The organism is Knoellia subterranea KCTC 19937 (assembly GCF_000768685.1).
Classification (GTDB): domain Bacteria; phylum Actinomycetota; class Actinomycetes; order Actinomycetales; family Dermatophilaceae; genus Knoellia; species Knoellia subterranea.
The window spans coordinates 1-114515 of the sequence record NZ_AVPK01000007.1 but is presented as its reverse complement, the minus strand read 5'-3'; the positions used below and the strand labels follow the sequence as shown (position 1 = coordinate 114515).

General features: G+C 70.1%; 108 protein-coding genes (1 of these 108 running past the window's edge). 51 read left to right on the top strand and 57 right to left on the bottom strand.

The genetic code is table 11. The features are described 5' to 3' along the window. From N803_RS18740 to N803_RS12570, 5 genes are all read left to right on the top strand, one after another. Nucleotides 1-253: the 3' end of a CsbD family protein gene (locus tag N803_RS18740; RefSeq protein ID WP_035905871.1), read on the top strand. It extends 284 nt beyond the left edge of the window; the window shows 253 of its 537 coding nt (coding positions 285-537); the start codon falls outside the window, past its left edge; its stop codon occupies nucleotides 251-253. 160 nt (nucleotides 254-413) lie between these two features. Next, nucleotides 414-1442 (top strand): DUF808 domain-containing protein, encoded by a 1029-nt coding sequence (locus N803_RS12585; RefSeq protein WP_052112252.1) that lies wholly within the window; start codon nucleotides 414-416, stop codon nucleotides 1440-1442. Between the two features lie 8 nt (nucleotides 1443-1450). Then, nucleotides 1451-1999, top strand: coding sequence for a YbaK/EbsC family protein (locus N803_RS12580; protein ID WP_035905870.1), 549 nt, complete (start codon nucleotides 1451-1453; stop codon nucleotides 1997-1999). A 154-nt stretch (nucleotides 2000-2153) separates the two neighbouring features. Continuing rightward, nucleotides 2154-2489 (top strand): helix-turn-helix transcriptional regulator, encoded by a 336-nt coding sequence (locus N803_RS12575; protein ID WP_035905868.1) that lies wholly within the window; start codon nucleotides 2154-2156, stop codon nucleotides 2487-2489. After that, nucleotides 2476-3750, top strand: a complete 1275-nt coding sequence (locus N803_RS12570) for a type II toxin-antitoxin system HipA family toxin (protein WP_052112251.1) — start codon at nucleotides 2476-2478, stop codon at nucleotides 3748-3750. The genes N803_RS12575 and N803_RS12570 overlap by 14 nt, the downstream gene beginning before the upstream one ends. 132 nt (nucleotides 3751-3882) lie before the next feature. Here N803_RS12570 and N803_RS12565 read toward each other — a convergent pair whose 3' ends face one another. From N803_RS12565 to N803_RS12555, 3 genes are read right to left on the bottom strand one after another with little or no spacing between them, the layout of a single operon-like run. Next, on the bottom strand, nucleotides 3883-5082 hold the full coding sequence (locus N803_RS12565; RefSeq protein WP_035905867.1) for an SIS domain-containing protein: 1200 nt from the start codon (nucleotides 5080-5082) through the stop codon (nucleotides 3883-3885). Between the two features lie 14 nt (nucleotides 5083-5096). Further along, on the bottom strand, nucleotides 5097-5282 hold the full coding sequence (locus N803_RS12560; protein WP_035905866.1) for a Trm112 family protein: 186 nt from the start codon (nucleotides 5280-5282) through the stop codon (nucleotides 5097-5099). Between the two features lies 1 nt (nucleotide 5283). After that, nucleotides 5284-6729: a phosphomannomutase/phosphoglucomutase gene (locus N803_RS12555; protein WP_035905865.1), complete on the bottom strand. Its 1446-nt coding sequence runs from the start codon at nucleotides 6727-6729 to the stop codon at nucleotides 5284-5286. A 56-nt stretch (nucleotides 6730-6785) separates the two neighbouring features. Here N803_RS12555 and N803_RS12550 point away from each other — a divergent pair, with 56 nt between their 5' ends. Then, entirely contained in the window at nucleotides 6786-9164 is a 2379-nt protein-coding gene (locus N803_RS12550; RefSeq protein ID WP_035905864.1) for an ATP-binding cassette domain-containing protein, read from the top strand. A 144-nt stretch (nucleotides 9165-9308) separates the two neighbouring features. On the opposite strand, the gene N803_RS12545 is transcribed toward N803_RS12550, so the two are convergent. After that, nucleotides 9309-9692, bottom strand: coding sequence for a DUF3499 domain-containing protein (locus N803_RS12545; RefSeq protein WP_035905863.1), 384 nt, complete (start codon nucleotides 9690-9692; stop codon nucleotides 9309-9311). A 159-nt stretch (nucleotides 9693-9851) separates the two neighbouring features. On the opposite strand from N803_RS12545, the gene N803_RS12540 reads away from it, so the two are divergent. Further along, the gene (locus N803_RS12540; protein ID WP_035905861.1) at nucleotides 9852-10178 is read left to right on the top strand and encodes a metallopeptidase family protein; all 327 of its coding nucleotides are present in this window, start codon (nucleotides 9852-9854) and stop codon (nucleotides 10176-10178) included. 1 nt (nucleotide 10179) lies between these two features. Here the strand turns inward: N803_RS12540 and N803_RS12535 are convergent, their stop codons facing one another. Genes N803_RS12535 through N803_RS12525 form a run of 3 tightly spaced genes read right to left on the bottom strand, consistent with a single transcriptional unit; the run spans nucleotide 10180 to nucleotide 15006 of the window. Further along, on the bottom strand, nucleotides 10180-11655 hold the full coding sequence (locus N803_RS12535) for a DUF5719 family protein (protein WP_035905860.1): 1476 nt from the start codon (nucleotides 11653-11655) through the stop codon (nucleotides 10180-10182). Beyond that, a complete protein-coding gene (locus N803_RS12530; RefSeq protein ID WP_084764469.1) occupies nucleotides 11652-14723 on the bottom strand; it encodes a glycosyltransferase family 2 protein in 3072 nt (1023 codons plus the stop codon). The genes N803_RS12535 and N803_RS12530 overlap by 4 nt, the downstream gene beginning before the upstream one ends. Before the next feature lie 19 nt (nucleotides 14724-14742). Continuing rightward, the gene (locus N803_RS12525) at nucleotides 14743-15006 is read right to left on the bottom strand and encodes a WhiB family transcriptional regulator (protein WP_035905858.1); all 264 of its coding nucleotides are present in this window, start codon (nucleotides 15004-15006) and stop codon (nucleotides 14743-14745) included. A gap of 197 nt (nucleotides 15007-15203) precedes the next feature. Here N803_RS12525 and cofD point away from each other — a divergent pair, with 197 nt between their 5' ends. The 4 genes from cofD (at nucleotide 15204) to N803_RS12505 (ending at nucleotide 19681) form a co-directional block, all read left to right on the top strand. Next, nucleotides 15204-16172: a 2-phospho-L-lactate transferase gene (cofD, locus tag N803_RS12520; RefSeq protein WP_035905857.1), complete on the top strand. Its 969-nt coding sequence runs from the start codon at nucleotides 15204-15206 to the stop codon at nucleotides 16170-16172. 20 nt (nucleotides 16173-16192) lie between these two features. Next, complete coding sequence (locus N803_RS12515) at nucleotides 16193-17296, top strand: coenzyme F420-0:L-glutamate ligase (RefSeq protein ID WP_035905856.1); 1104 nt, start codon at nucleotides 16193-16195, stop codon at nucleotides 17294-17296. A 78-nt stretch (nucleotides 17297-17374) separates the two neighbouring features. Beyond that, nucleotides 17375-17938, top strand: coding sequence for a hypothetical protein (locus tag N803_RS12510; RefSeq protein ID WP_052112250.1), 564 nt, complete (start codon nucleotides 17375-17377; stop codon nucleotides 17936-17938). Nucleotides 17939-18037: 99 nt separating this feature from the next. Further along, on the top strand, nucleotides 18038-19681 hold the full coding sequence (locus N803_RS12505) for a vWA domain-containing protein (protein ID WP_052112249.1): 1644 nt from the start codon (nucleotides 18038-18040) through the stop codon (nucleotides 19679-19681). Between the two features lie 22 nt (nucleotides 19682-19703). Here N803_RS12505 and N803_RS12500 read toward each other — a convergent pair whose 3' ends face one another. Genes N803_RS12500 through N803_RS12475 form a run of 6 tightly spaced genes read right to left on the bottom strand, consistent with a single transcriptional unit; the run spans nucleotide 19704 to nucleotide 26799 of the window. Then, entirely contained in the window at nucleotides 19704-20660 is a 957-nt protein-coding gene (locus N803_RS12500; RefSeq protein ID WP_052112248.1) for a DNA-3-methyladenine glycosylase family protein, read from the bottom strand. After that, nucleotides 20660-21490, bottom strand: a complete 831-nt coding sequence (locus tag N803_RS12495; RefSeq protein ID WP_035905855.1) for a class I SAM-dependent methyltransferase — start codon at nucleotides 21488-21490, stop codon at nucleotides 20660-20662. Before N803_RS12495 ends, N803_RS12500 begins: the two co-directional genes overlap by 1 nt. Further along, nucleotides 21483-22430: a lysylphosphatidylglycerol synthase domain-containing protein gene (locus N803_RS12490; RefSeq protein ID WP_035905854.1), complete on the bottom strand. Its 948-nt coding sequence runs from the start codon at nucleotides 22428-22430 to the stop codon at nucleotides 21483-21485. Before N803_RS12490 ends, N803_RS12495 begins: the two co-directional genes overlap by 8 nt. 16 nt (nucleotides 22431-22446) lie before the next feature. Beyond that, entirely contained in the window at nucleotides 22447-24426 is a 1980-nt protein-coding gene (locus N803_RS12485; protein WP_035905853.1) for a glycosyltransferase family 4 protein, read from the bottom strand. Further along, nucleotides 24419-25540, bottom strand: coding sequence for a glycosyltransferase family 2 protein (locus N803_RS12480; protein ID WP_035905851.1), 1122 nt, complete (start codon nucleotides 25538-25540; stop codon nucleotides 24419-24421). Before N803_RS12480 ends, N803_RS12485 begins: the two co-directional genes overlap by 8 nt. Nucleotides 25541-25551: 11 nt before the next feature. Beyond that, nucleotides 25552-26799: an MFS transporter gene (locus tag N803_RS12475; protein ID WP_245617236.1), complete on the bottom strand. Its 1248-nt coding sequence runs from the start codon at nucleotides 26797-26799 to the stop codon at nucleotides 25552-25554. Between the two features lie 77 nt (nucleotides 26800-26876). On the opposite strand from N803_RS12475, the gene N803_RS12470 reads away from it, so the two are divergent. Continuing rightward, nucleotides 26877-27527: a trimeric intracellular cation channel family protein gene (locus tag N803_RS12470; RefSeq protein ID WP_035906002.1), complete on the top strand. Its 651-nt coding sequence runs from the start codon at nucleotides 26877-26879 to the stop codon at nucleotides 27525-27527. 43 nt (nucleotides 27528-27570) lie between these two features. Then, nucleotides 27571-29295, top strand: coding sequence for a hypothetical protein (locus N803_RS12465; RefSeq protein WP_156969777.1), 1725 nt, complete (start codon nucleotides 27571-27573; stop codon nucleotides 29293-29295). Between the two features lie 51 nt (nucleotides 29296-29346). Here the strand turns inward: N803_RS12465 and N803_RS12460 are convergent, their stop codons facing one another. The 3 genes from N803_RS12460 to N803_RS12450 form a co-directional block, all read right to left on the bottom strand. Continuing rightward, nucleotides 29347-30729 carry a hypothetical protein gene (locus tag N803_RS12460; RefSeq protein ID WP_035905848.1) on the bottom strand — a complete coding sequence of 461 codons (1383 nt, stop codon included), beginning with the start codon at nucleotides 30727-30729 and terminating at the stop codon, nucleotides 29347-29349. Continuing rightward, nucleotides 30726-31241 carry a SigE family RNA polymerase sigma factor gene (locus N803_RS12455; RefSeq protein WP_035905846.1) on the bottom strand — a complete coding sequence of 172 codons (516 nt, stop codon included), beginning with the start codon at nucleotides 31239-31241 and terminating at the stop codon, nucleotides 30726-30728. The genes N803_RS12460 and N803_RS12455 overlap by 4 nt, the downstream gene beginning before the upstream one ends. A gap of 188 nt (nucleotides 31242-31429) precedes the next feature. Next, nucleotides 31430-32620, bottom strand: a complete 1191-nt coding sequence (locus tag N803_RS12450; protein WP_035905844.1) for a RimK family alpha-L-glutamate ligase — start codon at nucleotides 32618-32620, stop codon at nucleotides 31430-31432. A 25-nt stretch (nucleotides 32621-32645) separates the two neighbouring features. Here N803_RS12450 and N803_RS12445 point away from each other — a divergent pair, with 25 nt between their 5' ends. Genes N803_RS12445 through N803_RS12435 form a run of 3 tightly spaced genes read left to right on the top strand, consistent with a single transcriptional unit; the run spans nucleotide 32646 to nucleotide 35030 of the window. Beyond that, on the top strand, nucleotides 32646-33125 hold the full coding sequence (locus tag N803_RS12445; RefSeq protein ID WP_084764468.1) for an ATP-dependent zinc protease family protein: 480 nt from the start codon (nucleotides 32646-32648) through the stop codon (nucleotides 33123-33125). After that, entirely contained in the window at nucleotides 33122-34189 is a 1068-nt protein-coding gene (locus N803_RS12440; protein ID WP_052112245.1) for a succinylglutamate desuccinylase/aspartoacylase family protein, read from the top strand. The genes N803_RS12445 and N803_RS12440 overlap by 4 nt, the downstream gene beginning before the upstream one ends. A 52-nt stretch (nucleotides 34190-34241) precedes the next feature. After that, nucleotides 34242-35030 (top strand): inositol monophosphatase family protein, encoded by a 789-nt coding sequence (locus N803_RS12435; RefSeq protein ID WP_035905998.1) that lies wholly within the window; start codon nucleotides 34242-34244, stop codon nucleotides 35028-35030. A 12-nt stretch (nucleotides 35031-35042) separates the two neighbouring features. Here N803_RS12435 and N803_RS12430 read toward each other — a convergent pair whose 3' ends face one another. Then, complete coding sequence (locus N803_RS12430) at nucleotides 35043-37130, bottom strand: hypothetical protein (RefSeq protein WP_035905839.1); 2088 nt, start codon at nucleotides 37128-37130, stop codon at nucleotides 35043-35045. Nucleotides 37131-37166: 36 nt separating this feature from the next. Here N803_RS12430 and N803_RS12425 point away from each other — a divergent pair, with 36 nt between their 5' ends. Beyond that, nucleotides 37167-37904, top strand: a complete 738-nt coding sequence (locus tag N803_RS12425; RefSeq protein ID WP_035905837.1) for a TIGR03089 family protein — start codon at nucleotides 37167-37169, stop codon at nucleotides 37902-37904. Between the two features lie 6 nt (nucleotides 37905-37910). Here the strand turns inward: N803_RS12425 and N803_RS17610 are convergent, their stop codons facing one another. Then, complete coding sequence (locus N803_RS17610) at nucleotides 37911-39710, bottom strand: peptidoglycan-binding domain-containing protein (RefSeq protein WP_052112244.1); 1800 nt, start codon at nucleotides 39708-39710, stop codon at nucleotides 37911-37913. 308 nt (nucleotides 39711-40018) lie between these two features. On the opposite strand from N803_RS17610, the gene N803_RS12415 reads away from it, so the two are divergent. Both N803_RS12415 and N803_RS12410 read left to right on the top strand, forming a co-directional pair. Beyond that, nucleotides 40019-40795: a CoA transferase subunit A gene (locus N803_RS12415; RefSeq protein WP_035905835.1), complete on the top strand. Its 777-nt coding sequence runs from the start codon at nucleotides 40019-40021 to the stop codon at nucleotides 40793-40795. 1 nt (nucleotide 40796) lies between these two features. After that, nucleotides 40797-41432 (top strand): 3-oxoacid CoA-transferase subunit B, encoded by a 636-nt coding sequence (locus N803_RS12410; RefSeq protein WP_035905834.1) that lies wholly within the window; start codon nucleotides 40797-40799, stop codon nucleotides 41430-41432. A gap of 44 nt (nucleotides 41433-41476) precedes the next feature. On the opposite strand, the gene N803_RS12405 is transcribed toward N803_RS12410, so the two are convergent. Beyond that, complete coding sequence (locus tag N803_RS12405; RefSeq protein WP_035905832.1) at nucleotides 41477-43717, bottom strand: hypothetical protein; 2241 nt, start codon at nucleotides 43715-43717, stop codon at nucleotides 41477-41479. Between the two features lie 136 nt (nucleotides 43718-43853). On the opposite strand from N803_RS12405, the gene N803_RS12400 reads away from it, so the two are divergent. Further along, nucleotides 43854-44534, top strand: coding sequence for a class I SAM-dependent methyltransferase (locus tag N803_RS12400; protein WP_035905831.1), 681 nt, complete (start codon nucleotides 43854-43856; stop codon nucleotides 44532-44534). Between the two features lie 5 nt (nucleotides 44535-44539). Beyond that, complete coding sequence (locus N803_RS12395) at nucleotides 44540-45304, top strand: glycosyltransferase family 2 protein (RefSeq protein WP_052112243.1); 765 nt, start codon at nucleotides 44540-44542, stop codon at nucleotides 45302-45304. A 58-nt stretch (nucleotides 45305-45362) separates the two neighbouring features. Here the strand turns inward: N803_RS12395 and N803_RS12390 are convergent, their stop codons facing one another. From N803_RS12390 to N803_RS12380, 3 genes are all read right to left on the bottom strand, one after another. After that, nucleotides 45363-45872 carry a GtrA family protein gene (locus tag N803_RS12390; RefSeq protein ID WP_245617234.1) on the bottom strand — a complete coding sequence of 170 codons (510 nt, stop codon included), beginning with the start codon at nucleotides 45870-45872 and terminating at the stop codon, nucleotides 45363-45365. 79 nt (nucleotides 45873-45951) lie between these two features. Then, nucleotides 45952-46986 (bottom strand): hypothetical protein, encoded by a 1035-nt coding sequence (locus N803_RS12385; RefSeq protein ID WP_156969776.1) that lies wholly within the window; start codon nucleotides 46984-46986, stop codon nucleotides 45952-45954. A gap of 5 nt (nucleotides 46987-46991) precedes the next feature. Continuing rightward, complete coding sequence (locus tag N803_RS12380) at nucleotides 46992-47858, bottom strand: glycosyltransferase family 2 protein (protein ID WP_035905828.1); 867 nt, start codon at nucleotides 47856-47858, stop codon at nucleotides 46992-46994. Between the two features lie 57 nt (nucleotides 47859-47915). On the opposite strand from N803_RS12380, the gene N803_RS12375 reads away from it, so the two are divergent. Continuing rightward, nucleotides 47916-49412, top strand: coding sequence for a hypothetical protein (locus N803_RS12375; RefSeq protein ID WP_035905827.1), 1497 nt, complete (start codon nucleotides 47916-47918; stop codon nucleotides 49410-49412). Here the strand turns inward: N803_RS12375 and N803_RS12370 are convergent. From N803_RS12370 to N803_RS12355, 4 genes are all read right to left on the bottom strand, one after another. Continuing rightward, nucleotides 49409-49720 (bottom strand): hypothetical protein, encoded by a 312-nt coding sequence (locus N803_RS12370; protein ID WP_035905825.1) that lies wholly within the window; start codon nucleotides 49718-49720, stop codon nucleotides 49409-49411. The genes N803_RS12375 and N803_RS12370 overlap by 4 nt on opposite strands. A 104-nt stretch (nucleotides 49721-49824) precedes the next feature. Next, the gene (locus N803_RS12365; protein ID WP_035905824.1) at nucleotides 49825-50571 is read right to left on the bottom strand and encodes an SDR family NAD(P)-dependent oxidoreductase; all 747 of its coding nucleotides are present in this window, start codon (nucleotides 50569-50571) and stop codon (nucleotides 49825-49827) included. After that, entirely contained in the window at nucleotides 50564-51793 is a 1230-nt protein-coding gene (locus N803_RS12360; RefSeq protein ID WP_035905823.1) for an AMP-binding protein, read from the bottom strand. The genes N803_RS12365 and N803_RS12360 overlap by 8 nt, the downstream gene beginning before the upstream one ends. Next, on the bottom strand, nucleotides 51790-52041 hold the full coding sequence (locus N803_RS12355) for an acyl carrier protein (protein WP_035905822.1): 252 nt from the start codon (nucleotides 52039-52041) through the stop codon (nucleotides 51790-51792). Before N803_RS12355 ends, N803_RS12360 begins: the two co-directional genes overlap by 4 nt. Before the next feature lie 133 nt (nucleotides 52042-52174). Here N803_RS12355 and N803_RS12350 point away from each other — a divergent pair, with 133 nt between their 5' ends. The 5 genes from N803_RS12350 to N803_RS12330 are packed head-to-tail and all read left to right on the top strand — an operon-like array spanning nucleotide 52175 to nucleotide 58615. After that, complete coding sequence (locus tag N803_RS12350; RefSeq protein WP_035905821.1) at nucleotides 52175-52687, top strand: GNAT family N-acetyltransferase; 513 nt, start codon at nucleotides 52175-52177, stop codon at nucleotides 52685-52687. Beyond that, nucleotides 52684-53754: a pseudaminic acid synthase gene (pseI, locus tag N803_RS12345; RefSeq protein WP_035905820.1), complete on the top strand. Its 1071-nt coding sequence runs from the start codon at nucleotides 52684-52686 to the stop codon at nucleotides 53752-53754. The genes N803_RS12350 and pseI overlap by 4 nt, the downstream gene beginning before the upstream one ends. Nucleotides 53755-53770: 16 nt before the next feature. Then, nucleotides 53771-56107, top strand: coding sequence for a glycosyltransferase (locus N803_RS12340; RefSeq protein ID WP_084764465.1), 2337 nt, complete (start codon nucleotides 53771-53773; stop codon nucleotides 56105-56107). A 14-nt stretch (nucleotides 56108-56121) separates the two neighbouring features. After that, the gene (locus N803_RS12335; protein WP_035905818.1) at nucleotides 56122-56955 is read left to right on the top strand and encodes a hypothetical protein; all 834 of its coding nucleotides are present in this window, start codon (nucleotides 56122-56124) and stop codon (nucleotides 56953-56955) included. Further along, complete coding sequence (locus tag N803_RS12330) at nucleotides 56948-58615, top strand: hypothetical protein (protein WP_035905817.1); 1668 nt, start codon at nucleotides 56948-56950, stop codon at nucleotides 58613-58615. The genes N803_RS12335 and N803_RS12330 overlap by 8 nt, the downstream gene beginning before the upstream one ends. A 21-nt stretch (nucleotides 58616-58636) precedes the next feature. On the opposite strand, the gene N803_RS12325 is transcribed toward N803_RS12330, so the two are convergent. From N803_RS12325 to pseB, 3 genes are read right to left on the bottom strand one after another with little or no spacing between them, the layout of a single operon-like run. Then, the gene (locus tag N803_RS12325) at nucleotides 58637-59473 is read right to left on the bottom strand and encodes a hypothetical protein (RefSeq protein ID WP_035905816.1); all 837 of its coding nucleotides are present in this window, start codon (nucleotides 59471-59473) and stop codon (nucleotides 58637-58639) included. Between the two features lie 8 nt (nucleotides 59474-59481). Then, on the bottom strand, nucleotides 59482-60609 hold the full coding sequence (locus N803_RS12320; RefSeq protein ID WP_035905815.1) for a DegT/DnrJ/EryC1/StrS family aminotransferase: 1128 nt from the start codon (nucleotides 60607-60609) through the stop codon (nucleotides 59482-59484). Nucleotides 60610-60611: 2 nt separating this feature from the next. After that, nucleotides 60612-61598 (bottom strand): UDP-N-acetylglucosamine 4,6-dehydratase (inverting), encoded by a 987-nt coding sequence (gene pseB, locus N803_RS12315; RefSeq protein WP_035905814.1) that lies wholly within the window; start codon nucleotides 61596-61598, stop codon nucleotides 60612-60614. 109 nt (nucleotides 61599-61707) lie between these two features. On the opposite strand from pseB, the gene N803_RS12310 reads away from it, so the two are divergent. The 3 genes from N803_RS12310 to N803_RS12300 are packed head-to-tail and all read left to right on the top strand — an operon-like array spanning nucleotide 61708 to nucleotide 65216. Beyond that, the gene (locus N803_RS12310; protein ID WP_035905812.1) at nucleotides 61708-62757 is read left to right on the top strand and encodes a PseG/SpsG family protein; all 1050 of its coding nucleotides are present in this window, start codon (nucleotides 61708-61710) and stop codon (nucleotides 62755-62757) included. Nucleotides 62758-62784: 27 nt separating this feature from the next. Then, nucleotides 62785-64425: an aldo/keto reductase gene (locus N803_RS12305; protein WP_035905810.1), complete on the top strand. Its 1641-nt coding sequence runs from the start codon at nucleotides 62785-62787 to the stop codon at nucleotides 64423-64425. Further along, on the top strand, nucleotides 64422-65216 hold the full coding sequence (locus N803_RS12300; protein ID WP_035905808.1) for an SDR family NAD(P)-dependent oxidoreductase: 795 nt from the start codon (nucleotides 64422-64424) through the stop codon (nucleotides 65214-65216). The genes N803_RS12305 and N803_RS12300 overlap by 4 nt, the downstream gene beginning before the upstream one ends. A gap of 16 nt (nucleotides 65217-65232) precedes the next feature. Here N803_RS12300 and N803_RS12295 read toward each other — a convergent pair whose 3' ends face one another. The 3 genes from N803_RS12295 to N803_RS12285 form a co-directional block, all read right to left on the bottom strand. After that, complete coding sequence (locus N803_RS12295; protein WP_035905805.1) at nucleotides 65233-65979, bottom strand: ABC transporter ATP-binding protein; 747 nt, start codon at nucleotides 65977-65979, stop codon at nucleotides 65233-65235. After that, nucleotides 65979-66776, bottom strand: a complete 798-nt coding sequence (locus N803_RS12290) for an ABC transporter permease (RefSeq protein ID WP_035905993.1) — start codon at nucleotides 66774-66776, stop codon at nucleotides 65979-65981. Before N803_RS12290 ends, N803_RS12295 begins: the two co-directional genes overlap by 1 nt. Before the next feature lie 67 nt (nucleotides 66777-66843). Continuing rightward, nucleotides 66844-67854 carry a glycosyltransferase family 2 protein gene (locus N803_RS12285; RefSeq protein ID WP_245617232.1) on the bottom strand — a complete coding sequence of 337 codons (1011 nt, stop codon included), beginning with the start codon at nucleotides 67852-67854 and terminating at the stop codon, nucleotides 66844-66846. Nucleotides 67855-67949: 95 nt separating this feature from the next. Between N803_RS12285 and N803_RS12280 the strand changes: the two genes are divergently transcribed. Further along, nucleotides 67950-69290: an LCP family protein gene (locus tag N803_RS12280; protein WP_035905803.1), complete on the top strand. Its 1341-nt coding sequence runs from the start codon at nucleotides 67950-67952 to the stop codon at nucleotides 69288-69290. A 92-nt stretch (nucleotides 69291-69382) separates the two neighbouring features. Here N803_RS12280 and N803_RS12275 read toward each other — a convergent pair whose 3' ends face one another. Both N803_RS12275 and N803_RS12270 read right to left on the bottom strand, forming a co-directional pair. Continuing rightward, nucleotides 69383-70549, bottom strand: a complete 1167-nt coding sequence (locus tag N803_RS12275) for an acyl-CoA dehydrogenase family protein (protein WP_035905801.1) — start codon at nucleotides 70547-70549, stop codon at nucleotides 69383-69385. A 21-nt stretch (nucleotides 70550-70570) separates the two neighbouring features. Next, a complete protein-coding gene (locus tag N803_RS12270) occupies nucleotides 70571-71590 on the bottom strand; it encodes an LLM class F420-dependent oxidoreductase (RefSeq protein ID WP_035905800.1) in 1020 nt (339 codons plus the stop codon). Between the two features lie 141 nt (nucleotides 71591-71731). Here N803_RS12270 and N803_RS12265 point away from each other — a divergent pair, with 141 nt between their 5' ends. After that, complete coding sequence (locus tag N803_RS12265; RefSeq protein ID WP_035905798.1) at nucleotides 71732-72184, top strand: CoA-binding protein; 453 nt, start codon at nucleotides 71732-71734, stop codon at nucleotides 72182-72184. A gap of 48 nt (nucleotides 72185-72232) precedes the next feature. Here the strand turns inward: N803_RS12265 and purE are convergent, their stop codons facing one another. Together purE and N803_RS12255 are read right to left on the bottom strand one after the other, a co-directional pair. Next, nucleotides 72233-72763, bottom strand: coding sequence for a 5-(carboxyamino)imidazole ribonucleotide mutase (gene purE, locus N803_RS12260; protein WP_035905796.1), 531 nt, complete (start codon nucleotides 72761-72763; stop codon nucleotides 72233-72235). Next, nucleotides 72760-73932, bottom strand: coding sequence for a 5-(carboxyamino)imidazole ribonucleotide synthase (locus N803_RS12255; protein ID WP_035905990.1), 1173 nt, complete (start codon nucleotides 73930-73932; stop codon nucleotides 72760-72762). The genes purE and N803_RS12255 overlap by 4 nt, the downstream gene beginning before the upstream one ends. Before the next feature lie 60 nt (nucleotides 73933-73992). Between N803_RS12255 and N803_RS12250 the strand changes: the two genes are divergently transcribed. Next, a complete protein-coding gene (locus tag N803_RS12250; protein WP_035905795.1) occupies nucleotides 73993-74502 on the top strand; it encodes a GtrA family protein in 510 nt (169 codons plus the stop codon). Nucleotides 74503-74521: 19 nt separating this feature from the next. Here the strand turns inward: N803_RS12250 and N803_RS12245 are convergent, their stop codons facing one another. Genes N803_RS12245 through N803_RS12230 form a run of 4 tightly spaced genes read right to left on the bottom strand, consistent with a single transcriptional unit; the run spans nucleotide 74522 to nucleotide 78123 of the window. Continuing rightward, the gene (locus tag N803_RS12245) at nucleotides 74522-75541 is read right to left on the bottom strand and encodes a sensor histidine kinase (RefSeq protein ID WP_035905793.1); all 1020 of its coding nucleotides are present in this window, start codon (nucleotides 75539-75541) and stop codon (nucleotides 74522-74524) included. A gap of 6 nt (nucleotides 75542-75547) precedes the next feature. After that, the gene (locus tag N803_RS12240; RefSeq protein WP_035905792.1) at nucleotides 75548-76225 is read right to left on the bottom strand and encodes a response regulator transcription factor; all 678 of its coding nucleotides are present in this window, start codon (nucleotides 76223-76225) and stop codon (nucleotides 75548-75550) included. 28 nt (nucleotides 76226-76253) lie between these two features. Beyond that, nucleotides 76254-77312: an adenylate/guanylate cyclase domain-containing protein gene (locus N803_RS12235; RefSeq protein WP_035905791.1), complete on the bottom strand. Its 1059-nt coding sequence runs from the start codon at nucleotides 77310-77312 to the stop codon at nucleotides 76254-76256. A 49-nt stretch (nucleotides 77313-77361) separates the two neighbouring features. Beyond that, nucleotides 77362-78123, bottom strand: a complete 762-nt coding sequence (locus tag N803_RS12230) for a biotin--[acetyl-CoA-carboxylase] ligase (protein ID WP_245617231.1) — start codon at nucleotides 78121-78123, stop codon at nucleotides 77362-77364. A gap of 24 nt (nucleotides 78124-78147) precedes the next feature. Here N803_RS12230 and N803_RS12225 point away from each other — a divergent pair, with 24 nt between their 5' ends. Beyond that, a complete protein-coding gene (locus N803_RS12225) occupies nucleotides 78148-79788 on the top strand; it encodes an acyl-CoA carboxylase subunit beta (protein ID WP_052112238.1) in 1641 nt (546 codons plus the stop codon). After that, nucleotides 79785-80024: an acyl-CoA carboxylase epsilon subunit gene (locus N803_RS12220; protein WP_052112237.1), complete on the top strand. Its 240-nt coding sequence runs from the start codon at nucleotides 79785-79787 to the stop codon at nucleotides 80022-80024. The genes N803_RS12225 and N803_RS12220 overlap by 4 nt, the downstream gene beginning before the upstream one ends. A gap of 120 nt (nucleotides 80025-80144) precedes the next feature. On the opposite strand, the gene N803_RS12215 is transcribed toward N803_RS12220, so the two are convergent. Continuing rightward, nucleotides 80145-80804, bottom strand: coding sequence for an MOSC domain-containing protein (locus tag N803_RS12215; RefSeq protein ID WP_035905785.1), 660 nt, complete (start codon nucleotides 80802-80804; stop codon nucleotides 80145-80147). A 108-nt stretch (nucleotides 80805-80912) separates the two neighbouring features. On the opposite strand from N803_RS12215, the gene N803_RS12210 reads away from it, so the two are divergent. Beyond that, on the top strand, nucleotides 80913-82631 hold the full coding sequence (locus N803_RS12210; protein WP_035905784.1) for a DUF885 domain-containing protein: 1719 nt from the start codon (nucleotides 80913-80915) through the stop codon (nucleotides 82629-82631). A 102-nt stretch (nucleotides 82632-82733) separates the two neighbouring features. Here N803_RS12210 and N803_RS12205 read toward each other — a convergent pair whose 3' ends face one another. Further along, complete coding sequence (locus N803_RS12205; protein ID WP_084764459.1) at nucleotides 82734-84011, bottom strand: lipase family protein; 1278 nt, start codon at nucleotides 84009-84011, stop codon at nucleotides 82734-82736. A 129-nt stretch (nucleotides 84012-84140) separates the two neighbouring features. On the opposite strand from N803_RS12205, the gene N803_RS12200 reads away from it, so the two are divergent. Continuing rightward, nucleotides 84141-86039, top strand: a complete 1899-nt coding sequence (locus N803_RS12200; protein WP_035905782.1) for a Na+/H+ antiporter — start codon at nucleotides 84141-84143, stop codon at nucleotides 86037-86039. Nucleotides 86040-86127: 88 nt separating this feature from the next. On the opposite strand, the gene N803_RS12195 is transcribed toward N803_RS12200, so the two are convergent. Further along, nucleotides 86128-86667: a hypothetical protein gene (locus N803_RS12195; protein WP_035905781.1), complete on the bottom strand. Its 540-nt coding sequence runs from the start codon at nucleotides 86665-86667 to the stop codon at nucleotides 86128-86130. An 89-nt stretch (nucleotides 86668-86756) separates the two neighbouring features. On the opposite strand from N803_RS12195, the gene N803_RS12190 reads away from it, so the two are divergent. Further along, complete coding sequence (locus N803_RS12190) at nucleotides 86757-87434, top strand: Maf family protein (RefSeq protein WP_035905779.1); 678 nt, start codon at nucleotides 86757-86759, stop codon at nucleotides 87432-87434. 38 nt (nucleotides 87435-87472) lie between these two features. Here the strand turns inward: N803_RS12190 and N803_RS12185 are convergent, their stop codons facing one another. From N803_RS12185 to N803_RS12175, 3 genes are all read right to left on the bottom strand, one after another. Next, nucleotides 87473-88114, bottom strand: a complete 642-nt coding sequence (locus N803_RS12185; RefSeq protein WP_156969775.1) for a hypothetical protein — start codon at nucleotides 88112-88114, stop codon at nucleotides 87473-87475. Nucleotides 88115-88216: 102 nt separating this feature from the next. After that, a complete protein-coding gene (locus tag N803_RS12180) occupies nucleotides 88217-89779 on the bottom strand; it encodes an acyl-CoA carboxylase subunit beta (RefSeq protein WP_035905775.1) in 1563 nt (520 codons plus the stop codon). 13 nt (nucleotides 89780-89792) lie between these two features. Next, nucleotides 89793-90980, bottom strand: coding sequence for an acyl-CoA dehydrogenase family protein (locus N803_RS12175; protein ID WP_035905773.1), 1188 nt, complete (start codon nucleotides 90978-90980; stop codon nucleotides 89793-89795). Nucleotides 90981-91079: 99 nt separating this feature from the next. On the opposite strand from N803_RS12175, the gene N803_RS12170 reads away from it, so the two are divergent. Both N803_RS12170 and N803_RS12165 read left to right on the top strand, forming a co-directional pair. Beyond that, nucleotides 91080-91478 (top strand): MerR family transcriptional regulator, encoded by a 399-nt coding sequence (locus tag N803_RS12170; RefSeq protein ID WP_035905771.1) that lies wholly within the window; start codon nucleotides 91080-91082, stop codon nucleotides 91476-91478. A 118-nt stretch (nucleotides 91479-91596) separates the two neighbouring features. Next, the gene (locus tag N803_RS12165; RefSeq protein WP_035905769.1) at nucleotides 91597-93606 is read left to right on the top strand and encodes a VWA domain-containing protein; all 2010 of its coding nucleotides are present in this window, start codon (nucleotides 91597-91599) and stop codon (nucleotides 93604-93606) included. Here N803_RS12165 and N803_RS17605 read toward each other — a convergent pair. Together N803_RS17605 and N803_RS18925 are read right to left on the bottom strand one after the other, a co-directional pair. Continuing rightward, the gene (locus N803_RS17605; protein WP_052112236.1) at nucleotides 93603-94919 is read right to left on the bottom strand and encodes a serine/threonine-protein kinase; all 1317 of its coding nucleotides are present in this window, start codon (nucleotides 94917-94919) and stop codon (nucleotides 93603-93605) included. The two genes, N803_RS12165 and N803_RS17605, sit on opposite strands and share 4 nt — an antisense overlap. Further along, nucleotides 94912-95364: a hypothetical protein gene (locus N803_RS18925; protein ID WP_052112235.1), complete on the bottom strand. Its 453-nt coding sequence runs from the start codon at nucleotides 95362-95364 to the stop codon at nucleotides 94912-94914. Before N803_RS18925 ends, N803_RS17605 begins: the two co-directional genes overlap by 8 nt. Before the next feature lie 60 nt (nucleotides 95365-95424). Between N803_RS18925 and N803_RS12150 the strand changes: the two genes are divergently transcribed. Continuing rightward, nucleotides 95425-95604 carry a hypothetical protein gene (locus N803_RS12150; RefSeq protein WP_035905764.1) on the top strand — a complete coding sequence of 60 codons (180 nt, stop codon included), beginning with the start codon at nucleotides 95425-95427 and terminating at the stop codon, nucleotides 95602-95604. A gap of 234 nt (nucleotides 95605-95838) precedes the next feature. Here the strand turns inward: N803_RS12150 and N803_RS12145 are convergent, their stop codons facing one another. Further along, the gene (locus tag N803_RS12145; protein ID WP_035905762.1) at nucleotides 95839-96762 is read right to left on the bottom strand and encodes a PfkB family carbohydrate kinase; all 924 of its coding nucleotides are present in this window, start codon (nucleotides 96760-96762) and stop codon (nucleotides 95839-95841) included. A 155-nt stretch (nucleotides 96763-96917) separates the two neighbouring features. Here N803_RS12145 and N803_RS12140 point away from each other — a divergent pair, with 155 nt between their 5' ends. The 4 genes from N803_RS12140 to N803_RS12125 all read left to right on the top strand — a co-directional run bounded on the left by N803_RS12140 (nucleotide 96918) and on the right by N803_RS12125 (nucleotide 102128). After that, nucleotides 96918-98768 carry a VWA domain-containing protein gene (locus tag N803_RS12140; protein ID WP_245617229.1) on the top strand — a complete coding sequence of 617 codons (1851 nt, stop codon included), beginning with the start codon at nucleotides 96918-96920 and terminating at the stop codon, nucleotides 98766-98768. A 16-nt stretch (nucleotides 98769-98784) separates the two neighbouring features. Then, nucleotides 98785-99666 (top strand): AAA family ATPase, encoded by an 882-nt coding sequence (locus N803_RS12135; RefSeq protein WP_035905758.1) that lies wholly within the window; start codon nucleotides 98785-98787, stop codon nucleotides 99664-99666. 11 nt (nucleotides 99667-99677) lie between these two features. Further along, complete coding sequence (locus N803_RS12130) at nucleotides 99678-101138, top strand: VWA domain-containing protein (RefSeq protein WP_052112234.1); 1461 nt, start codon at nucleotides 99678-99680, stop codon at nucleotides 101136-101138. Nucleotides 101139-101234: 96 nt separating this feature from the next. After that, entirely contained in the window at nucleotides 101235-102128 is an 894-nt protein-coding gene (locus N803_RS12125) for a PDDEXK family nuclease (RefSeq protein WP_156969774.1), read from the top strand. A 78-nt stretch (nucleotides 102129-102206) separates the two neighbouring features. Here the strand turns inward: N803_RS12125 and N803_RS12120 are convergent, their stop codons facing one another. Together N803_RS12120 and N803_RS12115 are read right to left on the bottom strand one after the other, a co-directional pair. Then, nucleotides 102207-103043: an aldo/keto reductase gene (locus N803_RS12120; RefSeq protein WP_052112232.1), complete on the bottom strand. Its 837-nt coding sequence runs from the start codon at nucleotides 103041-103043 to the stop codon at nucleotides 102207-102209. Continuing rightward, nucleotides 103019-103978, bottom strand: a complete 960-nt coding sequence (locus N803_RS12115; protein WP_052112231.1) for an EamA family transporter — start codon at nucleotides 103976-103978, stop codon at nucleotides 103019-103021. Before N803_RS12115 ends, N803_RS12120 begins: the two co-directional genes overlap by 25 nt. Nucleotides 103979-104009: 31 nt before the next feature. Here N803_RS12115 and N803_RS12110 point away from each other — a divergent pair, with 31 nt between their 5' ends. Beyond that, nucleotides 104010-104513 (top strand): MarR family winged helix-turn-helix transcriptional regulator, encoded by a 504-nt coding sequence (locus tag N803_RS12110; RefSeq protein ID WP_035905756.1) that lies wholly within the window; start codon nucleotides 104010-104012, stop codon nucleotides 104511-104513. A 95-nt stretch (nucleotides 104514-104608) separates the two neighbouring features. Next, nucleotides 104609-106381, top strand: coding sequence for an acetyl/propionyl/methylcrotonyl-CoA carboxylase subunit alpha (locus N803_RS12105; protein WP_035905754.1), 1773 nt, complete (start codon nucleotides 104609-104611; stop codon nucleotides 106379-106381). A 64-nt stretch (nucleotides 106382-106445) separates the two neighbouring features. Here N803_RS12105 and N803_RS19035 read toward each other — a convergent pair whose 3' ends face one another. The 4 genes from N803_RS19035 to N803_RS12090 all read right to left on the bottom strand — a co-directional run bounded on the left by N803_RS19035 (nucleotide 106446) and on the right by N803_RS12090 (nucleotide 109450). After that, entirely contained in the window at nucleotides 106446-106574 is a 129-nt protein-coding gene (locus N803_RS19035) for a hypothetical protein (protein WP_281175006.1), read from the bottom strand. A gap of 2 nt (nucleotides 106575-106576) precedes the next feature. After that, nucleotides 106577-107071, bottom strand: coding sequence for a hypothetical protein (locus N803_RS12100; RefSeq protein ID WP_035905753.1), 495 nt, complete (start codon nucleotides 107069-107071; stop codon nucleotides 106577-106579). 171 nt (nucleotides 107072-107242) lie between these two features. Further along, nucleotides 107243-107959 (bottom strand): antitoxin, encoded by a 717-nt coding sequence (locus tag N803_RS17595; protein ID WP_052112230.1) that lies wholly within the window; start codon nucleotides 107957-107959, stop codon nucleotides 107243-107245. A gap of 81 nt (nucleotides 107960-108040) precedes the next feature. Next, entirely contained in the window at nucleotides 108041-109450 is a 1410-nt protein-coding gene (locus N803_RS12090; RefSeq protein ID WP_035905751.1) for an NAD(P)H-quinone dehydrogenase, read from the bottom strand. A 37-nt stretch (nucleotides 109451-109487) separates the two neighbouring features. On the opposite strand from N803_RS12090, the gene N803_RS12085 reads away from it, so the two are divergent. The 3 genes from N803_RS12085 to N803_RS12075 all read left to right on the top strand — a co-directional run bounded on the left by N803_RS12085 (nucleotide 109488) and on the right by N803_RS12075 (nucleotide 112397). Next, entirely contained in the window at nucleotides 109488-110336 is an 849-nt protein-coding gene (locus tag N803_RS12085; protein ID WP_035905747.1) for a purine-nucleoside phosphorylase, read from the top strand. A 10-nt stretch (nucleotides 110337-110346) separates the two neighbouring features. After that, complete coding sequence (locus tag N803_RS12080) at nucleotides 110347-112068, top strand: phospho-sugar mutase (RefSeq protein ID WP_084764454.1); 1722 nt, start codon at nucleotides 110347-110349, stop codon at nucleotides 112066-112068. Nucleotides 112069-112202: 134 nt separating this feature from the next. Continuing rightward, nucleotides 112203-112397, top strand: coding sequence for a hypothetical protein (locus N803_RS12075; protein WP_035905743.1), 195 nt, complete (start codon nucleotides 112203-112205; stop codon nucleotides 112395-112397). On the opposite strand, the gene N803_RS12070 is transcribed toward N803_RS12075, so the two are convergent. Then, on the bottom strand, nucleotides 112388-112993 hold the full coding sequence (locus tag N803_RS12070) for a DUF6518 family protein (RefSeq protein WP_156969773.1): 606 nt from the start codon (nucleotides 112991-112993) through the stop codon (nucleotides 112388-112390). The genes N803_RS12075 and N803_RS12070 overlap by 10 nt on opposite strands. Nucleotides 112994-113024: 31 nt before the next feature. On the opposite strand from N803_RS12070, the gene N803_RS12065 reads away from it, so the two are divergent. Continuing rightward, nucleotides 113025-113510: a DnaJ family domain-containing protein gene (locus N803_RS12065; RefSeq protein ID WP_035905742.1), complete on the top strand. Its 486-nt coding sequence runs from the start codon at nucleotides 113025-113027 to the stop codon at nucleotides 113508-113510. A gap of 17 nt (nucleotides 113511-113527) precedes the next feature. Here the strand turns inward: N803_RS12065 and N803_RS12060 are convergent, their stop codons facing one another. After that, nucleotides 113528-114091 carry a GNAT family N-acetyltransferase gene (locus tag N803_RS12060; protein WP_035905739.1) on the bottom strand — a complete coding sequence of 188 codons (564 nt, stop codon included), beginning with the start codon at nucleotides 114089-114091 and terminating at the stop codon, nucleotides 113528-113530. Nucleotides 114092-114515 lie beyond the last annotated feature (424 nt).

Sequence of the window (114515 nt, the reverse complement as noted above, 5' to 3'; positions counted from 1 at the left end):
CGACTCCGCCAGCAGCGACGACTCGTTCGGCGACAAGGTCGAGGAGACCAAGGACAGCGTCGGCGACAAGGTCGACTCCGCCCGCGACTCGGTGAGCGACAGGCTCGACGTCGACGACACCGGCGACCCCGGCCTCGGTGCCGCGGGCGAAGGCCTGCGCAAGGCCGACGACGCACTCAACGCCGCCGAGGACAAGGTCGGCGACGCCGTCAAGGGTCTCGGCGACAAGATCAAGGGCGCCTTCGGGAAGTAATCACTCAGCCCGACACCGGACCGCGCGACCCTCGAGACAGGGTCGCGCGGTTCGTCGTCTGTAGTCTGAGCGCGTGCCGAGCACGTGCTGACGTCCTCGACGCTGCACCGCTTCGACTCATGAACTGATCGACTCCCAACCTCGACCCAAAGGTGGCCTGATGGCTGGCGGACTCTTCGCCCTTCTCGACGACATCGCCGTGCTCGCCAAGGCCGCCGCGGCCTCGGTTGATGACGTGGCTGCCGCTGCTGGGCGCGCCTCTGTCAAGGCGACCGGCGTCATCGTCGACGACACGGCCGTGACGCCGCGCTACGTCGAGGGCCTCTCCCCCGCGCGCGAACTGCCGATCATCAAGAAGATCGCCATCGGGTCGCTGCGCAACAAGCTCCTCTTCATCCTGCCGGCCGCGCTGCTGCTGTCGCAGTTCCTTCCCCAGGCGCTGACGCCGCTGCTCATGCTCGGTGGCACCTATCTCTGCTTCGAGGGTGCCGAGAAGATCTGGGAGAAGATCTCGGGCCACGAAGAGGGCGAAGCCGGCGAGGCGCATGAGGCCGGCAAGGTCGCCGACGAGAGCGCCATCACCGGCGCCGCGATCCGCACCGACTTCATCCTGTCGGCCGAGATCATGGTCATCTCGCTCAACGAGGTCGCCGACGAGCCGTTCCTCTCGCGCGCGGCGATCCTCATCGTCGTCGCCTTCCTCATCACGATCCTCGTCTATGGCGTCGTGGCGCTCATCGTCAAGATGGACGACGTCGGCCTCCACCTCGCCGAGAACGGCCGCACCGACGGCGGCAAGGCCCTCGGCCGCGGCCTCGTCGCCGCGATGCCCAAGCTCCTCACGACCCTCTCCACGGTCGGTATCGCCGCCATGCTCTGGGTCGGCGGCCACATCCTGTTGGTCGGACTCGACGACCTCGCGCACGAGTACGGCTGGTCGATCCTCGCCCACCCCTACGAGTGGGTGCACCACGCGGAAGAGTGGGTCCACGGGGCCACCGGCGCGCTCGGCGGCGTCCTCGGCTGGATCACGAACACCATCGGCTCGGCCATCCTCGGCCTCATCGTCGGTGCCATCGTCGTCGCGATCCTCCACGTCATCCCCCGCAAGGGCGGCCACAGCGAAGGGAACGCAGACGAGCACGCGGCTCCCGCTGCCGACTCGCCTGCCGCTGACGAGACGCACTGAGGTCGGGTATGCCGTCCGCCCGCGGATCGCTGTCCTGGTCGCCTGCCGCTGAGCACCCGGAGCTCATGGCCGGTGTTGTCGCCGGTGCGCTCGCCGATGGTGCGGTGTCCTCGGGCGTCGCGGCAGCGGAGGTGGCGACCATTGACGCAACGCTCGCCGACACGGAAGCGTTCTGTGCGGCATACGACGTCGCTCTGGAGGCGAGTGCCAACTGCGTCATCGTCGCCGGGAAGCGCGGGGGTGAGGTGACCTACGCCGCCGTCATGATCCTCGCGACCGACCGCGCCGACATCAACGGCGTCGTGCGGCGTCACCTCGGCGTCCGCAAGATCTCGTTCGCGCCGATGGACGAGGCAGTGTCGCTGACGGGGATGGAGTACGGCGGGATCACGCCGATCGGGCTCCCCGCCGACTGGCCGGTGCTCGTCGACGCTGCGGTGGCTGCGGCCGGGCCGGTCGTCATCGGGTCGGGTGTTCGGGCAAGCAAGGTTCTCGTCGATGGCGCGGCCCTGGCCGAGCTGCCCACCGCCGAGATCGTCGACCTCGCCCAGCACTGACCGACTGACGCGCTCACTACCTCGGTCCTTGCAAAGGCGTCACCTGTCACGCCTTTGCCAGGACCGTGGGCTGCCCCATCGCTCCAGAGCGGCGTGGATGGTGTGTTAAAATGCATCTAGTGGTAGGCTAGGTGCACTTTAACGCAGGAGCGTCATGGCCAAGCACTCAATCCCTATCGACGCGGAAACGCGCGATGCCCTCGCGCTCCTCGGTGCCCAGATCCGCATCGCCCGACACGACAAGGGTTGGACTGTCGACAATCTGGCCCAACGGGTGGGCGTGAGTGCACGAACGATCCTGGCCGTGGAATCCGGAGCACCCACGGTCGCCATCGGCACTGCTTTCAGCGCCGCCCTGCTCGTGGGGGTCCCCCTCTTCAATGTCGCGACCCGCGAGCGCACCCGCGCATTGCGAACCACCGAGCAGGTCCTGTCCCTCCTCCCTTCTCGAGTCGACCGCAGCATGGGAGATGACGATGACGCCTTCTGAGCCCAGCCGCCCGAATACCCGACCCACCGAGGCCTTCGTATGGACTTGGCTGCCCGGCACGGCCGAGCCAGTCGTCGCAGGTCGCCTTGTCCGCGAGCGTGGACGGCTCGACTTCCTCTACGGGCGCAGCTACCTCGACCGCCCTGACGCCATCTCCCTCTACGGCCCCGAACTGCCCCTCCGTCGGGGCGCTCAGGTTCCGCCGGACGGCATGGATGTCGCGTCGTGCCTACGGGACGGCGCTCCCGACGCGTGGGGCCGACGGGTGCTCCACCACCGGCATCGCACCGACCCGTCGTTCAACGATAATGACGAACTCAGCGTCCTGCTGCGCTCGGGTTCGAACCGGTTCGGCGCCAACGACTTCCAGGCCTCGGCCACGGAGTTCGTGCCTCGCGACGAGCCCTCGTCGATGGCTGAGCTCATCTACGCGACCGACCGCGTTATCGCGGGCGAACCGTTGCCACCAGCACTCGCCGACGCGCTCGGCCACGGCACCAGTATCGGCGGCGCCCGCCCCAAGGTGCTCGTCCACGACGGTGACGACCAATGGATTGGGAAGCTCTCGACATCCACCGACACCATGAATGTCGTCGGTGCCGAGGCCGCGGCCATGTTCCTCGCCGGCAAGGCGGGCGTCGAGGTGGCGGAGAGTCACGTCGTCCGGGCCGTGGGGCGCGATGTCCTCATGGTTCGCCGTTTCGACCGGCTTCCTGGGGGCGGCCGCCTCCACTGCGTGTCGGGCTTGACCATGCTCGGCCTCGATGAGCGTGTCGGTCGGCACGCCACATATCCCGATCTGTTGGCGGTGCTACGGCGTGCAGGTTCTGACCCCCGAGTGGGCGAAGCGCTGTTCGACCGCATCGCCGTGAACATCGCGCTCGGCAACACCGACGACCATGCTCGCAACCACGCGGCATTCTGGGACGGCCGAGCGCTCACCCTGACGCCCGCCTACGACATCGCCCCACAACCTCGCGTCGGCGAGGCTGCGAACCAGGCCATGAGCTTCGGGCTCGACCTCCGTCGTGAGTCCTCCCTTCCTGCACTGGTCGAGGTCGCCCACGAGTTCGGCGTCCGCGATGGCGCTGCCCGGGTCGAGCGCATCGTCGCTGCGGTGCACGACCACTGGGGCGAGGCGGCCGAACAGGCTCGTCTCACCGCGGCCGACCGGGAGTTCCTCTGGGGCCGCCAGATCCTCAACCCTGCTGCCACTCGGTCGCGGTTCACCAGCGGGTGGCTGCCGGACCACGAGTCCTGAATTGTCAACGATCCGCTGGCCTACCGGCGAACTATCAACTCCCGGACCAAACCGAACGCTGCGTGCTCACCAGCCGCCTTCGGGCCCTGAGCTGATAGTCGGGCGGGTGGCCGGTGTGCGGGTGGCCGTGGGTCAGCTGGTGCGGTCGCGGAGGTCCGCCACGTGCGGCGACACGGCCGGATCGAGCCCGAGCGCCAACGCCAGGTAGGTCGCGAGGTAGTCCGTCATCGCGATGAGCGACGCCAGCCGCTCGATCGGGTGACCCTCGGCCGCCTCGACCTCCCACACCCGCACGCCCGCATCGCGAGCCGACTCGGTGACGGCCTCGGCGAGCCGTGCCGCGTCACGCCGCCCCTCGGCCACGACCGGATCCAGCGTCGCGCCCGGGGTGTCACGCAACATGAGCAGACCGAGCTGCGGTGCCGGCGGACCGTCGAGGAACGGGTCAGCGAAGATGTCGCGCTCCCCAGCACCCACTACACCGGGCCGGCCGGCACCGGCTCCCGATCCACTGAAGGGCCCGTCGAAGCAGGCGACCACCTGCGAAGCCGCATCGGGAAGCGCGCCGTGAGTGGCCGGCATACGCGCTGTGCGGGCCAGCATCGCGGCCGCGCGACTGGCGGCAACCCCGGTGAGCGCACCGTCGCCGAGGACCACCGGCACGGTCTCCGCGACGCCGAGGGCGAGGATCTTCGCGGGGTTGACGAACGACTCGGACGACGGGCGGCACTCCTCGGCGCGCTCGTCGAGGCGGTCGGCGACACGCTCGAGGACGGCCTCGGAGCAGTCGATGAGGCCGAGCCCATCTGCGGCGAGGAGTACCGGCGTGAGCATCGACCAGAGGGCAGCGCGCGAGGTGGGCACGTCGACCGCGATGTCGACATGGACGCCACGGCCCCGCGCAGACACATCAGCGAGCGGCGAGTCCGGCGTACCGACGGTGAGGAGGGACGCGCCCCGCCGCGCAGCCTCGGCCGCGAGCGCGAGCGGCCCTGCGGCGCGCCCGGATTGGGACACGGCGATGACGAGATCGAGCGGGCCGATCCATCCCGGCAGGGGCGCCTCGCGGCGCGTCGTCAGAGGGACGGGCGAGCCGGGCTCGGCAAGGACGTCGAGGACATCGCACACGACGGCCGAGCCACCGAGGGACGCGACGAGCACGGACCGCGGCCGGTCACCGCCGGCGACCCGTTCGATGCCGGCCTCGCGGGACGCGAGGATGGCGCGGCGCACCTGGGCACCGGCCGTGGCGAGCGCGCGCAGCGACCCGCGACTGTCGAGCGACTCGAGCGCTTCGGCGGAGTCGAGGAAGGCCTCGTCCAGGTGCGGCACGGGTGTGGACCCAGTCAGGCCGGCTTGCGAGCCTCGTCGACGAGCAGGACCGGCACGCCATCGTCGATCCGATAGATCAGTCCGCAGCTGTCGGACGTGCACACGAGCTCGGGGCCGTCGGCGCCGTCCTCGTCGCGCAGCTCGGTCCGGCAGTTCGGGCAGCGCAGGATCTCGCGCAGCCAGGGCTCCATCGTTGCCATGTCAGTTTCCTCTCGCTGTGCCACGTACGACGCTGAGAACATCGTCCCGTATCGCGGCCATCGTGTCCTCATCGGCTGCCTCGACGTTGAGCCGGAGCAGGGGTTCGGTATTGGAGGCGCGCAGGTTGAGCCACCACATCGGGTCGCCGTCGCTGCCCCGGTGGGTCAGGGTGAGGCCGTCGAGCTCGTCGACCTCGACGTCCTTGTCCTGCGCCCATGCGCGGACCTGTGCGGTCGCCGCCGCGGCGTCGTCGACGGTCGAGTTGATCTCGCCGGACGCTGAATAAGCAGAGTATGCCGTCATGGTTTTCGACAGCGGTTCGCTCTGCTCGCCGAGGGCGGCGAGGGTGTGCATCGCGGCGAGCATGCCGGTGTCGGCGAACCAGAAGTCGCGGAAGTAGTAGTGGGCGCTGTGCTCGCCGCCGAAGACGGCGTTGGCGCGGGCCATCTCGCCCTTGATGAAGGAGTGGCCGACGCGGGTGCGGACAGCTTTGGCGCCGAGTGCCGCGATGACCTCAGGGACCTGCGCGGAGGTGATGACGTTGTGGACGATGGCGACGTCCTCGGCCGGGGTGCCGGCGGCCACCTCACGGGCGATCTCGCGGGTCGCGATGAGGGACGTGATGGCGCTCGGGCTCACCGGTTCGCCGCGCTCGTCGACGACAAAACAGCGGTCGGCGTCACCGTCGAAGGCGAGACCGATGTCGGCCTGGTGCTCGACGACCGCGGCCTGGAGGTCGCGCAGGTTCTCGGGTTCGAGCGGGTTCGCCTCGTGGTTCGGGAAGGTGCCGTCGAGCTCGAAGTAGAGCGGGACGATCTCGAGCGGGAGTGCGGGAAGGCCGGCCTCGGTGCCGAGGACGGCCGGGACGGTGAAGCCGCCCATCCCGTTGCCGGCGTCGACGACGACCTTGAGGGGGCGACCACCGGAGAGGTCGACGAGGCCACGCAGGAAGGCGGCGTAGTCGGCGAGGACGTCCTTGTCGGTCGTCGTGCCGGGCTCCACCTGACGCTGCTCGCCGGTGCCGTCGAGCAGTTCCTGGGCGAGGTCGCGCACCTCGGCGAGGCCGGAGTCCTGCCCGACGGGACGCGCGCCGGGACGACACAGCTTGATGCCGTTGTAGGCCGCCGGGTTGTGGCTCGCCGTGAACATCGCGCCGGCGAGGCCGAGGTGGCCGCTCGCGAAATAGAGAGCGTCGGTGCTCGCGAGTCCGATGTGGGTGACGTCGATGCCGCGGCTTGCGACGCCCTGCCCGAAGGCGCGGGAGAGCTCGGGCGACGAGGCCCGCATGTCGTGTCCGATGACGCAGCCGGTCCCCTGCTCGCGGCTGATGACGACCTCGGTGAAGGCCGCGCCGAGAGCCCACGCGACATCGACATCGAGCTGCTCGGGGACGAGCCCTCGCACGTCGTAGGCCTTGACGAAATCGGTCAGCACGTGGGGAGGCACGACCGCGACCCTACTAGTGGGTGTTGCTGTGGGTGGTGACCACTAGGTTTGCGTCCATGACCCGCGAGACGCCCGTCGCCGACAGCCACGACCTCATCCGCGTCGAGGGGGCGCGCGAGAACAACCTCAAGGACGTGTCGGTCGACCTGCCCAAGCGGCGGTTGACGGTCTTCACCGGCGTGTCGGGATCGGGCAAGAGCTCCCTCGTCTTCGGCACCATTGCCGCCGAGTCGCAGCGGATGATCAACGAGACCTACAGCGCCTTCGTCCAGGGCTTCATGCCCTCCCTCCCGCGACCCGAGGTCGACCACCTCGAGGGACTCACGACAGCGATCATCGTCGACCAGGAGCGCATGGGTGCCAACCCCCGCTCGACCGTCGGCACCGCCACCGACGCCAACGCGATGCTCCGCATCCTCTACAGCCGGCTGGGCAAGCCCTACGTCGGTCCGCCCACGGCATACAGCTTCAACGTCCCGACGATGAAGGCGAGCGGCGTCGCGCAGCGCGACAAGGGCGGCCGCACCGAGAAGACCGTCGTCAAGGACGTCGTCTACCTCGGCGGCATGTGCCCACGCTGCGAGGGCATGGGCAACGTCAGCGACATCGACCGGACCGCGCTCTACGACGAGACGAAGTCGCTGAGCGAGGGTGCACTGACCGTGCCGGGCTACTCGATGGACGGGTGGTACGGCCGGCTGTTCGCGGGGATGGGCCTGCCGATGGACAAGCCGATCGCGAAGTTCACGGCCAAGCAGCTCGACACGATGCTCTATTCACCGCCGACCAAGATCAAGGTCGAGGGCGTCAACCTCACCTTCAACGGGATCATCCCGCAGATCCAGAAGTCGATGCTGTCCAAGGACCCCGAGGCGATGCAGCCGCACATCCGGCGCTTCGTCGAGCGAGCCGTGACGTTCCAGCGGTGCCCCGAGTGCGACGGCACCCGGCTCACTGCCGACGTGCTCAAGTCCAGGATCAACGGGAAGTCCATCGCCGACCTCTGCACGATGCAGATCAGCGACCTCGCGACGTGGGTGCGCGACCTCAAGGAGCCCTCGGTCGCTCCCCTGCTCAAGGGGTTGCAGCACCTGCTCGACTCGTTCACCGAGATCGGGTTGGGCTATTTGTCGCTCGACCGCCCCGCGGGCACGCTGTCCGGTGGCGAGGCGCAGCGCACGAAGATGATCCGGCACCTGGGCTCGTCGCTCACCGACGTCACCTATGTCTTCGACGAACCGACGATCGGGCTCCACCCGCACGACATCGCTCGCATGAACGACCTGCTGATTCGGTTGCGGGACAAGGGAAACACCGTGTTGGTGGTCGAACACAAGCCGGAGACCATCGCCATCGCCGACCACGTCGTCGACCTCGGACCCGGTGCCGGTTCCGGCGGTGGACAGATCGTCTTCGAGGGCTCGGTCGAGGAATTGCGATCGGCCACGACGCTGACCGGCCAGCACCTGCACTACCGCGCCTCCCTCAAGGACGAGGTGCGCCCGGCGAAGGGGACGCTCGAGGTCCGGGGCGCGTCGACGCACAACCTGCGCGACGTCGATGTCGACATCCCGCTGGGCGTGCTCGTCGCCGTCACGGGTGTTGCCGGGTCGGGCAAGAGCTCGCTCATCCACGGTTCCGTCGCCGGCCGTGACGGTGTCGTCGTCATCGACCAGGCCGCGATCAAGGGCTCCCGTCGCAGCAACCCCGCGACCTACACGGGGATGCTCGAGCCGATCCGCAAGGCGTTCGCCAAGGCCAACGGGGTCAAGCCGGCGCTCTTCTCGTCGAACTCCGAGGGTGCCTGCCAGACGTGCAATGGCGCCGGCGTCATCTTCACCGAGCTCGGCGTCATGGCGACCGTCGAGTCACCGTGCGAGGTGTGCGAGGGGCGGCGCTTCCAGGCCGCCGTCCTCGAGTACGAACTCGGCGGCAAGAACATCGCCGACGTCCTCGCCCTGTCCATGGAGGAGGCGGAGCAGTTCTTCTCCGAGGGCGAGGCGAAGATCCCGGCGGCCCACACCATCCTCGACCGGCTCGTCGACGTCGGGTTGGGCTATCTCACGCTGGGCCAACCGCTCACCACCCTGTCCGGCGGTGAGCGCCAGCGGCTCAAGCTCGCGACGCAGATGGCCGAGAAGGGCGACGTCTACGTCCTCGACGAGCCCACGACCGGTCTGCACCTGGCCGACGTCGAGAACCTGCTCGGCCTGCTCGACCGCCTCGTCGACAGCGGCAAGTCGGTCATCGTCATCGAGCACCACCAGGCGGTCATGGCGCACGCCGACTGGATCATCGACCTCGGTCCAGGCGCCGGTCACGACGGCGGGAAGGTCGTCTTCGAGGGAAAGCCCGCGGACCTCGTGGCCCAGGGCTCGAAGGGCGGCAAGAGCGCCACGCTCACCGGCACGCACCTCGCGGCCTACGTCGACTGACCGGGTGGACGGCGGGCGGACGACGGCAGGCGGACGACGGCAGGTGGGCCGCAGGAGCGGGTGAGTGCCAGAGGCGTCAGTTGCGACGCCTTTGGCACTCACATCATCTGCGCGAGCCTCCGGACGCGACGTCTCGGGCGTCGGTCAGGAGTCGGTGTTGCCGGGCAGCATCCGCAGGTGTCCGCGGCGGTGCTCACCGGGGACCGGTGCCGGCATGGCGCTGACGGCCGCGCTCGCGACGGTCGGCGGAGCCGGCGGTGTCGGGCGCTCACGCACGGCCTCGACGACGGCCAGCAGGTCGTCGTGCTCCGGAGCGGGCTGGTAGCCGTCGGACTCGAGGCGCACGACCTCCCAGCCCTGCGGCACCGTGAGCCGCGTCGCGTGGTCGGCGCACAGGTCATAGGAGTGCGGCTCGGCATAGGTGGCGAGAGGCCCCAGGACGACGGCTCGATCGGCGTACGCGTAGGTCAGGGTGGCCACGGCATGCTGCGAGCACGCGGTCTTCGTGCACTTCCTGGACGCGTTCACCCCATGGACTCTAGGTCACGGGTCCGACACCCGGAACGTGGCACGCCGTAGTCTGCCCATGTGGCGTTCAACGACCCCCTTTCCACGGCACGGCCACGGCGACGGGACCGCCGTGGGCGAGGCGTCCGGGGCCCTCTCGCCTGGCCGGCCGTGCCCGCGATGAGGTCGCGCCGGGAAGCGTTCGACGACATCGTCATCGAGGTCGCAGAGCGTGCCAGGACCTATCTCGGAACCCGCTACGCAGACGTCGAGTTCGCCGTCGAGGACGTCCCACCGACCGACCCGGCGCCGTGGGAGGAGCAGGCCGCGCCCGTCGGTCGTCTCCTGCCCGTCGGCGGCCAAGCCGGCCACCGGATCGTCGTCTACCGCCGCCCGGTCGAGACCCGTGCCCGCGACGTCGGTGAGATTGCCGCGATCGTGCGCGAGGTCGTCGCCGAACAGGTCGCGGCCCTGCTCAACGTGCCGCCCTCCGAGATCGAGCTCTAGATCACGAGACCGGGAACGCCCGACTCACCTCGGACGTGACGGGAGTGTCGACCAGCGGCGACACGGACACGAACGGCGCAGTGTTCTGTCCCGACGTGCTCGCCACGGACGAACGCACCTCTCCGGCACCGGAGACCTTGCGCACCCAGATGGCATCCGTGCGGCCGACGTCGACGGCGCGGGCCGTGTCCTGGGAGAGGTCGAACACCTCGGTCTTCCAGTCCGCACCGGCACGCCACGTGAGCGCCACCTTGGCCGGACCGCCGGTGACGACGACGTCGACGCTGCGCTCCGGTCCGTCCTCGTCCGACGGGTACGCCCCGCCGAGCAGTCCCGTTGCCGCAGGCGTCGAGGGCGCCCAGGCGAAGTCACCCACGCCGGTGCCCACGCGCCAGGACGACCACAGCGCGGCGACGACCGGAACGTCGGAGGTGACCTCCACGGCATACGTGCCGGCCTTGAGTCCGGTGATGGGCAGCTCGGAGGTCGAGCGGCCGGGGACCCGGGTGACTCCCCCACCGCTCAGCGGCACCACGCCGTCGGGTCCGATGACGCGGGCACTCACGACGGCCTGCTGACGGTCGGGGACGGCGATGCGGATGGACCCACCCGCGGCAGAAATGAGGGCGGCCGGGATGACCTGATGCTTCGACGGCGCCGCGGTCGGCACCGAGGTCTCGGCGCCGGCGGCGACCGACCCGTCGAGCCAGATGTCACTCATGACCGCTCGCACCGAACCACCGGTGGCGAGCACCCGGACCGCAGGCGATTCCTCCGCGCCGGTGATGGCGTCGACGAGCATGGAGACCCGCCCGTGTGCGGGGACGACGACACTGCCGGTCGGCGAGGCAAGCAGCCCCTTGCGGCCGAGGGCCTGGAGGTCGACGCTCACCTCGTTGGCACCGGGGTTGGTGAGGATGAGGCGTTCCTGGCGTCCAGCCGCGCCACCGCCGGCGACGAGCCACATGTCGGCCCCCGGTCCGGCGCACGGCACGGTCGCGAGGCCACGGAGTTCGGCCCGGGCGACGGCCCATTCCTGGGCCGCAGCGAGTCCGGGCGCCAACGAGCCCGTCGCGACGACGTCGCTCGCGTCACCGTTGGGCAGTTCGTCGACGGTCGTGCTCTCGCCGCGCGTCGTGGTCTCGCCACTGGTCTTGGTCTCGCCGCCGGAGGTCACGGCGAGCTTGCCGGAACCGGTCACCTGGACCTCTCGTCCGAGCACCGATTCGGGAGCGGTGGCGGCGCCGACGCGGGCCGGCACCTCGAGGTCGTCGACTCCGTCGATGCCGCTGAGTTCGGGTCCCGGGCACGACAGCGACGCCGACGCGATCGGCTGCCGCGTCGTCGCACTCACGGGCGTCGCGTCGGACACGACGCGCCCGTCGGCAGGGGCGACCACGGCCGCGGTGACGAGTCCGGCCGCAGCCAGGGCGGTGAGGCCGAGGCGTCCCGGGCCGATCCACTTCGCGCGGTTCATCGCCGACTCCTCGAGGCGCGGTTGCCGAACGGGATGGCGAGGAACGCGACAACGAGAATGGCAAGCCCCTGCCACAGTCGGAGCCACGGGTGCTCGGTCTCGACGTCGATGGTCAGGCGGTGCGTGCCCGCCGGCAGGGCATAGGTCGGCTGCTGCGCGTCCGGGTTCGCCGTCAGTTCCTCGCCGCCGAAGCGCACGGTGGCGTGGCGGGTCCAGGCCGGCGGCTCGGCCACGGTAAGGACGTCGCCCTCGCGCGCGGTGATGTCCGTGGAGGTCGCACCGTGCTCGCCGAGCGTCGGCACGAGCGAACTCTCCTGGCCCGAGACGAGCGTGAGACGTGCCGGTGCGACGGCTCGGTTCGTGCCCGAACCGGGTGCGGCGATCCGCCAGAGGTCGAACCCGTCCCGGCTCGCCAGACGCGAGAGCGACTGCGCCGAGTCGAGCCGTCGTGCGACGTCATCGCCGGCGGACTCGGCCACCGCGAGGAAACCGATGGCGTGGCGCGCGAGACGCGGACCGGCTTCGGGGTCAGTGCCGTCGAGCAGGTGGCTCACGTCCGCGGCAATCACGGCGTCGCCCGCGACGCTCTGCGGGAGCGCGCGAGCGAGCGATCCGGTCTCGCGTCCCACGATCCGGTATGCCGCACCGCTGGGTCCCGGGGTCACGAAGACGGTGCGGTTGGCGAGTTCGCCACCGGCCTGCTCGACCGCGACGGCGGGGCGCGCGTCGGACCAGGTGCGCAGGGTCGTGCCGAACCCGAACCAGCCGAGAGCCCCCGCCCCGATGAGGCCCGCCAGCAGGACCGCGACGACGGAGAGCCCGCGCACCCGGTGCCGCAGGGCGTCGGCACCGACGAGGGCCGAGGCGAGCAGCGCGAGCGTCAGGGGCAGGAGGAACGTGCCGGCCCAGGGCGTGACCGTGAGCGAGCTGCCGGCCGCGGTGGTGGCGGCACCGGCGGCAGACGTCGTGGTGGCGGTGAGATCGACGTGGGGCGCGGCGAGCACGGCAGCGAGCGAGGCGAGGCCGAGGAGGGCGCTGGCGGTCGGCACCGAACGCAGTCCACGCGAGACGAGCAGCCCGGCGAGCCCGAGGGCCACGACGGCCGCGCCGACCCACCACGGGGTGCTGCCGGCGCCACCGGGGTGGAGCAGGGCCGGCGCCCACGGCTGGACCCCCGATTCACCCCACTGGCTCAGCCCGGGTCCGGTCGCGAGGAGCTTCCAGTCGGCCGCGGCATCGAGGAGCCATGGCCCCAGCAGCAGGGGTGCGAGCACGGCCGGGACGAGGGCGAGTCCACGCGAACCGGGCCGACCGAGGAGAGCGACGGCGAGGCAGACGAGGACGACGCCGACGAGGAGCGGCGGGGCGAACGCACCCAGAGCAGCCGCCCCGAGGGCGGTCGCGAAGGCACCGGTCGCGGTGCCGGTCGGGCGGGCGAGGAGGACCACGCCGGCGAGAACGGCCGGGAGCAGAACGAGCGCGACGGCGATGCCGAGCCGGCCCTGGGCGATCGCCGGACCGGCGGCACCGACGGTGGCCCAGGCGAGCGCGGCACCCGCCCGCAGGACGCGCGAGTCGGTGCTGACGCGGGCGGAGAAGTAGGCGGAGAGCGCGGCCAAAGGCAGGGCCAGGACGAGGATCGCGCCGACGGCCGCACCCGAGGGTGAGGCGAGGTCGCCGTTGCCCGGCAGGTGTTCGACGATCCACGTGGGGATCGCCAACAGCGCGAGTGCCGGGCCGGCGGGGCCGTCGCCGCCGAGACCTGCTCCGTGCCACCCGTCGAAGGCGGCGTGCCAGAGGCTGCTCGAGGTGGCGCGCGTCGTGACGAGTTCACCACCCGTCACGCCGGAGCCGAAGCGACTGATGAGTCCGCCGCCGATGTCCCGCCCGGCGGCCACGACGACCGCTGCCACAGCGAGCACCGCAAGGAAGCCGGGGTGGACGAGAGCACGCGTGCCGGGGCTGCGGTCGTCGTCGACACGGGTGTGGTCGGACTCGGGGCGCGGCGACACCACCGCGTCGTGGGCCCGGTCGAGCCCGGTGCGCACGATCTGCGACGCGGGGACGAAGAGGGTGTCGATGTCGCGGCGGCGCACCTCGCGCCGACCGCGGGTCCGCCAGCGACCGGCCAGAACCCGCACCGGATTGAGGGAGCCGAGGTCACCGAGAGCAACTGCGGCGGCCTGCGGTCGCTTGAGGAGCAGGAGCCCGATGCCTGCGCACAGCGAGCTCAGCAGGATCCACGCGGCCAGGAACGGAGCGGACCACCACGACGCTCGAGCGAGGGCGACCCTCCGAGCGGCACGACGTCGGCTGCCCGTCGTCGCCGTCGCGAGACCGACCGCGGCGACCGAACGCAATCGCGCCTCGGGAGCCACGACGACGCGGCGACCGCTGAGTTGCGCTCGCCAGCCGAGGTCGAGGTCTGCCCCGAGGTCACCGAACGACGGCTCCCAGCCGCCGAGGTCACGCAGGGTTCCGACCGTGGCCAGCAGCCCGGAGAGCGGCACGGCGAGGACGTCGCGGCGCAGGTCGTACTGCCCCTGGTCCGGCTCCCCCAGTGGCGGATCCTCGACGACGCGCCCGCTGCGGGTCGTGACGATGCCGACCGAACGCAGTGTCCGCGGAGAGGTGGCGTCGACGTGCTTGGGGCCGACGAGGCCCACGGAGGGGCTGCGACGGTGGGCTGCGAGCAGGCGGCCCAGTGCTTCGGGCTCCGGGATCGACCCGACCGGCAGGACCCACACCAGGTCCTCCTCGGCGAGGTCCGCGGAGGTGAGCCACTGCGAGACCGCCGCGCGATCCGGCATACCGGAATCGAGGCGGACGTGGGACACAGCGAAGCTGGGCGACTGCGCAGAGGCGACCAGTTCGGCGGCGTCGGGTCCGGAGGTGGGCGCGAGGTCGAGGACGACTACGTGCTCGGGGCGCGTCGCGGAGGCGGCGACGGCGTCGAGCAGGGCGCGCAGGCCGGGAGCGGCGCCCGGCGTGACGATGACCGCGTGGACCACCGCCCCAGCAACCGGGGCGGGGGCAGAGGGCAGCACGGTGGCAGTCGTCAGCGTCATGGGGTGGGCGCGCGCCCGGTCAGACTGCGCGCTTCTTCAGCTTGCGACGCTCCCGCTCGGACAGCCCACCCCAGATTCCGAAACGCTCGTCGTTGGCCAGTGCGTACTCCAGGCACTCGGCTCTCACGTCACAGCCCACGCACACCTTTTTTGCCTCGCGGGTGGAGCCGCCCTTCTCGGGGAAGAACGCCTCCGGATCCGTCTGTGCGCACAGGCTGCGCTCCTGCCAGGAGAGCTCGGTCTCCTCTTCAACCATGGCGTCGATCAACGTCAACTCGTGCATCGCTGCCTCCTCGACCCTCTGCGACCCAGCACGTGTCCGTGGTTCCCCCGAACTGAGGGAAGTACTTCCCAAGGACACAATGATGAAATTACACGCGTGTCATCCCCGTACGTCAAGCCGAGATCTGCTATTCGGTGACTTTTCTTTCGGAGGACCGGCGTGTCGCCCTTGCCAGCGCGTGAGCGAGACTGGCCCGCATGCGAATCACAGCCCTCGCGGGCGGCGTCGGCGGAGCCCGCTTTCTCAGGGGCCTGAAAGCCCAGCTCGACGTCGTGGCACCGGAATCCGAGCTCACCGTCATCGCCAACACCGGTGACGACATCAGCCTCTTCGGACTGCGCGTCTGCCCCGACATCGACACCCTCCTCTACACCCTCGGAGGGGGCGTCAACGAGGACCAGGGGTGGGGACGGGCCGACGAATCGACCCGCGTCCAGGGCGAGTTGGCTGCCTATGGCGCGGTGCCGCAGTGGTTCACGCTGGGTGATCTTGATCTCGGCACCCACATCGTCCGATCGCAGTGGCTGGCCCAGGGGCAGACCGCGTCGGAGGTGACCGAGCGCCTCGCGACCCGTTGGGGACTCCCCGACCGAGGCATCCGGCTCCTGCCCATGACCGACACCCCGGTCGAGACGCACGTCGTCCTCGACGAGGGTGACGAGCAGCGCGCGGTGCACTTCCAAGAGTGGTGGGTGCGCCTGCGGGCGGAGGTGCCGGCGTCCCGTTTCGTCGTCGCCGGCCTCGATCGGGCAGCCGCCGCGCCCGGTGTCCTCGACGCGATCCGGACGGCCGACGTCATCGTCCTGCCACCCTCGAACCCGGTCGTGTCGATCGGGATCATCCTCGGCGTACCCGGCGTCCGCGATGCCCTGCGTGGCTCGACCGCCCCCGTCGTCGGGGTGTCCCCGCTCATCTCCGGGCGGCCCGTGCGCGGTCACGCCGACGCCTGCCTCTCGGCGATCGGTGTCGAGTCGTCCGCGGCTGCCGTGGCCGGGCTCTATGCCGACTTCCTCGACGGCTGGCTCGTCGACCCGGCTGATGCCGGGGTGCGGGTGCGCGGGGTCGAGGTGGCGACACATTCGGCACCGCTGCTCATGACCGACGTGCCGACGACCGCGGCGATGGCCGCCGAACTCCTCGCGCTCGCCGAGCGCGTCCGTCGCTGAACGGGTTCGAAGGTGACCCGGTGACGCGCGGCCTGACGATCACGCCGGTCCTCGGCGTGCCCGAAGTGCGAGCCGGTGACGAGGTTGCGCGACTGCTGCTCTCGGCACTTGGTGAGGGTGGGCTCGTCGTGGGCGATGTCATCGTCGTGTCGAGCAAGATCGTGTCAAAAGCGTTGGGGCTCACCGCTGCTGACGTCTCGGACAAGGAGTCCCTGGTCCTCGACGAGTCCACCCGGATCGTGGCCGAACGCTCCGTCGGCGACCGAGTGACCCGGGTCGTCGAGGCCCTCGCCGGACCCGTCATGGCCGCGGCCGGGATCGACGCATCCAACACCGGCCCGTCGGGTGCGTTGCTCCTCCTGCCGCACGATCCGGATGCGTGCGCGCGCGACCTGCGCTCGGCGTTCCTCGCCCTCCTGGGTATGCCGTCCGCGACACCTCTCGCGGTCATCCTCAGCGACACGGCCGGTCGCCCCTGGCGTGGCGGGCTGACCGACTTCGCACTCGGGTCCGCGGGGCTCAAGGTCCTGCTCGACCACCGCGGCGAGACCGACGCCGACGGACGCGTCATGTCGGTCACCGCTCGAGCCGTGGCGGACGAGCTCGCTGCCGCCGCCGACCTCGTCAAGGGCAAGGCCGACGGTGTCGCCGCTGCCGTGGTGCGTGGCGTGCCGGAGTCGTGGTTCGCCGGGCCCGTGGAGGACGCGGTCGGCGATGCTCGGCGGCTCGTCCGGACCGGACCGGGCGACTGGTTCGCCCTCGGCCACGTCGAAGCCGTCCGCGCGGCGCTCGGGGTGGCCCCCGGGTCCGAACTCTCCGAGCAGGTCGGTATTCGGCCGGTCGGTGCTGAGCCGTTCGCAGCGCGTGTGGCCCGGGTCGTCGCGGTGACCCTGGCCGCCGACGAGGACGCCAGCGCGGACGTGGAGATCACGGCCGGTGGTGCCGGGGACGGCACCGAGGACTCCGCGGAGGTCACCCTGGGGGCGGCCGACGACTTCGCGCTCGGACGACTCGCCCAACGACTCGAGGTCGCCGCTGCAGGCGAAGACCTCACCATCGACCTGACTGGTCGGCCCACGGCCGAGCACACCGTCACGGCCCGGCTCAGCCCGCCCCGAAGGTGACGTCCGCGCGGACACGGGCGGACGGCATACCGGCCAAACCCGTTGCGGCAGAGCGCAAGGTGAGCGACGCTCGAAGGCATGGACCGACCGACCTGGGTGCTGCTCGAAGGGGCGAGCGACGTCGCGGCAGTGCAGGTCCTGCGTGCCGCCCGTGGCGTGGATGCCGAGGACGAGCCGTGTCTGCTCATCGACATGGGCGGGGCGACGAACGTCCGGCGACACGTCGAACGCGCCGCCGCCGCTGACCCGCTCCCCCGCGTCATCGGGATGTGCGACGAACGCGAGGCACCGTTCTTCACGAGGGCGCTCGACGTGATTCCGACCTTCACGTTCACGGTGTGCCGACGTGACCTCGAGGACGAATTCATGCGCGCGCTGGGGCTCGACGGGACGCTCGCCGTGCTCGAGTCGGTCGACCTGCTGACGACGTTCGAGGCGTTCACGCGGCAGCAGGCGTGGCAGGGGCGGCCGCTTCTCGACCAGCTCCGGCGATTCGTCGGGACGACCTCGGGGCGCAAGGAGTTGCTGGCGGTGGCCCTGGCCGGCGCGCTCGACGAGGCGACGACGCCCGCGCCGCTGTCGGACCTCCTCGCCGAGATGCCGGTACCAGTGGCTCCGGGGCAGGGCCGCCCGACCAGCTGACGGAGCGTTCCGGAGCGGTGCCGGAGTCGGTGCCAGCGCCGGAAGGTTGCGGTTCGGACACGGCCGGAACCCGCTGTGCCGAGCCGCCGTCGGACTGGCATGAAACCACTGGGAGCAGTTGCGCTGGCCGCCCTTGTCGTTCTCGCCGCGGGGTGCTCCGGCGCCGGGGACACCGACATCGCAGCGGTGGATGCCGGGTCGTACTACGAGAACTACGAAAGCCAGGACACCGACAGCATGACGGGGTCCTCCTCCTCGGCAGCGGCCGGATCCGCGGGCACGTCTGGTGCGCCGGGTGCGCCGGGTGCGTCCCAGCCGTACGGCCCGGATCAGCGCGCCCCGGGCGTGCTCGAGGACAACACGTTCGTCGACGCGGGCACGAGCACCTTCCTCGACCCGCGCGAACGTCCGCAGTCGACCTTTGCCGTCGACGTCGACAACGGTTCCTATCGCGTGGCCCGCACCCTGCTCGACGAGGGCCATCTGCCGCCGCAGGAGTCGGTCCGCGTCGAGGAATGGGTCAACTCCTTCGACAGCGGATTCCCCGCGCCCCAGCGCGACGACCTCGAACTGCGGTCGGACCAGGCCATCACCCCGGATCGGGACGGGACCCGGCTCGTGCGCATCGGCCTCCAGGGCCGTGAGGTTCCCGACGAGGAGTGGGCACCCGTGGCGGTCACGATGGTCGTCGACACGTCCGGCTCCATGGACATCGGCTCCCGGCTCGGGCTGGTCAAGGCCTCACTCGCGCTCCTCGTGCAGAACCTGCGATCGGACGACACCATCGCGATCGTCACCTATCAGACCGACGCCGAACCGCTGCTGGAACCGACGCCCGTGCGCCGCGCCGACACCATCCTCGGCGCCATCGAGCACCTGAAAGCCGGGGGCAGCACGAATCTCGAGGCCGGGCTGATGCTCGGCTACGACCAGGCACGCGAGGCCGCGCGACCCGGTGCGATCAATGTTGTCCTCCTCGCCTCCGACGGCGTCGCCAACGTCGGCGTCACCGACGGCGGACAGCTCGCCACGGCGATCCGCGACAACGGGCGCAACGGGATTCACCTCGTCACCGTGGGCTACGGGATGGGGAACTACAACGACCACCTCATGGAGCAGTTGGCCGACCGCGGCGACGGCTTCTATGCCTACGTCGACACGTTCGAGGAGGCCAAGCAGCTCTTCGTCCGCGACCTTCGGGCGACCCTCACCCCGATCGCGAAGGACGCGAAGATCCAGGTCGAGTTCGACCCCGAGACCGTCGCGGCGTATCGCCTCATCGGCTACGAGAACCGAGCCCTCGACGACGCCGACTTCAACGACCCGAGCGTGGACGCCGGAGAAGTCGGTTCGGGCCACCGGGTGACCGCGCTCTACGAGGTTCGCCCGACCGCACGCGCTCGCGAGGGTGACCGGCTCGGGACCGCGCGCGTGCGCTGGCAGCCGGTGAGCACGGTGGCCGGGTTGAGCGAGGAGCAGGACAACGACGACGCGAAAACCGTTGCGGTACAGCGAGAGGACGCGATTTCTCTCACTCTCGGACCGGCCGCTTCGGCTCACGGAACTCTTGGCGTGGCGGCCGCCGTCGCGGACATCGCGGACTACGTCAAGCACGGAGTGCGGGACGGTGAGGTGCCGGCACGTGACGGTCTCCAGCGGCGCATCGACGCTCTCGTCGAGGAGTCCACTCCTGGCGCCACCGAGCTCGCGGCGCTGTGGGCCGAGGTGGTCGAGGCCCGCTGATGCGAGTGCTACTGCACAGGCTTCAGGGGAGGTGCGTGGGCAGAGTGAACCGCGGACCGCGGCGGGGCCTCGTCACGCCCGACAGCTCGACGTAGCGCTGCACCCGATAGCGGTGTCCCGCATAGGGTTCGAGCAACTCGGCCAACCCGTCGTCGTCGACGTCCGAACCGGTCAGGGCAAACCCGATGTTCTTCGCGACGTGGTAGTCGCCGAAGCTCACCGCGTCGGCGTCACCGAGCGCACGGTGTGCGACCTCGTTCGCCGTCCACCGACCCACGCCGGGCACGGCCTCGAGACGACGACGGGCGTCGAGGGACGGCATACCCACGCATTCCTCGAGCCGCCCCGCGCGTCCGGCGACGAGGACCGCGGGGCGCGAACGCGCTCCGTCCACGCCTTCGCGCAGCCACTCCCACGAGGGGATGAGCGCCCAGGTCTTCGGCTCCGGAGGGACGAAGAGACCGAGCCGCTCACCGATGCCCGGAGCGCGAGTTCCGTTGCGGCGCACAAGATTCCGGTATGCCGCGAACGCTTCCTTGCCGGTCACGCGCTGTTCGATGATGGTCGGGATCAGGGCCTGCACCACGAGTCCGGAGGCGGGTACGCGCCATCCGGGGAAGCGCCGCCGGGTCTGCGCCACGAGGTCGTGATGCGTCTCGAACCCGGAATCGTCGTCGTCCTCGCCGAGCAGCTGCGGAAGCCGGTCGAGAATCCACTCGGCACCCGGCCCCCAGGCCTCGGCGTGCACTTCGGCAAGGCGGGGTCGATCGACGAGGCGCAGGGTCAGCGGACCCGTCGGGACCCGCCAGGCGAAGACCCACGTGCTGCCGCGATCGGTCCACGACGTCGGGTCTCCCCCGCCCCGTCGGAAGATCGAGACCACGCTGCCCAGCTGGAGTGGCCGGTCGGAGCGGTGGACCCGGGTGAGGGCCGGGGCGTCCGGGGTGTCCGGGGTGTCAGGAGAGTCCGCGGCAGCCATCAGCGCGACGGCAACGCCACGTGTCGGGGTGCGACCCGAAGTGCGGGGCCGGCGGGCGTCGCGGGCTGACGGAAGGCCAGCCAGACATAGGTCGGCACGAGCGGAAGCGTTGCGGCGAGGGCCTTTTCGGGCAGTCGTCCCACCCAGTCGGGGATGACGTCGCCGCCCGAAAAGGCAGCCGGGTCGGCAAGCACGGGGAGGGTGTAGTCCCACACGTCGAAGGCCGCAAACATGCGGCGCAGACCCGCTGGCGTGGCGTAGCGCTCGTAGTAGTGCTCGCCCTTGCCCGTCAGCCGCATGTAGCGATCCGCGGCCCGCTGCGGCAGCCACGAGAGGAAGGGGAGCCGGTGGTGGGGTTCGATGACCTGCCAGCGGTGGCCGATGCCGAGATACAGGACGCCGCCGGGTGCGAGGACGCGGTGGATGTCGGCGACGACCGCATCGGGGTCGACGACGTGCTCGTAGATGTGGTTGAGGACGACGACGTCGACGGAGCCGTCCTCGAAGGGCAGGTCCTCGCCGCGGGCCAACTGGAAGTCGACCCGGTCGCCGAACCGTTCACGCGCCTTGGCCAGCCCGGGTTCGTCGATGTCGACTCCCGTCGTCTGCGCGCCGGCGAGGGCGAGTTCGTCGGCGATGAACCCCGCCGAGCAGCCCACGTCGACGGCCCGCAGCCCCTCGAGCGGGCGCTCCCCCGAACGGCCCAGTCCGTGCGCGATGACGGAGATCAGCTTGGCGGCCTTCTGTCGGCGCGCTGACTCGTCGAGCATCTTGTCCATGAGCTCGGAGTAGGCAAGCTGTTCCTCGCGGGGCCTGTCGGCGTCACTCATCGGCACCTCCGGAGGTCGACCCGAGCAGGTGGTGGGTTCGAGCCCACCCCCAGCCGAACGTGGCCACGACGACGTCGGCGACGACGCTGAAGAACCGCGCGATGACGACGACCGCGAACGCCGCCGCGAAGGGCATGAGCGCCCCGAGCAGCAGCACGAGCACGCCTTCGCGCACGCCCACCCCGGCGGGCACGATGAACGAGAACATCCCGATGGCCGAGGCGAGCGCGAAGCCGCACACGGCCGTGACGAAGAGGTCGCGCACCGGCGTGCTCGGAGCCAGCGCGTGAGCGAGGACGAGCATCGCCAGGCCGGCACTCAGCCACGCGAGGATGCCCCACATCGAGGACAGCCCGATGGCCGGCGCGGTGAGCGAGTGCTCGAGCGGGTCGCGACGCAGGAGCCGCAGCAGCCGATCGATCCCCCAGTTGAGCAGGCGCGGCCAGAGGAGCAGCAACAGCGCGATCGCCGGAGCGAACCACCACAGCGACCGCACCTCGCCCGAGCGCGCGAGCAGCAGCGGGACCGCGGGGATGCCCACGACGGCCCCGGTGATCACGGACAGGAGGATCGAGAGAAGGCCCACGATGCCCATGCGGCGCCGCGGGACGCCCAACCGTGAACCCATGTCGGCCTGGGCGACGACGCTCCACACAGAGCCCGGGAGGTACTTGCCCAACTGACCGACGAAGAACACGCTCGACCCGGCCGGGACCGGGAGCCGCGTCCCGAGGTCGTTGAGCAGGACGCGCCAGCCGAGGAACGTGAAGATCGGCGCCAACAGGGCAAGGACGAACGCCGTGACAAGGGTCCGTGCCGGCACCTCGCGCAGGTGCGCCGACACCTCACTCCAGTTGCGCCACACCGCAATCGCGACGGCGACGAGGACGAGGACGGCGACGACGATCCGGACGATGTCGACGAGCCGTGTGCGTGTCATGGGCTTCCCTCTCGACTCACCGACGCCGGAACGTCAGTCGAAGGATCCCGTATGCCGGCGGCGCACCTTCGTGACGTCCGCGCGGTTGCGCGTCGCGAGCCTCGCGAGCGTCGCGCTCCTCACGGGCCTCGCGCAGGGCCCGGGCCGAGGCGGAGGCATCACGGAGCTGCTCGCCGATGTCACCGTCGACATCACCGACGAGGACGAGGCCGAGGTCGTCGGCCCGCGCGAGGACCCCACGGAGATCGGCCGGGCTGACCGCCCACTCGGGGTCGTCCTCGCCGACGGGCAGGGTGAGGATGAGCAAGCCACCGGACTTCAGCGCCCAGGAGGCCTGTCCGACAGCGTGATCCACGTCGTCGGCACCGCAGCCTCCCGGGTGCAGGCGCACGATGACGTCGAGGCTGGCCGTGTCGACGTCGAGCACCTCGACGGAGGTGCGCCGGCCCGTGAGTTCGAGTTCGACGGGCTCGAAACCGACCGCCCGCGCCCACCGCGAGAAGGGGCTCCGGGTGCCGGACTCGTCGACGATGACCGCTCGACGTCGGCCGTCGTCGCGGATGCGCAGGATCGCCGCCAGGGCACCGAGCGCGGCCCACGCGGCGACGGCGTCCGAAGCCCGGGGCAGACCGAGGTCCCGGCCCAGCGCCTGGGCATCGAGGGCGTCGTTGTCGAGCGCCAACAGGTCGGAAGCCCGAACCCACTCTGGGAAGTCGGTCGGCCGCAGCGGCAGGTCCTTGCGGCGCCGGAGTCGGGCCGCCGTGACGAGGTCCTTCGCCCGCTGGAGCGGCGTGTCGGCCGGGACCTCGGCGGGCTGGGCGTCGTCGACGAGCGCATCGGACTCGGCACTGGCCAACGCCTCGATCCCGCCGACGTAGTGCGCCCACGGCCCGGACAGGTCAGGTGGGCGGACCGCGGCACGCAGCTGGCCGGCATACGGGCGGTCGGCAAGGCGACGCAACGCGGAGACGAGGGCGGCGCGGTCGTTCGGGGGCACGAGGAGGCCATCGATGCCGTGGCGGACCTGGGACCCGAAGGTGCCGACGTGCGTGGCGAGCACGGGCAGTCCGTGGCGGCGGGCTAGCAGGACGTTCTGCGATGCCGTCGCGTGGCGATAGGTCAGGGTGAGGACGTCGTGTCGGGCCATGAGCGCCGCGATGCGGTCGGCCGGGACGTAGCCGCTGTGGACCTCGACGCGGTCGGCGAGTCGAGGGTCGGCCGCGAGTTCCTTGACGCGCCGACCACTGTCTCCCCACATCTCCCCCGCGATGGTGAGGCGCAGGTCCGGGACGTCGAGCATCGCGTCGAGAAGCAGGTCGACGCCCTTGTAGTCGCGCACGATTCCGAGGGCGAGCAGCCGCGTCGGACCGGTCGACTCGACGTGCTCGACGGGTGGACCTCCGGGCAGGTGCGGCGGCAGGTCGAACTCTCGGACGTGCGCGGCACCGAGCTCCGTGGCGAGCTTGGCCTGCGAATCCGAGTGCACGACAACGGAATCCACACGTCGGAAGAGGGCATCCATGAACTGGCGGTCACCCGGACGGGCCTCGTGCGGCAGGACGTTGTGGGCGATGACGATCGACCGCGGCCCCAGCCCCGACGAGGACGTGCGACCGACCCCGGCGGCGCGCAGCACCGCAAGGTTGGACGGCACACCGGGAGGGATGACGTGGACGACGATGATCGCGTCCATGTCGCGCAGCCTCCGGCCTGTCCGCACCCACGTGTCGGGACGGGCCCAGGACAGGGCGCGGATCGTCCGCGGGAACGGGTCGACGTCGGGCGCGCCGCCGGGGACGGCCTGCTCGCCCGGATAGAGCAGCGACGGGTACAGATGGCTCCACGACACGAGGGTGACGTCGTGACCGGCCTCGGCGAGTTCGTGGCACAGCTCGGTCGTGTGCGACGCGACGCCACCCTTGTAGGGGTGGGTCGGGCCGACGACGGCCAGCCGGAGCGCAGCAGATCCCGCGCCCGTGGAACCGTTGTCAGACACCGTCTCTGGACCTCACGACGAGGTCGGAGAGGAGGGCGAGGGAGCCGATCATGAGCCCACTGACGACGAGCAGCACGGTCGATGCCGGGAAGTAGAACGGGTGCCGCACCATGTCGACGACGCCCTTGATGAAGCCGATGAAGATGAGCCACAGCGCCGGGGGCATGAGGACCTTGAGCGGGTCGAAGTACATGACCATCCGCAGCACCTGGAGGATGTAGCGGTAGGCGTCGTTGACGAAGTGGAACTTGCTCACGCCGGCGCGCTTGGCATAGCTCGTCTCGACGTACTTGATGTCGTGCTGGTTGCTCAGGAAGGCGATGGTGATCGTCGTGACGCAGGAGAACCCGGCCGGCAGGAGCCGCAGGTACGGCAGCGACACCTCGCGCCGGAACGCCCGCAGGCCGCTGTTGAGGTCGGGGATCTTCGTCTTGGTGAGCCACTCGGCGACCTTGCGGATGAACCACTTCGCGGGGACGCGGGCCCACTTGTGCGTGCCCTCCTCGGTCGTGCGGGCGCCGACGACCTGGTCATAGCTCGCGTCGTCGCGCAGGATCCGGACGAGCTCGGGGATGCGCTCGTTCTCGTAGGTCATGTCCGCGTCGGTCCACACGACGATCTCGCCGTGGGCCTGCTGCGTACCGATGCGTCGAGCCGTGCCCGAGCCGCCGTTGCGCCGGAACGGCATGATCCGCAGGTTCGCGAAGTCACGCCCCGCCTGCTCGAGGACCTCGAGGGTGTTGTCCGTGCTCGCGTCGTCGATGCAGAGCAGCTCGTAGGTGAACTCGCTCGCGTTCATCGTCGCCGTGATGCGGTCGATCTCCTTGAGGACGTGCGCGCCCTCGTTGTAGCAGGGCAGCACGATCGTCACGTAGGGACGCGGCGAGCCGTCCTCGAGAGTCGCGGGGCGCGGGTCCCGTTGCGTCGTGGCCTGGAACCGCGTGTCGAATGCCGGCCGCGCCGGGACCGTGCCCGACTCACCCGGGTCGTCGCTCCCGCCGGCCAACTCGCCCGTGCGGACGGCGATGCGCTCGGTGGGCGGCGCGGGGCTGGGGGCCGCCGGGGAGGCGGGGCTGGTGGTCGGGATGACCTCGGTCTCCGGGTGCTCGTTCATCGCTGCCGAGACTACCCGGCGGTGACGCGTTCTCCGGAGGTCGGCAGAACCTTGGGCAGGGTGAGCACGAACGCCGCCCCGACGATGGCCACGGCGCCGAGAACGGCCCAGATCGTGTAGGTGCCGTGGGCCAGCAGCCACGTGTAGGCGACCGGTGTCACGGTGCCGCCGATCGCCCACACGAGCTGGACGAGCCCGAGGTAGCGACCCCGCAGGTGATCGGGTGCCGCCTCGGCCGCCGTCGCACTGAAGACGGGACCACCGGCAAGCTCACCGCTCGTATAGATCACAGCCCCGACGAGCATGGCGGCGACCGCGAGCCACACCGGCAGCAGCCCCGCGAGGACGAAGGTGAGGTAGCCGACGATGAAGAAGACCTGCGCGAGCGCCATCATCCGTGCCCGGACGCGGCCGGTCATCCACCGCACCATGAGGCCCTGTCCCAGACCGACCATGACCGTGTTGAGCGTGAAGATCGCCCCGACGAGCCAACCCGGGAGCGCAAGCGTCTCCGCGGCATACACGGGCAGTGCAAAGTTGAGCACCATGATGCCGAGCACGAAACCGAGCTGACCGAGGACGAGGCGGAGGTACGCGCGGTCTCTCAGGACGACTCCCCACCCGCCCGTGGGCGGCGCGGCCTCACCGTCACCATCGGTCGCCGAGGGCGCGACGACGGAGCGGTGGTCAGGGACGTCAAGCAGCAGGACGAAAGCGATGACGAACGTCGCGGCATTCGCAATGACGACCGCCTTGAATGCGGCGACCGTGTCGACCTGCAGCGCGATTCCCGCGAGGACACCGCCGGCCGCGTAGCCGAGGTTGCGCAGTGCCTGGAGGAAGCCGAACCACAGCTCGCGCTCCCCCGGCTTGGTGATCGCGGTGACGACGTTGCCGAACGATCCCCAGAACGCCTGTCGCCCGAGGTTGAGCAGGACCGTCGCGAGGGCAACCGGCCAGAGCGCCTCGACCCAGAGGTAGGCGAGCATGCCGACGGCCTGCACGATGTTGCCGACGAGCATCATCCGGCGCCCACCGAACCGGTCGACGAGCGTGCCGATGACGAACGCCGCCGGCATCGTCAGGAGCGCGGACAGGCTGAGGGCCGAACCGATCTGGACGAGCGTCAGGTCGGTGACCTTGAGGAAGTAGAGCAGCGTGATCGGCATGAACAGCCCGCTGCCCACCGTGTCCGCGACGATCGCCGAGACGAACCGGCGATGCTCCCCCACCCGTGGAAATCCCAGTCGCTGCAGCACGACGCGAATCCTGCCCCACACCGCCGACACCCCACGACCCAGTTTTCGGTATGCCGTCCGCGCACTACCCTGCTCGCGTGAACACCCTCGCCATCCCGCTCGGGCTCGATGCCGTGGCGGTCGGGTTCGGCGGGTTGGCCGGAGCCCTGGCAGCGCGGCGCCGCGGCTTCGACATCGTGGGCGTGCTGTTCCTGGCCGTCATCGGCGGACTCGGCGGCGCGCTCCTGCGCGACCTGCTCCTCCAGGTGCCGGTGCGCGCGCTCACGTCGCCCTGGCTGCTCCCGTCGGCGTTCATCGGAGGTGCCCTCGTCGCGCCCCTGCTCAAGGTCGTCGGGCCGATGCGGTTCCGGCGCGACGCCGCGTTCACGCTGCTCGACGCCATCTCGCTGGCGATGTACTCGACCCTCGGCACCGATCGAGCGATGACCGCTGGTCTGCCACCGATCTCGTGCCTCTTCGTGGGCACGGTCGCAGGCGTCGGTGGAGCCCTCATCCGTGACGTCCTCATCAACGAGCAGCCCGAGCACTTCAAGCCGGGGTCGTTCTATGTCCTCGCCGCAATCCCGGGCTGCATCGCCTACTTCGTGCTCCGGACCCTCGAGTTGCCCGTGCTTGTCTCTGCACTCATCTCGATCTCGGTCGTGATCGCCATTCGCATGTCGTCCTGGTCCCTCGACTGGCAGACCGGGCGTCGCCCCTCGCGGCCCTCTCGATCCGCCCGACCCTGACGAGCGTCCCAAGGCTGAGGCCGCCAGGGCCTACAGTCGAGAGGTGGGGACACGGGACCACGTCGGCAGGGGGCCGCGCAGACCTTGGCTGATCCCTGCCCTCCTCACGGCCGCCGGAGCAGTCCTGCTGATGGGTGTCGCTGCGTCCGTGAGCCTCAACGGTGACATCGCCTATGTCCTGGGTGGCCTCATCACCGGGCATGGTGCCGGCTTCGACGCGGTCGACCTCTTCCTCGCCCGTCCCGTGGTTCACCGGGTCTATCTCGACGGCATCCTGTCGATCGTCCGGGTGACCGGCCTCGATCCAGCGGGCACGGCGGGGATGGCCGTGGTCCGCGCCTGCGGGTGGCTGACAGCGACGGCGTCCGCAACGGTGCTGTGGCACGGTCTGCGCCGCCACGTGCCCGGCCGGATTGCCGCGGCCACCTCGATCGCGGTCGGGCTGGCCCTCGTGGCATCGCCGAACTGGTACGTCCTCCAGCCCGACTGGCTCGGCGCTGTCCTCGCTGTCGCCGGACTCGGAGCCGCCCTGTGGGGGTCACGGTCGATCAGCCCGCTCGTCGCGGGCCTCCTCTTCTCCTTCGCCATCGGGGCCAAGATTGCCGCGCTCCCCTGGGTCCTCCTCGCGCTGCTCGTCGTCGCGCTGTTCTCGTGGCGACGTGCCGCGGCCGCAGCCGGAGCGACGGCCGTGGTCGCCGCCGTGCTCGTCGTCCTCCAGCGCCGCGAGTTGCCGTGGGAGATCCAGTGGCTCGCCGACCAGGTCACCCTCGTCCACAACTCGCCGCTCTCGAGGGGCTTCTCCGTCCACGGTGTCCTGCGCGGCGTCCGCGACAGCCTCGACATCGGGGCGGTCAACCCGGTCATCTGGGCTGCCGTCCCCGCCGCGCTCCTGATCGTCGTGCGACGTCCCACCTTGAGGACCCGAGTCGTCGCCGCTGCGATCGCTGCTCTGGCCGTGGCCCTCTCGGTCGCCTCGGGTTATGGCCAGGGGGAGCACTTCGCCTACCACTGGGTGGGTATGCCGGTCCTCGCCGCAGGTGCGCTTGCCTGGGCCATCGCCCAGGACCGTCGTGGGCGCTTGCCCCTGCTCGTCGGCGCCGGTGCGACGACGGCGCTGGCCATCGTCGTGTGCGCCCGCCCCGCCGCGTGGCGCGCCGACCACCTCGAGTCCACGACGGTGCTCTTCGGCGTGATCGCTATCGCGGTCAGCGCCGCGGCCCTCGTGGGCCACAGACAAACTCCGCCGATCGCGCCCGGTGATGCCCCGCCCCCGAGCAGCCTGTGGCCCATCGCCCTGACGATCCTGCTCCTCGCGCCGCTCCTGCCCAGCAGCCCCGGGAGCTTCGAGATGTACAACGCCGGTGGCCATGTCGGCACACCGCTGTCGAAGCACAACGCCGAACTCGAGTCCATGCGTCTCGCCCGCGCGCAGTTGCCGGCCGACGTACCCGTTCTCTATCTCACCTACGGCGCGACCAACTTCGTCGTGGAGAACCCGGCGACGTGCCGCTACCCGTCACCGCAGTGGTTGCAGCGCGCGACCTACGAGATCGGACCGGAGGTCATGCGGATGGACAGTTACCGCGACAACCTCTCCTGCCTCACGCCGACCCCACCGGCGTTCGTCGTGTGGGACACCACGTGGTTCGCCCGCGACCGGATGCCGCAGGCCGTGGGCGCCTACGTCGACGCGTCCTTCGACTGCTCGCCGCAGACCCGGACGACCATCCTCCAGCGGCAGGTCTGGGTCTGCCCCCGACGCGCCTGACCCTGCCCGACCTGCACCGACCGACCGGCGCCGAGCTACCGGCATCGGGCGTCAGAAGAGTCGGCCGATGATCATCGGGCGGCGTCGCAGCGGTTGCCGCCAGGACCCCTTCCGTCGCCGGATCCACCACCCCAGGCCGAGGACGACGAGCAAACCCGTGAGCAGGGGCAGCCCCCACGCCGACAGCCGCTCCTTCCACATCAGTCCCCGATCCGTGACGGGCGTGCCACGCAGCTCGTTGCCGGCGAACGCGACACAGGGTTCGTCGTAGCGGGACGACACCGAGACCACCTCGAAATTCCCGAAGCGGTCGCGCACGAACCCGGCGACGTCACCGTCGGTAAGCACCGGAAGGCCATTGCGCCACACCGGACGGCACCCCCAGCCGTCCCACCCGACGAAGCTTCCTTCTGACCAATCCGCTGGACTGACCGATCCGTCGGTCAGCGGCATACCCAACTGGTCCCCCGTGCGCGGGTCGAACATCATCGCGACGGTCTGGTTCAGTTCCTGCGTCTCCAGGTCCGTCGCAGAGGCGGTCAGCAACAGACGCTGCCCGTCGGGCGACATCAGCGCCCGCACAGTCGACGCGTCGTCCGTGTCCAGCCACGACACGATCGCGCCGTTGGCCTGCCACGACGGATCGCCGATGGTCCACGTCCGAACCTCGAGCCGCGACGTCCCGGGACCGAGGTCGAGGAGTGCGAGGAGGGTGTCGTCGTCGAGCCACCCGGCGAAGATCGGGGAGACGCCGTCCTCGACGAGCGGCACCGCGCCGACTGTGCCATCAGTGCCGATGAGCACCCCTGCCGAGGTCGGCGTCCCCTGGTTGAACCCACCCACAAAGACCCGCCGCGAGTCCGGCGACCACCACCCCGGCTCCGGCGGCATGGGCCACTGCCGCTCCACCCAACTCTGCTCAGCGGGCGCGAGCAGTGGGCGCCCGTCCACGAGGTCGGTGACGATGGTCCCGAACGCGAGCCAGCGACCGTCCGGTGACAACGACCAGGCGTCGGGCGCGAAGCCCTCACCCATCGACGCGAGGTGAAGGCGGGTCACCTGACCGCGCGGCGAGACGGCATACGGGGCAGCCGCCCCACTGGCAGCGGGGACGATGGCTGCGGTGACGCCCGGCGTGTCCGCGACATCGAGGAAGGGCGGCTTGGCGATGTTCTCCGGATACGACGTCAACTGCTGCGAGACCTGATCATCGAGCCGCTCCGCGGGCACGGCGGCCCGAGGCGGGCCGGCGGGCCACAACACCATGGCCACCAGAGCGATGAGGCACGCGACCACGCCCACCGGCACGGCGCGCGAGGTCAGGCGTCGACGGCGTCCTGCCGACCAGAGGTCGTCGCCGTTCGGAGCCACCGCGCCCCGGTCGGCGTCCGCGACGAGGTCCCGCAGCGCGGTCGACAGTTGGTCCGTGCTCATCGCACCGTCTCCTTGCGTCCGAACGTCTCCGCGAGTTCGGGTGCCAGCACCCTCAGGCGATCGAGCGCGTGCCTCGTCTGCGACTTGACCGTGTTCACGGAGCAGCCGAGGACCTGGGCCGTCTGGACCTCGGTCCGGTCCTCATAGAAGCGCGCGACGAGGACCGCGCGCTGTCGTGGCGTCAGCCTCCGCAGGGCCGCGGCCAGGGTCAGCCGGGTGTCCACCACCCCCGCCACATCGGTCCCGTCGACGAGGTCGCCGCCACCCTCCGCGGGATCCGGCTGGTGCCGACGCCACCGCCACGCATCGACCGATCGCGTGTAGAGGATGCGTCGGACGTAGGCGTCGGCCGTCGCGGGATCCACCCGGCTCCACCGTTGGGCGGCCCGGATCAGCGTCTCCTGGACGAGATCCTCGGCAGAGTGCCGGTCGCCCGTGAGCAGCGTGGCGGTGCGCAGCAGCGGTGCCCAGCGCTCACGCACATAGTCGTCGAAGGCCTCGCGGTCGGCCACTGCCCACCCCCTCACACGTCGACGTCGTCGCACCCCTTAAGTGGATGCCTCACAAAGGGATACGGACGATCATGGCCCGACGGGTGGAGGGTTGGGCCAAGAACTCTGGCGCGAGACGACCACATCTGGGCGACGACCACCTCGAACTCGTCGTCTCGGCCACACCTGGTCGTCTCGACGACAGGAGCTCAGGCGTCGTGGATCGGCTCCTTCGGGAGGCGACGGACCTTGGCCCGGCGGCGACGGCGCTCGGGGATCATCGAGCGCATCTCCTCGAGCTTGCCGAAGCAGAGCAGCCGGTCGTTCGGCTCGAGGGCCGTGCGGCGACGGGGGTTCGGGATGACCGTCGTGCCCCGGTGCAGAGTCAGCACTGTGATGTCGCGGTCCTCGAGCCCGGACTCGGCGATGGTCTTGCCGACGAGGTCCGCACTGCCATGGACGACGAGCTCGGCCACGCCGTATCCCGTTGAGACAGTGAGGCGCTGACGCACATCGATCTCGGGGAAGGCGACCTGGTTGCTGATGTAGTCGATGATCGCGCCGGCGACGTCGAGCTTCGTTGCGGCCTCGATGCCCTGCAGGCCGGGTGAGGAGTTGACTTCCATGACCTGCGGCCCGTCATTGCCCTCGAGCATGTCGACACCGGCTACGCGCAGACCCATGATCTGCGCCGACCGCACCGCCGCCTGCTCGAACTCGGGCTCCAGCGTCACGGCCTCGACCGACCCGCCGCGGTGGACGTTGGACCGGAACTCGTCACCCTGCGCGCGGCGGCGCATCGCAGCGACGACCCGGTCCCCGACGACGAGCGCCCGGATGTCGCGCCCGCGGCTCTCCTTGACGAAGCTCTGGATGAGGACGTTCTGGCTCGTGCTCTGGAGCGTCTCGATGATCGCCTCGGCGACCTTGTTGTCGGGCGCGAGGATGACCCCGATCCCCTGGGTGCCCTCGAGCAACTTGATGACGACGGGAGCGCCGCCCACGCGTTCGATGGCGGCGGGCACATCGGCGCGGTTGCGCACGAAGGTCGTGGCCGGCATACCGATCTGGTGGCGGGACAGGATCTGGGTGGCACGCAGCTTGTCGCGCGAGTTCGAGATGCCGTTGGCGGTGTTGGGCGTGTAGACGTCCATCTGCTCGAACTGGCGCACCACGGCCGTGCCGAAATAGGTGATCGAGTTGCCGATCCGCGGCAGGATCGCGTCGTAGTCCGACAGCGGACGTCCGCGGAACTGCAGGTCCGGCTCCGGCCCGGACAGGTCGATCGCGAAGCGCAGGGTGTTGAGCACCTTGACGTCGTGTCCGCGGTCGAGGGCGGCCGTGCGCAGTCGCTGGGTCGAATAGGCCCGGGGCGCGCGGGAGAGAATCGCAAGCTTCATGTGGGGTACCTGAGAGGATGGTCGGGTGTCCGGAGCAACCCATCAAACCATCCACGTCGGGTGGCGTGAGTGGGTGCGTATGCCGTCCGCGAAGGTTCCGTGGATCAAGGCCAAGGTCGACACGGGGGCGAGGACTTCGTCGCTGCACGCCTTCGACGTCGACCGCTTCGAGCGCGATGGTGAGCGCTGGGTTCGCTTCTCCATCCACCCGTGGCAGGGCAGCCACGAGGACGCCGTCGTCGTCGAACGACCCATCGCCGACGAGCGCGTCGTCCGCTCGTCCAACGGCCTCTCCGAGGACCGCATCGTCGTCATGCTCGACCTCGTCCTGGGCCGGCGCGAGGTGACGGCCGAGGTGACGCTGAGCAACCGCGACGAGATGGGGTTCCGGATGCTCATCGGACGTGAGGCGCTCGAGCAGGGCTTCCTCGTCGACCCGTCGCAGTCCTACCTCGGCGGCCGGCCGAAGCTCGCGTTACGCCGTCGCAACCGGGGCCGCGCGTGAGCGCCACGACCCCGCGCACCCCCCGACCGTCGTTCGCGATCGGCACGGTCAAGGTCCGCCCCGGCCACACCCGCGAGATCGGGCTGCCCATCACCAAGCTCGTCACCGGCTCCGAGATCAGCCTGCCGGTGCGCGTCATTCACGGCCGCCACGACGGCCCCGTCGTCTGGGTCAACGCGGCCATCCACGGCGACGAGGTCGTCGGCGTCGAGGTCATCCGCCGGGTGCTGTCACGGCTGTCGGCCAAGACGTTCCGCGGCACGCTGCTCGCCGTCCCGATCGTCAACGTGCACGGGTTCATGGCGGGCGACCGCTACCTGCCCGACCGGCGTGACCTCAACCGGTCGTTCCCCGGGTCGGCGCGCGGTTCGCTCGCCGGTCGCATCGCGCACCTGATGATGCGCGAGGTCATCGACAAGTGCGAGGTCGGCATCGACCTCCACACCGGCTCGGACCGTCGCACCAATCTCCCCCAGATCCGCGCCGACCTCGACGACCCCCGCACGCGCGCGCTCGCCGAGGCGTTCGGGGCGCCGGTCATCGTCCACGCCAAGCTGCGCGACGGGTCGCTCCGGGCGGCCGCGCGCGAACGCGGAGCGACGGTCCTGCTGTTCGAGTCCGGCGAGGCGATGCGCTTCGATGCGTGGGCGATCGAGGCCGGTGTCGCGGGCGTCCTGCGCGTCCTTGCGGCCCTCGACATGGTCGACGCCGACACGCTCAACAACGACGCCCTGGCCACGCCCCCGCCGGTCCTCGTGAGCCGCCGCACCGGCTGGGTCCGTGCTCGCCGCACCGGCATCGTCAACCTCGACGCGACCCTCGGACAGCGGGTCGAGGTCGGTGACCGGCTCGGCGGGCTGAGCAATTCGTTCGGCAAGACGCTGCGCCTCGTCAAGGCCGACCGTTCGGGCGTCGTCATCGGCCGCACGACGGCGCCCCTCGTCAACCGAGGGGACGCCCTCGTCCACATCGCCGAGATCGAGGGAGCCGAGCCACCCGGCATACCGGATCATCCCCAGGCGGCCGAAGCGTTCGATGCGCTCGACGAGATCTCGGTCCTCTAGACCCACACCCCGGTATGCCGTCCGCCCACCTCGTGTGGAAGCGTGTGTGTCCGTGGACACACCAGAGGTGCTCGAACTCATGAAGCAGGTGGCCGCCGAGGTCATCACTCCGCGATTCCGCTCCCTCGCCGACGGTGAGGTGATCGAGAAGAACCCCGGTGACCTCGTCACGGTCGCCGACCGCGAGGCCGAGGTGCTGCTCACGAAGGCACTCACGGCGGCCTACCCCGACGCCGTGATCCTCGGTGAGGAGGCGCACTCCGCCGACCCGAGCATCCTTGACCGCTACGTCGGGGCGGAGCACGCCTTCACCGTCGACCCCGTCGACGGCACCAAGAACTTCGTCAACGGGTCCGCGGACCACGCCGTGATGGTCGCCGAGACGCACGGCGGCGAAACGACCCGCGCGTGGATCTGGCAGCCCGAGCACGAGGTCGCCTGGGTGGCCGAGCGTGGCGCCGGTGTGGAGCGCAACGGCGAGCGGGTGACCCGGGCTGCGCTGGGCCAGGACGACCAGCCGCGCGGAGCCACGTCCATCTGGTCGCTGCGGGGCCACGCCCTGGCCGAACTCCCTGCGCTGCAACCCAGTTGGGTCTGCTGCGGCGTCGACTACCCGAAGCTGATCGAGGGCGCGGTCGACTACATCCTCTACAGCCGCTCGAACGCGTGGGACCACGCGCCGGGTTCGCTCATGGTGACCGAGGCGGGCGGCCGCGTGGGCCATCTCGACGGTGTCGACTACGGACCGCGCTCGACCCAGCCGGGTCTCATCGTCGCGGCCGACCGGCACACCTACTCGGCGGTGCAGCGCCGGATGCCGCAGGACGTCACCTCGCGCTGACACGCGCGGCGGTCAGCTCGGTGAGCCGACCCAGACCTGCAGGGGCAGGGTGACGAGGTGGTCGGGGCGTCGTTCGAGCAGTCGGGCATCCTCGAGGACGGTCGTGTCGAGCGCCGGCAGGATCGGCTCGACACCCAGCTCCTCGAGCGCCTCGGGTGAGTCCGCCGCCAGGAGCAGCAGTCGCCCACCGCGCTGCGTCACCGCGGAGTTCGTCGCCGCGACCGCCGCGGCCAGGGCCTCCTGGTCGCTTCGCAGCGCGCCGGTCGTGGAGAGTGCCGCGCGACCACATTGACCGCGCACGACCTGGGGCCACTCGTTCGCGGCCCGCGAGTCCACCGCCAGCACGACGTCACCCTCCCCGAGCTGCGCACACACGCCCTCCACGGCGGCGAGTTCGCCGAGTTCCACCCGCTCGCCACGATGTGGCCACGTCGCGAGAGCAGTCGGCACGAGCGTTGCCGCCACAAGCGCGACCCCCGCGGCGACCGCAACGGCAACGGGGGCACGCCGCGAGAGGTGGCGGACGGCATACGCGGCAGCCATGACGCACAGGACCACGACGAACGGCAGGACGATCACGAGGCGCCGTTCGGCCCAGGGATGGTCTGGCGTGATGCCGGGCCGCCACAGGGTCGCGACGGTCGACCCCGCGCAGATGAGGAGCGGGCCGGTCCAGGCCTGCAGGGTCTCCCCCTCGGCCCATCGCGTCGCAGCCGCACGGGCGGCCCACGCCAGGGCGACGAGCGAGATGACGAGCGCGGGCACCCCGACCCACCACGACAGCCAGGTCACGGTCTGCTCGGCATAGGTGCGGCCGCCGTCCACCGTGAGGCCCTGACGGAGCTGGAGGCCGGCGACGACGCGTGAACCCGGGTCGTCGGGCGACTGCCGCACCGTCTGCCAGAGTGGTCGGCTCGCGAGGAACAGCCCGACCAGGACGACCGCACCGGCCAACGCCTGGGGCATGAGACGCGAAATCCGCTGCGGCACAGCGCCTCCCCGCTTCTGCCACCACAGCAGGACAGCCGTCACGAGAGCCAGGACGAGCCCGAGGGCGACGAGTGGGACGAGGCTCGCGGCGATCGTGCCGAGGTATTGGTTCGACAGCCACAGCGCCGCCCCGAACGCCAGAGCCGTCGACGCCCCGGCCCCGATGAGCAGCGGCCGAGCCCACCGCTGTCCTTGCGCCAGCGCCAGCGCCGCGACGGGGACGAGGAGGATCGTCTCGCGCAGGCCGTCGATGCGGACGAACGCCGTCCCGCCGACGAGGACACCCGCCAGCAACGCGGCCCGACCGAGCTCGCCGCGCATCCCCTGGCGCGCGGCGATGACGAGCGCGAGCAGTCCCGCGCCGAGGGTGACCATGGCCAGCGGCTCCGAATAGGTCGACCGCATCGTGTGCAGCACCGGGAACAACAACCCCACCCCGGCCGCGGCCAGTGGTGACCAGCGCGCCGCCCCGACCCGAGCGGTGAGCAGGCCGATCGCGAGCACGCCGATCGCACCGGTCAGGGACGGCAGGAGCATCGCGCCCGCCGCTCCCCCGAGCCACACACCCAGCGACCAGATCGCCCCCGGACCAATGACGAATTGCGGCTGGACAGAGGGGTTTTCGCTGTCGCCGACCTCATAGAAGGCGGGGCTGTCCAAGGTGATGCCCTCGATGTCGAGCACGTCCGGCCCGCCCACCTCGGCCGGGTCGACCGTGATCAGTCGTTCGTGGGTGCCGGCCATCGAGATGGCCGCCTGGAGGTAGCTCGCCGAGTCCCTGCGCGGCAACACCTGTTCCGAATGCGTTGCGGCAGACCAGATTCCGGCACCTGCGCTCACGGCGATGAGGAGCGCTGTGGTCCAGACGGGCAACGACCGTGAGGGTATGCCGTGTGCCCACCACCCGCTCGCAGCCGCCACTCCCAGCGCGAGGGGCAGGATGAGCCACGGCGTCCAGAGCCCCAGGCCCGCCAGCGGAACGGCGAGCAGCGAGAGCGCGACGATCCAGGTCGCCGTGCCCAGGACCAGCGTCTGGAGCCATCGACCGCCGGCGCGTTCGAGGGGTGAGGAGGGCAGGTCCTCGTCCGTGGTGGGCAGTGACCGGCTCATGGTCGCCAACGCTATCGGGGTGCCTAGGCTGATCCCGTGACCAGACCCGCCGACGTCCTCCAGCAGATGCTTCGCTCCGACTCGGCGAAGCCGCGCATCACCACCTATGACGACACCGACGGACCGACCCGCGGCGAACGCATCGAGTTGTCCGCCCGCGTGTTCTCCAACTGGGTGAGCAAGGCCGCCAACGCCCTCCAGGACGAGTTCGACATCGCGCCCGGCTCCGTGGTCCACCTCGACCTGCCACCGCACTGGCGCACGGCCTATTGGGCGTTCGCGACGTGGAGCGTGGGCGGTGCGGTCAGCACGGTGAGCACGGGCCGCGCTACGCAGGACGTGGATCTGCTCGTGACCACCGATCCCGACGCCGCTGCCGCCGCCACGGCCGACGGCACCGCCGCCATCCTCGTCACCCTCGCCGGCCTCGCCCGGGCCGCACTGGTTCCCGTGCCGCCGGGCGTCATGGACGAGGCCAAGGAGCTCAGCACCCACGGCGACCAGTTCGACGCGTGGGAGGAGCCGGCCGACGACGACCCGGCACTCCTCATCGATGGTGAGCGGACGGCATACGCCGATGTGGTGAATTCGGCTGCACCGCAGGCGAACTCAACCGAACGCCGACACCTCACCACGACGAGCACGGCCGACTTCCTCGTCGCCTGCCTCGCCCTGTGGGCGGCAGACGGCTCGGTCGTGCTCAGTCGCGGCGAGGCGCCGGCGAACGTTCTCGAGGAGCGTTCCCGCGTCGAGGGCGCGGTGGGTGCGCCCTGACCGGCGTCAGGTCTGCTTCTCGATGGCCTGCCAGGTGAGGGTGGCCACCACGCCGGTGGAGGCGAGCTTGGCCCGGCTCTGGGCTGCCTTGACGGCGGCTTCGGTGCCCGGACCGAAGGACCCGTCGGCCGTGATCCGCAGGGCCTGCTGAAGCGCCTTGACGTTCGTGCCGGTCGAGCCGCGCTTGGCGACCGTGCCCCAGTAGGGCAGGAGCGGGTGGACGTGCAGTTCCACCTTGTCCCACGTGGCCCGGTCGACGATCCCGGTGGCCTTGACGCCGACGGACTGCTGGAAGGCCTTGACCCGGGCCGCGGTCAACTGACCGAACGACCCGTCAACGGCCAGCCCACCGATGCCCGCCTGGAGGACCTTGACCGCCGTGCCCTTGGAACCGACCTGGAGGACGGTCGACTTGTAGGTCGTGAACTCGGTCGACGTGACGGTTGCCGGGGGCGGCGTGACCGTCCCGGTCGACGTCTGGCCCATGAGGGCGGCCCAGGTCTGCGAGGCCACCACGCCGGTCGGCGAGATGCCCTTGGAGGACTGGTAGGCCTTGACCTTCGACTCCGTGGCCGGACCGAACGACCCGTCGGCGGTGATGCCCAGAGCCTTCTGGAGCGCCACCACGGGAGCGCCCGTCGAGCCGCGGCGCAGGACGAGGTCCTTGTAGGCCGACAGGGGTGAAGTCGTCGGCGTGGTGGTCGTACCGATGAGTGCCTGCCACGTCGAGGTCGCGACGACGCCGGTCGGCGAGATGCCCTTGGACGACTGGTAGGCCTTGACCTTCGTCTCGGTTGCCGGACCGAACGACCCGTCGGCGGTGATGCCCAGAGCCTTCTGGAGGGCCACGACGGCCGGACCGGTGGAGCCACGCTTGAGGACGGTGTTGACGTAGTCCGTGAGCGGCCCGGGGGTCGTCCCGCCGGTCGTGTTGCGCGACGGGACGAGACCGACCGCGACGAGCTTGGTCCAGGTCGCATTGTCGAGCTGCTTGGTGACCGGCACACCGTTGCGCGACTGCCACGAGGCGACGGCTGCCTCCGTGCCCGGCCCGAACTGACCGTCCTGGGTGATGCCGAAGGCCTTCTGCGCGATCATCAGGTCCTTGTGGGTGTCGCCGCGCTTGAGCAGCGGGTAGCCGCTGGCCGTCATGGTCGGGGTCGTCGTGACGACCGGCACCGTGGCACCGGAGATCGGGCCGGTGAGCTGGACCGAGGTCAGCGCCTTGCCGGTCCACCACGACGTGCGCTGGTAGGCGCCGTCCCACGTGAACGAGATGTGGATGTGGTCGGTGTGTGGCGAGACGCCCGAATAGGGCGCCCACCCGCGACCCGGGTCGTAGGCGCGCCACATCTGGCGGTTCCAGATGATGTAGTTGATGCCGAAACGGCGAGCCATCGCGCCCGGTCGCCCCTGCGAGTCGGGAGCCGCGAGCCACCGGGTGATGGCGTTGCCCAGCGCCAGTCCATCGGCCGAGTAGGCATTGATCATCCAGTCGAGGGCGCGACCCTCACCGTGCTCGGCCGCGCAGGTGCGGTTGATGCCGTAGACGTGCCGCCCGTAGTGGTCGTTGAGGAGCTTCGCGAACGCCGTCGGTCCGGGCAGGTCGCCGCTGAGGCAGCGGTAGCCCTCCTGGTACCTCGGCGCGATGTCGAGCTCGTCCGGCAGCGGCTTGGTCGGCGGCGGCGGGATGGTCGCGGCGAACGCGGCGGACGCGAGCGGGACCGACAGGAGAGTGACGGTGACGGCACCGAGGGCGCGACGGGGTCCTCGGGTCGACGTGGCAGGCAGGTGAGCGCGCGTCAACGAAAGCTCCTCAGGGGCAGCGGAGTGAGTGGCGGAGTGCCGGATGCGCCGTCCCAGACGTCACATCAGACACGATGGCTTCACAGTTGTCCCACTAGTCACACACGTTTCGCAAGTGGATCGGGGTGAATTACACGGATGTACTTCGCACACCCCCGCACACGGAGACGGTTCTTCCGTCAATGTGTCCCAAACTCCGCAAATTCTTCGGCATCGCCCGTCGCCCCGTCCCACGACCCATAGGCCCGGCCGAGCACTGGCCCCCCACCACATCGGAGCCCATCACAGGGGTGACTAGAGTCACGGCCATGGACAAGGTCGTCTCCTCTGCTTCCGCAGCCCTCGAGGACATCACGGACGGTGCCAGCCTGGCCGTCGGTGGATTCGGGCTCTGCGGCATCCCCAGTGTTCTCATCGCCGAACTGCACGCGAAGGGGGTGCGTGACCTCGAGGTCTTCTCCAACAACTGTGGCGTCGACGACTGGGGCCTCGGCATCCTCCTCGGCGCGAAGCAGATCCGTCGCATGGTGAGTTCCTACGTCGGCGAGAACAAGGAGTTCGCGCGCCAGTACCTCGAGGGCGAACTCGAGGTCGAGCTCACGCCCCAGGGCACCCTCGCCGAGCGCCTGCGCGCCGGCGGCGCCGGCATCGCCGCGTTCTTCACGCCGACCGGCGTCGGCAGCCAGGTCGCCGATGGCGGACTGCCCTGGCGGTATGCCGGTGACGGCAGTGTCGCTGTCGCCTCACCTCCCAAGGAGACGCGTGTCTTCAGCCTCGGCGGCGAGGAGCGGACGTTCGTCCTCGAGGAAGGCATCGCCGCCGACTTCGGCCTCGTGCGCGCCGCCAAGGGTGACCGCCACGGCAACCTCGTCTTCAACAAGTCCTCGCGCAACTTCAACCCGCTCTGCGCCATGTCCGGCCGCATCACGATCGCCGAGGTCGAGGAGCTCGTCGAGCCGGGCGAGCTCGACCCCGACGAGATCCACCTGCCCGGCATCTATGTCCAGCGGGTCGTGCCGCTCACCACCGAGCAGGCGCAAGAGAAGCGCATCGAGAAGCGAACGATCACTGAGAAGGGGGCCTGACATGGCACTGACCCGCGACGAGATGGCCGCCCGCGCGGCCTCCGAGCTCACCGATGGTTCCTACGTCAACCTCGGCATCGGCCTGCCGACGCTTGTGCCGAACCACGTCCCCGACGACGTCGAGATCGTCCTCCAGTCGGAGAACGGCATCCTCGGTGTCGGTGCGTACCCGACCGACGACGCCGTCGACCCCGACCTCATCAACGCCGGCAAGGAGACCGTGACGACGCGGCGCGGCGCGAGCTACTTCGACAGCGCGACGAGCTTCGGCATGATCCGTGGCGGCAAGGTCGACGCCGCGATCCTCGGCGCCATGCAGGTGTCACGCTCCGGCGACATCGCCAACTGGATGATCCCCGGCAAGATGGTCAAGGGCATGGGCGGCGCGATGGACCTCGTCCACGGCGCCAAGAAGGTCATCGTCCTCATGGAGCACGTCGCCAAGGACGGCAGCCACAAGATCGTCGACGAGTGCGACCTGCCCATCACCGGCCTCGGGGTCGTGCAGCGCATCATCACCGACCTCGCCGTCATCGACGTCACCGAGGACGGCCTCGTCGTGCGCGAGCTCGCCCCCGGCGTCACCGAGGACGAGCTGCGCGAGAAGACCGGACCGCAGCTGACGTTCGCGCTCTGACGACCACCAACCCGGGCCCGTGACGGCCCGCTCGAGCCGGGCCCTCAGCGGCCCGGCTCGAGCAGCTTCCAGGCCGACGCGTCCGGGGAGTCGAAGCCCCGCTCGGCGAACGGGGCCAGGTCGTCGGCGTGTGCTTGCAGGTTGTCGACATAGACCCAGCGCACGCCGAGGTCCCACAGTCGCCGCTGCGCCTCTGCCGTCGGGTTCGCGATGAACCCGTCGTTGAGTTCGAGGATGTCGGGCTTCCAGTAGTTCACCGTCACCGAGTCACGCCCGTGTGGCGCACGCTTCGTCGCCTCCGGTGTCGCGGTCCAACCCTCGACGAGCGACTGGCGCTCGCTGAACGCGGTGACGACCCAGCGGCGGCTGTCGCAGCCGTCGACTGGCTTGCGCGGCACGGTGCAGTGGCGGTTGGTCATGACAAGGTCGTCGGGATCCGAGTGGTCCCGGATCCAGCGGGCCGCGTCGAGCTGGTCCTGGGAGATGGCCAGGCGTTCCGTGAGGGAGGCGGGCCGTTTGACCTCGGCGAAGAGCGGTGCCCGCACCGTGTTGATCGCCGCGAAACCTCCCACCGCGAGCGCCGCGGTGGCGGTGGTCGCCAGACTGGCCATGAGGCGACGACCTGGGTCGCCAAGGAACCAGCCAGCCGCCGCCGTCGCGACCACGAGCACGGCAGCAACCGCGAGAGCCCGCCAGAACGTCTGGAACGTCCCCTCGCCGAGCTCACCGACGAGGCGGGTCGGTGCCAAGTGGATGAGCCCACCGGCCACCACGGCGAGCGGCAGCAGTCGCCTGACCGCGTCCGGGCCGAGGGCGTGCACGATCGAGCGGGCTCCCATCGCCGAACCGATCGCGGCGAGCGGGATGGCGGTGAGGAGGAAGTAGTACTGGCTCTGTCCCGGGTGGGAGAACAGTCCGACCGCGGCGGCTCCGGCGATGGAGCCACCCGCGAGCAGCCACGAGAGTGGCTGCCGTCGCGACTCGCGACCGAACATCGGGGCGAAGGACAGGGCGGCTCGAGTCAGGCCGCTGATCACGGCGAGGGCCGCTGCGGCGAGCACGAGCTCACGGCCCGGCAACGACCCGAGCAGCACGTGGACGTAGGTCTGCTTCGACGAGTCCGTGATGCCCAGGGCGAGCCCGGCGCTCGAGCCGTGGAAGACGACGATGAGCGCGAAGATCAGGCCGCCGCCGACGACGAGCGTGTCGACGACAACCTTGCCGAACAGCCTGCGGTTCCACAGGAGCATGGCCACCGCGGCGAGTCCGAGACCGGCGACCACGAGGGGCGACGTCGCACCCTTGGTGCCGGCCGCGATGACCGAGAGCCACGGAACGAGGACGTATGCCGTCCGCGACAGTTCCCCGTTCCACCGTTGCGCGAGCAGGACCACCAGTGCGAGCAGCGTGGGCACACCGAGCGCGAGGGTCGGCGAGTCGGGGTTGAGGGGCAGTCCGAAGCTCGCGTAGCCGAACGGGTTGCCGCCGGACGCGACCATCGCCAGACCGCTCGCGAGCAGGGCCACCTTCGAGCTCCGCGAGAGGCGCAGGGCGGCGACCGCGACGCACACGACGACGGTGAGGGGCATGAGGGCGGGCATGACCCGCAGGAGGACGAGGTCCAGACCCGCACCCGACGTCGCGGTGACATGGGCGAGCCACGCGTGGGTGAACCAGTGGTAGCCGAGGTCCTCACCGGCCACCGTGGGCCAGCTCGTCGGCCCCCGGTGGAGGAGCTGGGACGCCAGCGCCTGGTGGAGATAGGCGTCGATGTGCGGACGGCCGAGCCCGGTCCACGTGATCTGGTTCGTCCGGAAGTAGGCGACGAGCTGGCGCAGGGCCCAGAATGAGATGAGCGACACGAGAGGCGCGAGCCACCACGCCATCGGGGACCACTGCGCCGCCATGATCCGCCGACGCGTGCGCGGCACAGCCACCAACACGGCAGCCACCGCGAGCGGGATCACGAAGGCCGGCCACCGCTGACCGAGGAGCCCGGCCACGACCTGGGTCGGCACCGCGATGGCGATGCCGAGGGCGAAGCCCATGGCGACGTCCTCGAGCAGCCAGCCGCGGCGCGGTCGCACGGCACGCCAGAGCAGGGCTCCGGGCAGCACCTGGGTGATCGCGATCGCCGCGAGCGCACGCGCGGCGTCGCCGAGCGGCAGTCCGGTGCGGACGGCATACCCCATGTAGACGCAGCCGACCGCGGCGACGACCGCCGCCGAAACGAGGTTGGCGCGGGTCGCTCGAGGCTCCGCATCGGGGCCGTCGAGGGCGGGCACGAATGGGCTGCGCGGGGACTGCACTGGGCTCCTGGGGTGGTTCGGAGGGGTGAAGGCCGTTTCCGGACTCGGCTCGGGGCGACTGTTAGAGTCCCCCAGTCATCTTTGCACCCGGCCGCAGGAGTCCGCGAAAGACATGTCGACCGATCCCACGTCGGCGGAGAACCCGAGCGGCGTCTACACGCCCGGCTACTTCGAGACCCGACTCAAGCAGGACGCGAGCCGCGCCAAGGTCTGGGAGCACCTCTGCGCCTACCTCAGCCGGTTCGTCCCGGCCGACAGCGACGTGCTCGAACTCGGCGCCGGATGGTGCGACTTCTCGAACCACATCACGGCCCGCCGCGTCGTCGCGATGGACCTCGACGCCACGGTCGAGAAGGCGGCCGCCGACCACGTCGAGGCCATCGTCGGTGACAGCACCGACCTGAGCCGGTTCGACGACAACTCCTTCGACGTCGTCTTCGCGAGCAACCTGCTCGAGCACCTCCACCGCCCGCAGTCCGACGCCCTGCTCGCCCACGCGCAGCGCGTCCTGCGCCCCGGCGGCCGCCTCATGCTCATGCAGCCGAACTTCCGACTGGACCCCGGGCGCTACTTCGACGACTACACGCACGTCGCGATCTTCACCGACCAGTCGTTGTCGGACTACCTCGTCTCGCTCGGGTGGGGCATCGAGAAGAGCATCCCGAAGTTCATGCCGCTCACGCTGAAGTCCAAGGGTTCCAAGCTGACCTTCGTCGTGCCGTGGTACCTCCGCTCCCCCATCAAGCCCCTCGCTGGTCAGATGCTCATCGTCGCCAATCCCGGAAAGGCCTGATCGCCATGTGGCAGGGCAAGACCGTCTCCGTTGTTCTCCCGACCTACAACGAGAAGGACAGCATCGCCGAGTGCATCCGGCGGTTCGAGGCGCTCCCGGAGATCGACGAGGTGATCGTCGTCAACAACAACGCCGCCGAGGGCACGTCCGAGGAAGTGGCCACGACCGGCGCCACCGAATACATCGAGACGACCCAGGGCTACGGCGCCGCCATCAAGCGCGGCCTGCGCGAGGCGAAGACCGACCTCGTCGCGATCTGCGAGCCGGACGGCACCTTCGCCCCCGAGGACCTCACCAAGCTGCTCGCCTTCGCCCCCGAGTGCGACGTCGTCATCGGCTCGCGCACCGTCTCGAACTTCATCTGGCGCGGGGCCAACATGGGCTGGTTCCTCCAGTGGGGCAACTGGGGAGTCGCCAAGCTCATCGAGGTGCTCTACAACACCAACCACCTCAGCGACGTGGGATGCACCTTCCGGGTCATGACCAAGGATCACGCCGACGTCATCCTCGAGCGTTCCCGCCTCGACGGGTCGGCCTACGGCCTGGAGATGCTCCTGCTCTCCGTCATCACCAAGGCCCGCATGGTCCAGATCCCGGTGAACTACCACTCGCGGGTCGGCGTCTCATCGGTCACCGGCGAGCTCGGCAAGACCATCGCCCTCGGCACCGAGATGATCCTGCTGACCTTCAAGATGCGCCTGCGCGCACGGTCGCTCCGCAAGGGCCTGCGCACCCCGCGCGGTCCGCACCGTCAGGTCCGCGCCTCCTGAGGTCGTGACCCTGCGCCGATCCGGGCGATCCCCGCGGGTCGGTGCGGATCGGTGCAGGTCAGTGCTGCTGCGGATCGTGCCCGATCTCCGACAGGTCGTGGTGGTCCGCCAGTTCGCTGAGCCCGCTGTGGTCTCCGTGCTGGCTGAAGACGTGCCGACGGTAGGCCCAGAACCGGAACACGGTGCCGAGGAAGAGCCCGACCCCGTTGGCCGAGATGTTGTCGGCGAGCGGGGACCGGAAGCCCAGGCCGTAGTGCGAGATCCACAGGCACCCCATCGAGATGAGCGTGCCCAGGGCGGCCACCACGGCGAAGAGCAGGAACTCGTGGTGCGCCTTGTCCCGCCGGGTGTTGCGGAACGTCCAGAAGCGATTGCCGAGCCACGCCACGATCGTGGCCACCGTCCCGGAGATGACCTTGGCGGTCAGCGGGTAGTCGTGCAGCGGTCCCTCGCCACCGGCGAAGCGCAGCAGGTTGAACGACCCGACGTCAGCGATGAATCCGGCAACACCGATGACTCCGAAGCGGGCGAGTTGCCGCAGCGTGGCAGGGGTCAAGCGCGGGGTCACCAGCACCCTTTCGTCAGAGGAGACTTCACGGTAGCAATCAGGTTCGCGACGACGGGGGCCAGCGTCGGGTCAGTGCGACTCACGCACCGAGCGCGCGAGCGAGGGCAGCCTCGAGGTCGCCCGCCGCGTCCGGTCGGACGGGTGCGGGGAGGAACGTGTCGAGCAGCTCACGCTGGTCCCGACTCAGCGCCCGCTCGAGGTGCTCCAGGCTCCGCAGTGTCACCCGGACGGCGGGCCGCCCGTGGACGGCTGCCAGGTTGAGCAGGGCGGTGCTGTCGGTCCCGAGCACCAGGGGCGCTCCCACGACGGCCGGGTCGAGTTCGGCCGGCACCTCGCGCGGCAGTTCGCGCCACGCGGCGTAGCGGCCACCCTCCTCGGCCGGGTGTGGTCGGATGGCGAGCTCGAGACCCACGACGCTGCACGCCCGGGCCACCTCGGCGAGATGCTGGCCGAAGTCGGCTTCCGACACGAGCCCGAGCTCGACCCACGGCTGGGTGAGATAGACGGCCTGACCCGATGCCACCGTGCTGTCCGAGGACAGCGCCTCGGTGAAACCGGCTGCAACCTCGGGCACGACGCGCCACGTTCCCCGGTCGCGCTCCTGCTCCCGCTCGTACAGTGCCCAGCGCTGGTCGGTCAACAGGTCCGCTGCGCCACTGACCGCCCACGAGCGCACGGTCGGCCACGGCTCGCGCCCGCCCTGGCGACGCCACGCGTCGCGACGGGTCCGCCAGTCGCCGTAGGTGCCGATGCCCTCGTCGAGGACCACGACGCGGGGGCGCCGACGGATCCGGGACACGAGTCGGAGCCACGGCTTGATGCCCGGTGCACCGACGGACAGGAGCAGGTGCTGGCGAACTCCCCCGGCCTGGGAAGCACCGATTTCCGTTGTCCCCGAACGCAATTGAAGACGCGGACCCACAGGGAGGAATGCTTCGACGTGCTCGGGGCGAACGTTGTCGCGCCCGAGGAACTGCCCGGACCCCAGGTAGTCCACGACGACGTCGTCAGAGGTCTCGGACAGCAGGTGGCGCAGGAAGCTTCCAGCGTGGACGAGGTGTGTTGCGCTGCGGACGCCGGCGAGCGTGACGTGCAGAACCGACGGGTTCGACACTCGGCTCACACCACCGGGGGCCGACCGGCCCGCGTGAGTCGCCACACGGTCTTCCAGCGCATGGGGTGTCGGGGTCCGGGGTCGGAGCGCCATCCCTCGGCAAACCCGCGGAACCACACCTTGAGCGGCTCGACGTCGCGCACGCGGGCGAGCGTGGCTCCGGTCCACACGCCGAGATAGACGGGGACGAGCGGCGCGGGCAGGTTGCGCCGGGCGACCCAGACGCGGTTGCGGGCGTTCATCCGATAGAAGACGGCGTGCCGCGCGGCCTGGGTCGCGGGGTGATGGACGACGACGTCGGGGCGGTAGCGCAGGCTCCACCCGGCATCGAGTAGTCGGTAGGCGAGGTCGATGCCCTCGTGGCCGTACCAGAAGTGCCCGGGCCACCCACCCACGGCATCGAACGCCGCCCGGCGGATGACGCACACGCCCTCCCAGAAGACGACCACCTCACCGGGGGCGCCACCGTCCTCGGTGCGCAGGCGCGGCACCCAGCGCCTCGGGGATGGCTTCCCGTCCGGATCGGCGCCCCGGGGCTGGGCGACCGCGACCGACGGGTCCGCGAACTCGGTCGCCAGGCGGGCGAGGACGTCCGTCGTGGGCAGGTGCGCGTCGTCGTCGTAGAAGAAGATGAGGTCGCCGCGGGCCTCGCGTGCCCCGACGTTGCGTCCCTCGGGGATCCCGACGTTCTCGGGGAGGTGCACGGTGCGCACACCGTCGGGGAGCCCGGTCGGCTCCCACCCGTTGCCGACGAGCACGACGTCGAGGTCGACGCCTTCCTGCGCGAGCAGCGTCTCGAGGGCCGTGGCCAGCTCCTGCGTCCGATCGCCCATCGACAGCACGACGGCGCCGATGCTCGGTCTGGGTGTCACGCGGAAGCCTCCGGGGTCGCGGCTGGGGTGGGCATGTGGCGGCTACTGTATGGCACTGTGCTGCCCCACGAGATCGACCCCGAGTCCGGTGCGCGCATGGTCGGCGGCGAGATCCCCGACTGGTCCGAACCCGCTGCGTCGCCGTCGGCCGCGCTGGGCGCACTCGTCGCGGCTGCGGCCCGTGACCTGCCCACCGACGCTCGGATCCTTCTTGCCGGTATGCCGGCTGTCTCGCTGGGTGCCCACCTTCCCGCAGGTGCCGCGGCCCATCGACTCGTGCGCGGACTCCCCGACGCCCGTGCCCTGACCGGGTCCGCCGAGATGGCCGCCGGCGGCGTCATCGCCGGAGGCCTCGACCGCCTCGCGGCACAGGGCGACACCTTCGACCTCGTGGTCGCCGTCGGCGGGCCCGAGGCCACCTGCTCGCCCGACTCGACCGTTGCGGATGCCACCGACTGGGTGCGACTCGTCCTCGGCCTCGCCGGCGACTCCGGTCGTGTTGTGGCCTCGCTCTCGAACCCCACCGGCATGGACCGCTTCCTCGACATCGCGGTGCCCGACCCCGCGTCCGGTTGGTCGGTCACGGACGCCGTGGATGGCGCACCCACCGCGCCGCCCACCCCCGCTCGCCTCGCCGAACTCGACGACGTGGAGGTGCTGGCGGCGTGGCCGGACGCGGCTGCCCCATCGGTCGTGTTGACAGCAGGCGACCTCACCGACGCCAGCGGCCCGGCCCAGGCGGCCGTCGCATCGCTCGCGGCTCGGGCCGAGGGCCGAACGGCGCTGCGCGACGTGTGGGCCACCGCCGAACGCCTGCTCGACGCCGGGCTGGGCCTGCCCCTCGCCCCCGCATGGGTCGTGACGCGGCACGTGGCCCTCCCTGCCTCCGCACTCCCCCACCCGGCCGGCTCACGGCTCCTCGAATCCGAGTTGCGCCGAGCCGTCGCCGGCCCCGGGCGGGAACGGCTGCGTGAGCTGGTCGAGGCCTACGCCGCGTGGCCGCAGGCTCCGTCCGACGTCCGCGACGTGCTCGTGCGCCCCGACGGAGGTCTCGCCGCGCTCGGTGAGGACCGCGACGGGCGGGCAACGGAAGCAGGGCACGCCGACCCCGTCGACCCCGACGACCACTCGGGACACACCGCAGCAGTGCGGCACGGCTTGAGTGGATTCGCGCAGCGCGTGTGCGCCGACGGAGCGGCCGGACTGTGGTCCGCCCCGACCACTGACGACGTGGTGCGCGACCTCCTCGCCATGGCCGGGGTCGAGGGCTCCGCTGCACCGACCGCTGAGCTCGACTCCCGCCCGGCCCCGACCTCGCGATCGGCAGAGGCGAACCGCCTGCACGACGCCGAGGCTGCCCTCGACGAGACCCGTCGCAAGGTGAGCTGGCTCGAGGGCACCCTGCGGGCCAGGGACCGGCGCATCCGCACGCTCGAGCGGTCGATCGCGATCGAGAGCTCCACGGCATACAAGGTCGTTCATCAACTGGGACGCCCCGTCCCGGCGCTGAAGCGTCGGGCACGCAGCTTCCTCGACCGGCACTCCGGAGCCTAGTCCGTCTCCGGAACGACTTCGCCGAGACTCACGACGAGGTCGTCGACCCGGTGGGTCACGAGCCGGATCCGGCGACCGCCCACGTTGACTTCATCGCCGTCGGGCCAGGCCCGCGACCTGATCCACACGACGATCGGCACGTCGGCGAGCTTGGCGCACACTTCCGCGCGCGTCCAGTCACCCCACGGGTCCTCCCGACCGTCCTCCACGAGGCGTCTCGCGAGAGAGGGCGGGAAGCCACCGGACGTGAGTTCGCCGTCCACCGCGAAGTCGCCCTCCCGGGCACCGTCGGGTTGCCAGCACAGCACCCGTCCATCGGAGAGATGGCTGTGCGTGCCTGTGGCACAGCGGTGCTCGCGCCCCGGGTGCAGTCGCAGCCCCCGGACGCCGGGCAGGTCGAGCAGGACCCCGCTCAGATGCTGCTGCCGCCGTCGATGGTGATGACCTGACCGTTGAGGTTGGTGTCCTCGAACAGCAGGGTGCGCACCACGGGAACGATGTTGTCGGGTTCGACCATCCGCCCCGACGGGGTGCGGCGGGCGATCGTCTCGAGCTGCTGGTCGCCGAGGACGGAGGACATCTCCGAGGCGAAGAAGCCGGGAGCGACGCTGTTGACGAGGACGCGTCCGTGCATCTCCCGGGCCAGCGTGCGCATCGCGCTGTCGAGACCACCCTTGGTGGCCGAGTAGGCGACCAGGCCGGAGTAGCCGCGCTGGGCACACACCGACGTCACCATGACGACACGACCGCGGCCACCGCGAGCCATGATGCGACGCAGCACGGCGCGGGTGAGGACGAGCGGCGAGGTCAGGTTCGTCGCGATGATGTCGCCGATCTGCTGCGGCGACATGTGGATGTGCATCGCGTCTTGTCCGACGGCGGCGTTGTTGACCAGCGCGTCGATCGGACCGAGGGCGGCCTCGGCATCCTTGATGAACGCGGTCAGGGCCTTGTGGTCGTTGACGTCGACCGACGCCACGAGGACGCGGTCGGGGTGCGCGTCGGCGAGCTGCTGCAGCTCCGGCGTGATGGTGCGGGCGAACGCGGCCACCTTGGCGCCCCGGTCGAGGACGTCGGTGACGATGGCCAGCCCGAGGCCGCGCGAGCCGCCCGAGACGACGACGACGGAGGCGGGGCCGATGGGGGGAAGGTCAGACATCGCTCTTCAGGGTCTCCTTGATCGGGATGGCGTCGAGGAACCGTAGCCGACGGGGCACGGCGTACTCGGGGAGGCGCTCACGCGCCCAGGCGCTCAGCTCGTCGTCGCTCACGGGTTCGGTCGTCACGATCTCGGCGGTGACGATGTTGCCGACGATGGGTGCCTTGCGCCCCTTGACCGACGCCCAGGCGACGGCGGGGTGCGACTGGAGAACGTCGCGCACCTGCGAGGCGGAGGCCTTGGATCCCCCGACGTTGATCTCGTCCGAGGCGAGGCGCCCGGTGATGAGGACGCGGCCGTCGACGACCTCGACCCGGTCCCCGGTGCGCAGGTGCTCATCGATGCCCTCGCCCCGCTTGGGCGAGGCGATGACGAGCTCACCGTCGACGATGCTCAGCCGGGGACGGCCCGGGGTATCGCGGTCGAGCCAGGCCTCGGGGAAGCCCGCCTTGCCGTCGTGGACGGCGATCGACGCACCGGCCTCGCTGGAGGCATAGATCCACGAGACGCGAGCCTTCGGGAAGAGCTCGATGAGTCGGTCGAGGATCGCCTGGTCGACCGGCTCGCCGCCGAGGGTCACCTGCTCGAGGGGCAGGGCGGCGACGGCCTCGGGGTCGCGGTAGAGGGCCTGACGCCAGAACGTCGGGGTGCCCGATGCCGCGGTCACGCCGGCGTCGAGGGCCATCCGGGGCCAGGTGTCGAGCTCGTCCGGCTCGATGAAGACGACGTCCTGCCCGGGCACGGTCAGCCCGAGGGTGACCACCTGCCACCAGGCGTAGGCGCCGTGCGCGTAGGGGCACAGCCACGTGCGCGCCGGTTGGTCGCCGCCCACCGTGGTGAGCGAGTCGAGGGTGTGGGCCACGCGCTTGGGGCGGCCGGTGCTGCCACTGGTGAGGAGCCAGATGCGGCCCGGCTGGGCGTCACGCTCGAGCGTCGCGGGCTCGACCTGCGACAGGTCGCCGGACACGAGCGCGAGCCCCTCGGCCCGGAGGTCGGCACCGAGGTCGGGCGTCACGCGTGTGCGCGAGGTCACGAGCGTCTCGCGATCGCTCGTCGCGTGGGTCCAGACGGCGCGGGCGGCCTGGAGGTTGTCCTCGACGAGGACGGCGGCGGCCGGCGGCAGGTCGAGGGTGTCGAGCTCACCCCAGGTCGTGGCGACTCCGCGCAGGACGATGCGGTTGCCCGCACCCCGCGTGGGTTCGCCGGCGGGGGCCTGGCTCACGCGGCCTGCAGCTGCTCGAGGAAGTCGAGGACGTCGGCCACGGTCTGGATCTGACGGAGTCCGGGGGCGTCGAAGTTGAGCTCCTCGCCGGTCTCGTCCTCGACCCGGAGCGCGAGCTCGGAGAAGTCCAACGAACGGAAGCCGAGCTCCTCGAGGTTGGCGGTGTCCTCGGCGGGCATTTCCTTGCCCTGCGCGGCGAGAACCTCCGCCATCATGGTGCGGATCTGGTCACGGCTCAGTGCGCTCATCGGTGTGCCTCGAAGTCCGGGGATGTGGGGCCTGAGGTAGTGTAACGAAGTCCCCGCACTCGACCGATGTCGCCGCGAAGACCCCCGTTGCGACACCCCGGATGTGCACCCCCAAGACCTTCACGGAGTGCACATGCTTCGCCCGGCCACCGACGCCGACATGGACGCAATTCTGTTGTGGCGCAACCACCCTGACGTTCGCGCAGTGTCCCTGACCCGTCACGTGATCTCGGCCGACGAGCACCGCGCCTGGTGGGAGTCGACCCGGACCCGGGACGACCGCGAGGTCCTCGTCTACGAGCGCCACGGCGTCCCCTCGGGCGTCGTCACCTTCTTCGACCTCGACCGCGACAAGGGCACGTCCTGGTGGGGCTACTACCTCGACAACGCCGGCCTCACCGAGCGCGGTGAGCTCCTTCCGGCCTGGATCGAGATCCAGCGCCAGGCGGTGCGCTACGCGTGGGACGACCTGGCCCTCGCCGAGCTGCACGGTGAGGTGCTCGACAACAACGAGGCCGTGCGACGCTTCAACAAGCGCAACGGCTTCGAGGAGATCGAGACCGACGAGCGCGAGATCGACGGCGAGCTCGTCACCGTCCACCACGTCCGCGCCACGACCCCCACGACCACTCTGGAGAGCAAGTGAGCGAGCAGGAGACCCCGGACCGGGGAGTCCGCATCGGTGACCGCGAGGTCGGCACCCACGCCGAGCCCTACATCATCGCCGAGATGTCCGGCAATCACGACGGCAGCCTCGACAAGGCCCTCGACATCGTCCGGGTCGCGGCCGACGCCGGCGCCCACGCCATCAAGCTGCAGACCTACACGGCCGACACGATCACCATCGACGTCGACACCCCCGAGTTCCGGCTGAGCGACGACCACGAGCTCTGGGGCGGACGCAGCCTCTACGACCTCTACGAAGAGGCGCACACGCCGTGGGAGTGGCACGAGCCGATCTTCACGCTCGCCCGCGAGCTCGGACTCCACGCCTTCTCGAGTCCGTTCGACCCGACAGCGGTGAGCTTCCTCGAGGACCTGGACGTCCCGGCATACAAGATCGCGTCGTCCGAGATCGTCGACCTGCCGCTCATCCGACTGGCCGCCGGCACCGGCAAGCCGGTCATCATCTCCACCGGCATGGCCTCCATGGGTGAGATCGCGGCGGCGGTCGAAGCGGCACGGAGCACGGGCAACGACCAGATCATCGTCCTGTCCGCGACGACGAGCTACCCCGCCGACCCCCGCCAGTCCAACCTGCGCGGACTCCCCCTCCTCTCCGGCGCGTTCCAGGTCCCGGTCGGCCTGTCCGACCACACCATGGGCATCGGTGCGGCCGTGGCCGCGGTCGCGTTCGGCGCCTCCGTCGTGGAGAAGCACGTGACGATCTCGCGAGAGGGCGGCGGTGTCGACTCCGCGTTCTCCCTCGAGCCGCACGAGCTCGCCCTGCTCGTCTCCGAGACGCGCACCGCGTGGCAGGCGCTCGGCGAGGCCAAGATCGCCGCCCGCGAGTCCGAGCAGGAGGGCCTGCGCTTCCGCCGCTCGCTCTTCGTCGTCGAGGACGTCAAGGCCGGTGACCCCGTCACCCCCGCCAACGTCCGCTCGATCCGCCCCGCCGGCGGTCTCGCCCCCGACCTCTTCGGCCTCGTCGAGGGCCGGACGTTCCGCGTCGACGCCGCCAAGGGCACCCCTCTCTCATGGGACATCGTCTGATGCGGGAAGGGGCCGCGTGAGTCCCCATCTCAGCGTCGTGGTGCCGTTCTACGGCGTCGAGGACTACTTCGCCGACTGCCTCGAGAGCATCCGCAGGCAGCGGCTCACCGACATCGAGGTGATCCTCGTCGACGACGGCTCCCCCGACGGGAGCCGGGCGATCGCCGAGGACTTCGTCGCCCGCGACTCCCGCTTCACCCTCGTGACGCAGGAGAACGCCGGTCTCGGACCGGCTCGCAACACGGGCACGGCACAGGCGACGGGCGAGTACCTCACCTTCGTCGACTCCGACGACCTCGTCAGCGCCGGTGGTTTCGAGCAGATGGTCGGGGGCCTCGACCGATCCGGGTCCTCCTTCGCCGGCGGCAACGCCCGGCGGTTCAACAACTCGTCCGGCATCCGTCAGTCGTGGTCGCACCGCGAGGCCTTCGCCAAGACGCGCATCGCGACGCACATCCTCAGCCACCCCGTCCTCGCCCGCGACCGGATGGTCTGGAACAAGATCTATCGGCGCAGCTTCTGGGACGAGTTCGGCTACGAGTTCCCCGCGATCCGCTACGAGGACTACCCGGTCACGTTCAAGGCCCACCTCGACGCCCTGACCGTCGACCTGCACTCCGACGCCGTCTACTACTGGCGCGAGCGAGAGTCGGGCGACTCCATCACGCAGCTCGCCTACCGCTACGACAACCTCCTCGACCGGGTCGTGTCCGCCGAGATGGTTCTCGACCAGGCCGACACGAGCTCCCCCAAGGTGCGCGAGCAGGTCTACCTCGCCCTCAACGAGTCCGACTTCGTGACGATCGCGCAGGCGTTCGCCTCCGTCCCCGATGACGACATCCCCGCGCTGCTCCAGCTCGGTGGGCGGCTGGCGGACCGGCTCGGCGACGAATTCGTTGGCAGCGGTCACCCCTACACCTACATCCAGTACCGAGCGCTGCGCGCCGGCGACGCCCCGCTCCTGCGCGAACTCGCCGAGTTCCGCGGAGGCGGCGGCCTCCAGGGCCGCGCCCGCGGACAGCGCCATCCGCGGCAGCCGTGGCGGGTCGAGTACCCCTATCCCGGCCTCGGTTCCGATCGCATTCCTCGTTCCCTGTATGCCGTCCCGCGCACCGAGATCCGTCTGCGCACCACGATCGGTGCCGTCGAGTGGGAGGAGGGTTCGCTGGTCCTCACCGGCACGGCCGAGATCCGGCACCACGTGTCGGGCGACGACACCTCGATCACCATGCGCGTCGGCAAGGGCTCGGGCTCCCACCCTGTCCCCGTGACGACGGACGCCGCGGTCGACTCGCACGGTGACCGCACTCGAGTGGGCTTCCGCGCAGCCCTCGATCCCGACCTGCTGGGCCGCCTCCAGGCCGCCGGCACTCCGGTCAGCCCGATCGAGGTCACCGTCCGGTCCGGTCGGCTGCGTCGCACCGGCAAGTTGCACGGTGCCGCCGTCGGCCACCCGCAGTGGACCCCCGGGCACCAGGTGGGCGACGGCGTCTGGGCCCAGCCCGCCACGACGAGTCAGGGCCACTTCGTCGTGTCCTGGCTGCGCCAGCCATGGCTGCTGACGTCGGTCGAGGCCCACCCAGGCAGCGCCCGACTCACGATCTCCGGGCGTGGTGCGATCGGTTCGAACCCGACGCTCCTCGTCGAGGGGCAGAAGCGGCGGCACGAACCGGACCTCGTCTTCCCCGTCGGCCGCGAGGACACCGACGGGGCCGTCGTGCTCGCGGTCAGCATCCCCGCAGCCGCCGTGGCGGGTTCGGTGGCCGGCGACGACCCGTTCCTCCACGAGTCGGTCCGCGGTCTCAAACTCGACCTGGACCTCGGTGAGGACGTCGCGCCCGAGCTGCTGCTCTGGCAGGCCGCACCCCACGGCGTGGGAGTCACCCACCTCGACCACCTGGTCCGGTTCACCCGTTCCCGCGGGAACCGCGCGGCGCTCGTCGAGAGCCCCCTGCGGGTCATTGCCGAGTCGGCCCGGCTGGACGGTGACGTGCTCGAGGTGAGCGGCACCAACTGGACGGAGTCCCGTGAACTCCACGTCGGCTGGCGCCAGTACCTCCCCAACTCGGACGACTTCATCGAGGAGGAGGGCGAGCTCGAGGTCGACGGCGCGAGCTGGCGCCTCCGGACACCCGTGACCCCGCTGCTCGAGACGACGGCCGACGCCCTGGACCTCCAGCACAGCAGCGAATGGGTGCTGTTCTGCTCGTGGGACGGTCAGGCCGCGACGTCCGTGGCGACCGAGCCGTTCCTGCTCACGACCCTTCCCCTGACCCATGACGGCGGGACGCGCACGGGTACCCTCGCGCCGAGCGGTGAGACCCTTCACTTCCGCGCGAGCGACCGCGACTGAGGCGAGGACCCAACATGCACCACCACAATCACTACTACGGCCACTCGCACATCCTCGCGCGCTACTGCGGGCTCCCCCAGGTGCATCCGCCACGCATTCGGGGCTACCTCCAGCACGGCTGGAACGTCGGCGACGGGTGGAACCCACAGCACGAGTTCTTCGACGGCGCCTGGCGCTGGACGTGGAGTGACGCGCCGCGCCGCCGCGGCCACATCCTCGGTCGCCGCAACTACCAGGCCATCGGTGCGCCCTGGCTCTACCTCCTCGACCTGGAGCCCGACCTCGGGGTCGTGCCCGAGGAAGAACGCGAGGGCACGCTCTTCTTCCTCTTCCACGGTTGGGAGGGCGGCAAGATCGAGGGCGACCACAAGCGGCTCATCGACGAGATCCGTGAGACCGAGCCGGGCCCGGTGACCTTCAGCCTGTATTACACCGAGTACGAGCGCCCCGAGATCCGCAACTCCTACCTCGACGCCGGCTTCGACGTCGTGAGCTTCGGCAAGCGCGGCTTCGCCTACGAAGGCACCGACCGCCGCTTCCTCTTCAGGCAGCTCAAGGCCCTGCGCAAGCACAAGCGGGTCGCCGCCAACCGCCTGGCGACGGCCGTGTTCTACGGAGCATCGGTCGGCTGTGACGTCGCCGTCTACGGCGACCCCATGGCGATGAACGGCGAGGACCCGCTCTTCGGCGGCAACGCCCGGGTCCAGCGGCTCTGGCCCGAACTCCACGGCAAGGACCTCGACCAGGTCGTGGCCCGAGAGGTCGTCAACCAGGAACTCGGCACGGCGTGGAAGATGCCGGCCCAAGAACTTCGCCCGCTGATCTTCGATGGAGTGACCCATGACTGACCCCGACCACACCAGCGTCCGGCCCGTCCCGGGTGAGATGCGGCCGTGGAGCGATCTCGACGGTCCGATCGGCCCGTTCGGCGGTGCCGCTGCACTGCGGCTGCTCGAGGACGTCCTGCCGCGGGGCGGTCGCTGGCTCATCGCCGGCCCGCACGCCGACGCCGTGCTCACCCTCGCCCAGGAGCGTTCGGAGTCGCTCACGGTGCTCATCCGCGCCGCGAGCGACGGCGAGACGACGAGCACCCGATTCCCCACCGGCCTCGACATCGCCATCGGCGCCCTCGACGGCCTGTCCCCCGAGGACGGCGCCTTTGACGTGGTTCTGGCCGCGGATGGCCTGGACCGGGTCCTGACGCCCGACAGCGCCGACCTCGCCTGGCCCGAGCGACTCGACCTCCTGCGGTCCCTCGCCAACGACGGAGCCACGATCGTCGTCGGACTGGGCAACGAATTCGCCCTCGCGACCCTCCTCGATGCCCGCGTCGCCCGCGACCGCCACGGCGATGAGGAGTGGCGTCCGATCCATTCGGACACCGAGCGCCCCTGCTCCCTCGGCCAGTTCGTCGACGCTCTCGCCGAGCGCGGTCTCACTCCGTCGAGCACGTGGACGACCTTCGGTCCGCAGGCGCAGCCGGGCCTCATTGCCAGTGCCGACGCCGCTGGGTCGGCCCGCCCCGACCGCTTCCTCGCGAACGCGGCCACGGCTGCCGTCCGCGCCACCCGCTCGCCCCTGCTGGCCCTTCCGGACGAGGCCTTGTCGACCGCGGCTCGTGCCGGAGCCCTCCCGACCGTGGCCGACGGTTTCCTCGCCATCATCGGAGGAGACGCCGCCAGCACTGCCCACGCCCCGACCGAGGCCTACGGATCGACCGGCGACGAGTCCGCCTGGACGGCCCGCCGCGAGGGAAACGGCGCCGACGCGACCTGGCTCCTCAGTGACGCGACGGGTGCCGAGCAGCGTGTCCCCGGTGGTCGCACGGTGGAGAGCGAGTTGCGTGAGCTGGCCGAACGCGAGGACGTGCCCGGTTTCCGCGCCTACGCCCAGCGCCTCGGCGAGTGGACCCGAACGCTGCCGGACCACGTCGGCCCTCTGACACTCGACAGCCTCGTGCGCGACGGCAACACCTTCGTCGACACCCACGTCGGCGGCCCGGCCCACGAGGAATCGGCCCGGGACATGGCAGTCGCTGCGGCGTGGTTCCGCTTCCAGGACCGGCTGCTCGCCCAACACCGCCGGCACCCCTGGCCCCCGTGGGTCGTCGGCAGTGAGCTCGTGGGCATCTGGTCCTCCATGGCCGGTGTTGCCACCGACGCCGACAGTCTCGAGTCCGCCCGCGTGCTGGCCGACTCGCTCGCCGGCCCCACCCCTGACATCGTCGACGCCCGCACGGCCCTTGCCGACCGCGACGAAGCCGCCAAGCAGCTCTTCGAGGCGAACGGCCACATCTTCGGCCTCGAGCGCACCATCGGGTTCCGCGACAAGCAGCTCCTCACCCGCGAGAAGCGCATTCGCAAGCTGCACAAGGACCTCCAGAAGGTCGAGAAGATCCGCAACCACCCGGCATACAGGACGCTTCGCAAGGCGGCCAAGGTGCGCGAACCGCGCAAGTTCGCCGCCGCCGTCAAGAAGAAGGCCGGGACCCGACTCCGCGGTCGCTGAGACCCGGCCGGGTCGGCGGGGTCAGTCCTCGTCGACCCAGCCGAAGGTCTCGCGGACCTCGGCCGGGGACAGGGTGATGTCGAGGCCGAGCTCCTCGCGAGCGGCTCGCTCCGCGACCTCGCGGGGCACCGCCAGCTGGTGCAGTTCGGGGAAGAGTCGCAATTGCTTGGCCATGCCGCCGAGCACCGCGTGGTCGTTGCCGAGGACCATCGGGTCGCCGTAGACCCCGATCTCGGCCCCGACGGACGCCCCGTAGAACAGGGCGCTGCCGAGGCGGTTGCTCACGACCCGGCGGTGTCGGCGCAGCTCGCCCAGCTGGCGGTAGAGGAACTCGGTGTCATGGCCGACGCCCATGAAGCCGCGACGCCCGTGCGAGATGACCCGGAACCCGTGTCGTTCGTAGATCTCCCGGGTCGGTGCGTGCTCGAAGTCGTTCCAATAGAGGCACATCGTGATCGGCGCGTCGCCCTCGGTCTCGCGCAGCTCACGGGCATAGGCGTCGTGGCTGCCCTGGATGAGCTGCCCCTCCCAGCCGTGGAAGGGGTAGACGATCGTGCCCTCGCGCGTGGTGTCGGACTCTTCCTGGTCCGACTCGGGCTCGGGCTCCTGGAGCAGCAGGTAGTGCCACGGAGACGAGACGACCTCGACGTGGTTCAGCCCGGCCGCGCGGGCGCGCCGGGCCACCACCTCTGTCCACACGAATTTCGGATAGCCGGGCGCGAAGGCCGTGCCCACGGCGAAGCCGTCGTGGAGGTTCCACCCGTGCTGGAGGTAGCCGCGGATGGCCGGAGCCTCGGAGAGCCCCGCCCAGCGGGCCATGATGGCCGCGTGGCCGTAGAAGTGGTTGGCGTGGTGCACAGGCGTCGTCAGCCCGTGACGGCAACCCGAACGGCGTCGATGACGTGGTCGACCTGGTCGTCGGTGAGCTCCGCGTGCATCGGCAGGGAGATCTCCTGCGAGTAGAACTCCTCGGCGTTGGGGCACATGCCGCGCTGGTAGCCCAGGTCCTCGAACATCGGGTGCCAGTAGACCGGCATGTAGTTGACCTGGGCGCCGACGCCGTTGGCGCGGAGCTTGTCGAAGACCTCGCGCCGACGGCCCTCGAGGACCCGCAGCGGATAGAGGTGCCAGATCGGGTCGACGTGCTCGCGCTGGACGGGCAGTCGCACGCCCTCGAGGTCGGCCAGCCCGGCTTGATAGCGGGCGAAGACCTCGGCCCGACGCTGCTTGAAGAGCTCGAGTCGCTTGAGCTGGCTCAGGCCCAGCGCGGCCAGCACGTCGGGGAGCCGGTAGTTGAGGCCGTACTCGTGGACCTCCTGGTGCCACGGCCCCTCGTCGGGGTAGCGCATCCGGTCACGGTCGCGGACGAGTCCGATGAAGTGGAACTCGTGGGCACGTTGGCCGAGGTCTGCGTCGAGGGTGGCCACGGCCCCGCCCTCGGCGCTCGTCATGTTCTTGGTGGGGAAGAACGAGAAGGTCGTGAGGTCGGCGAGCGAACCCACGGGCCGACCGCGATAGGTCGAGCCGATCGAGTGCGCGGCGTCCTCCAGCAGGAGCGCGCCGACGCGGTCGGCGACGGGTCGCAGCGCGTCGACCTCGATCGGGTGGCCGGCGTAGTCGACACCGGCGATCACCTTGGTGTCGTCGGTGACGACGGCCTCGACCGCTGCGGGGTCGATGTTGGCCGTGTCGTCCTCGACGTCGACGAAGGTGATCCGGGCGCCCAGAGCGACCGCGGACGACGCCGTCGCGACGAAGGTCATCGGGGTCGTGACGACCTCGTCACCCTGCCCGACACCGGCCGCGGCATAGGCGACGTGCAGGGCGGCGGTGCCGCTCGTGACGCTGACGCAGCGCGTGGCGCCGCTGATCTGCGCCAGCGCGTCCTCGAACGCCGTGACCGTCGGCCCCGTCGTGAGCCAGTCGCCGCGGAGAACCTCGGCGACCGCTGCGACGTCGTCCTCGTTGATGGACTGGCGGCCGTACTGGATCATCCTCAGAGGCCCTCGTCCTCGAGGATCTTGAGCATCTCGTCGCCGGTGAACCAGACGTCGTTGTTGTCCGAGGTGTAGTGGAAACCCTCCGGCACCGGCTCGCCGTCGGCCGGCGGGGTGTAGCCCCACGACGCGAGGTCGGGCTGGAGGACGTAGCGGTCGCCGATGCGCAGGGCGCGGCGCCCCTCCTCCGGGGAGATCATCTCCTCGTGCAGCTTCTCGCCGGGACGCAGGCCGATCTCGTGCATCTTCGCTCCGGGCGCCACCGACTGGGCCAGGTCGACGATCTTCATCGACGGGATGCGCGGGACGTAGAGCTCGCCGCCCTGCATCGTCTCGAACGAGTCGGTCACGAACTTGACCGCCTCCGGGAGGGTGATGAAGAAGCGGGTCATGCGGAGGTCGGTGATCGGGAGCGACTCCCCCGCCTCGGCGAGTCGGCGGAAGAACGGGATGACCGAGCCGCGGCTGCCCATGACGTTGCCGTAGCGGACGACGCAGAAGCGCGTCGGGTAGGCGGCGGCGTAGTGGTTGCCGGTGATGAAGAGCTTGTCGGCGGTCAGCTTGGTGGCGCCGTAGAGGTTGATCGGCGAGGACGCCTTGTCGGTCGAGAGGGCGACGACCTTCTTGACGCCGGCGTCGATCGAGGTCTCGATGACGTTCTGCGAGCCGATGACGTTGGTCTGGACGAACTCCCACGGGTTGTATTCGGCCGTGTCCACCTGCTTGAGCGCGGCGGCGTGCACGACGTAGTCGATGCCGTGCATGGCGCGGTCGAGGCGGTGGCGGTCGCGGATGTCACCGATGAACCAGCGCAGACGCGGGTCGTCACCGAAGAGCTGGCGGCATTCGTACTGCTTGAGCTCGTCGCGCGAGAAGATGACGATGCGCTTGGGGTTCAGGTCATCCAGGGCCTTCCTGATGAAGGCCTTGCCGAAGGAACCCGTGCCTCCGGTGATGAGAATCGACGAACCCTCAAGAATGCTCACGCGGTGTCTCCTACACGTCCTGGCGGGCGAAATGGCACCGCGAGGCTAGCATCTCAGATCGGTCCGCCCCGCCCCGCCATTGGCGCGGGACCCACCTAGAGGAGAGCTGATGAGCCGGCCCGGACGACCCCACGTCGGCATCCGTGCCGACGCCTCGCCGAGCATCGGGGTGGGCCACGTCGTCCGCTGCCTCGCCCTGGCGGAGGAACTGCTCGAGCGTGGATGCACTGTCACGATCTTCGGGTCGGTGACGGTCGACTGGCTCGCCGCGCCCCTGGAGCGGCTCGCCATCGAGGTCGTCGCGGCACCGGATGCCCCCGAGGCCCTGACCTCGCTCCTGGTGGAGCAGGGCGTCGACGCCCTCGTCATCGACGGCTACGACATCGACGCCCGGCTCGGCGCCACGGCCCGGACGGCCGGACTCGTCGTGCTCGCCTTCCACGACGGGGACTTCGGCGCGGCGCAGGAAGCCGACATCCACCTCGACCAGAACTTCGGCGCGGTCCTCCACCACTCAGCTTCCAGCGGCGCCATCAGCCTCGCCGGGTTGGACCACGCGCTCTTCCGACGCGAGGTGCTCGACCTCGCCGACCTGCCGCACGCGGACCACGCTGTCCCGACCGTCCTCGCCGTGTTCGGCGGCACGGACCCGAACTCCGCCGCCGAGGTCGTGGTCCCGCTCCTCCTCGCGACGGGGCTCCCCCTCGATCTCACCTGCGTCGTCGCCCGACCGGACCTGCGTGAGGCCGTCGACGCCCTCCCCCGCGCCGAGGGCCAGTCGGTCACGACGATCGCTCCCACCCCGGACGTCATGCGTCTCGCGGCCTCGAGCACGGTCACCCTCAGCGCGGCGGGCTCCTCCATCTGGGAACTCCTCCACCTCGGGGTCGCGACCGGCATCGTCGCCGTCGCCGACAACCAGGAGGCCAGTTATCGCGAGGTCATCGACAGCGGGGTCGCGGCCCCCATCGGCCTCCTGAGCGAACTCCGCCGGTCCGAGGCTGCCCGCGCCGACGCGAAGGCGACGCTCCGACGCCTCCTCGACGACCCGGCATACCGGGAAGATCTCGGCCACCGCGGACGGCGGCTCGTCGACGGGAAGGGACGGGCACGCGTGGCCGACGTCCTGCTCACCACCCTGGGCGACCGTCCGGACTGAGGCCGGTCGCCTCCTATGCTTGCCGGTATGCCGCACACCCGGGTCGTCCTGCAGTCGCGGCTGAGTTCGAGTCGCCTTCCCGGGAAGGCGCTGCTCTCCCTGGGTGCGTTCCCCGTCGCCGTGCTCGCGGCCAAACGCGCCGGTCGTGGCGGGTTGGACGTCGTCCTCGCGACGAGCACCACGCCCGAGGACGATGCCATCGCCCGAGCTGCGGAGCGGTCCGGCGTCACGTGCTTCCGCGGCTCCCTCGAGGACCCGCTCGGCCGCTTCGTCGGTGCGAGTGCGGGCCTGGCCGATGACGACGTCGTCGTGCGGCTCACTGCCGACAACGTCGTGCCCGACGCGGACTTCGTGACCGGGCTCGTGGCCGCGCTCGATGAGATCGGGACCGAGTACGTGCGGGTCGCCGACGGGTTCCCCTATGGGCTGGGGGCCGAGGCCTTCACCGTCGGGCTGCTGCGGCGAGCCGATGCGGCGGCCACCAGTGCGTTCGACCGCGAGCACGTCACCCCCTGGATGCGCCGTGAGACCGGCGATGCGACGTGGGCGCCCGAGGGACTCCCCGACGACCTTCGTAGCGTCCGGTGCACCATCGACACGCTCGACGACTTCGTCGTGGCCGAGACCGCTCTCGCCGACGTGCCCGACCCGGTCGAGACCAGCTGGGTCGACCTCATCGGCCGGTGGGCCGCCTCCGGCGGGCGCACACCCGACCGCCTGCCCGGCCGTGACAACCCGCTCGGCCAGGGACCATGGCTGCTCGGCACCGTGCAGCTCGGCGTGAGCTACGGCGCCGCCAACACTGCCGGGATGCCGGACCCCGAGACTGCGGGCACCGTGCTCCGTCGCGCCGCGGGCTCGGGCGTGACCCACCTCGACACCGCCCGGGCCTATGGCGCGAGCGAGTCCCGCATCGGCCATGCCCTCGCCCGAGGCCTCTCCGAACGGGTCGGTGTCGTCACCAAGGTCCAGCCGCTCGACCACGTCCCCGTCGACGCCGACGCTGCCTGGGCGCGCGACGCCGTCGTTGCGTCCGTCGAGAAGTCGTTGCGGGAGTTGGGAACTCGCCGTGTCGGCGCCCTGCTCGTCCACCGCTGGGCCGACTGGTCGCGAGGTGACGGGGCCGTCGCCGACACGCTGGACCAGCTGCGCGGAGAGGGTCTCGCGACGGTGGTCGGTGCCTCCCTTTCGACGCCGGCCGAATCGCTCGAGGCCCTGGCCGACCCCCGAGTGGGATACGTCCAGCTTCCGTTCAACGTCCTCGACCGACGCTGGGTCGAGCCCGACATCGTGGCCGCCCTTGCCGCGCGCCCGGACGTCATCGTCACCGTGCGCAGTGTCTTCCTCCAGGGACTCCTCGTCGCACCCTCGGCGCGGTGGCCGCAGAACGCGGACGCCGACCCCGAGGCCGTGCGCGCCGCGCTTGCCGCGCTCGCCGACGAGTTGGGCCGCGACAGCGTGGCCGACCTCTGCATCGCCTATGTCCTCGGCCACCCGTTCGTCACGTCGGTCGTCCTCGGCGCCGAGACACCGGAGCAGGTCGGTGAGCAGGCCGCCTGGCTCGCTCGCACTCCCCTGACCCCGGACGAGATCGAGGCGGTGCGATCCCGGGTGCCCGGCGGTTCGCCGACGCTCGTCGACCCGAGCACATGGATCATGGGCGCATGACTTCCGACCTCTTCCGCCTGGACGATGCCGTTGCCGTGGTGAGCGGTGCCACGGGATGGCTCGGACCGCCCATGGTCGAGGCGCTCGCCGCTGCCGGGGCCCACGTCGTCGCCGTCGGTCGGCGCCAGTCCGTGCTCGACGAACTCGCAGCGGCCCAGGCCGAGGCGGGACACCCGATCAGCGTCCAGTCGTGCGACGTCACCGCGCCGGAGTGGCCCGAGCTCATCAGCCGCATCGCCGAGGAGCATGGTCGGCTCGACGTCCTCGTCAACAACGCGCACGTCGGCCGAGGTGGGTCCATGGCGACCGCCACCGACGAGCTGTTCGACGAGGGCTACGAGATCGCGGTCAAGGCGGCGTGGCGCGCGATCCAGGCGGCCCGCCCCGGGCTCGCCGCTGCCCGCGCGCTGGGCGGATCCCCGAGCATCATCAACATCTCGTCGATGTATGGCCTGGTCGGGCCGGACCTCAGCCTCTATGACACGGAGGCCGGGCGCACCCCGCCGTTCTACGGGACGGCCAAGGCGGCCCTGCTGCAACTCACCCGCTATGCCGCGGCCGAACTGGGCGACAGCGGCATCCGGGTCAACGCCATCACGCCCGGGCCCTTCCCGGCGGAGGCCGCGCGCGAGAACGCGGAGTTCATCGATCGGCTCTCGAGCCGCACCATGCTCGGGCGCATCGGTGAGCGCGACGAGATCAGGACGGCCCTGCTGTTCCTCGCCTCACGGCACTCCGGCTTCGTCACCGGGTCCAACGTCGTCGTCGACGGGGGCTGGACCGCCCGCTGAGCGGAGTCCCCTCGACTCAATCGCCGGTGGCGTCCGCGTTGTACTGCTTGAGGACCTGATCCATGTCACCGTCGGCGACGAGTTCGCCCTTGCGCAGATAGATGCCCCGAGTGCAGAAGCGGCGCAGGTCGTTCTCCGAGTGGGAGACGAGGAAGAGCGTCTTGTTCTGCGCCAGGAGTGACTCCATGCGCTTGTAGCACTTCTCCTTGAACGCGGCGTCGCCCACGGCCAGCACCTCGTCGACGAGGATGATCGGCTCGTCGAGGGTCGTGATGACGGCGAAGCCGAGGCGCACCTGCATGCCCGAGGAGAAGTGGCGGAACGGCATGTCGAGACCGTCGCGCACCTGGGACCCGGCGAAGTCGACGATCTCGTCGAAACGCTCGTCCACGGCCTCGCGGCTCAGGCCGTGCAGGCCGGCGGTGAGATAGATGTTCTCGCGCGCCGAGAGCTCGCCGAGGAAGCCACCGGTCAACTCGATGAGCGGGGCGACACCGCCATAGATCTTGGCCCGGCCCTCGTCGGGGATGAGCACCCCGGCAATGGTCTTGAGCAAAGTGCTCTTGCCCGTGCCGTTGGAGCCGACGAGCCCCACGGCCTCGCCGTGGCCCACGGTGAAGTTGACGCCGCGCAGCGCCCAGAACGTCGATGTCGGTGCGGTGTTGCGCCCCTTGAGGACCATCTCGCGCAGCGACAGGTTGCGCCGACGCGAGCGATAGAACTCGATCCCGAGGTTGTCGACCTCGATCATGACGTCCGGCATCAGATCTCCTTGAGGACGGACCGCTCGAGCCGCCCGAAGACGGTCGAACCGATGAACATGAACACGACGGTGCCCACGACCGAGGCAACGATCGGCTTGAGCGAGAGTGGCTCGTCGAACAGTCCGGCGCGATAGAGCTCGAGGATCCCGCTCATCGGATTGGCGTAGAGGAAGTTGCGCAGCGTCTCGGGCACGGTCTCGAGCGTGTAGATGATCGGCGTGCAGTAGAACGCCATGCGCATGATGATCCGCACGACCCGCTGGGTGTCCTCGACGAGCACGGTGAGTGGTGCCAGCAAGAGACCGATCCCGACCTGCACGAGGAACTGCAGCAGGATGCCGATGGGGATGAGCACGAGACGCCAGTTCAGGGTCGTGTCACCGCGGACCATGTAGATCGCGGTGAAGGCCACGAGGATCGGCAGCGAGAGGAAGTATTCGACGCCCTTGGCGATGACGACCCGGATGACCCAGAGCTCACGCGGCAGGCTCGTCGAGCGGACGAGTTTGGCCTCGGCCAGCAGGGCACGCGAGGTCTCCGTCACGGACGAGTTGAACCACTGCCACGCGAGCAGCCCCACGAGGAGGAAGAGGAAGTAGGGGTGGTGTCCGGCGTCCGGCCGCTTGAAGATGACCGCGAAGATCATGAAATAGATCAACGCCATCGCCAGCGGGTCGAGGATGGTCCAGAGGTAGCCCAGGACGCTGCGGGCATATCTCACCCTCAGGTCGCGGCGCACGAGCGTCTGGAGAATCTCCCGACGTCGCCAGAGCGCCTTGAGGTGGCCGATTTCCACCGAGTGCACACTCCTCGTTCAGGGACAACACGCAGGGCCGCTCAGTCTGTCACAGACCGAACAGTCCTCAGGCAGGGTCCGGTTCGCTGGGGACTCCCCTGCTGGTGAGGAAGCCCACACCCCAGGCCCAGTGCATCGTGGCGAGCGCCACGGGGGTCCGGAGCCGGGTGCCCAGGGACTCCCCCGCACTGATGACCAGTCCACCGACCGTGACGCCTGCGGCATAGGCCGCGGGCACGACCAGAGCCGGTGCCCACACCGCCCCGAGCGCGGCCGCGGCAGTCGTCCCCACGACCATCGTTGGCGCCGCGAGGTAGCGGGCGTTCGCCGTGCCGGGGTGCTCGCGGATGACGACCCGGCGCCACCGGCCGTACTGGAGGTACTGGCGCGCCAGCGCACCCACGGTGGAGCGCGGCCGGTAGGTCACCGCCATGTCCGGGGTGAACCACACCGTGCCTCCGGACTGACGGAGCTTGAGGTTGAGGTGCCAGTCCTGGGTGCGGGTGTAGCGCTCGTCGTAGCCTCCGACCCGGTCGAGCGCGCTGCGTCGGAACGCGCCGAGGTAGACCGTGTCGACCGGTCCGGCCGTCCCACCGAGGTGGAACGTCCCTCCGCCGACGCCGATCCGGCTCCTCATTGCGCAGGCGACGGCCCGCTCGAAGTCGGTGCGGCCGACGGCCTGCATGATGCCACCGACGTTGTCTGCTCCCGTCTCGGCGAGGGTTCGCACCGCCGTGGACAGGTAGTCGGCGGGGATCTCGGCGTGACCGTCGACGCGCACGACGATGTCGTGGCGGGAGGCCGAGATCGCGGCGTTGAGCGCCGAGGGGGTCCGGCCACTCGGGTTGGCGACGGTGCGCACCCGGTCGTCCCGGGCCGCCAGACGAGCAGCCACCGCATCGGTGTCGTCGGTCGAGGGCCCCAGCGCCAGGACGACCTCGAACTCGCCCGGGTAGTCCTGCGCCAGCACCTGGGCGACTGCGGCTTCGAGGTGTGGGCCTTCGTTGAGCACCGGCATGACGACGCTGACCGCCGGGTGGGCGGTCGCGTCGGAGTGGGGACCGGTGGGATCGCTCATCGCGTGCATCATCCCCTACGGGCCTGTGCGTGGCCCACGAGGGGGGCGGCGAGTCGTTTTGCGCCTGCGGCGACGAAAAGCGGAGGATGGAGCCCATGCCCGATCGCCCGCTGCGAGGAGACGACGCCCGGCCCATCCCCCAGCGGGGGCGGCCACGGGCTCCTCGGCGCGCGATCGAGGACGAGGACGACGTCTACACCGTCGACACCCGCGGACGCCGCCCGGCGGCGGCCCGTCCCGCGACGTCCCGGCAGACCTCACCGCGCCCGACTCAGTCGCGGCAGCAGCAGACCCGCCAGCAACCCGCCCGCGAGGCCCAGCCGCGCCAGAAGCAGGGCCCCCCTGGACGTGGTCAGGACACGCCCCCGCCCGTTCGGACCCGCCCGGCCCCTCGGCGACAGGCGCCCCCGCCGCGGGGCCGTAGGCCGGTCGCGCCCCCGATGGATGCCGGTCCGCCGAGGCGTCGCCGCTGGGGTCGGCTGGTCCTTCTCGTCCTGGCCCTGTGGCTCGCCTTCCTCGTTGTCACCCCGTTCCACGCCTGGAACTCGGTGTCGCGCGTCGAGGACGCACCGGCCGGCGACCGCCCGGCCGAGACGCCCGGCAACACCTATCTCCTCGTCGGCTCGGACGCCCGCGACGACCTGACGCCCGCGGAGCGCAAGGAACTCGGGACCGGATCCGCCGAGGGCCGTCGCACCGACTCGATCATGCTCGTCCACACGCCGAGTGGCGGGGGCAAGTCGGTCATCATCTCCATCCCGCGCGACAGCTTCGTCCCGATCCCGCGCCACGGCAGCAACAAGATCAACGCGGCCTACGCCATCGGCGGGCCCAAGCTGCTCGTCGAGACGATCGAGCAGGTGACGAACCTCCGCATCGATGGCTACCTCGAGATCGGTTTCGGCGGCTTCGCCAAGGTCGTCAACAGTCTCGGCGGCGTCGACATCTGCGTGCCGTTCGACATGAACGACGAGTTCGCGCACATCAACCTCAAGAAGGGCTGCCAGGTCCTCGACGGCAAGAACGCGCTCGGCTTCGTCCGGGCCCGCCACTCGGATCCGCGCGGTGACGTCGGCCGTGCGGACCGGCAGCGCCAGTTCCTCGGCGCGATCATGAAGGGTGCGGCGACACCGTCGACGGTGCTCAACCCGTTCCGCTACTGGTCCTTCACGCACACCGCAGCCGGAGCGGTCGGCGTCGGCGACGACACCTCGATGAAGGATGCGGCCAACATCCTCCTGGCCATGCGCGGGGCCAGCAACGACTCGACGCTGAGCCTCACGGTGCCCCTCCAGAGCGTCAACTACCAGACGTCCGCGGGATCCTCGGTCAAGTGGGACACCGAACGCGCCCAGGCGCTCTTCACGATGCTGCGCGAGGACCAGCCGCTCGAGGCGCCGCCGACGGGCACCGACGGCAAGCCCAGCGGAGGCTGACCCACGACACTGACAGAAGACAAACAGACAGAAGACAAAAGGTATGCCGGCCGCGCACGTGCGCGGCCGGCATACCTCGTCGTTCGGTTCGGTCAGCCCTTGAGGAGCTGGCGCGCCATGACGATGCGCTGCACCTGGTTGGTGCCTTCGTAGATCTGGGTGATCTTGGCGTCGCGCATCATCCGCTCGAGCGGGAAGTCGCGCGTGTAGCCGGCGCCGCCGAGCAGCTGGACCGCGTCGGTCGTGACCTTCATGGCGACGTCGGAGGCGAAGCACTTGGCCGCCGCACCGAAGAAGGACAGGTCGGCGTCGCCGCGCTCGGACTTCGCCGCCGCGACGTAGACCATCTGGCGCGCGGCCTCGAGCTCCATCGCCATGTCGGCGAGCATGAACTGGATGCCCTGGAAGTCGGCGATGTGCTTGCCGAACTGCTTGCGCTCCTTGACGTAGGCGGTGGCCTGCTCCAGCGCCCCCTGCGCGATGCCGACGGCCTGCGCACCGATGGTGACGCGGGTGTGGTCGAGGGTGCGCAGCGCGATCTTGAGGCCCTCGCCGGGTGCACCGACGATGCGGTCGCCCGGGATGCGGACGTTGTCGAAGTGCAATTCGCGGGTCGGGCTGCCCTTGATGCCGAGCTTGCGCTCCTTCTCACCGAAGGTGAAGCCCTCGTCGGACTTCTCGACGACGAACGCGGTGATGTTGTTGCCGCGCGCCCCGTCGGGGTCGGTGACGGCGAGGACGGTGTAGTACTCGGACTCACCGGCGTTCGTGATCCACGACTTCTGGCCGTTGAGGATCCAGTCGTCACCGTCTGATTTGGCGCGGCACTTCATGCCGGCCGTGTCGGAGCCGGCCTCACGCTCGGACAGGCCGTAGGAGAAGCCGGCCTCACCGCGGGCGAGCGGCGGGAGGTACCTCTGCTTGAGCTCCTCGGAGCCGCCGAGGATGACCGGCATCGAGCCAAGCTTGTTGACCGCCGGGATGAGCGAGGAGCTCGCGCAGACGCGGGCCACCTCCTCGATGACGATGCAGGTCGCGAGCGCGTCTGCGCCGACCCCGTCGTACTCCTCGGCCACGTGCGGCGCGAAGAAGTCGGACGCGACAAGGGCGTCGTGCGCTTCCTGCGGGTAGCGGGCCTCCTCGTCGACCGCCGCCGCGAAGGGCGCGATCTTGGCCTCGGCCACGTCACGCACGGCCTCGCGGATCGCCTCGTGGTCCTCGTTGACCTGGAACAGGGGGAAGTTCTCGTTCGCACTCACGGCGGTGATCCTAGCGACGGGCTACCGCAGGGCCGGAATGACCTCGCGCTCGAACAGCTCGACCCCGGACAGGTCGTAGGCCGACTCCACGAAGTTCGTGATCGCGTAGGTCATGCCAAGGTCCTGGAGATCGGCCAGTGCGGAGGCCACCTGGTCGGGGGTGCCGACAGCAGGACCGGTCCGATAGGTCTCCATCGTCCGCCCAACGACCTCGTCGGGCACGCCGGCGCCGCGCAGGTGCTGCTCCACCCAGGCGAGCCGCTCCTGCACCTCCTTGTCGTTGCGGCCGATGACGACGTTGAAGTTCGAACTCCGCGTGATCGTGTCGAAGTCGCGACCCAGGTCGGCACAGTGCTGCTTGAGGATCTCGCTCTTGTGGGTGAAGACCTCCGGGTCGCCTCCGGCGAAGTTCGTGTAGTCGGCGTACTCGGCAGCGATCCGCAGCGTCTTGCGCTCGCCGCCGCCCGCGATCCACATGGGGATGCCGCTGCGCTCCGAACCCTCGAAAGCCGTGCCCTGCAACGGTTTCGGGAAGCACATCGCTCCGTCGACCTGATAGTGCTTGCCGTCCAGAGTGGCCCGTCCGGTCGTCCACATCTGCCGGAAGATCTCGACGCCCTCGCGCAGCCGCTCGAGCCGCTCACCCGCGCCGGGGAAGCCGTAGCCGTAGGCGCGCCACTCGTGCTCGTACCACCCCGCGCCGATCCCCATCTCGAGGCGCCCCTCCGAGATGACGTCGACGGTCGCCGCCACCTTGGCGAGGTAGGCCGGGTTGCGGTAGCTCATGCACGTGCACATCTGCCCGATCCGCACGCGACCCGTGACCCCGGCGAACGCCGCCATGAGCGACCACGCCTCGTGCACGGCCTCCTCGGTCGGGTGGGGCGTCGGGTGGAAGTGGTCGTAGACCCAGATCGACTCCCAATCGCGTATGCCGTCCGCTCGCCGTGCGAGCCCCGCCATCACCCCCCAGTGCTGGTCGGGCTCGATGCCGACGAGATCGTGACGCCAACCCTGCGGAATGAAGAGTCCGAATCGCATGACTCCACCCAACCCGCACACGCCCTCCCCCGCAAGACTTCACAAAGGGTGCATAGTGCGAACCATGACATATTCACTGTCAGGCTCCTCGGCCTTCCGGGCCTCGCTCCTTCGTCGCTCGTGTCCTCAGGCGGTCGTCGCATGACTTTCCGTCACCGCAACGATCCTGAACTCGTCCGCGAACTCCTCGCCGACCCGGGCACCTGGGTGGTCGTCGGCCTGAGCAACCACGTCGAGCGCGCGGCCTACGGCGTCTCCCAGTGGCTCAAGCACGAGCTCCACAAGGGCATCATCCCGGTCCACCCCAACGCCGAGACCGTGCACGGTGAGCAGGGCTACGCGAGCATTGCCGACATCCCCGACCAGGACATCAAGGTCATCGACTGCTTCGTCAACTCGCAGAAGGTCGGCGCGGTTGTGGACGAGGCCATCGCGCACAGGGACCGCCTCCAGATCGACGCGATCTGGATGCAGCTCGGAGTCGTCGATGAGGCCGCGGCCGACCGGGCCCGCAAGGCCGGGCTCGACGTCGTGATGGACACCTGCCCCAAGATCGAGTGGCCCCGCGTCAAGAGCGAGGGCTCCGCCCGCTGACCCACCCCTTCGACTTATTGCCCTCTCCGCCGCACCAGCCAGTCGGAGTCAGGAACCGCGGCGGTCGCGCAGGGCAGCACCCTTGGCGTGTGCCTCGTCCCGCAGGCTCGACCGGAACTCGCCCATCGCCGCCCTGATCCGGGCGGCCTCCTCCCCCTCACCGGCGCCGAGGATCCGGGCCGCGAGCAGCCCGGCATTCCGCGCCCCACCGACCGACACGGTCGCCACGGGCACGCCGCCGGGCATCTGGACGATCGACAGCAACGAGTCCATGCCGTCGAGGTACTTCAGCGGCACCGGCACCCCGATCACGGGCAGCGATGTGACCGACGCGAGCATGCCCGGCAGGTGCGCGGCGCCCCCGGCGCCCGCGATGATGACGCGCAGTCCGCGCTCCTCCGCCTGCTGACCGTAGGCGATCATCTCGTCGGGCATCCGGTGCGCCGACACGACGTCGACCTCGTGCGCGATGCCGAAGTCGTCCAGCGCCTTCGATGCCGCCTCCATGACCGGCCAGTCACTGTCGCTGCCCATGACGACGCCGACAACGGCCCCAGTTGCGTTCTCTCGCAGTGTCATTCGGTCACAGCTCCCTCGATGTAGTCGGCCGCGTGCCGCGCCCGCTCGCGCAGGTCGGCGAGGTCGTCGCCGCTGACGTTGACATGTCCAATCTTGCGTCCCGGCCGCACACCCTTGCCGTACAGGTGCGCCTTGATCTCCGGGTCTCGTGCCATGACGTGACGGTATGCCGGGTAGAGCTCTGGGTGATCGCCGCCGAGGATGTTGCCCATCACCGTCCACCGGTGGCGCGGCTTCGGCGACCCGAGCGGGAGGTCGAGCACGGCCCGCAGGTGCTGCTCGAACTGCCCCGTCACGGCGCCGTCCATCGACCAGTGGCCACTGTTGTGCGGACGCATCGCGAGCTCGTTGACGACGAACTCGCCACCGGGAAGCTCGAAGAGCTCGACGGCCAGCACGCCCGTCACGCCGAGCTCGCCGGCGATCCGCAGTCCGGCCTCCGTTGCCCGGGCCGCGAGATCGGTATCCAGCTCCGCAGCCGGCGCGATGACCTCGGTGCAGATGCCGTCGGTCTGCACGGTCTCGACGACGGGCCACGCCGCCGCCTGGCCAGAAGGGCTGCGGGCGAGCAGCACGGCGAGCTCACGCGTGAAGGGGACCTTCTCCTCGAGGAGCAGTGGTGAGTCCTCGGCCGCCGCCCGGTCGAGCCAGTCGGTCAGCTCCTCGGCGGACGCGACAACGCGCACGCCCTTGCCGTCGTAGCCACCTCGCGGCGTCTTGGCGATGATCGGCCAACCGGCCTCGGCCGCGAAGGCCTCGACGTCCGCCGCAGTGCGGGCGGGTGCCCACCGCGGGCAGGGAATCCCGAGCGCGGTGAGGCGCTCCCGCATCTCGAGCTTGTCCTGGGCGAAGACGAGCGCCTCCGGAGTCGGGTGCATCGGCACGCCCGCGTCGGCGAGCGCCGACAGGACCGGCGCCGGGACGTGCTCGTGGTCGAACGTCACGACGTCGCACTCCCGCGCGAAGGCCAGCACGGCGTCGACGTCGGTGTGGTCACCGACCGGGGCGGACGGGATGACCAGTGCTGCGCTGGCGTCGGGAGCCTCGGCCAGGACGCTCAGGGTCAGGCCCAGCTCGGCTGCCGGGCCCGCGCACATCCGCGCGAGCTGGCCACCACCGACGATGCCGACGACGGGGAATCCTCCGGGCGCACGCTGGGGCGAAGTCACCACGGGAGGATATCGGCGGTGGTGGGCACCCGGCATACCGGACGCGGTTAGGCTCGGTCGGTGACGTCCCCCGCCCCCGCAACCGGTCTCCTCGACCGACTCCGCGGCGCCATCGACGTCCTCTATCGCGAGGCGATCAAGTTCGGCGTCATCGGTGCCCTCGCTTTCGTCATCGACATGGGCAGCTTCAACCTGCTTCGGCACACCGTCCTCGACACCCGGCCGACGACCGCCGTCATCGTGTCGGCGTCCCTGGCGACGGCGTTCGCGTGGATCGGCAACCGGATGTGGACGTTCCGCCACCGCCGCAACCGACCCGCGCACCACGAGGCGGCCCTCTTCGCGGGGACCAACGGGGTCGCCCTGCTCATCCAGGCCGGTGCCGTCGCCTTCACGAACTACGTGCTCGGGTTCGACTCGCTCGCCGCCGACAACATCGCCAAGGTCGTGGCGATCGGTCTGGGCACGCTCTTCCGCTTCTGGGCCTATCGGCGGTTCGTCTTCGCGGGCGAGCCGATCGACGTGGACCAGTCCCCGATGGCCGACCGCGCCCACCACGACCGGGCCTGACCGCAGCGCACCGTGGGCTTCAGTCGTCGGCCTCGGAGAGGAAGACGGCGAACACCGCGGGTTGGGTGCTGACGAGTTCGAGGCGGCCGCCGTTGTCCTCGGCGAGGTCGCGCGCGAGGGTGAGTCCGAGGCCGGACCCGCTCGACGAGACCGAGCGCTCGAAGATGTGGGGTGCGATGCCGGGTGAGACGCCGGTGCCTTCGTCACCCAGCTCGATGACGACGGACGGGCCGGCGCGGCGTGCGGCGATGTCGACGGTGCCGCGACCGTGCGCCAGGGCGTTCTCGATGAGGGTCGAGACGATCTGCGCGAGCGCCACCGGTGTGGCCCGGACGCGCAGCCCCCGTTCGCCGTGGATGCGCATGCTCCGCTTCGTCGCGGCGAACGCCGGCTGCCACTCGCGCTGGAGCGAGGCCAGGACCGCGTCGAGGGACACGCTGGGACGGCTCGGATCGCTCACCCGGGTGCGACCCATGAGGTCGTCGACGACCTTGCTCAGACGTTCGACCTGCCCGATCGCGACCTGGGCCTCCTCCTGCACGACGGTGAGGTCGTCGGTCGAGGCGATCTCATCGAGCCGCATGAGGAGCGCGGTGAGTGGGGTGCGCAGCTGGTGCGATGCGTCGGCGGCGAAGTCGCGCTCGGCGGCCAGGTTGCGCGTCACTTGCGTGGCGCTGCGGGAGAGGACGTCACTGATCCGGTCGAGCTCGCCGATGCCCGAGTTCAGCGGCATGAACCGTGATTCGCCGGCACCGAGCCGCTCGGCGCGCGCGGCGAGCTCGGTCAGCGGATCACCCAGAGCCCGCGACCGTCGCTGCGCCACGACGTAGCCGACGGCCAGACCGAGGAGCGAGAGGGCGAGGACGACACCGGTGAGGATGAGGACGCCCTGGACCCCGGAGGTCGTGTCGACGATGCGAGCGCGGCGTTCGGACGGCAGCAGCGCGACGACCAGCCCGAGGACAAGGAGCGGGCCGCCGAAGATCGCAAGCGTGGCGACGACCGCCGCCAGCGTGGACCTCAGGAGCAGCCGACGCACGCTGCGTCACTCCCCCGCAGGATCGAAGCGGAAACCCACGCCGCGGATCGTCGTGATGTAGCGCGGCTGCATGGCGTCGTCGCCGAGCTTCTTGCGGAGCACGGAGATGTGCATGTCGAGGGTCTTGGTCGATCCGTACCAGGCCGTCTCCCACACCTCGCGCATGAGCTGTTCACGCGAGATGACCTTGCCCTGGTTGCGGGAGAGGACGCGGAGCAGTTCGTACTCCTTGGCCGTCAGCTGGATCTCCTCCTCGTGGAGGAACACCCGACGGGACTCGGCGTCGACGCGGATGTCGACCTGCCCGGACGGCGGCGCATCGGGGATGCCGCGCCGGAGCAGCGCCCGGGCGCGGGCGAGGAGCTCGGCGAGGCGGAACGGCTTGGTGACGTAGTCGTCGGCGCCGGCGTCGAGACCCACCACGGTGTCGACCTCGTCGGCACGGGCCGTGAGGACGAGGACCGGCACCGTGTGCCCCTCACCGCGCAGGCGCCGGCACACCTCCAGCCCGTCCATCGTCGGGAGTCCGAGGTCGAGGACGACGAGGTCGGGGTTGTCGCGTGCGGCCTCGAGCGCCTCGCGCCCGTCGGCACGCACATCGACGTCGTACCCCTCCCGTCGCAGTGCCCGGGCCAGCGGCTCGGAGATCGCCGGATCGTCTTCGGCGAGCAGGACACGAGTCATGCAGCGAGCCTAATGGGGAGGTGCAGGGTCACGCGTGTTGATCCCAGGGCCGGTCCCGGCGAGCACCCGAGGAACGGGCCAACTCGAACGGCGTGATCGTGCCGATCCCCCGCAGGTGCCGACGCCGTTGCTCGATCATCGTGAACCCGGACAGCGTGCCCAGCGCCCGGGCCACGTCGTCGTCGACGAAGACGCGGCCGGGCGGGGTGACGGCCGTCAGCCTGCTGGCCCGGTTGACGGTCGTGCCGAAGACGTCACCGAGGCGGCTGATGACCTTGCCGGAGGCCATGCCGACGCGCACGTCCGGCAGGAGCGGGTCCTCCCCCATGGCGTCCACGAGGTCGAGCCCGATGGCCGCCGCGGCGTCCGCGTCGACGTGGACGAAGAGCACCTCGTCGCCCACGGTCTTGATGATTCGCCCACCGTGCGAGGTGACGACGTCGGTGGCGAGCTCCTCGAAGCGCTGCACGAGTGTCGCCAGCTGACGCTCGGTCATGCGGCGCACGAGGGACGTGAAGTTCACGAGGTCGGCGAACCCGACGACGCGCAGCGGAGCACTCGCGTCGTGGTCGGTGTCGCGCGCGTCGGCGAGCATGCGAGTGATCGCCGAGGTGAGGTGACGCCGCCACACGTAGACCATGAGTGGCTCCAGCTCGTCGACGACGTCGACGATCAACGAGGCCGTCCCCTCGGCGACGTCGCGCTCGGGGACCGAGCGCGCGTCCTTCTCACCGAGGGCGGCCTCCTGATCCGCGGGCGTGAGGTACTCCGCGACGAGCTGCGTCTGCCACACCGCGAGCCGGTCCGACGTGCGCGCGAAGGCTCGGGCCATCGCCAGGACGAGGTCCTCCTCGAGGTCCTTGTCACGGATGAGGTCAGAGACGCGCACGAGGGCGTCGAGATCGGCCTGGGTGAACATCACCTCTTCGTCGTCGACGATCTGGAAGCCGAGGGCGTGCCAGAGCTTGCGGGCCGACGTCACCGACACGGCCGCCTCGCGGCTGATCTCGCGCCGACCCATCGTCGCCGGGCGACCGAGGAGGCGATCCTCGATCTCGGCCTCGAAATCACGGGGATGCTCGGTCACGTGCGGCCTCCTCTGCGTGTGTCGACGGATCAGGGGAATCTATCGGTCCTCACCGGACGTGGACGACGTCCCCCGCGGCGACGGCGACGAGGCCCGTGTCGGTGCTGATGCACAGTCTGCCGTCGGCGTCGATGTCGGTCGCGATTCCGCGCGCCTCACCTTGCGGGAGGTGGGCCACGACGGTGCGGCCCACGGTGGCGCACGCGGCCACGTAGGCCGAGCGGACGGCATACGGATCGTCGTCAACGGTGCGCAACAACGTTGCGAGAGAAGCAAGGTATGCCGTGAGCACGCCTTCTCGTGCCACTCCCGGAGCGCCTGCGAGACGGAGCGACGTGGCGGTGTCGACGGGGAGGTCCGCGCGCTCCTGGTCGATGTTGACGCCGGTGCCGACGACGATTCCGACGGGTGTGAGCTCGGCGAGGATTCCAGCGAGTTTGCGATCCCCGTCGGCCGGAGCGAGCAGGTCGTTGGGCCACTTGAGGTCGATGGTGACGCCGCTCGTCGTCGTGAGGGCCTCCCGCAGGGCGAGACCGACGAGGAGCGGCACCCAGCCGAGCGGTGCGCGCCTCGGCCGCGGGACGAGGACGCTCGCGGCGATGCTCGTCCCGGGTGTCGTCGTCCACGCCCGGTCGAGCCGCCCACGTCCCTGCGTCTGCTCCTCGGCCGTGACGACGCGCCATGGTTTCGGGTCGCGCCGGAGCACGGCATTGGTCGAATCGACGCTCTCGTGCACCTCCGCCGGAAGCCACGGCGGACCCGGTGTGATGAGAGACGCATCCATGAGACGAGAGGCAGCGGGTCGGGTCACAGGGTCAAGGCTAGAGTCGGCCCCATGGCTCAGACGGACACCCAGCCCACGGGCGGCACCGACCTCCCCGCCGCCGAGACGGGCATCGACATCCACACGACCGCCGGCAAGCTGGCCGACCTCAAGCGCCGCGTCGGCGAGGTCGCGCACGCCGGGTCGGAGCGGGCGATCGAGAAGCAGCACGCGCGCGGCAAGAAGACCGCCCGCGAGCGCCTCGAGATGCTCCTCGACGAGGGGTCGTTCGTCGAGATGGACAAGTACGCCCGACACCGCTCGGTGGCCTTCGGTCAGGACCAGAACCGTCCCTACGGTGACGGTGTCGTGACGGGCTACGGGACCGTCGATGGTCGGACCGTGGCCGTCTTTGCCCAGGACTTCACGGTCTTCGGCGGCTCCCTCGGTGAGGTCTTCGGCGAGAAGATCACCAAGGTCATGGACTTCGCCATGAAGGTCGGCTGCCCGGTGGTGGGTCTCAACGACTCCGGTGGTGCGCGCATCCAGGAGGGTGTGGTCTCGCTCGGCCTCTACGGCGAGATCTTCCGCCGCAACGTCCACGCCTCCGGTGTCATCCCGCAGATCTCGCTCATCATGGGCCCGTGTGCCGGTGGCGCTGTCTATTCGCCGGCCGTCACCGACTTCACGGTCATGGTCGACCAGACGTCGCACATGTTCATCACCGGACCCGACGTCATCAAGACGGTCACAGGTGAGGACGTCGGCTTCGAGGAGCTCGGTGGTGCGCGCACCCACAACTCCAAGTCCGGCGTCGCGCACTACATGGGCACCGACGAGGAGGACGCCGTCGAGTACGTCAAGGCGCTGCTGTCCTACCTGCCCTCCAACAACATGGAGGAGCCGCCGTCCTTCGGTGACGAGGAGCTGTCGCTCGAGGTCACCGACACGGACCGCTTCCTCGACACGATCATCCCGGACAGCCCCAACCAGCCCTATGACATGCACCTGGTCATCGAGGCCGTCGTCGACGACGGGGACTTCCTCGAGGTGTCGCCGCTCTTCGCCCCGAACCTCATCGTCGGCTTCGCCCGCATCGAGGGCCGTTCGGTCGGCATCGTCGGCAACAACCCGATGCAGTTCGCCGGCACGCTCGACATCGACGCGTCCGAGAAGGCCGCGCGATTCGTGCGCACGTGCGACGCGTTCAACGTGCCGGTCCTGACCTTTGTCGACGTCCCGGGCTTCCTCCCCGGCACCGACCAGGAGTGGGACGGCATCATCCGCCGCGGTGCCAAGCTCATCTACGCCTACGCCGAGGCGACGGTTCCTCTCGTCACCGTCATCACGCGCAAGGCGTATGGCGGCGCCTACGACGTCATGGGGTCCAAGCACCTCGGCGCCGACATCAACCTCGCGTGGCCGACGGCCCAGATCGCGGTCATGGGCGCGCAGGGCGCGGTCAACATCCTCTACCGCAAGCAGCTCGCTGCGGCGGCCGAGCGCGGTGACGACGTCGACGTCGCTCGCCAGACCTTCATCGCCGAATACGAGGACACGCTCGCGAACCCCTACATCGCGGCCGAGCGCGGCTACATCGACACCGTCATCACCCCGTCCAACACCCGCATGAACGTCACCAAGGCGCTGCGGGCGCTGCGCACCAAGCGCGAGACGCTGCCGCCCAAGAAGCACGGGAACATCCCGCTGTGACCTCGTCGGAGCAGCCGGAAACCGTTGCGGCACAGGCGATCGAGATCGTCGGTGACGCCACCCCGGAGCAGGTCGCAGCGTTGGTGGCGGTGCTGTCCGCAGCGTCGGGCGGGGCCGGCGACGAGGTGACCACGCGGCATACGTCGCCATGGTCTGCCCCCTCGGGACTGGTGCGCCGCCCCGTGATCCCGGCCCCACGGTCGGCCGGCGTCTGGGCCCGCTCCCTCCGTCCCTAACTCACCCAATTCCCGGGTTGGGGACACACGCGACGCGTATGCCGCCCGCTCGCCTCCGCGTCCCCAACTCACCCAATTCCCGGGTTGGGGACACACGCGACGCGTATGCCGCCCCCTCGCCTACCGCTCCCAGCTCGCCAACTTGGCCGCGAGCTTGCTGCGTTCGGGCTCGGGCATCGCACCGGCCGCGACGACCTGGCGCGCGAGCTCGACGTCGCCCATCCAGGCACGGAAGGCTTCGGGCACCGTGATGCCGTGGCCCGGACGCCACTCGACCTGGATCTCGTCGCCCGGCCGGATGACGCCGGCCTGCACGACGGACAGATAGGCGCCGGTGCGACCGCGATCCGTGAACGCCTTGACCCAGCCGGGCACTCCCATGTGCTTCGAGAACGTCGCGCACGGCACGCGCGGCGCCGTCACCTGCAGTACGACGGAGCCACCGATCCGCCACTGCTCCCCGACGACAGAGGCATCGACGTCGAAGGCTGCTGTCGTGAGGTTCTCGCCGAAAGCACCCGGCTGCAGGTCTCGCCCCAGATCGACGGCCCACCAGTCGAGCTCCTCGCGCGCCACGGCATACACGGCCTGCGTCGAGCCGCCGTGGTGACGCATGTCCACCACCGCGTCACCCTCGACGCCGCTCGCACCCACCCCCTTCGGCCCCGGGTCGAGCACGGAGATCTGATCGACGGGGCGCTTGTCGATGCCGCTGTCGAGGCTCTTGGACAGGCCCGCCTTCGGCTTGCCGATGTTGACCGAGTGCACGTGCGCTGCCATGGGCCGCACTCTAGGTGAGCCTGCGGACGTCCCCGAAGCCATTTTCGACGAACGCGCGGGCAGGAATTGGTGTGAAGGCGACCCGAGGTCACAGGTAGCGTCGAGCGGGTGACCCAGACCTCCTCAGACACCCACACCTCGGCCGACGGCACCACCGAACGCACGCCCACCGCGATCGACGCCATCGCCGAACGGCACTTCGACGCCACGATGCAGCTCAGCCCGATCGAGGCGACCTATCTCGGGGTGCCGGTGCGCCAGGACGAGTATGACGACCTGTCCCCCGCTGGCCACGACGCCCGGGCGGAACTCGCCCGCGCCACCCTCGCCGACCTCGCCACCGCCGAGCCCGCCGACGACATCGATCGCGTCACCGTGGCCGCGATGCGCGAGCGGCTCCAGCTCGAGATCGACATCCACGAAGCCGGTCACCATCTCGGCGAGGTCAACGTCCTCGCCTGCCCGCTCCAGTCGCTGCGCGACGTCTACGACCTCATGCCGACGGACACCGAAGAGCAGTGGGCGACCATCACCCGTCGACTCACCGCCCTCCCGACCGCCCTCGAGCAGTGGCGCACCTCCCTCTCGACGGCCGCCGACCGTGGGCACGTCTCCGCGAAGCGCCAGATCGAGGCGTGCATCACGCAGTGCGACGACCTCGTCGGCGACGACGGGTTCTTCACGAAGTTCGCGACCGGCGCCCGCACCAAGGACGGCGCTCCCCTCCCCGACGCGGGCCAGCAGGAACTCACGGCGGCCGCCCAGGGCGCCGCCGCGGCATACGGCGACCTGCGCACCTTCTTCGAGACCGAGCTGCTGCACCGCGCCCCGACCCGGGACGCCATCGGTCGTGAGCGCTACCAGCTCGCGAGCCGCACCTTCCTCGGGGCCACGGTCGACCTCGAGGAGACCTACGCGTGGGGCCAGCAGGAGACGGCCCGACTCGCCGCCGAGATGGAGCGCACCGCCGACCGAATCAAGCCCGGCGCCACCGTCAAGGACGCCATCGCGGCGCTCGGCGTGGACCCGGCATACCAGCTCCACGGCACCGACGAACTCCAGCGGTGGATGCAGACCAAGGCGGACGAGGTCATGGACCTCCTCGGCGGCACGCACTTCGACATCCCGGACCCCGTGCGCACCATCGAGTGTCGCATCGCGCCGACCCACACCGGCGGGATCTACTACACGGGCCCCAGCGAGGACTTCACCCGCCCCGGCCGCATGTGGTGGTCCGTGCCCAAGGGTGTCGAGACGTTCGGGACCTGGGCCGAACTGAGCACGGTCTATCACGAGGGCGTCCCCGGCCACCACCTGCAGATCGCGCAGACGACCTACCGCGCCGAGCTCCTCAACCGCTGGCGCCGGATGCTCTGCTGGGTCAGCGGCCACGGCGAGGGCTGGGCCCTCTACGCCGAGCGGCTCATGGTCGAGCTCGGCTTCATGGACGACCCCGGCAATTACCTCGGCTTCCTCGACGCCCAGTCGCTGCGTGCCGCCCGCGTCGTCCTCGACATCGGCATCCACTGCGGTTTCGAGGCGCCCGCCGAGGTCGGTGGCGGCGAGTGGACCTACGACAAGGCGTGGCAGTTCCTCAGCGCCCACGCGAACAACGACGAGGCGTCCCTGCGCTTCGAGCTCGACCGCTACCTCGGCTGGCCGGGGCAGGCGCCGAGCTACAAGATCGGCGAGCGCATCTGGATGCAGCTGCGCGACGAAACCGCTGCGCGAGAGGGCGATTCGTTCGACGCGAAGGCCTTCCACCGTCGCGCTCTCGACGTGGGTTCGGTTGGTCTCGACGTCCTCGTCGAGGCGATGCGCGCCTGAGCACAACCGCAAAGGTATGCCGGCCGCGATTGTTTCGCGGACGGCATACCTTTGCGTGGACTCGGTCTTCAAACCGCGAAAAGCGTTGTCAGAGAGCCGAACTCACCAGATGGTCCAGCAGTTGCTGATCTGCGGCAGCCCGGCGAAGCGTGCCTCGAAGAACGCGTAGCTCTCGGCCGAGGAGGGAAAAGCGCCACCGATGTGGGTGGGGCCGACGTTCGTCGAGAAGCGCACGTTGGTGCCCTTGCCGCACCAGGCCTTGGCGAGCTGCTTGCCGACGGCGTAGGGGATGACGTCGTCGAGCAGCGACTGGGACACGAGCACCGGAGCGTTGGGCTTGAGGTTGCCGATGCGGTTGGCCGCGAGGATCCCCTTGAAGGGCGCCTCTCCGAGGTAGGCGGGAACCTTGCGTCCGTCGAGGGTGAGCCTCGAGGAGTTCTGGAACGCACCGGCGGCCAGGTCGAACACACAGTGCCCCTCGGTGGCCCGGGCGACCTGCTTGCCCGCCTCATTGAGGTAGCCGCTCATGTCGATGCCGTTGTCCGCAGCAAGCCCGAGGAGCGCGAAGTTGAGGAACTCGGCGTAGAAGCTGCCCTCGAGGTTCTTCGCCACGGCGCCGAGGTCCGCGGGGACGGCTCCGGCGACGGTGCCCCTGACCCGGAGCTCCGGGGCATAGCTGCCCGCGAGCTCGGCCGCGGCGGCCGCAGCCCCACCGCCCTGAGAGTAGCCGTAGAAGCCCACCGGGGTGGTGCTCCGTAGGCTCGTCCCCGAGCGCTTCAGCGCGGCCCGGGCGATGTCGAGAACGGCCTGGCCCTGGGCGACGCGTTGCATGTACGTGTGCGTGCCGGGGGTCCCCAGGCCCTGATAGTCCGTCAGCGCGACGGCATAACCGCGAGTCAACAACCCCTGCATGAAGAGGATCTCGTACATCGTGAACGACTCGGCGAGCTGGCGCGAGGGTGCGCACTTGTCGGCGATGCCCATCGTCCCCGGGGCGAAGCTGATGAGGGGACGCGAGCTCAGACCGATCCACGGGGCCTTGGGCTCGAAGATGGTTCCGGTGACCGCGATGGGGCGGCCCACACGGTTCTTCGACGCATACATGACACGGGTCGACGACATCGTGAGGTTCGAGAAGCCGAGCGGGTCGAGCCACTGGGTCGCGGGCTCGCTGCGGATGATCGTCCCGGGCGTGCCGGGGATCGTGGCGGGTGGGTCGTAGAACGCCGGGCGCGACGGCTCGGCCACGCCGGTGACGGTGCCCGCCCCCGCGGTGCCGGGAATCGAGTCGGAACCGGCGTGCGCGGGGGCTGCGAGCGCGGCCACCAGGCCGAGGGCAGCGATCGGGACGAGAGCCCGACGGAACATGCGTGACGTCATTGTCAGCCTTTGTTCGAGGTGATTTGTACTCGGCGGTAACCGAGAACCTACTGGCGCGTAACCAGACGCCGCAAGACCTCAACCTCGCGGGATGGACGCCGTCGTGAGCGCGTGGCAGACAATGTCCCGGTGACCCTCGCACTCACGCTCGCCGCCATCGCCGTGACCGTCATCCTCGTGGCGCGCCTCAGCGCACCGCTGCGGCTGCCATCACCGATCGCCCTGCTTGTCGTCGGACTCATCGCATCGGTCCTGCCCTTCATCCCCGAGGTCTCCCTCGACCCGGATGTCGTGCTTCTGGGCCTGCTCCCGCCCTTGCTGTATGCCGCAGCCCTCAACACCTCGCTCGTCGACATCCGAGCCAACCGACTGCCGATCCTCGGCCTGTCGGTCGGACTCGTGCTCTTCACGGCGTTGGGTGTCGCGCTCCTCGTGCGGTGGCTCGTACCCTCGATCCCCTTCGCCGTGGCCGTCGCGCTTGGCGCCATCGTCGCTCCCCCGGACGCGGTGGCCGCCACGGCCGTCGCCCGCGGCATCGGCCTCCCCCGGCGCATCACGACCATCCTCGAGGGCGAATCGCTCCTCAACGACGCAACCGCTCTCGTCACGCTCCGGACCGCGATCGCCGCAGCGGGCTTGGCAACCTCACATCACGGATTCGCTTCTCACGGGCCGGTATCCGTGAGTTCTGTGGCCCGTGACTTCGGCCTCGCCGTCGTCGGAGGAGTAGGCGTCGGGTGGGTCGTCTTCGTCCTCATCGGCCACATCCGGAAGCACCTCACCGAGGCGACGTCGGACACGGTGTTGTCCTTTGCCGCGCCGTTCGTGTCCTACCTCCCGGCCGAGCAGCTCGGCGCGAGCGGAGTCCTCGCGGTCGTCACCACGGGCCTGCTCCTCGCCCACAAGTCGATCGTGCTCCAGTCCGCGGCCTCACGGCTGAGCGAACGGGTCAACTGGGCGAGCATCACGTTCCTCCTCGAGAACGCGGTGTTCCTCCTCATCGGGCTCCAGCTCTCGAGCACCGTGGCGGACGTCCGGGCGAGCGAGATCTCGCTCGGGCGCGCGGTGGTCATCGGCCTCGCCGTGCTCGCCGCGGTCCTCGTCCTGCGACCCATCTGGATGTTCCCGTTCACATGGCTTGCGGACCGTGTGGCACGAGACCGTATGCCGGTCTCGGCCTCCCATGTCGCCGTCACCTCCTGGGCCGGGATGCGAGGGGTGGTCACCCTCGCGGCTGCTCTCACCCTTCCTGAGCTCACGCCCGAGCGGCCGACGCTCGTCCTCGTCGCAATGATCGTCACGGTCGGCACGCTCGCCCTCCAGTCGTCGACCCTGCCCGCGCTCGCCCGCGCGCTCGGGGTTCGTGGCCCGGATCCCCGCGAGGACGCCCTCCAGGAGGCGACCGTGGTGCAGGCTGCCACAGGTGCAGGACTGCGAGCACTCGACAACGAGTCCGACGTGGATCCCGCTGCGGCACAGGAACTTCGGGACAAAGCGGCGCTGCGCGTCAACCGCATCTGGGAGCGGCTCGGCACCCTGGGGCCGCGCGAGGCCGAGCCGCCCAGCGAGGTCCGCCGGCGGCTGCGCATGTCGATGCTCGAGGCCGAGCGGCGCGAGCTCGTCCGGATCCGTGACGAGGACGACGTGGACCACGAGATCCTGTCGAGCGTCCTGGCCCAGCTCGACGCCGAGGAGGCCGCGATCAGTTGGTCGTCGGCCCGGGCGGCGGCCATTCGTGACACTCCACTCCTCGCTCCGGAGCAGGTCGCCAGCGGTTGCGACCACCTCGCCGGCGAACCGGACTGCGCGGTCCCGTTGAGCCCCGAGGGGTGCTCGGACTGCCTCCGTCTCGGCATGACCTGGGTGCATCTGCGGGTGTGCACCCGGTGCGGCAATGTCGGCTGCTGCGACTCCTCGGAAGGGAAGCACGCGAGTGCGCACTATGCCGCCGACGGCCACCCGGTGATGCGGTCACTGGAGCCGGGCGAGGCGTGGCGGTGGTGCTTCGTGGACGAGGTGCTCGGCTGAGCGACGACAGGCCGAGGACACGAGCGACGAAGGTGCGAGGCCCGGAGGCCCGAGGAGCTCATCCAGAAAGGTACGGGGTAACGGAGAATTAGCTCGGCGGGCGGAAGATGTCCACGAGGTCGTCGAAGAACGTGTCGTCGTCGGTCGGGGAGGGTGACGGCTGGGGCCGCGATGTCCGAGTCGGCGATGACGTCGTCGAGGCCGTCCGGGGCGGAGCAGGTCGGGGCGGGGCGGAGGTGCGCGAGGTACTGGGCTCCTCCGACGTCGGCTCGGAAGTCTCGGGACTGGGCGTGCCGTCGCTCGGGGTGGGTGTGACCGTGGGCGCACCGGTGGCCGATGCCGCGTCGGTGGGCGTGGCGGTCGCCGTGGCTGTGGGTGTACCCGTTGCGTCGCCAGGCGTGATCGGCACCGCACCGGACGACGCGCCTCCCGGGTCGATGGGTGAGGGCGTGATGGAGCCGTCACGTGCGACGCCCGGGTAGGCGTGGCCTCTCCCATCACTCGTGATGCCCTGGATGGAGGCGCCGAACGCACCGACGAGGACCAACGCCACTCCGGAGAGCAGCAGCACTCGGAGCATCCCGTAGGCCCGCGTGCGCGGGCCACCGGGGCGATGACGGTCGTTCATCGAGTTCGCTCCTGACGATTCGTTCCTCATGGGCGACCCACCCCGGCCCGAGATGGTCGCGCCATCCTCGTCGCAATACGGTTGGCGTCATGGCCTCGCATGAGTTGTCGGCATCCTTCCTTGTCCTGGCGTCCGCGTCCCCGGCACGCCTCGCCACCTTGCGTTCCGCTGGTGTTGAACCCGTCGTCCACGTCAGCGACGTGGACGAGGACGCTGTGCTCGCCCGGGCTGTGGAGCTCTCCGGGCCGCTCGAACCGGCGGACGTCGCGCTGCTGTTGGCCCGAGCCAAGGCCGAGGCCGTTGCTCGGGCACGCGTGGCGGACGACGAGCCGGAATCCGTTGTCCTGGGCTGCGATTCGGTCCTCGAACTCGACGGTGAGATCCATGGCAAGCCGGGTGACGCTGACACCGCAACTGCCCGCTGGCAAGGCATGCGCGGTCGGTCCGGCATCCTGCACACGGGCCACTGGCTCGTCGACGATCGGGCCGAAGAGGACGGCGGGACGAACGGTGTCCTCGGCGCAACGGCGTCGACGACGGTGCACTTCGCCGAGGTCGATGACGACGAGATCGCGGCCTACGTCGAGACGGGCGAACCGCTGCACGTCGCGGGCGCGTTCACCCTCGACGGTCTGGGAGCGCCCTACGTCCGCGCCATCGAAGGCGACCCCTCCAACGTCGTGGGTGTCTCGCTCCCGCTGCTGCGTGAGCTTCTCGCGGAGCTCGGCATCCCATGGCGCACTCTGCGTCGAGCCACGAAGGGCTGACCCGGGACCACGGCACGCGGCCGCTCTGGACGGCGCGATCACCGGCCGAAGAGGAGCCCGAGCAGGCCACCGAGCAGTGAGCCCTCTTGTTCGGGCACCGGCTCGGGCGTCGGAGCCGGCTCCGGTGCAGGCCGGGTCGTCGCTGACGGTGGAGTCGGGCTCGATGACGGCGTCGCGCTGGCCGTCGACCGTGGAGTCCTGGTCGTCGTGGCCGGGGAGCTCGCCGGGGCCGGCGTCGTCGACGCGATCTCAGGCGTCGGCCCAGTGAGGCTCAACTCGACATCGACATCGACACCGAGACCACTGGGCGTCGTGCCGTCATCGGCGGAAGGCTCTGCGGCGTCGGCGGTCGCCGCACGCTCAGCCGCCGACTTCTCCGATGGAACCGCGGCGATCGACGGCGCCACGTCGACCCGCTCCGGTCCCGCGCCGTGCACCACGCCTGGCGACTCGAGCGGGGCCGGTCCGTTGCGCGAAACGACATCGGGCGTCGTCGTCCTCACGGGCTGCAGGGCTGGGCGAAGCACGTCCGCAGCCACCACTCTCGTCGCATCCGGACTGCCCTGCGGCAGGAGCACGGCACCCGCCGTACCCACCGCAATGCAACCCGCGCCGAAGGTGATGGCGACGCTCGTGAGGACATGTGCCCGCCCGGGGCGACGTCGTGCAGCCGTAGTCATGACCATTCCTGAGTAGTCAGTTGGGACACCCCCGCGTCACCCGAACGGGTGACACCTTAGGGAAGTCTGGCTACCAGTGGTTGGTTGTGACCAGCCCAGTTTCTAGACCGGAGGTATGCCGCGTCGCTTGGTCGCGAACGCCCGATCCCTTCCAGCGGCGTAGCGCAGGCGGTGGAGCAGCTCGGCGCGCAGGTCCTCGGGCTCGACGATGTGGTCGATGACGAGGTCCGCGGCGAGGCGTTCGAGGTCGACGTCCTCTTCGTACTCCGCACGACGGGCCGCGACGAAGGCGTCGCGAGCCTCCGCACCCTCGGCCGCCTCGACCTCGGCGATCTTGTTGGCGTAGACCGCATTGACCGCGGCCTCCGGCCCCATGACCGCGATGCGCGCCGTGGGCAACGCGATCGTCGCGTCCGGACCGAACCCGGGCCCACCCATGGCATAGAGCCCGGCGCCGTAGGCCTTGCGGACGACGACGCAGAACTGCGGCACCGTTGCAGACGAGACCGCGGACACCATCTTGGCGCCGTGCCGGATGATGCCACCCCGCTCGACCTCGGAGCCGATCATGAAGCCAGGCACGTCCGCGAGATAGATGAGCGGGATCGAGTAGGCGTCGCACAACCAGATGAACCGGGCCGCCTTGTCGGCACTGTCGGTGAAGAGCACCCCACCCTTGACCATCGAGTTGTTCGCGACGATTCCGACGGTCTCTCCGTCCATCCGACCGAACCCCACGACGAGCTCGGCCGCGAAAAGCGCCTTGATCTCGAAGAAGCTGTCGTCGTCGACGAGCCCGTCGATGACCTCGTGCACGTCGAACGGCTGGCTCTCCCGCTCCGGGACCGACGCTCGGGTGAGGGGAGCGGAGGGTGACTCACCGGCATACGAAGGAAGCGGTGAACGCCAGTTCTGCGGGACGTAGGAGAAATAGAGCTTCGCGAGCTCGATGGCCTCGGTGTCATCGGCGGCGAGGATGTCACCGACGCCGGAGACGGTGCAGTGCATGCGCGCACCGCCCATCTCCTCGAGCGAAACCTTCTCTCCCACAACCATTTCGGCCATGCGAGGGCTGCCGAGATACATGGACGCGTTGCCCTCGACCATGATGAGCAGGTCGGTGAAGCTCGGGATGTAGGCACCACCGGCGGCCGACGGGCCGAAGAGGCAGCAGATCTGCGGGACCTTGCCCGAGAGTGCCACTTGGTTGTGGAAGATCCGGCCGGCGCCGCGACGCCCGGGGAACATCTCGACCTGGTCGGTGATGCGGGCGCCGGCGGAGTCAACGAACCAGAAGACCGGGAGCTCCTCGCGCAGCGCCATCTCGGTGGCACGCACGATCTTCTCGACCGTGCGCGAACCCCACGAGCCGGCCTTCACGGTCGGGTCGTTCGCGATGACGATGACCGGCCGACCATCGACAGTGCCACGTCCGGTGACGACGCCGTCGGCCGGCAGACCCTTGGCGAGCGCGTTGGCGTAGCGGCCGTCCTCGACGAACGACCCCTCGTCGACGAGCAGGGCGATGCGGTCGCGGACATAGAGCTTGCCCTGCTGGGCGAGCTTGGCCGCGGCCTTGTCGGGCGGTGACGCCGACGCGGCGCGTGCCGCCTCGAGTCGGGCACGAACATCGGCGACCTTCGGGTCGGACTCACTCACCGGCATACCGATCACTCTGTCAGGCACCGAGGCCGAGGTGGCGCGCGATGAGCATCCGCTGGACCTCGCTCGTGCCCTCACCGATCTCGAGGATCTTGCCGTCGCGGTAGAAGCGGGCGACGGGGTACTCCTCCATGAAGCCGTTGCCGCCGAAGATCTGGACGGCGATGCGGGTCGCGGTGACGGCGGCCTCGCTCGAGTAGAGCTTGGCGATCGACGCGGCCTGCTTGACCTCCTTGAGGGAGCGGCGACCGGCCTCCATCTCGTCCTTGAGCCAGGCGGCCTTGTAGGTGAGGAGTCGGGCGGCCTCGACCGAGACGGCGAGGTCCGCGACCTGGAAGGACACACCCTGGTTGGAGCCGATCGGACGACCGAAGGCGGTGCGGGTCTTGGCGTAATCCGTCGACAGTTCGAGCATCGCCTGCGCCATGCCGACGGCGAGGGCGGAGATGGCGATGCGGCCGTCGTCGAGGGTCTTGAGGAACTGCTTGAAGCCCTGCCCCTGCTCGCCGAGGAGGTTCCCTTCGGGGACGCGGCAGTTCTGGAAGGTCAGACCGTGGGTGTCGGAGATGTGCCAGCCGAGCTTGTCGTAGGCCGGCTCGACGGTGAATCCCGGTGTGCCAGAAGGGATCATGATCGCGCTGATCTCCGCGTTGCCGTTGCTGTCGGTGCCGGTGCGGGCGGTGACGGTCACGACCGAGGTGATGTCGGTGCCCGAGTTGGTGATGAACGCCTTGGCGCCGTCGACGACCCACTCGTCGCCGTCACGCGCGGCCTTCGTGCGGGTGGCGCCCGCGTCGGAGCCGGCGTCCGGCTCGGTGAGGCCGAAGCCGGCGAGGGCGCGACCAGCAACGAGGTCGGGCAGGAACTGCTGCTTCTGCTCGTCGTTGCCGTAGGTGAGGATCGGGTTGATGCCGAGGCCAACGCCCGCGGAGAGCGTGATGCCGATCGACTGGTCGACGCGCCCGAGCTCCTCGATGGCGACGCAGAGGCTCGTGAACGCGCCACCCTCCTCCGGGTCGAGGCTGCCGCCGAACTCCTCGGGGACAACGAGTCCGAAGAGCCCGAGGTCACCCATCTTGGGCACGAGGTCGGTCGGGAAGTGGTGGTCCTTGTCCCACTGCGCGACGTGCGGCTCGACCTCGCGCTCGGCGAAGTCGCGCACGACCTTGCGGAAGTCCTCGTGGTCCTGGCTGAGCTCGAACATCGGTGTTCCTCCCAAGGTGCGGTGGGCTGGGTCGCAGCCACCCGGCATACCTGCTGATTGTCTTGACGTTGACGTAAACGTAAAGCAATACTCGTGCCTGTGGCAACCCGCGCGAAGGCACCCGAACAGACCTGGACGATCCGTGAGATCGCCGAGGAGTTCGACGTGACCCATCGAACCGTGCGCCACTACGAGGACCTCGGCCTCATCTCCCCCGAACGAGTGGGCACGACGCGCATCTACCACCGTCGCGACAAGACCCGACTCGGCCTCATCCTGCGCGGCAAGCGGCTGGGTTTTCCGCTCGAGGAGATCCGCACGATCATCGACCTCTACGACGCACCGCGCGGCCGCCGCAGCCAGCTCGAGTACGTCCTCGGCCAGATCGATGAGCGTCGCTCTGATCTCGAGCAGCGCCGCCGCGACCTCGACGCGGCGCTGAGCGAGCTGGACCGGTTCGAGGAGTCGTGCCGGAACGACCTCGGTCGCCTGGGCTGAGTCCCCGCGCCCTGCAGCGGTACGCGATGGGGAGTTCTCCCCATCACAGTCGCTTGATCCGCCCCGTTCCCGCCGCGTGGATTTGCGATAGCGAATATCACCTTGTTGGAGGGGAACCATGCGTCGCACGATCCTGACGGCTCTCGCCGCCGTCGCCGTCCTTCTCGGCGTGACACCAGCCGGGTATGCCGGCACCGCACCTGCCGCTGCCGCGTCACCGGCCGCTTCGGTAGCCACCGCGGACGATCCCGTGCCGGGCAAGCTGCTGCTCATGCTCGACGCGTCCGGGTCGATGAAGGCCTCCGACCCCAGCGGGCTGAGCAAGATCGAGGCCGCCAAGAAGGCCCTCACCGGAGTCGTGAGCGCCCTGCCCGAGAGCGCCCAGGTGGGACTGCGCGTCTACGGCGCCACGGTCGACGGGCACAACAAGCCCACCGCCGCCGCCTGCGCCGACTCCCGACTCGTCCACCCAGTCGGGCCCCTCGACAGGGCGGGTCTGACGAAGACCATCACTGCCATCACCGCCCTCGGCGAAACCCCCATCGCGCACTCCCTCACCGAGGCCATGAAGGACCTCGGCGCCGACGGCAAGCGCAACATCGTCCTCGTCTCCGACGGCGAGGAGTCCTGCGTCCCCGACCCCTGCCCGGTCGTCAAGAAGCTCACCGCCAACGGCATCGACCTCCAGATCGACACCGTCGGATTCGGCGTCAACGCCGACGCACGACAGCAGCTCCAGTGCATCGCCGACGCCGGCAACGGCACCTACTACGACGCCAGGGACGCCGACGCTCTCACCTCGTCGCTGAGCAAGCTCAGCCAACGCGCTCTCCGCCCGTTCAGCATCGACGGCACGCCCGTGACTGCGACGCCCGACCAGGCCTCCGCCCCGGTCCTCGAGCCGGGTCGTTTCCGCGACACGTTCGCGGTCGGGGCCGACCCCCGATACCTCCGCATCAAGCGGACCCCTGGCTCGGTCGTGCACGTCTCGCTCGTGGCACGTCCGATGGCCGCGGATCGCGGCGCCACGGACGCCGAGACGTGGGAGGTCACGCTGCAGACGCCCGATGGCGAGGAGTGCGACAGTGAGTACGACACGGCGATCGAATTCTTCCGCTCGGGTTCGTCGATGACCGCTGCGGCGACGGCCGGCGGCTGGGAAGCGGCCGACCCGGAGCAGTCCGGCAAGGACGAGCCGTGTGCCAGTTCCCCCGAACTCGTCGCTGCCCTGACCCACAAGGACGGCGCCCCCGGCGAGGTCCCGGTCCAGCTCGCCTACATCGAGGAGCCGCCGGTGACGAACCTGTCGGCCCTCCCCGAGGGAGTGGATTCGGAGAAGGTCACGCCGCTCACGGCCAAGCCGACCGGCGCCCCCGTGCCCGTTGTCGGAGGCGGCGGCTTCGCCGATGCGCCCACCCTGGCCCCCGGCACGTTCCAGGACACGATCCTCCCGGGTGAGCAGATCTACTACCGCGTCCGGCTCGACTTCGGTCAGCGTGCCGCACTCACGGCCGACATCGGCGCGGTCGGACCCAAGCCGACCTTCACGTCGACGAGCCACAACCTCTTCACGGTCGACGCCTGGACGCCGTCCTTCTTCCCGCTCACCCGTGCCGGCGGGGACCCGGACAACCGCGAGAACCTCAGCGCAAGCTCGCCGCAATTCTCGCTCACCGAGTACACCCCCGAAGTCCGCTACCGCAACAAGCGAGTGCAGGGCAACGGCTACCACTACCCCGCACTCCAGGAAGTCTCACAGCCCGGCTACTACTACTTCGCCGTCGGGCGCGCGACCGAGGACTCCCCCGGCCTCGCCATCCCGCTCACCGTGCGCCTCAACATCGCCGTCGAGGGTGAGCCCACGGGCAAGCCGGCGTATGCCGGCCTCGCACCCGATGCGTCCGCGTCGCCTAGCGTGTCGGGTGAGTCGACAGACCCCACCACCGAGGAGGACACCGTGGAGCACAAGTCACGAGAGGCCGACCCGTCCCCGTTCGCCTGGATCTTCGGAGGTCTCATCGGAGTCCTCGGACTGGGCGCCGTGGTGGCAGGAGCCTTGCGCCGCAAGGGTTCTGGCCGCGATGACGACACCGTGATCGCCGAGGATCGTCAACCGCACGAGCTCTAACCGGTCGGCGCCGGGTCCCAGGCGTAGGCGCCATCGGTGCGCCGTTGGCACACGACGGCGTCACCCGTGACGGTCTCCTCCCGGACCCCGACGTCACTGAACTGGCACGGCTGACCGACCGACACGACGACCGTTCCGACGCCGACCGATCCCTGCGAGGAGGTCGGTGTCGGAGCGGTCGTCGGGCTCTCCGAGCCATTGCTGGTCCCTGACGTACCGGCGGGTGTGGTGGCCGGTGTGCGTGGGTTTCCAGTGTCGGACGACCACGGGGACCACACCACCACCCCCGCGGCGAGCGCCAGCAGCACCATGGCGACGAAGAGCACCGTGAGGCCACGACGGTTCGGGGACCCCGGCGAGGTCGGCGTATTCGGGCGAACGGGCCTGTCCTGCACCGGAGTTGGCGCCTCGGGCGCAGGCTCGTCGACCGCCTCCGGCACCGCCCCCGGTCGGACGTGCGTGACGTCATCGGCCCGAGCATTGACCTGGTGCAACCCGTCGCGGGGTTCGGGGACGTGGCGCAGCACCTCCACCTCACCCATCGCGCCCGGACGCCACACGAGTTCGGGTCCCTCGAGTCGACGCAGCGCCTCTGCGGCTGTCTGGGGTCGGGCCTGCGGGTCGACCCGAGTCAGATCGAGGAGCAAGGACCAGAGATCGTCGGGCACCCCGGCCGCGCGGGTCGGTGAAGCCGACGGACGCTCCCCGGTGAGCATCGCCAACCCGACTTGCCCCACGGCATACAGGTCGGCAGTGGGATCGGGTTCGGCGCCCTCGTGGGTCTCGGGCGCCGTGTAGCTCGGCGTCCCGGACCACTGTCCCGTCTGCGTGAGCCGCACGCCGTCCAGCTCGATGGCGATGCCGAAGTCCGTGAGGAAAGTGTGCGGCCGTTCGGTGCCGGTCGCCGCGAGGAGCACGTTGGCGGGCTTGACGTCGCGGTGCAGGATCCCGGCAGCGTGGACGGCGTCGAGCGCGCTCATCAACTGGCGCAGGATCTCGGCGGCCAGCAAAGGTGGCAGCGGCCCGTGGTCACCGATGAGGCTCGCCACGGAACCGCCCTCGACGACGGGCATGGTGAAGAGCACCCGGTCGTCCTCCCCCGCCCACCCCAGCGGCGTGAGGACATGCGGGTGGTCGACGCGGAAGGCCTGCTCCCGAACGAAGCGCAGCAGGGAGACCGCGTCGGACTGGCGCAGCACCTTGGCGGCAACGATCCGTTCCTCGCGGGCGTCCCAGACGCGCCAGACCGTCCCCATGCCACCCTCTCCCAGGGTGTCGAGCAGTTCGTAGCGCCCGGCGAAGACCTCACCCACGGGCGACCCCGGCCGCGCGTCGAAGCTGTTCGGCGAGCCGTGCCGCGCCGGCGGAGTCTGCGGCAGCGGCGGTCGAGAGGAGCTGGTCAGGTGTCCCCAACGACGCCAGGAGGCGCATCGCGGAGTCGGTGTCGTGCGCCGCACCGGTGAGCGTGGGCTGCTCCTCACGGATGGTCGCGAGACGGGCAATGACCTCGTCGGGAGTGAGGCTCCCGGCCTCCCTCGTGAGGTCGAGAAGGCGCTGCAACCGGTGCACGACAGCGGGATTGCCGATCTTGACCCGCTGCCCGCTGAGGAGCTGCGACAGCATCGGGGCCGACAACCCGAGCACTTCGGCCAGGCGGCCCTGGGTGAGCCCGAGACCGGTCCGGACGGTGGCGCCCAGCTCGGAGAGGGGCGCGCCGTAGAGGGCGCGTTGCTGCTCCAGTGCGTCGTCGGTCGTCACACGGTCATCCTATGAGCGGACCTGGGTGCTCCCCCGTGACGGCTGGGGCAGGATGGGGCCATGGATCGCTCTGACGAACGTTCTGCCTTCGCCTGGATCATGTCCGGCACCGTGGGTGCCGTCGTCGTCGGCAGCCTCGGCAAGCTGCTGCTCGACCGACGTCGCGCCCGCGCCGTCGCCGAGGCCGAGCAGGTCGTCGCCGACGCCGAGTCCCAGGAAGCCGAGGGGCACCCGAGCTGAGCCCGACTGCTTGCGTTCCTCATTCCGCCCCTGGCAGGGGCATGTTGCAGCAGGAAATGAGGAGGTGGGGTGCCGGCTCAGGCGACCTCGAGGCGCGATGCGTCGAGCCCTCGTGGCCGCCGCCTATAGCGATCGAGGTGTCGTCCAACCTCGCCTTTCGGGATCCACCCGCCCAACCCGTACCGCAGCCGACTCGCGACAGTGGCGGACACCGGCCACGCCTGTCGCAAATCGTCAGGCGTTCTCGGCCAGGAAGGCGTCGATCTCCTCGGCCGTGGGGGCGGTTGCAGGACCTCGTCGGGTCACCTTGATCGCCCCGCCGGCGTTGGCGCGGCGCGCGGATTCGACCCACGGCATGCCGGCTGCTCGGCAGGCGACGAGGACGCCCGTGTGGGTGTCGCCGGCGCCGTTGGTGTCGACCGGCTTCTGCGGGTAGCCGTCGAGGTCGGTCGTCTCGCCGTCGACATGGACCGCGCAGCCCTCGGGCCCGTCGCGCACGATCGCAACCGCTCCGTCGGGCAGGTGGTCGATGCAGAGGGCGACCGCGGCGACGATGTCATCCTCGCCGGTGAGCGCCTCGCTCTCCTCCTTGTTGCCCGTCCACACCGTCGTGATGCCGAGCATCCGGGTGCGGATCTCGTCGTCGAGCTCCTCGAAGATCGCCCCCGGGTCGAGCACGACCTCGACACCCTTCGGGAGCCCAGCAAGCCACTGCAGCAACGGATCTCGCGTTGTGCCGGTCAGCGAGTAGCCGCTGACGCAGACGAGGTCACCCGGCTGCGGGTCGGAGGTCTGGAGCGACTCGACGCTGATGATCCGCTCAGCCGCCTGTGTCGTGACGAAGGTCCGCTCCGCCGTCGGCTCGAGCATGACGACGCAGATGCCGGTGTCGAGATCGGGCACGACAGGGCTCGACACCGTGACGCCCTCGGCAGCCAGCGCATTCCGGATGAGGTCGCCATGAGGCCCCGTACCGGTCGCGCCGGCGTGCACGCACTCCGCGCCCTGGCGGGCGGCGGCGAGGAGGATGTTGACCGCTCCCCCGGCGTACTCCTTCGGCGGCGGCGCCATGACGTTGCCGCCTCGTCTGGGGAGAGCTGGCACCTCCACGACGACATCGACCAATGCCTGAGCGGTGTGGATCACCCGGGGAGACATGAACCGCAGCGTATGCCGTCCGCCCACCTCCGATGGGTAGCCTTCCCCTGCCAGCCGGGTTGCGTGTTTGCTATTGCAAACGCTACGGTGGCCGCACCATCACCTGAGGGGGAAGAACGATGCGGATCCTTGCCGCGCTCTGCACAACCGCCGTCATGGCACTGACTGCCGGGTCACACGCCGCGCTGCCGGCTTCGGCGAGCGGCGTCACTGCGGACGACCCGGTGCCGGGGAAGCTGCTGCTCATGCTCGACGCGTCCGGGTCGATGAAGGCCAAGGACCCGAGCGGCCTGACCAAGATCGAAGCCGCGAAGAAGGCCCTCACCGGCGTGGTCGGTGCCCTGCCCGAGAGTGCCCAGGTCGGACTGCGCGTGTACGGCGCCACCGTCGACGGCGGAGGCAAGCCCACCCCGGCCGCATGCGCCGACACCAAGCTCGTCCACCCCATCGGTGCCCTCGACAAGGCCGGGATGACCACGACAATCGCCGCCATCAAGGCCCTCGGCGAAACGCCCATCGCGCACTCCCTCGAGGAAGCGATGAAGGACCTCGGCGCCGACGGCAAGCGCAACATCGTCCTCGTCTCCGACGGCGAAGAGTCCTGCGTCCCCGACCCGTGCCCGGTCGTCAAGAAGCTCACCGCCAACGGGATCGACCTCCAGATCGACACCGTCGGCTTCGGCGTCAACGCCAAGGCACGCACGCAGCTCCAGTGCATCGCCGACGCCGGCAACGGCAGCTACTTCGACGCCAAGGACGCTGACCAGCTCAACACTTCGCTGAGCAAGCTGTCCCAGCGCGCCATCCGCCCCTTCACGGTCAGCGGCACCCCTGTCGTCGGTACGCCGGCTGCCACTGGCGCCCCGGAACTGACCGCCGGCCAGTACACCGACACCCTCACGACCGGCGCGGGCCGGCGGCACTACACGGTCCGTCGCACCATGTCAGGCTCCACGCTGCGTGTGGCCGTCACCATGCGTCCGCCCTACAGCGAGACCGCAAACCGTGAGCTCGTGCGGCTGCGCCTCGCTGCTGGCGATGAGGGCTGCGGCGATGGGCTCGCGTCTCGAATCGGGTCCAGCGCGTTCGCCGGGCTTGTCAATGGAACAGTGCGAGTGTCCGGAACCAAGAGTGCTTCTCAGCTGCGACCGTCGCCGTGCAACACGTCCGACGCAGTCACTTTGACCTTGGACCGCGAGACCGGCAGCGCCACACCGAACCCGGCCGAGATCCTCGTGATGGAGGAGCCCCCGGTTGACGCCCTGGACGCACTGCCGCCCGCCGGCTCGGTCAATCCGGACCAGGTCGCACCAGCTCCGTCGGACCCTCGGCCGGTCGTGGGCGGACCGTCCTTCTCTTCGGCCCCTCGCATCTCACCTGGAAGCTGGCAGGAGACCTACATGTCGGGCGAGACGATCTTCTATCGCATCCCCGTCGGATGGGGTCAGCACCTTCGGGTGTCCGTCGCGCCGGTTCCGGGCTCGGTCACCGAGCAAGTTAAGCAGCTGACCCACTACGCACCCGTCCTCTACGCACCCGATCGCGGGCTGGTCGACGAGGCCAGCCTGAGCTACGGCAGTTTCGGCCAGAAGGCGCACACCCAGCAGGTGAGCGCCGAGGTCCGCTACCGCAACCGTGAGAGACGCGGCACACCACTGGCTGATCTGGCTGGCGACTATTACCTGCGCATCGCCATCCCACTCAGCCGCCAAGGCGGAGTCGTTGAAGTCCCCATGATGTTCCGAGTCGACGTCGAGGGCGACATCACGGGAGAGCCCAGCTATGCCGCGTCGGGAGGACCGTCGCCAACCTCACCGAACCCTTCGGCCACGGCCTCGCCAGATGCCACGCCTGCCAAGACAACGAATCCCAAGCCGGCCGAGGACGGTCCGAACCTCCTGGTCCGCGGCGGACCCGTCGTGCTCCTCCTCCTGATCGGCGCAGCCGGTTACGCCATCGTGCGGAGGCGACGCGGCGCACACCCGCAGGAACCGCCCACTGCGTGAGTGTCAGGATGACGAGGTGACCACACGCTTCGCCTCCATCGACGACGTCCGCGAGCGCCTCGCCGACACCGGCTACCTCGCCTCGGACGCCATCACGACGACCACCTTCCTCGCCGACCAGCTGGGCAAACCGCTGCTCGTCGAGGGTCCGGCCGGCGTCGGCAAGACCGAACTCGCCAAGGCGGTCGCCGCGGCGACGGGAGCCACCCTCATCCGGCTCCAGTGCTACGAGGGTGTCGATGAGGCGCGCGCGCTCTACGAGTGGAACCACGCCAAGCAGCTCCTCCGCATCACCGCCGAGCGTGAGCAGACGGATGGCTGGGATGCGTTGCGGGACAACATCTTCAGCGACGAGTTCCTGCTCGCCCGCCCGCTCCTCGCCGCCATCCGCAGTGAGGAACCGGTCGTCCTCCTCATCGACGAGCTCGACAAGGCCGACGTCGAGATCGAGGGCCTGCTCCTCGAGATCCTCAGCGACTTCCAGGTGACCGTGCCCGAGCTCGGCACGATCACGGCGAGGCACCGGCCCTTCGTCGTCCTGACCTCCAACGCGACGCGCGAGCTCTCCGAGGCCCTGCGTCGCCGCTGCCTCTTCCTCCACATCGACTACCCGAGTGCCGAGCTCGAGCAGCGCATCGTCACGCTGCGCGCTCCCGGTCTCGACGATGCGCTCGTCGAGTCGGTCGTCCGCCTCGTCCACCGCCTGCGCGAACTCCGCCTGCGCAAGGCCCCCTCCGTCGCCGAGACGGTCGACTGGGCCCGCACCCTCATCGCACTCGGTGCAACGGAGGACGGCAACCTCAGCGCCGAACTCGTCCGCGACAACCTCGGCGTCCTCCTCAAGCACCAGGACGACATCGAACGCGCCGCCGTCGCCCTCGACCTCCCGGCCTCCTGACCGGAACAGTCGTGTCCACCGCCCTCGACACCCGACTCGTGCACTTCGCCCGAGCCCTGCGCGGCCACGGCGTCGTCGTCGGCACGAGTGAGGTCGTCGACGCCGGATCAGTGGCCCATGTCCTCGGACTCGACGACCGCGAGCGCCTGCGCGAGGGACTCGCCGCGGCCCTCCTGCGCCGTGCAGGTCAGCGCGAGGTGTTCGACGACCTCTTCGACGTGTGGTTCCCCGCGGCGCTCGGCGAGCGCGCGGGGGTCAGCGCGGACGCTCCCCCGGCGACCCTTCAGGACCGTCGCAGCCGGGCCGCCGAGCTGCGCGACGACCTTGCCCGGGCCCTTGCTGCGGGCGACGAGCGCGCCCTCGACGAACTCGCGGCCCGTGTCGTCGCCGAACTCGGTGCCCTCGCCAACGCCGCAACGACCGGCTCCTTCTCCGCGCAGCAGGCCCTCGACACCCTCGCCCCCCAGACCGCCATCGCTGCGGCGCTCGCTCGCATGCAGGACGCCGCCACCGATGCTCCCGGCGGCTCGGGAGACGGCAGCGGTGGATCGGGCGGCGCAGGATCCGGGGTCGGGGGCGCACCCAGCGGCAACAACTTCGCTTCGCGCTTCACCCGCGACGAGCTCCGCTCCGAGGTAACGGCGTTCCGCCGACGCGTCGAGGCGGAGACCCGTCGTCGCAACGCCGAGGCGCGTGGCGCCGAACGGATCAGCCGGTATGCCGTCCGCGCACCGTCCGAGCAGACCCCCTTCCTCCTCGCCGGGCCGGCGGAGCTCGACGAGCTCCGGGGTGCCATCCAGCCACTCTCCCGCAAACTCGCGACGCGGCTCGCGGCCCGCCGACGACGCGCGTCGCGCGGGGCGATCGACATCCGACGCACGCTGCGTCGATCACTCAGCACGGGCGGCATACCCATCCGTCCTGCTCTTCAGCATGCGAGCCCGCACCGACCCGACCTCGTGATCCTCTGCGACCTCTCGACGTCGGTCGCAGGGTTCTCGCGGTTCACGATCCTTCTCGTGCAGGCCCTCGCCGCTCAGTTCCGACGGGTTCGGATCCTCGGGTTCGTGAACCGGGTCGACGACCTCACCCAGGACGTGCTGGGAGCGCCGCCCGGCAGCGACCTCAGCCACGCCTTCGACGACCTGTCACGGATGACGCGGTGGCACCGCAACAGCGACTACGGCGCGGTCTTCGCCGATGTCGTCGAGCACCACATCGACGCCATCGGCCACCGCACGGCCGTCCTCATCCTCGGCGACGCCCGGTCCAACCACACCGACCCGCAGTTCGACATGCTCCGCGATATCGCTGGTCGGGCTCGGCACGTGTCATGGCTCAACCCGGAGCCGGCGCGGATGTGGGGCAGTGGTGACTCGGTGGCGCTGCGCTACAGCGAGATCGTCAACATGCACGAGTGCCGCAACGTCGCCCAACTCCGCGAGTTCGTGGGCCGCCTCCTCCCCGTCTGACGGGGACCGTCCACAGGGCTGCCGGCCCCTCGGACTTGTCCACAGATCACTCGGTGGCGATGGCGACGTCGTCTGTCCCGGGCAAGGCTTCACGGCATGCCCCGACGACCAGCGCCTCTCCCCGCCGACCTGGGGCAGGTCTTCACCACAGTGGAGGCCACCGCAGCCGACGTCGGCGCCGAACGGCTGCGTGCGGGTGACCTGCTCGTGCCCACCTCAGGGGTGCGCGTGCTGCGATCAGACGAGGTCACCTTTGAGTCGAGGGCACGAGCATTCGCCGCCGTCCTTCCGCAGCCCTTCGCCTTCTCCCACCTCACTGCCGCACGGCTGCTCGACCTGCCCGCGCCGCGGATCTGGCAGCCCGATGAGCCCCTCCACGTCATGCGGCCCAAAGGCACGCCACTGATCGTGCGCGCGGGCGTGAAGAGCCACCGTGGGCTCGAGCGCCGCGACACCGAGTTCGTCGATGGCCTCCCGGTCACGGACCCGATCGAGACCTGGGCCGACCTCGGCTCCGAGCTTGCGGAGGACGACTTGCTGGCGATGGCTGACGCCCTGCTCGCACGGGACCTCGCCCGCCCCAAGGACCTCGACCGCACGGCGGCGGACCGGCGCACGCGTGGGTCCGCAGCCTTGCGACGGTGCGCGCCCCTGGCCCGAGCGGGTGCAGCGTCCCCGTGGGAGAGCAAAGCCCGCCACGCCTTCCTGTCCTGGGGCCTGCCCGAGCCAGAACTCAACGTGGACGTGTTCACACCGGAGGGCAGGTGGCTCGCGAAGCCGGACTTCTTGTGGCGCGAGCGCAGGATCGTGGGTGAGTACGACGGAGACCAGCACCGCACGAACCGCTCCCAGTGGCAGTACGAGCGGGAGCGACGGGCAGGCCTGGAGGATGCGGGCTACACCTACGTGGAGATGACGTCGCTCAGTCTCGTGTCACGCCAGCACCGTCGGGCACTGCGTGAGCGCCTGACTCGGCTCCTGAGCGAGTGAGCGACGACTCAGTGTCGGAGATGTGGGGCCTCCGGCTCGACCGTAGACCCAGATCCCCGACACTGAGTGCGCACTCACTCAGCCGTTGAACTCGTCGGGGTTCGGGCCGGTGCGGAAGCCGCGGTCGAGCGTGGCGATCTCGGCGAGGTCGGCCTCGGTGAGCGTGAGCTCGGCGGCGGCGAGGTTCTCGGCGATGCGCGACGGCGTCACGGACTTGGGCAGGACGACGAACCCGCGCGCGACGTGCCACGCGATGATCACCTGCGCCGGCGTCGCACCCAGGCGGGAGGCGATCGCACCAATGACCGGGTCCTCGAGCACCTGCTTGCCCGATGCGAGCGGACTCCACGACTCGGTGACAATGCCGTGCTCGGCGTTGAACTCGACGACGTCGTGCTGCTGCAGATAGGGGTGCAGCTCGACCTGGTTGATCGAGGGCCACTCCCCCGTCTCGTCGAAGAGCCGCTGGAGGTGGTCCGGGTGGAAGTTGCAGACACCGATGGCGCGCACCCGACCCGCGTCGCGCAACGACTTCAGCGCCGCCCACGCATCGATGTAGCGGTCCGTCGCCGGGAAGGGCCAGTGCAGCAGGAACAGGTCGAGCGTCTCGAGACCCAGCCGGTCCATCGACGCGTTGAACGAGTCGACGGTCTCCTGCGCGCCGAACTCGGTCGGCCAGACCTTGGTCGTGACGAAGACGTCCTCGCGCGGCACGTCAGTCGCGGCGAGCGCGCGACCGACGCCAGCCTCGTTGTTGTAGAGCTTGGCCGTGTCGATGTGCCGGTAGCCGGTCTCGAGCGCCGACAGGACAGCCGCGTCGACCTCGGCGTCGGGCACCTGCCAGACGCCGAACCCGACCTGCGGGATGGCGATCTCGTGCGAGCCGGACGTCAGGACGATGTCGTTGATGGGCATACCTCCACCGTATGCCGGGTGCTCACCTTCCGCTGAATGCGCAGCGCTGCGCGCACCTGGGGTTGGGCGAGGACGACGCTGCCGAGGACGAGGGCCATGCCGACGAGGTGGATCGGGCCGAACGGTTCACCGAGGAGGAGAACGCCGAGGAGGGTGCCGGCCACGGGGTTGAGCAGGCCGATGACGGCGACGGCTCCTGCACTCATCGACGCGAGGCCGGTGAACCACGCGACATAGGCGACGCCGGATCCGACGAACCCGAGGTAGGCCAGGGCGATCCATCCCGACACGGGCAGCGCGGGCGGCGCGCCTTCGATGACGAGCATGAACGGGAGCAGCACGAGGCCACCGGCGACGAGCTGCCAGGTCGTGACCACGAGGACGCTCTCGTCCACGGTCCACCGCTTCGTCAGGACGAAGCCGGCACTGGCCGAGGTCACAGCGCCGAGCGAGGCAAGCACCCCGACCGGGTCGACGCCGCCCTCGTAGCCACCCTCAAGGACGAGCAGCAGCACCCCGAGCGCGCCGACCAAGGACGCGACGACCGTCGCGGGAGTGGAGCGCTCGCGCAGGATCGCCCACGCGAGGCCCATCGTGATGAGGGGCGCCACGGCCGTCATCGTCGAGCCGAGTCCGCTCGGCAATCGGATCGCGGCCACGAAGAGCAGGGCGACGAAGAGGCCCATCGTCAGCGTCCCGAGAACGACCGAGCGCCACCACCAGGAGCCTCGGGGCAGTCGGCGCTGCCAGGCCACCATGAGCAGTCCCACGGGAAGGATGCGCATGACACCCGCGAAGAGCGGGCGGTCGGGGGGAAGGAAAAGGTGCGTCACGGCATACGTGGAGCCCCAGACGACCGGGGCAATCGCGGTGACGGCCACGAGCGCAAGCCCGCCCAGCTTCTTCTGCGTCGAGATACCTTCCACGGAAGACATAATAGTTTCCTTGGAAGGTATATTCCAGTCCATGACCAACCAGGCCCCCCGGGACCGCGCCGAGGAGATCGTCGAGCAGTGGCGTCGGGAGCGCCCCGACCTCGACCCCACGCCGTTCCTCGTCATCGGTCGCCTGCACCGCGTCGCCAACGCGCTGACGACGGAGCTGACACGCGTCTATGCGGAGTACGGCCTGGGGGAGGGTGAATTCGACGTCCTCGCCACACTCCGGCGGCAGGGCGGGGACTGCGCGCTCACGCCGTCGGATCTGGCGGACCAGACCGTCGTGACCTCCGGCGCCGCGACAAAGCGGGTCGACCGACTCGTCGCCCTCGGGTACGTCGAACGCCGGCCCAGCGGACACGACGGACGCTCGCGACTCGTGGCACTCACACCATCGGGTCGCGCCCTCATCGACGAGGCCTTCACGGCACACATGGCCAATGAAGAGCGGCTCCTCTCCACGCTCTCCACAAGCGAGCGAACGGGGCTGGAACGCGGCCTCCTCGCCCTTGCACGATCCTTCGGCGTGTGACTCGCGAGTAACCTCCGGCGACCACGCGCAAGTGTGACCGACCACGCGCGACCACCGGCAGCGCCCGCCTCTGCCGACCTACTACAGTCCGACGCATGGCCATCAGCAAAGTCCTCATCGCCAACCGTGGCGAAATCGCAGTCCGCATCGCCCGAGCCTGCAAGGACTCCGGCATCGGCTCCGTCGCCGTCTACGCCGAGCCCGACCGTGACTCCCTGCACGTCAAGGTGGCCGACGAGGCCTACGCCCTCGGTGGCACGACCCCGGCGGACTCCTACCTCCTCCAGGACAAGTTGATCGCGGTCGCCAAGGAGGCCGGAGCGGACGCCGTCCACCCCGGCTACGGCTTCCTCGCCGAGAATGCCGAGTTCGCCCAGGCCGTCATCGACGCCGGGCTCACCTGGATCGGCCCCTCCCCCGCAGCCATCGACGCCCTCGGCGACAAGGCCAAGGCCAAGCACATCGCCGTCAAGGCCGACGCCCCGCTCGCCCCCGGCACCAAGGACCCGGTCAAGGACGCCGACGAGGTCGTCGCCCTGGCCAAGGAGTTCGGCCTGCCGATCGCCATCAAGGCGGTCTACGGCGGTGGCGGTCGCGGCCTCAAGGTGGCCCACACCCTCGAGGAGATCCCGGAGCTCTACGAATCCGCTGTCCGAGAAGCCGTCACGGCCTTCGGTCGCGGCGAGTGCCTCGTCGAGAAGTTCCTCGACAAGCCGCGCCACGTCGAGACCCAGTGCCTCGCCGATCAGCACGGCAACGTCGTCGTCGTCTCGACCCGCGACTGCTCGCTCCAGCGCCGCAACCAGAAGTTGGTCGAAGAAGCTCCGGCCCCCTTCCTGTCGGAAGAGCAGAACGCCGAGCTCGTCCGCGCGTCCAAGGCGATCCTCAAGGAGGCGGGCTACGTCGGCGCCGGCACGTGTGAGTACCTCGTCGCCAAGGACGGCACGATCTCCTTCCTCGAGGTCAACACCCGCCTCCAGGTCGAGCACCCCGTGACCGAGGAGGTCACCGGAATCGACCTCGTGCGCGAGCAGTTCCGCATCGCCAACGGCGAGGAGCTCGGCTTCGACGACCCGACCCCGCGCGCCCACTCCTTCGAGTTCCGCATCAACGGTGAGGACGCCGGCCGCAACTTCATGCCCGCCCCGGGCACGGTCTCGCGCATGGTCGTTCCGCAGGGTCCCGGTGTCCGCTGGGACGCCGGCATCGTCGAGGGCGACACCGTGGCCGGTGCGTTCGACTCGATGATCGCCAAGCTCATCGTCACCGGTTCGACCCGCCAGCAGGCCCTCGAGCGCAGCCGTCGCGCCCTCGCCGAGCTCGAGGTCGACGGCATGCCGACGGTCCTCCCGTTCCACCGCGCGATCGTCGAGGACCCGGCGTTCGCACCCGAAGGCGACGCGCCCTTCACGGTGCACACCCGTTGGATCGAGACCGAGTTCGACAACCAGATCGCTCCCTTCGCGGGCGAGGCAGCCGAGGGTGCGGAGGACGCCGGCGAGCGCCAGCGCATCACCGTCGAGGTCGGCGGTCGCCGCCTCGAGGTCGTCCTGCCGGGTGGCATCGCCCTCGGTGGTGGCGGCGGTGCGGCGGCCAAGAAGAAGGCGCCGAAGCGCTCCGGCGGCAGCAAGGCCGGCGCCGCGGCATCGGGCGACTCGCTCACTGCGCCGATGCAGGGCACGATCGTCAAGATCAACGTCGAGGACGGTGCCGAGGTGGCCGAGGGCGACCTCATCGTCGTCCTGGAGGCCATGAAGATGGAGCAGCCCATCACCGCCCACAAGGCCGGCACGATCAGCGGCCTCGCCGCCGAGGTCGGCGCGACGGTGACCAACGGCCAGGTCCTCTGCGAGATCAAGGACGCCTGACCAGCATGCAGACATGAGTGCGGCCCGCCCTTCCCTGGAAGGCGGGCCGCATCGCTGACTGGCGTCAGCCGATGAAGGTCTCGAGATCGGCGCAGAAGTCGCGGTCACCGAGCTGCCGGATGCCGTGGTCACCGAGGACGCCGAAGCTCAGCTCCTCGTCGTCGTCGGGATTGTCGAGATCGTGGAGGTCCACCGTCACGGTGTACCGGACCATCCGGCGTCCACTCCGACGAGCTTCCCGTTCTGGTCGAAGAGTTTCCAGCCCAACCGGTCCTGCCAGGTTGCGGTGAGGAAGCCGTTCTCGTCGATGTCGACCTTCTGGTCCTTCCAGCTGAAGGACACGCGGTCTTGGAAGCTCGCGCCGGTGTCGAGGTTCGTGTACCGGTTGATCTGCGAGGTCTGGTAGCTGCTGTAGTACGCGTCGCCTCGGCGGACGGTCGTCATGTCGGTGATCGTCGACTGTCCCTCCCAGAGGACGAGGAAGGGGACGTCGCAGAACTCGTCGCCGTGCTCCTCCTGCTCGATGTGGCTGACCTTGAACGTGAAGTGGTCACGGAAGACGACGTTGCCGTTGTTCGATCCGGGCTCGGCCGAAGCCGGCGCCGTCGCAACGACGACCGAGGAGGCGGCGAGCGCAGTGCTGGCAGCGATGGCGCACAGGGCGCGGCGTGAGACCTTGCGACGAGACATGGACTCCTCCTGGGGTGAGCCCATTGGTTCGATGATGGGCCTGGTCAGCGACCCGGATCGACAGTCCCGCTCCCCGGTATCGCTGCGGTATCGGTCCGCTCACGACGAACGCCCCGTATGCCGGTGGGCCGGCATACGGGACGTTCGTCACCTCTGGAGGTGGTCGTCGCCTCAGGACGTGCTGGTGTCGTCCTGACCGAGGTCGAGGCTCTCGCCACCGTCGGCGGGCTGGGTGCCTCCGGGTTGAGTGGTCGATCCCGGGTCGCCCTGCTGGGTCGGGCCGCCCTCGGGGAGACCGGCCGAGTCACCGGTCTGAGGTTCGGTGTCCGGGAATGTCGTGTCCGGGGCGTCACTCGGAGCGGTGGGGTCCGATGGGGCAGTGGGGTCCTGCCGCGGCTGCGGGTCCTCGGTACCCGGTGCCGGGTTCGGGGCAGGCACCTCAGCGGGCTGCTCGGGCTGCTCTGGCGTCGTCGGCGTGGCGCCCGGGTCGGCGGGTGGAGCGCTCGGCTCGGACGGTGCGGGAGCCGGGGCGGGAGTCGTCGGCTCGGCAGGCGGCGCGGGAGTCGTCGGCTCCGCGGGAGGCGTGGGCTCGGCAGGCGTCGTCGGCTCCGCGGGCGGTGTGGGAGTCGATGGCGGAGTGCCGGGGGCGGAAGGGGTCGTCCCGTCCTCGGGAGCCTGCTCGGGCGTCTCCGCGGGGAGGCCGAGCTTGCCCTCGATGAAGTCCCCGCCCTTGTCGACGATGTCCTTGAACTTCCCGCCGGTGCGCTCGTCGATCAGGTCCTCGACCTTGTCGATGGCGCTGCGCGTCGTCTCCGGGTTGTCCTTGGCGAGCTCCTCGACCTTGTCGATCGCCTCGTCGCCGCTGAAGGGCTGCTTCTGGTCACTCATCGTGAATCTCTCCCACAGAGTCGGGTTCGGATGATTTCCAAACTAGCCACGGAGCCCGATGAAGTGGGGTTTGGGGCCGGGTCAGCTCCCGGTGCTGTGCAGCCTCCGCGCGGCCTCGGCGATGGACCCGGACAGCGACGGATAGACCGTGAAGGTGCTGGCCAGCTGGTCGACATTGAGCCGGTGGTGGACGGCGAGGGTGACCGGGAAGATCAGCTCCGATGCGCGGGGCGCGACGACGACTCCGCCGATGACGGCCCCGGAACCCTTCTGCGCGAAGAGCTTCACGAACCCGTCGTTGATGCCCGACATCTTGGCCCGGGGGTTGCGCGACAGGGGCAGCATGACGACGTCGGCGTCGACGGTGCCCTCGTCGAGGTCCTTCTGCGAGATGCCGACCGTGGCGATCTCGGGGTCGGTGAAGATGTTGGCGGAGACGACTCCGAGCTGGAGCGGAGCCACCGCGTCACCGAGGGCGTGCGACATGGCGATGCGGCCCTGCATGGCGGCCACGGACGCAAGGGGGAGGACCCCCGTGCAGTCGCCCGCGGCATACACGCCTCGAACGGACGTGCGCGAGACGCGGTCGACAGCGATGTGTCCGGACTCCTTGAGTTCGACGCCGACTTCGGCCAGGCCCATGTCGGCGGTCTGCGGGATGGAACCCACCGCGAGGAGGGCATGGGATCCCTCGACCTCGCGCCCATCCTCGAGTCGCACGACGACGCGATCGCCGCGGCGCTCGACCCCCGCCATCCGGGAGCGTCCGAGGACCTCCATGCCGCGGCGCTTGAAGACGTCCTCGATGACGGTTGCGGCGTCGGGGTCCTCGCCTGGCAGGACCCGGTCGCGCGAGGAGACGAGGACGACCTCGGAGCCGAGGCCCAGGTAGGCCTGGGCGAGCTCGGCGCCCGTGACACCGGAGCCGACGACGATGAGCCGCTCGGGCAGGGTGTCGAGCTCGTAGATCTGCTGCCACGTGAGGATCCGCTCCCCGTCGGGGCGAGCCGTGTCCATGACGCGGGGTGTGGCACCCGTTGCGACCAGGATGACGTCTGCGTCGACCGTCTCGGTGCCGCCGTCGACCAGAGTGGCCTCGACCCGCGTGGCGGAGACGAGTCGGCCTGTGCCGCGCAGGATGCGGACGCCGACCTCCTCGACTCGTTCGGTGATGTCGTGGCTCTGCGCGGCGGCGAGGTCCTTGACCCGGGTGTTGACCTCGGCGAGCTCGGCCTTGGCGTCGCTCACCTCGTCGCCCTCGCCGTCCTCGAGGTGGACGCCGAGGTCGGCCGCGGTCTCGAACTCGGACATGTAGTCGGCGGTCGAGATGAGCGTCTTGGACGGGACGCAGTCCGTGAGGACCGCCGCGCCGCCGAGTCCGTCACGATCCACGATGGTGACGTCACCGCCGAGCTGCGCCGCAACCAGTGCCGCCTCGTATCCGCCCGGCCCGCCGCCGACAATGACCACTCGAGTCGTTCGCGCATTCACGCAGCCAATCCAACCACGCGACAGTTAATCTCCTCACGTGACCGACAACGCTGCCGCCCAGCCCTCGCTCGACCTCGCCGACCCGGCGACCGACCCTTTCGCCGTCGCCGAAGCCGCGGCCGCGGTGATCCGGGAGCGGACCGGCGTGGAGTCCCACGACGTCGCCCTGGTCCTCGGCTCGGGCTGGGGACAGACCGGCAACTTCATCGGCGAGACCCTCACCGAGATCGACAACACCGACGTGCCCGGGTTCGGCAAGGCGGCCGTCGCCGGCCACTCGGGCACGATGCGCTCGGTCGCCATCGGCGACACCGGCCGCCGCGCCCTCGTCTACGGCACCCGCACGCACTTCTACGAAGGCAAGGGTGTGCGCGCGGTCGTCCACACCGTCCGCACCGCTGCCGCCCTCGGCTGCCGGACGATCGTGCTCACCAACGGCTGCGGAGGTCTGCGCGAGGAGTGGCCTCCCGGAACCCCGGTCCTCATCCGCGACCACATCAACCTCGCCAACCAGTCGCCGATCGAGGGAGCGAACTTCGTCGACCTCACCGACGTCTACTCCCCCCGCCTGCGCGAGCTGGCCCGTGAGGTGGACCCGGAGCTCGACGAGGGCGTCTATGTCCAGTTCCGCGGGCCGCACTACGAGACGCCCGCCGAGGTCCAGATGGCCAAGGTCATGGGCGGTGACCTCGTCGGCATGTCCACCTCCCTCGAGGCGATCGCCGCCCGACAGAGCGGACTCGAGGTCCTCGGCATCTCGCTCGTGACAAACCCCGCTGCCGGTATCTCCAAGACCCCGCTCAACCACGAAGAGGTCATCGAGGCAGGCAAGGCGGCCGCCGACCGCTGTGGTCGCCTCCTCGCCGCCGTCGTCGCCAAACTCTGAGGGAGAAGCCATGAGGTATGCCGGCCGCCACGAGTCCGCGGACCCCGCCAGTTCCAGCCCCGAGGCTCAGGACTCCGAGCTCTTCGAGGTGGCCCAGGCGTGGGCAGCCGACGACCCGGACCCCCAGACCCGGGAGGAACTCGAGGCCGTCATCACCGCGGCGAGTGCCGGTGACGCCGCCGCCCACGACGACCTCGTGGACCGCATGTCGGGCCTGCTCCAGTTCGGCACGGCCGGTCTGCGTGGCGCGCTGGGCGGTGGCCCGAACCGGATGAACCGCTCGGTGGTCATTCGAGCGGCAGCCGGCCTCACGGCATACCTGAAAAACCGCGACGAGAACCCTGCTGCGCCTTTTGTCGTCATCGGCTTCGACGCCCGGACCAACTCGGACGTCTTCGCCCGCGACACGGCGGCGGTGGTCGTGGCGGCAGGGGGTCGCGCAGCGGTGCTGCCACGTCCGCTGCCGACGCCCGTTCTCGCATATGCGATCCGGCACCTCGGGGCCGACGCCGGTGTGATGGTGACGGCGAGTCACAACCCGCCACAGGACAACGGCTACAAGGTCTACCTGGGCGACGGGTCGCAGATCGTCTCGCCGTCGGACGTCGAGATCGCCGCCGAGATCTCGCGGATCGACCGCACGTCCGACGTGCCGCTGGCCGAGGACGGGTGGGAGACGCTCGACGACGAGGTGCTCGAGAGCTACCTGTCGAAGGTCGTCGACGTCGTCGAGTCCGACTCCCCGCGTGACCTCGTCGTCGTGCACACGGCGCTGCACGGCGTGGGGTCGGAGACGGTGGCGCGGGCCTTCGAGGCCGCTGGCTACGAGACTCCCCTGCCCGTGCCGAGCCAGGCGCAACCGGACCCGGCCTTCCCGACCGTGACGTTCCCCAACCCGGAGGAGCCGGGGGCGATGGACGCCGCCCTCGAGCTCGCCGAGCAGACCAACCCCGACGTCGTCATCGCCAACGACCCCGACGCCGACCGGTGCGCCGTTGCCGTGCCCGGTCCGGGTGGCTGGCGGATGCTGCGCGGTGACGAGGTCGGCACGCTCCTTGGCGCCCACCTGCTCGACCGTGGGGTGCCGGAGGGGTCGGTGTTCGCGAACTCGATCGTGTCGTCGCGCATGCTCGCGACCGTGTGCCGCGCCGCCGGTGTCGCGCACGAGGAGACCCTGACCGGCTTCAAGTGGATCTCGCGGGTCGACGGGCTGCGCTTCGGCTACGAGGAAGCACTCGGCTACTGCGTCGACCCGGCGCGCGTGCGTGACAAGGACGGCGTGTCCGCAGCGCTCGTCGTCGCCGAGATTGCGGCCTCGCTCAAGGCGGAGGGACGGTCGATCTCGGACCGCCTCGACGACCTCACCGTCGAGCACGGCGTGCACGCAACCGACTCGTTCTCGGTGCGGGTCGAAGACCTCTCCCTCATCGACAGCATCATGGCGAAACTGCGGGCCACGCCTCTGGAAAGCGTTGCAGGAGTGGCGGTTTCACGCACTGATGACCTGGCCGAGGGCGATGGCGGGCTGCCGCCCACCGAGGGTCTGCGGTACTTCCTCGAGGACGACTCCCGCGTCATCGTGCGCCCGTCGGGGACCGAGCCGAAGCTCAAGGTCTATCTCGAGGTCGTCGAAGCCGTCGACGGCGCCGAGGACCTGGGAGCCGCGCGGTCGCGGGCCGGCGAGCGCCTCGCTGCGATCCGCTCCGACGTCGAGGCAGCGACGAGCCTCTGAGCACGCCCCTCCCTGAGCATCCACCGTCCGGTGGAGGTGCAGCGGCCGCCGTTGCGGCAGTATCGAGAATGTCATCACACGTGCTCGCGCGCTCAGACAGCCGAACGCGCGACATTCACAGGGGAGATATCTCGATGCACCAGCGGTACCTCAACATCGCCTGGATCCTGACCGCCGTTCTCGTCGTGTGGGCGATCATCGCCGGCAACGTCGACAGCATCCCGTCGTGGACGATCGCGATCCCGGCCGTGCTCACGGGCTTCTGGTGGGCCTTCGGCAAGGGCTTCCTCGGCGACGGATCGGACGGCAACGGAGACCGTCAGTCCTGACCCGCCGGTGAGCCTCGGCGGCGTCGCCTCACGATGAGGGCCGCGCCGCCGAGGCCCGCCGCGGTGAGGATGGCGGCGGCCGTCAGGTCGGAAACATGCTCCGCCATCGACTGGGTCGACCCCATCCACCACCCCACGGCCCAGGGCTCGACGAGAGCTCCAAAGGGGACCACGAGACGCGCGAGCAGCCCCCAGCGAGAACATGATCGGGCCAGCGAACCGACGAGACCGAGGGGTGCTCCGGTGACAGCGGCCGCGACGAACCAGAACGTGTTGGTCGCGAACGAACCCGATGGCATGAGGCCGGTGAGCTCGCCCACCCCGTAGTGCACGACGAGCGCACCCGACCCGGCGAGAAGTCCGGCGACCGCGGAGGCGAGCGGACGGCATACGAGATATCCGGCGAGCACCGAGATCCCGGCCCACGCGGTCCCCGAGTTGAGCACGAGGCTCGCGGCGCGTCGGATCGCGAAGAACACCTGGTCTTCGCCGGAGAGCTGCGCATCAGTCGTGATGTTGCTCAGCATCGAGGTCAGCCCGAGCACCACCACGGCGACAAGAGTCCACTGCCACGCCCGCCATCGCTCCCCCGTCACGCGCCGCAGCCTACGGGGGCAGACTGAGGACATGTCGTTCCACGAGTCGTGGGTCGAGAAGCAGATCCGCGAGGCCCAGGAGCGGGGCGAGTTCGATGACCTGCCCGGCGCCGGCAAACCGCTGCGCGGACTCGACGACGCCGACCCCGACTGGTGGGTCAAGAAGATGATGGCGCGCGAGGGCATCGACCCTTCTGACGCGCTGCCGCCGGTCATGCTGCTGCGGCGCGAGCGGGCAGGCTTCCCGGAGTCCCTCGCGGAGGTCCGTCATGAAGAGGGCGTGCGGGAGATCCTGCGCGACTACAACCAGCGGGTCATCGAGGACCGCCGGCGTCCGGCTCTGGGACGTCGGTCACCGATCTGGGCTCCGACGGTCGATGTCGACGAGATGGTCGAGGCGTGGCGGGTACTACGGGCTGAGTTGGCGAAGACCGTTGCGGCACAGGGGCCCTCAGTCGGCGAGCCACAGCGCAAGTCGTGGTGGAAGCGGGCCTGGGGCGGACGGCATACCGGCTGAGGTTTGGTCACGGGCACTCAGGTGAGGTGCCGCGAGAACCACGAGTGACGGGTCATCTCGTACTCGACCTCGGGACCGTCGTCTCCCACCCATGAGCGCGAGCGGGTCATGCCGACGGAACGCATGACCCCTTGGGATCCGAGGTTGGCGCGCGCCGCCTGGGCAATGACGCGGCGCAGCCCGAGGTGGTCGAAGCCGTGGGCGAGGAGCGCAGCGGAGCCTTCGGTGGCCAGGCCCTGGCGCCAGAAGGGGGTGTGCAGGCGGTAGCCGAGTTCCGCGAGCCCGGGTGTGCGCCAGTCCGGCTGGTCGGGGCCGGTCGTCGGGCCGAGGATCCACCAGCCAACGAACGGGCGGTCGGGTTCGGTGCGCACGAAGCCCACCCAGAAGCCGAGCCCGTCGACCTGTCGGCCGCGCGCCATGCGTCGGTCGTGGGAGCGCTCGACCTCGGCACGCGAGTGCGGGCGACCACTGACGAAGTGCATGACCTCGGGATCTGCGTCGAGGGCGACCTCGAGCTCGAGGTGCTCGTCCGCGAGGGGTACGAGGTCGAGCCGCTCGGTGGCCAGAGGCTGCTGGGGCATGTCTCGATGGTTGCCCTCGTGTGGTGTGGTGCGCGAGTGAGTTTCGGGGTGGCGTCATGCCCGTATGCCGTCCGCTCGCCTTGATGGGCTCGCGCGCGCCTTCTCGAGAGGGTTGTCAGTGGTCTCTGGTGGACTGGTGTTGTGGCCCCAGGGAGGGTTATTTGTCGCGCTCAGAATTCTGGTCGATGACGTGAATTTGGTTGTGTTGCAATCGAATTGGGCTGTGGATGACGTGATCATTGTCGCCGAACGGGTGTACGATAGAGGTACGGAAAGGGGGACGCCATGACTGACGCGACGAGCACTGACACTGCTGCGCGGGTGCGGTCGATCATCGCCGCCCTGGCCGACGTCACCGCCGAGGGCGTTACCCCCGCGGGGCGGGTTGAGACGGTGGCGGCGTTGGAGGCGGTCAAGGGTGCCG

Excerpts from the sequence above, each read along its gene's own strand:
- N803_RS12335 (WP_035905818.1), top strand. The coding sequence starts at position 56,122 with ATGCACCACCACAATCACTACTACGGCCACTCGCACATCCTCGCGCGC.
- N803_RS12175 (WP_035905773.1), bottom strand. The coding sequence starts at position 90,980 with ATGTTCGAGCTCAGCCAGGACCACGAGGACTTCCGCAAGGTCGTGCGC.
- N803_RS12225 (WP_052112238.1), top strand. The coding sequence starts at position 78,148 with ATGGCTCAGACGGACACCCAGCCCACGGGCGGCACCGACCTCCCCGCC.
- N803_RS12215 (WP_035905785.1), bottom strand. The coding sequence starts at position 80,804 with ATGGCAGCGCACGTGCACTCGGTCAACATCGGCAAGCCGAAGGCGGGC.
- N803_RS12570 (WP_052112251.1), top strand. The coding sequence starts at position 2,476 with ATGACGCCTTCTGAGCCCAGCCGCCCGAATACCCGACCCACCGAGGCC.
- N803_RS12075 (WP_035905743.1), top strand. The coding sequence starts at position 112,203 with ATGCACCAGCGGTACCTCAACATCGCCTGGATCCTGACCGCCGTTCTC.
- N803_RS12195 (WP_035905781.1), bottom strand. The coding sequence starts at position 86,667 with ATGAACGACCGTCATCGCCCCGGTGGCCCGCGCACGCGGGCCTACGGG.
- N803_RS12540 (WP_035905861.1), top strand. The coding sequence starts at position 9,852 with ATGAGGTCGCGCCGGGAAGCGTTCGACGACATCGTCATCGAGGTCGCA.
- N803_RS17595 (WP_052112230.1), bottom strand. The coding sequence starts at position 107,959 with ATGAGTGACCAGAAGCAGCCCTTCAGCGGCGACGAGGCGATCGACAAG.
- N803_RS12280 (WP_035905803.1), top strand. The coding sequence starts at position 67,950 with ATGCCCGATCGCCCGCTGCGAGGAGACGACGCCCGGCCCATCCCCCAG.
- N803_RS12115 (WP_052112231.1), bottom strand. The coding sequence starts at position 103,978 with ATGTCTTCCGTGGAAGGTATCTCGACGCAGAAGAAGCTGGGCGGGCTT.
- N803_RS12185 (WP_156969775.1), bottom strand. The coding sequence starts at position 88,114 with ATGACTACGGCTGCACGACGTCGCCCCGGGCGGGCACATGTCCTCACG.
- N803_RS12285 (WP_245617232.1), bottom strand. The coding sequence starts at position 67,854 with ATGAGCGATCCCACCGGTCCCCACTCCGACGCGACCGCCCACCCGGCG.
- N803_RS12365 (WP_035905824.1), bottom strand. The coding sequence starts at position 50,571 with ATGTCTGACCTTCCCCCCATCGGCCCCGCCTCCGTCGTCGTCGTCTCG.
- N803_RS12415 (WP_035905835.1), top strand. The coding sequence starts at position 40,019 with ATGGACAAGGTCGTCTCCTCTGCTTCCGCAGCCCTCGAGGACATCACG.
- N803_RS12490 (WP_035905854.1), bottom strand. The coding sequence starts at position 22,430 with ATGACACGCACACGGCTCGTCGACATCGTCCGGATCGTCGTCGCCGTC.
- N803_RS12165 (WP_035905769.1), top strand. The coding sequence starts at position 91,597 with ATGCGTCGCACGATCCTGACGGCTCTCGCCGCCGTCGCCGTCCTTCTC.
- N803_RS12080 (WP_084764454.1), top strand. The coding sequence starts at position 110,347 with ATGAGGTATGCCGGCCGCCACGAGTCCGCGGACCCCGCCAGTTCCAGC.
- N803_RS12495 (WP_035905855.1), bottom strand. The coding sequence starts at position 21,490 with ATGAGTGACGCCGACAGGCCCCGCGAGGAACAGCTTGCCTACTCCGAG.
- N803_RS12240 (WP_035905792.1), bottom strand. The coding sequence starts at position 76,225 with ATGACTCGTGTCCTGCTCGCCGAAGACGATCCGGCGATCTCCGAGCCG.
- N803_RS12300 (WP_035905808.1), top strand. The coding sequence starts at position 64,422 with ATGACTTCCGACCTCTTCCGCCTGGACGATGCCGTTGCCGTGGTGAGC.
- N803_RS12395 (WP_052112243.1), top strand. The coding sequence starts at position 44,540 with ATGTGGCAGGGCAAGACCGTCTCCGTTGTTCTCCCGACCTACAACGAG.
- N803_RS12460 (WP_035905848.1), bottom strand. The coding sequence starts at position 30,729 with ATGAGCACGGACCAACTGTCGACCGCGCTGCGGGACCTCGTCGCGGAC.
- N803_RS12065 (WP_035905742.1), top strand. The coding sequence starts at position 113,025 with ATGTCGTTCCACGAGTCGTGGGTCGAGAAGCAGATCCGCGAGGCCCAG.
- N803_RS12585 (WP_052112252.1), top strand. The coding sequence starts at position 414 with ATGGCTGGCGGACTCTTCGCCCTTCTCGACGACATCGCCGTGCTCGCC.
- N803_RS12355 (WP_035905822.1), bottom strand. The coding sequence starts at position 52,041 with ATGAGCGCACTGAGCCGTGACCAGATCCGCACCATGATGGCGGAGGTT.
- N803_RS12450 (WP_035905844.1), bottom strand. The coding sequence starts at position 32,620 with ATGAAGCTTGCGATTCTCTCCCGCGCGCCCCGGGCCTATTCGACCCAG.
- N803_RS12525 (WP_035905858.1), bottom strand. The coding sequence starts at position 15,006 with ATGCACGAGTTGACGTTGATCGACGCCATGGTTGAAGAGGAGACCGAG.
- N803_RS12510 (WP_052112250.1), top strand. The coding sequence starts at position 17,375 with ATGGACCGACCGACCTGGGTGCTGCTCGAAGGGGCGAGCGACGTCGCG.
- cofD (WP_035905857.1), top strand. The coding sequence starts at position 15,204 with ATGCGAATCACAGCCCTCGCGGGCGGCGTCGGCGGAGCCCGCTTTCTC.
- N803_RS12295 (WP_035905805.1), bottom strand. The coding sequence starts at position 65,979 with ATGCCGGACGTCATGATCGAGGTCGACAACCTCGGGATCGAGTTCTAT.
- N803_RS12125 (WP_156969774.1), top strand. The coding sequence starts at position 101,235 with ATGCCCCGACGACCAGCGCCTCTCCCCGCCGACCTGGGGCAGGTCTTC.
- N803_RS12560 (WP_035905866.1), bottom strand. The coding sequence starts at position 5,282 with ATGGCAACGATGGAGCCCTGGCTGCGCGAGATCCTGCGCTGCCCGAAC.
- N803_RS12500 (WP_052112248.1), bottom strand. The coding sequence starts at position 20,660 with ATGGCTGCCGCGGACTCTCCTGACACCCCGGACACCCCGGACGCCCCG.
- N803_RS12145 (WP_035905762.1), bottom strand. The coding sequence starts at position 96,762 with ATGTCTCCCCGGGTGATCCACACCGCTCAGGCATTGGTCGATGTCGTC.
- N803_RS12190 (WP_035905779.1), top strand. The coding sequence starts at position 86,757 with ATGGCCTCGCATGAGTTGTCGGCATCCTTCCTTGTCCTGGCGTCCGCG.
- N803_RS12320 (WP_035905815.1), bottom strand. The coding sequence starts at position 60,609 with ATGATCCAGTACGGCCGCCAGTCCATCAACGAGGACGACGTCGCAGCG.
- purE (WP_035905796.1), bottom strand. The coding sequence starts at position 72,763 with ATGACACTGCGAGAGAACGCAACTGGGGCCGTTGTCGGCGTCGTCATG.
- N803_RS12100 (WP_035905753.1), bottom strand. The coding sequence starts at position 107,071 with ATGTCTCGTCGCAAGGTCTCACGCCGCGCCCTGTGCGCCATCGCTGCC.
- N803_RS12575 (WP_035905868.1), top strand. The coding sequence starts at position 2,154 with ATGGCCAAGCACTCAATCCCTATCGACGCGGAAACGCGCGATGCCCTC.
- N803_RS12530 (WP_084764469.1), bottom strand. The coding sequence starts at position 14,723 with ATGACGCTGACGACTGCCACCGTGCTGCCCTCTGCCCCCGCCCCGGTT.
- N803_RS12550 (WP_035905864.1), top strand. The coding sequence starts at position 6,786 with ATGACCCGCGAGACGCCCGTCGCCGACAGCCACGACCTCATCCGCGTC.
- N803_RS12265 (WP_035905798.1), top strand. The coding sequence starts at position 71,732 with ATGACTTTCCGTCACCGCAACGATCCTGAACTCGTCCGCGAACTCCTC.
- N803_RS12400 (WP_035905831.1), top strand. The coding sequence starts at position 43,854 with ATGTCGACCGATCCCACGTCGGCGGAGAACCCGAGCGGCGTCTACACG.
- N803_RS12350 (WP_035905821.1), top strand. The coding sequence starts at position 52,175 with ATGCTTCGCCCGGCCACCGACGCCGACATGGACGCAATTCTGTTGTGG.
- N803_RS12480 (WP_035905851.1), bottom strand. The coding sequence starts at position 25,540 with ATGAACGAGCACCCGGAGACCGAGGTCATCCCGACCACCAGCCCCGCC.
- N803_RS12060 (WP_035905739.1), bottom strand. The coding sequence starts at position 114,091 with ATGCCCCAGCAGCCTCTGGCCACCGAGCGGCTCGACCTCGTACCCCTC.
- N803_RS12310 (WP_035905812.1), top strand. The coding sequence starts at position 61,708 with ATGAGCCGGCCCGGACGACCCCACGTCGGCATCCGTGCCGACGCCTCG.
- N803_RS12205 (WP_084764459.1), bottom strand. The coding sequence starts at position 84,011 with ATGACGTCACGCATGTTCCGTCGGGCTCTCGTCCCGATCGCTGCCCTC.
- N803_RS12120 (WP_052112232.1), bottom strand. The coding sequence starts at position 103,043 with ATGCCCATCAACGACATCGTCCTGACGTCCGGCTCGCACGAGATCGCC.
- N803_RS12140 (WP_245617229.1), top strand. The coding sequence starts at position 96,918 with ATGGCACTGACTGCCGGGTCACACGCCGCGCTGCCGGCTTCGGCGAGC.
- N803_RS12535 (WP_035905860.1), bottom strand. The coding sequence starts at position 11,655 with ATGAACCGCGCGAAGTGGATCGGCCCGGGACGCCTCGGCCTCACCGCC.
- N803_RS12580 (WP_035905870.1), top strand. The coding sequence starts at position 1,451 with ATGCCGTCCGCCCGCGGATCGCTGTCCTGGTCGCCTGCCGCTGAGCAC.
- N803_RS12150 (WP_035905764.1), top strand. The coding sequence starts at position 95,425 with ATGGATCGCTCTGACGAACGTTCTGCCTTCGCCTGGATCATGTCCGGC.
- N803_RS12110 (WP_035905756.1), top strand. The coding sequence starts at position 104,010 with ATGACCAACCAGGCCCCCCGGGACCGCGCCGAGGAGATCGTCGAGCAG.
- N803_RS12270 (WP_035905800.1), bottom strand. The coding sequence starts at position 71,590 with ATGCGATTCGGACTCTTCATTCCGCAGGGTTGGCGTCACGATCTCGTC.
- N803_RS12305 (WP_035905810.1), top strand. The coding sequence starts at position 62,785 with ATGCCGCACACCCGGGTCGTCCTGCAGTCGCGGCTGAGTTCGAGTCGC.
- N803_RS12330 (WP_035905817.1), top strand. The coding sequence starts at position 56,948 with ATGACTGACCCCGACCACACCAGCGTCCGGCCCGTCCCGGGTGAGATG.
- N803_RS12430 (WP_035905839.1), bottom strand. The coding sequence starts at position 37,130 with ATGAGCCGGTCACTGCCCACCACGGACGAGGACCTGCCCTCCTCACCC.
- N803_RS12410 (WP_035905834.1), top strand. The coding sequence starts at position 40,797 with ATGGCACTGACCCGCGACGAGATGGCCGCCCGCGCGGCCTCCGAGCTC.
- N803_RS12180 (WP_035905775.1), bottom strand. The coding sequence starts at position 89,779 with ATGCCGGTGAGTGAGTCCGACCCGAAGGTCGCCGATGTTCGTGCCCGA.
- N803_RS12105 (WP_035905754.1), top strand. The coding sequence starts at position 104,609 with ATGGCCATCAGCAAAGTCCTCATCGCCAACCGTGGCGAAATCGCAGTC.
- N803_RS12505 (WP_052112249.1), top strand. The coding sequence starts at position 18,038 with ATGAAACCACTGGGAGCAGTTGCGCTGGCCGCCCTTGTCGTTCTCGCC.